This window comes from Micromonospora sp. RB23, assembly GCF_053585025.1.
Genome location: NZ_CM132111.1, coordinates 3870787 through 3982898, shown reverse-complemented (window position 1 = coordinate 3982898; position 112112 = coordinate 3870787). Strand labels below are relative to the sequence as shown.

Annotated in this window: 109 protein-coding genes and 3 pseudogenes (2 of these 112 only partly in view); 67 read left to right on the top strand and 45 right to left on the bottom strand. The window is 72.6% G+C overall.

Going from position 1 to position 112112, the window contains the following annotated elements; all coding sequences use genetic code 11:
* A protein-coding gene (locus tag ACTFTM_RS18470) for a hypothetical protein (RefSeq protein WP_449561712.1) crosses the window boundary here: on the bottom strand, positions 1-513 show its 5' portion. Its footprint begins 1119 nt before the window's first position; 513 of the gene's 1632 nt are visible here — the first part of the coding sequence; its start codon is at positions 511-513; its stop codon lies beyond the left edge, outside the window.
* A gap of 510 nt (positions 514-1023) precedes the next feature.
* Between ACTFTM_RS18470 and ACTFTM_RS18465 the strand changes: the two genes are divergently transcribed.
* Positions 1024-1578, top strand: a complete 555-nt coding sequence (locus tag ACTFTM_RS18465; protein WP_449561711.1) for an HDIG domain-containing metalloprotein — start codon at positions 1024-1026, stop codon at positions 1576-1578.
* Here ACTFTM_RS18465 and ACTFTM_RS18460 read toward each other — a convergent pair.
* Both ACTFTM_RS18460 and ACTFTM_RS18455 read right to left on the bottom strand, forming a co-directional pair.
* Positions 1566-2036: an NUDIX hydrolase gene (locus ACTFTM_RS18460; protein ID WP_449561710.1), complete on the bottom strand. Its 471-nt coding sequence runs from the start codon at positions 2034-2036 to the stop codon at positions 1566-1568. The two genes, ACTFTM_RS18465 and ACTFTM_RS18460, sit on opposite strands and share 13 nt — an antisense overlap.
* Before the next feature lie 12 nt (positions 2037-2048).
* Positions 2049-2798: a helix-turn-helix domain-containing protein gene (locus tag ACTFTM_RS18455; protein WP_449561709.1), complete on the bottom strand. Its 750-nt coding sequence runs from the start codon at positions 2796-2798 to the stop codon at positions 2049-2051.
* A 194-nt stretch (positions 2799-2992) separates the two neighbouring features.
* Here ACTFTM_RS18455 and ACTFTM_RS18450 point away from each other — a divergent pair, with 194 nt between their 5' ends.
* From ACTFTM_RS18450 to ACTFTM_RS18440, 3 genes are all read left to right on the top strand, one after another.
* On the top strand, positions 2993-3154 hold the full coding sequence (locus ACTFTM_RS18450; protein ID WP_449561708.1) for a hypothetical protein: 162 nt from the start codon (positions 2993-2995) through the stop codon (positions 3152-3154).
* Positions 3141-4397, top strand: coding sequence for a helix-turn-helix domain-containing protein (locus ACTFTM_RS18445; protein WP_449561707.1), 1257 nt, complete (start codon positions 3141-3143; stop codon positions 4395-4397). Before ACTFTM_RS18450 ends, ACTFTM_RS18445 begins: the two co-directional genes overlap by 14 nt.
* A gap of 76 nt (positions 4398-4473) precedes the next feature.
* Positions 4474-5013, top strand: a complete 540-nt coding sequence (locus ACTFTM_RS18440; protein ID WP_449561706.1) for a MarR family transcriptional regulator — start codon at positions 4474-4476, stop codon at positions 5011-5013.
* A gap of 147 nt (positions 5014-5160) precedes the next feature.
* On the opposite strand, the gene ACTFTM_RS18435 is transcribed toward ACTFTM_RS18440, so the two are convergent.
* From ACTFTM_RS18435 to ACTFTM_RS18425, 3 genes are read right to left on the bottom strand one after another with little or no spacing between them, the layout of a single operon-like run.
* Complete coding sequence (locus ACTFTM_RS18435; protein ID WP_449561705.1) at positions 5161-6027, bottom strand: metallophosphoesterase family protein; 867 nt, start codon at positions 6025-6027, stop codon at positions 5161-5163.
* A gap of 51 nt (positions 6028-6078) precedes the next feature.
* Positions 6079-6357 carry a hypothetical protein gene (locus tag ACTFTM_RS18430; protein WP_449561704.1) on the bottom strand — a complete coding sequence of 93 codons (279 nt, stop codon included), beginning with the start codon at positions 6355-6357 and terminating at the stop codon, positions 6079-6081.
* Positions 6351-6662: a hypothetical protein gene (locus tag ACTFTM_RS18425; RefSeq protein WP_449561703.1), complete on the bottom strand. Its 312-nt coding sequence runs from the start codon at positions 6660-6662 to the stop codon at positions 6351-6353. Before ACTFTM_RS18425 ends, ACTFTM_RS18430 begins: the two co-directional genes overlap by 7 nt.
* Positions 6663-6829: 167 nt before the next feature.
* On the opposite strand from ACTFTM_RS18425, the gene ACTFTM_RS18420 reads away from it, so the two are divergent.
* Positions 6830-7681, top strand: coding sequence for an alpha/beta fold hydrolase (locus tag ACTFTM_RS18420; protein ID WP_449561702.1), 852 nt, complete (start codon positions 6830-6832; stop codon positions 7679-7681).
* A 173-nt stretch (positions 7682-7854) separates the two neighbouring features.
* Here the strand turns inward: ACTFTM_RS18420 and ACTFTM_RS18415 are convergent, their stop codons facing one another.
* The 5 genes from ACTFTM_RS18415 to ACTFTM_RS18395 are packed head-to-tail and all read right to left on the bottom strand — an operon-like array spanning position 7855 to position 12436.
* On the bottom strand, positions 7855-8484 hold the full coding sequence (locus ACTFTM_RS18415; RefSeq protein ID WP_449561701.1) for a hypothetical protein: 630 nt from the start codon (positions 8482-8484) through the stop codon (positions 7855-7857).
* Entirely contained in the window at positions 8481-9887 is a 1407-nt protein-coding gene (locus tag ACTFTM_RS18410; RefSeq protein ID WP_449561700.1) for a selenium-binding family protein, read from the bottom strand. Before ACTFTM_RS18410 ends, ACTFTM_RS18415 begins: the two co-directional genes overlap by 4 nt.
* 40 nt (positions 9888-9927) lie before the next feature.
* On the bottom strand, positions 9928-10659 hold the full coding sequence (locus tag ACTFTM_RS18405) for an ABC transporter ATP-binding protein (RefSeq protein WP_449561699.1): 732 nt from the start codon (positions 10657-10659) through the stop codon (positions 9928-9930).
* Positions 10632-11462: an ABC transporter permease gene (locus ACTFTM_RS18400; protein ID WP_449561698.1), complete on the bottom strand. Its 831-nt coding sequence runs from the start codon at positions 11460-11462 to the stop codon at positions 10632-10634. Before ACTFTM_RS18400 ends, ACTFTM_RS18405 begins: the two co-directional genes overlap by 28 nt.
* Positions 11459-12436 (bottom strand): aliphatic sulfonate ABC transporter substrate-binding protein, encoded by a 978-nt coding sequence (locus ACTFTM_RS18395; protein WP_449561697.1) that lies wholly within the window; start codon positions 12434-12436, stop codon positions 11459-11461. The genes ACTFTM_RS18400 and ACTFTM_RS18395 overlap by 4 nt, the downstream gene beginning before the upstream one ends.
* 156 nt (positions 12437-12592) lie before the next feature.
* On the opposite strand from ACTFTM_RS18395, the gene ACTFTM_RS18390 reads away from it, so the two are divergent.
* A complete protein-coding gene (locus ACTFTM_RS18390) occupies positions 12593-13780 on the top strand; it encodes an LLM class flavin-dependent oxidoreductase (protein ID WP_449561696.1) in 1188 nt (395 codons plus the stop codon).
* A 125-nt stretch (positions 13781-13905) separates the two neighbouring features.
* Positions 13906-14538 carry a hypothetical protein gene (locus tag ACTFTM_RS18385; RefSeq protein WP_449561695.1) on the top strand — a complete coding sequence of 211 codons (633 nt, stop codon included), beginning with the start codon at positions 13906-13908 and terminating at the stop codon, positions 14536-14538.
* Here ACTFTM_RS18385 and ACTFTM_RS18380 read toward each other — a convergent pair whose 3' ends face one another.
* The 3 genes from ACTFTM_RS18380 to ACTFTM_RS18370 form a co-directional block, all read right to left on the bottom strand.
* A complete protein-coding gene (locus ACTFTM_RS18380) occupies positions 14539-14916 on the bottom strand; it encodes an Imm32 family immunity protein (RefSeq protein ID WP_449561694.1) in 378 nt (125 codons plus the stop codon).
* A 121-nt stretch (positions 14917-15037) separates the two neighbouring features.
* Positions 15038-16312 (bottom strand): barstar family protein, encoded by a 1275-nt coding sequence (locus ACTFTM_RS18375; RefSeq protein ID WP_449561693.1) that lies wholly within the window; start codon positions 16310-16312, stop codon positions 15038-15040.
* A 322-nt stretch (positions 16313-16634) separates the two neighbouring features.
* Complete coding sequence (locus tag ACTFTM_RS18370) at positions 16635-17456, bottom strand: hypothetical protein (RefSeq protein WP_449561692.1); 822 nt, start codon at positions 17454-17456, stop codon at positions 16635-16637.
* Between the two features lie 392 nt (positions 17457-17848).
* On the opposite strand from ACTFTM_RS18370, the gene ACTFTM_RS18365 reads away from it, so the two are divergent.
* The 7 genes from ACTFTM_RS18365 (at position 17849) to ACTFTM_RS18335 (ending at position 22923) form a co-directional block, all read left to right on the top strand.
* Positions 17849-18151 (top strand): urease subunit gamma, encoded by a 303-nt coding sequence (locus ACTFTM_RS18365; RefSeq protein ID WP_222957358.1) that lies wholly within the window; start codon positions 17849-17851, stop codon positions 18149-18151.
* Entirely contained in the window at positions 18148-18558 is a 411-nt protein-coding gene (locus tag ACTFTM_RS18360; protein ID WP_449561691.1) for an urease subunit beta, read from the top strand. Before ACTFTM_RS18365 ends, ACTFTM_RS18360 begins: the two co-directional genes overlap by 4 nt.
* Entirely contained in the window at positions 18555-20258 is a 1704-nt protein-coding gene (locus tag ACTFTM_RS18355; protein WP_449561690.1) for an urease subunit alpha, read from the top strand. Before ACTFTM_RS18360 ends, ACTFTM_RS18355 begins: the two co-directional genes overlap by 4 nt.
* Positions 20258-20944 (top strand): urease accessory protein UreF, encoded by a 687-nt coding sequence (locus ACTFTM_RS18350; protein WP_449561689.1) that lies wholly within the window; start codon positions 20258-20260, stop codon positions 20942-20944. Before ACTFTM_RS18355 ends, ACTFTM_RS18350 begins: the two co-directional genes overlap by 1 nt.
* Complete coding sequence (ureG, locus tag ACTFTM_RS18345) at positions 20934-21704, top strand: urease accessory protein UreG (protein ID WP_449561688.1); 771 nt, start codon at positions 20934-20936, stop codon at positions 21702-21704. The genes ACTFTM_RS18350 and ureG overlap by 11 nt, the downstream gene beginning before the upstream one ends.
* Positions 21704-22444 carry an urease accessory protein UreD gene (locus tag ACTFTM_RS18340; RefSeq protein ID WP_449561687.1) on the top strand — a complete coding sequence of 247 codons (741 nt, stop codon included), beginning with the start codon at positions 21704-21706 and terminating at the stop codon, positions 22442-22444. The genes ureG and ACTFTM_RS18340 overlap by 1 nt, the downstream gene beginning before the upstream one ends.
* A gap of 104 nt (positions 22445-22548) precedes the next feature.
* Positions 22549-22923, top strand: a complete 375-nt coding sequence (locus tag ACTFTM_RS18335) for a cupin domain-containing protein (protein ID WP_354860647.1) — start codon at positions 22549-22551, stop codon at positions 22921-22923.
* Between the two features lie 13 nt (positions 22924-22936).
* Here ACTFTM_RS18335 and ACTFTM_RS18330 read toward each other — a convergent pair whose 3' ends face one another.
* On the bottom strand, positions 22937-23401 hold the full coding sequence (locus tag ACTFTM_RS18330; RefSeq protein ID WP_449561686.1) for a MarR family winged helix-turn-helix transcriptional regulator: 465 nt from the start codon (positions 23399-23401) through the stop codon (positions 22937-22939).
* A 96-nt stretch (positions 23402-23497) separates the two neighbouring features.
* Here ACTFTM_RS18330 and ACTFTM_RS18325 point away from each other — a divergent pair, with 96 nt between their 5' ends.
* From ACTFTM_RS18325 to urtE, 6 genes are all read left to right on the top strand, one after another.
* A complete protein-coding gene (locus tag ACTFTM_RS18325; RefSeq protein WP_449561685.1) occupies positions 23498-24580 on the top strand; it encodes a substrate-binding domain-containing protein in 1083 nt (360 codons plus the stop codon).
* A gap of 407 nt (positions 24581-24987) precedes the next feature.
* Positions 24988-26232 carry an urea ABC transporter substrate-binding protein gene (gene urtA / locus ACTFTM_RS18320; protein WP_449561684.1) on the top strand — a complete coding sequence of 415 codons (1245 nt, stop codon included), beginning with the start codon at positions 24988-24990 and terminating at the stop codon, positions 26230-26232.
* 77 nt (positions 26233-26309) lie between these two features.
* Positions 26310-27197 carry an urea ABC transporter permease subunit UrtB gene (gene urtB / locus ACTFTM_RS18315; RefSeq protein ID WP_449561683.1) on the top strand — a complete coding sequence of 296 codons (888 nt, stop codon included), beginning with the start codon at positions 26310-26312 and terminating at the stop codon, positions 27195-27197.
* Positions 27194-28381 (top strand): urea ABC transporter permease subunit UrtC, encoded by a 1188-nt coding sequence (gene urtC, locus ACTFTM_RS18310; RefSeq protein WP_449561682.1) that lies wholly within the window; start codon positions 27194-27196, stop codon positions 28379-28381. Before urtB ends, urtC begins: the two co-directional genes overlap by 4 nt.
* Positions 28378-29154 carry an urea ABC transporter ATP-binding protein UrtD gene (gene urtD / locus ACTFTM_RS18305; protein WP_449561681.1) on the top strand — a complete coding sequence of 259 codons (777 nt, stop codon included), beginning with the start codon at positions 28378-28380 and terminating at the stop codon, positions 29152-29154. Before urtC ends, urtD begins: the two co-directional genes overlap by 4 nt.
* Positions 29151-29846, top strand: coding sequence for an urea ABC transporter ATP-binding subunit UrtE (urtE, locus tag ACTFTM_RS18300; protein WP_433533913.1), 696 nt, complete (start codon positions 29151-29153; stop codon positions 29844-29846). Before urtD ends, urtE begins: the two co-directional genes overlap by 4 nt.
* Before the next feature lie 11 nt (positions 29847-29857).
* On the opposite strand, the gene ACTFTM_RS18295 is transcribed toward urtE, so the two are convergent.
* On the bottom strand, positions 29858-30892 hold the full coding sequence (locus ACTFTM_RS18295) for a LacI family DNA-binding transcriptional regulator (RefSeq protein WP_449561680.1): 1035 nt from the start codon (positions 30890-30892) through the stop codon (positions 29858-29860).
* A 131-nt stretch (positions 30893-31023) separates the two neighbouring features.
* Here ACTFTM_RS18295 and ACTFTM_RS18290 point away from each other — a divergent pair, with 131 nt between their 5' ends.
* The 3 genes from ACTFTM_RS18290 (at position 31024) to ACTFTM_RS18280 (ending at position 34653) form a co-directional block, all read left to right on the top strand.
* Entirely contained in the window at positions 31024-31971 is a 948-nt protein-coding gene (locus ACTFTM_RS18290) for a LamG-like jellyroll fold domain-containing protein (protein WP_449561679.1), read from the top strand.
* Between the two features lie 37 nt (positions 31972-32008).
* A complete protein-coding gene (locus ACTFTM_RS18285) occupies positions 32009-34093 on the top strand; it encodes a PQQ-dependent sugar dehydrogenase (protein WP_449561678.1) in 2085 nt (694 codons plus the stop codon).
* An 89-nt stretch (positions 34094-34182) separates the two neighbouring features.
* On the top strand, positions 34183-34653 hold the full coding sequence (locus tag ACTFTM_RS18280) for a molybdenum cofactor biosysynthesis protein (RefSeq protein ID WP_449561677.1): 471 nt from the start codon (positions 34183-34185) through the stop codon (positions 34651-34653).
* A 7-nt stretch (positions 34654-34660) separates the two neighbouring features.
* Here ACTFTM_RS18280 and ACTFTM_RS18275 read toward each other — a convergent pair whose 3' ends face one another.
* The gene (locus ACTFTM_RS18275) at positions 34661-35092 is read right to left on the bottom strand and encodes a nuclear transport factor 2 family protein (RefSeq protein ID WP_449561676.1); all 432 of its coding nucleotides are present in this window, start codon (positions 35090-35092) and stop codon (positions 34661-34663) included.
* 104 nt (positions 35093-35196) lie between these two features.
* Between ACTFTM_RS18275 and ACTFTM_RS18270 the strand changes: the two genes are divergently transcribed.
* Positions 35197-35913, top strand: a complete 717-nt coding sequence (locus tag ACTFTM_RS18270) for an alpha/beta fold hydrolase (protein ID WP_449561675.1) — start codon at positions 35197-35199, stop codon at positions 35911-35913.
* Positions 35914-35945: 32 nt separating this feature from the next.
* Positions 35946-37490, top strand: a complete 1545-nt coding sequence (locus tag ACTFTM_RS18265; protein WP_449561674.1) for a PP2C family protein-serine/threonine phosphatase — start codon at positions 35946-35948, stop codon at positions 37488-37490.
* Positions 37491-37502: 12 nt separating this feature from the next.
* Here the strand turns inward: ACTFTM_RS18265 and ACTFTM_RS18260 are convergent, their stop codons facing one another.
* The 4 genes from ACTFTM_RS18260 to ACTFTM_RS18245 all read right to left on the bottom strand — a co-directional run bounded on the left by ACTFTM_RS18260 (position 37503) and on the right by ACTFTM_RS18245 (position 39647).
* The gene (locus ACTFTM_RS18260; RefSeq protein ID WP_449561673.1) at positions 37503-37928 is read right to left on the bottom strand and encodes an ATP-binding protein; all 426 of its coding nucleotides are present in this window, start codon (positions 37926-37928) and stop codon (positions 37503-37505) included.
* Entirely contained in the window at positions 37928-38260 is a 333-nt protein-coding gene (locus tag ACTFTM_RS18255) for an STAS domain-containing protein (protein ID WP_449561672.1), read from the bottom strand. The genes ACTFTM_RS18260 and ACTFTM_RS18255 overlap by 1 nt, the downstream gene beginning before the upstream one ends.
* Positions 38261-38388: 128 nt before the next feature.
* Entirely contained in the window at positions 38389-39225 is an 837-nt protein-coding gene (locus ACTFTM_RS18250) for an SDR family NAD(P)-dependent oxidoreductase (RefSeq protein ID WP_449561671.1), read from the bottom strand.
* A 32-nt stretch (positions 39226-39257) separates the two neighbouring features.
* The gene (locus ACTFTM_RS18245; RefSeq protein ID WP_449561670.1) at positions 39258-39647 is read right to left on the bottom strand and encodes a nuclear transport factor 2 family protein; all 390 of its coding nucleotides are present in this window, start codon (positions 39645-39647) and stop codon (positions 39258-39260) included.
* Between the two features lie 125 nt (positions 39648-39772).
* On the opposite strand from ACTFTM_RS18245, the gene ACTFTM_RS18240 reads away from it, so the two are divergent.
* Positions 39773-40159: a DUF2267 domain-containing protein gene (locus tag ACTFTM_RS18240; RefSeq protein WP_449561669.1), complete on the top strand. Its 387-nt coding sequence runs from the start codon at positions 39773-39775 to the stop codon at positions 40157-40159.
* 86 nt (positions 40160-40245) lie between these two features.
* Here ACTFTM_RS18240 and ACTFTM_RS18235 read toward each other — a convergent pair whose 3' ends face one another.
* Positions 40246-42651 (bottom strand): ricin-type beta-trefoil lectin domain protein, encoded by a 2406-nt coding sequence (locus ACTFTM_RS18235; RefSeq protein WP_449561668.1) that lies wholly within the window; start codon positions 42649-42651, stop codon positions 40246-40248.
* 257 nt (positions 42652-42908) lie between these two features.
* On the bottom strand, positions 42909-43709 hold the full coding sequence (locus tag ACTFTM_RS18230) for a copper resistance protein CopC (RefSeq protein ID WP_449561667.1): 801 nt from the start codon (positions 43707-43709) through the stop codon (positions 42909-42911).
* Between the two features lie 135 nt (positions 43710-43844).
* On the opposite strand from ACTFTM_RS18230, the gene ACTFTM_RS18225 reads away from it, so the two are divergent.
* From ACTFTM_RS18225 to ACTFTM_RS18215, 3 genes are all read left to right on the top strand, one after another.
* Entirely contained in the window at positions 43845-44324 is a 480-nt protein-coding gene (locus ACTFTM_RS18225) for a hypothetical protein (protein WP_449561666.1), read from the top strand.
* Between the two features lie 6 nt (positions 44325-44330).
* Positions 44331-45680, top strand: a complete 1350-nt coding sequence (locus tag ACTFTM_RS18220) for a hypothetical protein (protein WP_449561665.1) — start codon at positions 44331-44333, stop codon at positions 45678-45680.
* A 190-nt stretch (positions 45681-45870) separates the two neighbouring features.
* The gene (locus ACTFTM_RS18215) at positions 45871-46638 is read left to right on the top strand and encodes a nucleotidyltransferase domain-containing protein (protein WP_449561664.1); all 768 of its coding nucleotides are present in this window, start codon (positions 45871-45873) and stop codon (positions 46636-46638) included.
* 7 nt (positions 46639-46645) lie between these two features.
* Here the strand turns inward: ACTFTM_RS18215 and ACTFTM_RS18210 are convergent, their stop codons facing one another.
* The 5 genes and pseudogenes from ACTFTM_RS18210 to ACTFTM_RS18190 form a co-directional block, all read right to left on the bottom strand.
* Positions 46646-48040: a dihydrolipoyl dehydrogenase family protein gene (locus ACTFTM_RS18210; protein WP_449561663.1), complete on the bottom strand. Its 1395-nt coding sequence runs from the start codon at positions 48038-48040 to the stop codon at positions 46646-46648.
* 148 nt (positions 48041-48188) lie between these two features.
* Complete coding sequence (locus tag ACTFTM_RS18205) at positions 48189-48950, bottom strand: methyltransferase domain-containing protein (protein WP_449561662.1); 762 nt, start codon at positions 48948-48950, stop codon at positions 48189-48191.
* Positions 48951-49075: 125 nt separating this feature from the next.
* Positions 49076-50776: a hypothetical protein gene (locus tag ACTFTM_RS18200; RefSeq protein ID WP_449561661.1), complete on the bottom strand. Its 1701-nt coding sequence runs from the start codon at positions 50774-50776 to the stop codon at positions 49076-49078.
* Between the two features lie 193 nt (positions 50777-50969).
* The gene (locus ACTFTM_RS18195; RefSeq protein ID WP_449566671.1) at positions 50970-51581 is read right to left on the bottom strand and encodes an SAM-dependent methyltransferase; all 612 of its coding nucleotides are present in this window, start codon (positions 51579-51581) and stop codon (positions 50970-50972) included.
* Positions 51582-51587: 6 nt separating this feature from the next.
* A pseudogene (locus ACTFTM_RS18190) lies at positions 51588-52532 on the bottom strand (NAD(P)/FAD-dependent oxidoreductase); the annotation flags it as partial.
* A 75-nt stretch (positions 52533-52607) separates the two neighbouring features.
* On the opposite strand from ACTFTM_RS18190, the gene ACTFTM_RS18185 reads away from it, so the two are divergent.
* Positions 52608-53195 (top strand): helix-turn-helix domain-containing protein, encoded by a 588-nt coding sequence (locus ACTFTM_RS18185; RefSeq protein WP_449561660.1) that lies wholly within the window; start codon positions 52608-52610, stop codon positions 53193-53195.
* 131 nt (positions 53196-53326) lie between these two features.
* Here the strand turns inward: ACTFTM_RS18185 and ACTFTM_RS18180 are convergent.
* Positions 53327-54988: pseudogene (locus ACTFTM_RS18180) on the bottom strand (sulfatase-like hydrolase/transferase); the annotation flags it as partial.
* Between the two features lie 197 nt (positions 54989-55185).
* Positions 55186-55914 (bottom strand): annotated as a pseudogene (locus ACTFTM_RS18175) (CDP-alcohol phosphatidyltransferase family protein); the annotation flags it as partial.
* 93 nt (positions 55915-56007) lie between these two features.
* Here ACTFTM_RS18175 and ACTFTM_RS18170 point away from each other — a divergent pair.
* The 7 genes from ACTFTM_RS18170 to ACTFTM_RS18140 all read left to right on the top strand — a co-directional run bounded on the left by ACTFTM_RS18170 (position 56008) and on the right by ACTFTM_RS18140 (position 61783).
* Positions 56008-56991, top strand: a complete 984-nt coding sequence (locus ACTFTM_RS18170; protein WP_449561659.1) for a dehydrogenase — start codon at positions 56008-56010, stop codon at positions 56989-56991.
* Between the two features lie 2 nt (positions 56992-56993).
* Positions 56994-57392 carry a 6-pyruvoyl trahydropterin synthase family protein gene (locus ACTFTM_RS18165; protein WP_357169592.1) on the top strand — a complete coding sequence of 133 codons (399 nt, stop codon included), beginning with the start codon at positions 56994-56996 and terminating at the stop codon, positions 57390-57392.
* Positions 57392-58477, top strand: a complete 1086-nt coding sequence (locus ACTFTM_RS18160) for a glycosyltransferase family 4 protein (RefSeq protein ID WP_449566670.1) — start codon at positions 57392-57394, stop codon at positions 58475-58477. The genes ACTFTM_RS18165 and ACTFTM_RS18160 overlap by 1 nt, the downstream gene beginning before the upstream one ends.
* On the top strand, positions 58474-59298 hold the full coding sequence (locus ACTFTM_RS18155) for a class I SAM-dependent methyltransferase (protein ID WP_449561658.1): 825 nt from the start codon (positions 58474-58476) through the stop codon (positions 59296-59298). The genes ACTFTM_RS18160 and ACTFTM_RS18155 overlap by 4 nt, the downstream gene beginning before the upstream one ends.
* Before the next feature lie 64 nt (positions 59299-59362).
* Positions 59363-60301, top strand: coding sequence for a lysylphosphatidylglycerol synthase transmembrane domain-containing protein (locus tag ACTFTM_RS18150; RefSeq protein WP_449561657.1), 939 nt, complete (start codon positions 59363-59365; stop codon positions 60299-60301).
* A 58-nt stretch (positions 60302-60359) separates the two neighbouring features.
* Positions 60360-61079 (top strand): GTP cyclohydrolase II, encoded by a 720-nt coding sequence (locus ACTFTM_RS18145; RefSeq protein WP_449561656.1) that lies wholly within the window; start codon positions 60360-60362, stop codon positions 61077-61079.
* Positions 61076-61783 carry a RibD family protein gene (locus ACTFTM_RS18140; protein WP_449561655.1) on the top strand — a complete coding sequence of 236 codons (708 nt, stop codon included), beginning with the start codon at positions 61076-61078 and terminating at the stop codon, positions 61781-61783. The genes ACTFTM_RS18145 and ACTFTM_RS18140 overlap by 4 nt, the downstream gene beginning before the upstream one ends.
* Here the strand turns inward: ACTFTM_RS18140 and ACTFTM_RS18135 are convergent.
* Positions 61750-62253, bottom strand: a complete 504-nt coding sequence (locus tag ACTFTM_RS18135) for a hypothetical protein (RefSeq protein ID WP_449561654.1) — start codon at positions 62251-62253, stop codon at positions 61750-61752. The two genes, ACTFTM_RS18140 and ACTFTM_RS18135, sit on opposite strands and share 34 nt — an antisense overlap.
* Positions 62250-63614, bottom strand: a complete 1365-nt coding sequence (locus ACTFTM_RS18130; protein ID WP_449561653.1) for a molybdopterin-dependent oxidoreductase — start codon at positions 63612-63614, stop codon at positions 62250-62252. Before ACTFTM_RS18130 ends, ACTFTM_RS18135 begins: the two co-directional genes overlap by 4 nt.
* Before the next feature lie 226 nt (positions 63615-63840).
* Here ACTFTM_RS18130 and ACTFTM_RS18125 point away from each other — a divergent pair, with 226 nt between their 5' ends.
* Positions 63841-64905, top strand: a complete 1065-nt coding sequence (locus ACTFTM_RS18125) for an NAD-dependent epimerase/dehydratase family protein (RefSeq protein WP_449561652.1) — start codon at positions 63841-63843, stop codon at positions 64903-64905.
* 274 nt (positions 64906-65179) lie between these two features.
* Here the strand turns inward: ACTFTM_RS18125 and ACTFTM_RS18120 are convergent, their stop codons facing one another.
* Positions 65180-66562, bottom strand: coding sequence for a hypothetical protein (locus ACTFTM_RS18120; protein WP_449561651.1), 1383 nt, complete (start codon positions 66560-66562; stop codon positions 65180-65182).
* Positions 66563-66707: 145 nt separating this feature from the next.
* Between ACTFTM_RS18120 and ACTFTM_RS18115 the strand changes: the two genes are divergently transcribed.
* Genes ACTFTM_RS18115 through ACTFTM_RS18105 form a run of 3 tightly spaced genes read left to right on the top strand, consistent with a single transcriptional unit; the run spans position 66708 to position 68793 of the window.
* Positions 66708-67382, top strand: coding sequence for a glycosyltransferase family 2 protein (locus ACTFTM_RS18115; protein WP_449561650.1), 675 nt, complete (start codon positions 66708-66710; stop codon positions 67380-67382).
* Positions 67379-68059, top strand: a complete 681-nt coding sequence (locus ACTFTM_RS18110; RefSeq protein ID WP_449561649.1) for a TIGR04282 family arsenosugar biosynthesis glycosyltransferase — start codon at positions 67379-67381, stop codon at positions 68057-68059. The genes ACTFTM_RS18115 and ACTFTM_RS18110 overlap by 4 nt, the downstream gene beginning before the upstream one ends.
* The gene (locus tag ACTFTM_RS18105; protein ID WP_449561648.1) at positions 68056-68793 is read left to right on the top strand and encodes a class I SAM-dependent methyltransferase; all 738 of its coding nucleotides are present in this window, start codon (positions 68056-68058) and stop codon (positions 68791-68793) included. Before ACTFTM_RS18110 ends, ACTFTM_RS18105 begins: the two co-directional genes overlap by 4 nt.
* A gap of 11 nt (positions 68794-68804) precedes the next feature.
* Here ACTFTM_RS18105 and ACTFTM_RS18100 read toward each other — a convergent pair whose 3' ends face one another.
* Both ACTFTM_RS18100 and ACTFTM_RS18095 read right to left on the bottom strand, forming a co-directional pair.
* Positions 68805-69818, bottom strand: a complete 1014-nt coding sequence (locus ACTFTM_RS18100) for a sensor histidine kinase (protein WP_449561647.1) — start codon at positions 69816-69818, stop codon at positions 68805-68807.
* Positions 69811-70503: a response regulator transcription factor gene (locus ACTFTM_RS18095; RefSeq protein WP_449561646.1), complete on the bottom strand. Its 693-nt coding sequence runs from the start codon at positions 70501-70503 to the stop codon at positions 69811-69813. The genes ACTFTM_RS18100 and ACTFTM_RS18095 overlap by 8 nt, the downstream gene beginning before the upstream one ends.
* 118 nt (positions 70504-70621) lie before the next feature.
* Between ACTFTM_RS18095 and ACTFTM_RS18090 the strand changes: the two genes are divergently transcribed.
* A complete protein-coding gene (locus ACTFTM_RS18090) occupies positions 70622-71194 on the top strand; it encodes a nucleosidase (RefSeq protein ID WP_449561645.1) in 573 nt (190 codons plus the stop codon).
* An 11-nt stretch (positions 71195-71205) separates the two neighbouring features.
* Here the strand turns inward: ACTFTM_RS18090 and ACTFTM_RS18085 are convergent, their stop codons facing one another.
* Positions 71206-72393, bottom strand: a complete 1188-nt coding sequence (locus tag ACTFTM_RS18085) for a low temperature requirement protein A (protein WP_449561644.1) — start codon at positions 72391-72393, stop codon at positions 71206-71208.
* Positions 72394-72564: 171 nt separating this feature from the next.
* Here ACTFTM_RS18085 and ACTFTM_RS18080 point away from each other — a divergent pair, with 171 nt between their 5' ends.
* The 5 genes from ACTFTM_RS18080 to ACTFTM_RS18060 all read left to right on the top strand — a co-directional run bounded on the left by ACTFTM_RS18080 (position 72565) and on the right by ACTFTM_RS18060 (position 79927).
* On the top strand, positions 72565-73416 hold the full coding sequence (locus tag ACTFTM_RS18080) for a S1 family peptidase (RefSeq protein ID WP_449561643.1): 852 nt from the start codon (positions 72565-72567) through the stop codon (positions 73414-73416).
* A 93-nt stretch (positions 73417-73509) separates the two neighbouring features.
* Entirely contained in the window at positions 73510-74526 is a 1017-nt protein-coding gene (locus tag ACTFTM_RS18075; RefSeq protein WP_449561642.1) for a sugar kinase, read from the top strand.
* A gap of 3 nt (positions 74527-74529) precedes the next feature.
* On the top strand, positions 74530-75273 hold the full coding sequence (locus tag ACTFTM_RS18070; protein ID WP_449561641.1) for an IclR family transcriptional regulator: 744 nt from the start codon (positions 74530-74532) through the stop codon (positions 75271-75273).
* Positions 75270-75875 carry a bifunctional 4-hydroxy-2-oxoglutarate aldolase/2-dehydro-3-deoxy-phosphogluconate aldolase gene (locus ACTFTM_RS18065; protein WP_449561640.1) on the top strand — a complete coding sequence of 202 codons (606 nt, stop codon included), beginning with the start codon at positions 75270-75272 and terminating at the stop codon, positions 75873-75875. The genes ACTFTM_RS18070 and ACTFTM_RS18065 overlap by 4 nt, the downstream gene beginning before the upstream one ends.
* A 338-nt stretch (positions 75876-76213) precedes the next feature.
* Entirely contained in the window at positions 76214-79927 is a 3714-nt protein-coding gene (locus ACTFTM_RS18060) for a S8 family serine peptidase (protein WP_449561639.1), read from the top strand.
* An 87-nt stretch (positions 79928-80014) separates the two neighbouring features.
* Here ACTFTM_RS18060 and ACTFTM_RS18055 read toward each other — a convergent pair whose 3' ends face one another.
* The 5 genes from ACTFTM_RS18055 to ACTFTM_RS18035 all read right to left on the bottom strand — a co-directional run bounded on the left by ACTFTM_RS18055 (position 80015) and on the right by ACTFTM_RS18035 (position 85662).
* Complete coding sequence (locus ACTFTM_RS18055) at positions 80015-80590, bottom strand: GNAT family N-acetyltransferase (RefSeq protein WP_449561638.1); 576 nt, start codon at positions 80588-80590, stop codon at positions 80015-80017.
* Complete coding sequence (locus tag ACTFTM_RS18050) at positions 80580-82634, bottom strand: penicillin acylase family protein (RefSeq protein WP_449561637.1); 2055 nt, start codon at positions 82632-82634, stop codon at positions 80580-80582. Before ACTFTM_RS18050 ends, ACTFTM_RS18055 begins: the two co-directional genes overlap by 11 nt.
* Positions 82631-83434, bottom strand: coding sequence for an ABC transporter ATP-binding protein (locus ACTFTM_RS18045; RefSeq protein ID WP_449561636.1), 804 nt, complete (start codon positions 83432-83434; stop codon positions 82631-82633). Before ACTFTM_RS18045 ends, ACTFTM_RS18050 begins: the two co-directional genes overlap by 4 nt.
* A 20-nt stretch (positions 83435-83454) precedes the next feature.
* On the bottom strand, positions 83455-84486 hold the full coding sequence (locus ACTFTM_RS18040; protein ID WP_449561635.1) for a FecCD family ABC transporter permease: 1032 nt from the start codon (positions 84484-84486) through the stop codon (positions 83455-83457).
* Positions 84487-84600: 114 nt separating this feature from the next.
* Complete coding sequence (locus ACTFTM_RS18035; RefSeq protein ID WP_449566669.1) at positions 84601-85662, bottom strand: FecCD family ABC transporter permease; 1062 nt, start codon at positions 85660-85662, stop codon at positions 84601-84603.
* Positions 85663-85779: 117 nt separating this feature from the next.
* Here ACTFTM_RS18035 and ACTFTM_RS18030 point away from each other — a divergent pair, with 117 nt between their 5' ends.
* The 6 genes from ACTFTM_RS18030 (at position 85780) to ACTFTM_RS18005 (ending at position 93284) form a co-directional block, all read left to right on the top strand.
* Entirely contained in the window at positions 85780-86814 is a 1035-nt protein-coding gene (locus tag ACTFTM_RS18030; protein ID WP_449561634.1) for an ABC transporter substrate-binding protein, read from the top strand.
* Between the two features lie 4 nt (positions 86815-86818).
* Positions 86819-87676, top strand: a complete 858-nt coding sequence (locus ACTFTM_RS18025; RefSeq protein ID WP_449561633.1) for a siderophore-interacting protein — start codon at positions 86819-86821, stop codon at positions 87674-87676.
* A gap of 95 nt (positions 87677-87771) precedes the next feature.
* The gene (locus ACTFTM_RS18020; RefSeq protein WP_449561632.1) at positions 87772-89334 is read left to right on the top strand and encodes a pyridoxal phosphate-dependent decarboxylase family protein; all 1563 of its coding nucleotides are present in this window, start codon (positions 87772-87774) and stop codon (positions 89332-89334) included.
* Positions 89335-89578: 244 nt separating this feature from the next.
* Complete coding sequence (locus ACTFTM_RS18015) at positions 89579-90856, top strand: lysine N(6)-hydroxylase/L-ornithine N(5)-oxygenase family protein (RefSeq protein WP_449561631.1); 1278 nt, start codon at positions 89579-89581, stop codon at positions 90854-90856.
* Positions 90853-91443: a GNAT family N-acetyltransferase gene (locus ACTFTM_RS18010; protein WP_449561630.1), complete on the top strand. Its 591-nt coding sequence runs from the start codon at positions 90853-90855 to the stop codon at positions 91441-91443. The genes ACTFTM_RS18015 and ACTFTM_RS18010 overlap by 4 nt, the downstream gene beginning before the upstream one ends.
* Complete coding sequence (locus tag ACTFTM_RS18005) at positions 91440-93284, top strand: IucA/IucC family protein (protein ID WP_449561629.1); 1845 nt, start codon at positions 91440-91442, stop codon at positions 93282-93284. Before ACTFTM_RS18010 ends, ACTFTM_RS18005 begins: the two co-directional genes overlap by 4 nt.
* Positions 93285-93329: 45 nt before the next feature.
* On the opposite strand, the gene ACTFTM_RS18000 is transcribed toward ACTFTM_RS18005, so the two are convergent.
* The gene (locus ACTFTM_RS18000; protein ID WP_449561628.1) at positions 93330-94379 is read right to left on the bottom strand and encodes a S66 family peptidase; all 1050 of its coding nucleotides are present in this window, start codon (positions 94377-94379) and stop codon (positions 93330-93332) included.
* Between the two features lie 321 nt (positions 94380-94700).
* On the opposite strand from ACTFTM_RS18000, the gene ACTFTM_RS17995 reads away from it, so the two are divergent.
* The 3 genes from ACTFTM_RS17995 (at position 94701) to ACTFTM_RS17985 (ending at position 98245) form a co-directional block, all read left to right on the top strand.
* On the top strand, positions 94701-97031 hold the full coding sequence (locus ACTFTM_RS17995; protein ID WP_449561627.1) for a beta-L-arabinofuranosidase domain-containing protein: 2331 nt from the start codon (positions 94701-94703) through the stop codon (positions 97029-97031).
* Between the two features lie 150 nt (positions 97032-97181).
* A complete protein-coding gene (locus tag ACTFTM_RS17990; RefSeq protein WP_449561626.1) occupies positions 97182-97916 on the top strand; it encodes a hypothetical protein in 735 nt (244 codons plus the stop codon).
* On the top strand, positions 97913-98245 hold the full coding sequence (locus tag ACTFTM_RS17985) for a transcriptional regulator (protein ID WP_449561625.1): 333 nt from the start codon (positions 97913-97915) through the stop codon (positions 98243-98245). Before ACTFTM_RS17990 ends, ACTFTM_RS17985 begins: the two co-directional genes overlap by 4 nt.
* Before the next feature lie 8 nt (positions 98246-98253).
* On the opposite strand, the gene ACTFTM_RS17980 is transcribed toward ACTFTM_RS17985, so the two are convergent.
* Positions 98254-98718 carry a MarR family winged helix-turn-helix transcriptional regulator gene (locus tag ACTFTM_RS17980; protein ID WP_449561624.1) on the bottom strand — a complete coding sequence of 155 codons (465 nt, stop codon included), beginning with the start codon at positions 98716-98718 and terminating at the stop codon, positions 98254-98256.
* Positions 98719-98854: 136 nt separating this feature from the next.
* Between ACTFTM_RS17980 and ACTFTM_RS17975 the strand changes: the two genes are divergently transcribed.
* Positions 98855-99415 (top strand): NADPH-dependent FMN reductase, encoded by a 561-nt coding sequence (locus ACTFTM_RS17975; protein WP_449561623.1) that lies wholly within the window; start codon positions 98855-98857, stop codon positions 99413-99415.
* Positions 99416-99508: 93 nt separating this feature from the next.
* Entirely contained in the window at positions 99509-100792 is a 1284-nt protein-coding gene (locus ACTFTM_RS17970) for an MFS transporter (protein ID WP_449561622.1), read from the top strand.
* Between the two features lie 20 nt (positions 100793-100812).
* On the opposite strand, the gene ACTFTM_RS17965 is transcribed toward ACTFTM_RS17970, so the two are convergent.
* Both ACTFTM_RS17965 and ACTFTM_RS17960 read right to left on the bottom strand, forming a co-directional pair.
* Complete coding sequence (locus ACTFTM_RS17965; protein WP_449561621.1) at positions 100813-101298, bottom strand: N-acetyltransferase family protein; 486 nt, start codon at positions 101296-101298, stop codon at positions 100813-100815.
* 52 nt (positions 101299-101350) lie between these two features.
* The gene (locus tag ACTFTM_RS17960; RefSeq protein WP_449561620.1) at positions 101351-102418 is read right to left on the bottom strand and encodes a LacI family DNA-binding transcriptional regulator; all 1068 of its coding nucleotides are present in this window, start codon (positions 102416-102418) and stop codon (positions 101351-101353) included.
* A gap of 93 nt (positions 102419-102511) precedes the next feature.
* Between ACTFTM_RS17960 and ACTFTM_RS17955 the strand changes: the two genes are divergently transcribed.
* From ACTFTM_RS17955 to ACTFTM_RS17915, 9 genes are all read left to right on the top strand, one after another.
* Positions 102512-103228, top strand: coding sequence for a cupin (locus ACTFTM_RS17955; protein WP_449561619.1), 717 nt, complete (start codon positions 102512-102514; stop codon positions 103226-103228).
* A gap of 495 nt (positions 103229-103723) precedes the next feature.
* Positions 103724-104503 carry an ABC transporter permease gene (locus tag ACTFTM_RS17950; protein ID WP_449561618.1) on the top strand — a complete coding sequence of 260 codons (780 nt, stop codon included), beginning with the start codon at positions 103724-103726 and terminating at the stop codon, positions 104501-104503.
* A 23-nt stretch (positions 104504-104526) separates the two neighbouring features.
* Entirely contained in the window at positions 104527-105531 is a 1005-nt protein-coding gene (locus tag ACTFTM_RS17945) for an ABC transporter substrate-binding protein (RefSeq protein WP_449561617.1), read from the top strand.
* A gap of 43 nt (positions 105532-105574) precedes the next feature.
* Positions 105575-106330: an ABC transporter ATP-binding protein gene (locus ACTFTM_RS17940; protein ID WP_449566668.1), complete on the top strand. Its 756-nt coding sequence runs from the start codon at positions 105575-105577 to the stop codon at positions 106328-106330.
* Between the two features lie 27 nt (positions 106331-106357).
* Positions 106358-107509, top strand: coding sequence for a Gfo/Idh/MocA family protein (locus tag ACTFTM_RS17935; protein WP_449561616.1), 1152 nt, complete (start codon positions 106358-106360; stop codon positions 107507-107509).
* Positions 107506-108660: a dihydrodipicolinate synthase family protein gene (locus ACTFTM_RS17930; RefSeq protein WP_449561615.1), complete on the top strand. Its 1155-nt coding sequence runs from the start codon at positions 107506-107508 to the stop codon at positions 108658-108660. The genes ACTFTM_RS17935 and ACTFTM_RS17930 overlap by 4 nt, the downstream gene beginning before the upstream one ends.
* A gap of 20 nt (positions 108661-108680) precedes the next feature.
* On the top strand, positions 108681-109520 hold the full coding sequence (locus tag ACTFTM_RS17925; RefSeq protein WP_449561614.1) for a sugar phosphate isomerase/epimerase family protein: 840 nt from the start codon (positions 108681-108683) through the stop codon (positions 109518-109520).
* A 56-nt stretch (positions 109521-109576) separates the two neighbouring features.
* Positions 109577-110548 (top strand): acyltransferase domain-containing protein, encoded by a 972-nt coding sequence (locus ACTFTM_RS17920; RefSeq protein WP_449561613.1) that lies wholly within the window; start codon positions 109577-109579, stop codon positions 110546-110548.
* A 458-nt stretch (positions 110549-111006) separates the two neighbouring features.
* Positions 111007-112112, top strand: the start of a protein-coding gene (locus tag ACTFTM_RS17915; RefSeq protein ID WP_449561612.1) for a S8 family serine peptidase. The gene runs 1960 nt beyond the window's last position; 1106 of the gene's 3066 nt are visible here — the first part of the coding sequence; the start codon lies at positions 111007-111009; the stop codon falls past the right edge of the window.

Genomic DNA, 112112 nt, shown 5'->3' with positions numbered 1-112112 from the left:
AGCGGCGCTGGCGGGGAAAAGCTTCCGCAGGCTTTCGTCTTTGCGTATTGCCTCCGACAGCAAGGCGCTTGATTCCAGGCGGAAAACTGGAGATGAGACATTGGGGTATTCGAAAGCGGCCCGATGTGGAATTGGCAAAAGCAGTGCCGGGTAAGCGTCCCGGACGCACTGGAGTAGTAGGGCCTCGACGGGGTCGTTGGAGTCGGTTGAAGGCAAATCTCCACCGCATGACTCTCGTAACCGCGATGCCAGACCCATCTTTGATCCGTCTGGAAGTGGATCGGGAACTTCCTCGGGTAATGGTCCGAGAATCTCTAGCCTACTATATTCTCGCAACACTTCATTATCGGCGTCGAGGATAAAGCGGCCGTACAGCTCGACAAGCGCAAGTGCTGTAGATCGCTGCGGTGTGAGGTCCAAGTCGTCCAGGTTCAGCGGCTCGGCGTTCAGCACATATCTCACGAAGGGATCGCCGAACGCCTGCCGTGCCGCTGTCAGGCGCTGATCACTCATGCCGCCGAAGGCTAGCACCGAATAATCGGTCGTGGTTCTCGGTAGTGGCGCATGACAGCCCACGAGTCGTGGCGCAAGAAGAGCAATCGGGCCGCGTGCGGCTAGGCCAACAACGCGAAGTTCCCGCCACCTTGACCCGTCGCTCGTGGTTGCGTAGATCACCCACGCCATCCGCGTGCCTGTAGCCTTACTCTGGACGGTCGCCCAGGCACGAACGGTCCCCACGTCCTGCGGCTGGTCTGCGCCACCAAGCCCTAGTGGCCGTGATCTTCGACCATCATACTGGCGCTCGGCCGAGTTGGGCGGTCCCCATCTGGTCCACAGGGGACCCGTCGAGAGCGTGAGAGCGGTGTGAAACGTCGCGAGGTCTTTCCGCCGCTGGACCGCCTTTGCCCAGGTTCGCGGGGCGGCCACTCGATCTTGTAATGCGTAGGCTGCCGTATTTACTAGGCTGAAGACCAGGGCGGTTCTAGGGTGTCAGGGCGGCGGCCACGGTTCTACACTTCCCGCGTGAATGCGTCCTCCGGGTTAGCCGAGAGAATATCGCAGCGTCATCTGCAAGATGCTCAACCCCGTCGCTGGCTTCATGTGAAGGCAGTGGCGGCGAAGGCAGAAGGGCTCGCGCGCCTGGTCGGAGATGATGCGGAGCTGCTGACGGCGGCCGCGTGGCTGCATGACATCGGGTACGCCCCCGACGTCGCCGATACGGGTTTTCACGCGCTCGACGGGGCACGCTGGCTTCAGCGCCATGGCTTCGGCGATCGTATCGCTGCTCTGGTCGCCCACCACTCCTGCGCTGTCTACGAAGCAGATGAGCGCGGACTAAGGCAGGCACTGACTAACGAGTTCCCGCGCGAAGAGACCACTGTCTCAGATGCCCTCTGGTATGTGGACATGACGACTGGTCCAGACGGCCAGGACCTCACCGTGGACCAGAGGCTGGCGGAGATTCGGCAACGTTACGGCCCGGACGACGTCGTGACGCGGTTCTGGCAGAGAGCTGAGCCGATGCTCCGAGACGCCGTGGGCAGGACTCAGTATCGCCTGTCAGCTCAGCCGATGTAGGGGACCGGAAGCCGCTCGAGTCCGTGGTCGACCCTGAGCCGCATCGAAGGATGCATCGGCAGCCAGTCGAGTTGGTTACGGGCCACCCAGACCACTGACGAGGACTCATCGCTGGTCACGGGGTCACCGGCGAGGTACTGGGCGCGGAAGCAGATCGAGAACTGCTGCCGTACCTCGCCGTCGCTGTACTCCACCAGGTGCCTCGGGTCGGAGTAGATCCCGACTATCTCGGTCACCTCGACCTCGATACCGGTTTCCTCGCGCGTCTCCCGCACGGCCGTCTCGGCGATGTACTCCCCGAAGTCCTGAGCACCGCCCGGCAGCGCCCAGAGGCCGTTGTCGGTCCGCTGGATGAGCAGCACCCGACCCTCGCTGTCCTGAACGAAGACGGTCACCGCTACGACGATCTTGTTCGGCTTCGGAGCGTTCGGGTTGTTGAAGTGCTCGATCCGCGCCATGCCTCCACCCTGTCAGTGTTCAGGCCACACAGCCCGCTTCTGCCCGAGTACCCGGTTGAAGCTCGCCACGTAGCTGTCAAAGAGGTCACCGCCGCCAAGACGCCGCAGGTGCAGCACGGGTGAGTACGCGGCCGGCGTGCCGTAGAGATGCGTGTTGACCAGCATCTCGTCATCGAAGCGGTAGATCGAGTTGTAGAGGATGGTGTCGTGGAAGTAGATCCCGACGTTGTCCAGATCCCGAAGCTCCTTGTAGAAGGCCAACGCGTTCAGGATCTTGTTGGACATGGCGGGGCCGATGCCCTCGGCGTCTCCACGCTCGGCGATGTGCACACCCTCCGGATCGCCGAATAGCAACTCCACCTGCGCTCCGGCCAACGCCTTCTCGCGAAGGGTCGCGATCCATCGGTGGTTGAACTCGGGCAGGAACAGTCCGCCGTAGACCAGGACGCCAACCTGCCGCGTGGCTTGCTCCAGGAGGCGCTGCCAGAGATCGGTGGGAACGGCTCCGCGGCGCGGATAGATGTGAACCAGTTCTGACTGGCTGATCTGCACGGCTCGCTGGGTCGGTAGCGCGTCGGGCCAGAGGTACGACTCGCTCTCGTCCAGTAGTTCGGCAATGGAGTGGCGATAGCGCGGGTACGGGATGCGAGCCTGGGTCACCCACCGCTCGACGGTCTTCGGGTCGACGCCGACCCTCTCGGCAAGCGCCGATGCTGTCAGGCCGTTGCTGAGCATCCCGTTGCGAAGACGATCGTTCGGCACCGCGTCTCCTGCTCACTGGGCTTGGGGACGGCATCGGGGACGACTCACACTAGCGAGGACATCCCTATCCGTCCATTACTCGGGGTGAAGTCGTCATCACGAATTGGCAGAGCCTGACTCCACAACACGTGCCATCCAGATAGGACGCGACGAACCAACGTGATCGCCGCGCCGATGGCCTGATGGAGGTGGCTATGCGCGGCGACGAGACGGCGAGCAAGGGTGAACAGGTTGAGGCGGCCGAGCGGGAGGCTGCCAAGCAGCGCATTCTGGCTCAGGCCGAGGCGGAACGCCTACCCGTCGACGACACGACCCGTGTGGTCCCGGATCGGCGGTGGCGGCGTGAGCAGCGATGACCTCCCCATCGGCCGTCGGGTGGCCGGTTGGCGGGTGCGGCGGTCCATGACGCAGCAGATGCTTGCCGATCGCCTGCGCAGGTCGAAGAGTTGGGTGGACAAGATCGAACGCGGCGTTCGCCCCCTGGACCGGTACTCGGTCATCCAGGAGCTGTCCCGCGTCCTGCGGGTCGACCCGGAGGCGCTGCTCGGTAAGCCGCCAAGCACCCCGGCGAGCACTCCGGCCGGGGTGGACGACGTCCGGGCCGCGCTCGCCCGCTACGACACCCCGCCGACCTCACCACACATGCACGAGCTGAGGCGTCAGGTCGGGCATGCCTGGTTGACCTACCAGCACGCGCACTACCCGCAGTTGGTGCGGGCGATGCCGGATCTGCTGGACGCCGCCCAGGGCGCGCGGTCGACGGAGCTGCTGGTGCAGGCGTACCGGATCACCGCGCTGCTGCTGGTCAAGCTGGGGGAGGCCGACCTCGCCTGGCTGGCCGCCGACCGCGCCATGGGCACCGCCCAAGACGCCCCAGTCCTCGCGGCCACAGCAGCAATCGCGGTGGCCCAGGCGCTACGCGCGTCGGGCCGCGACCGCCTGGCCCTGTCGGCGACTCTCACCGCCGCCAACCGAACTCTCCCACCGGCACTTCAAGCTGGTGATCAAGAGGTTAGGAACACGTTCGAAGATCAAAGTCGACGCAAATCTCTTGATCACCGGGGCGACAGCGAGCACCGGGGTGGGGGAGATCGGCGGGGCGACCGTCGGGCGTGGGCGGTGGGTGGGACGCTGCTGGTCCAGGCCGCGCTGGCCGCCGCCGGCTGCGGCGAGCACCGCCGCGCCACCGAGCTGATCGACCGGGCCGCGGGCGTCGCCGTGAACCTCCGGGGGTACGACGAGCCGCACGGCACCAGCTTCGGGCCGGTCACTGTGGAGATGGCGCGGGTGCTGCTTGCAGCGCAGCGGGGTGACACCGGCGGCGCACTGGCACGGCATGTGAGCGTCGTTCGGCGGGAGCTGTGGCGGCGGTTGCCGGCCGAATATCGGGGTGCCTACCTGCTCGATGCCGCGCGGATCTACCTGCACGCCGGTGACCTTCGCGGGGCGGCGCGGGCGCTCGTCGACGCGGACAGTGTGGCGCCGGCTGAGGTCCGGGGGAGGCCTCTGGCGCGTACTCTCATCGCCGATGTTGCCCGGGCCAAGCCGGCGCCGGCCGGCGTGGCGCGGCTGGCGACATTGGTCGGGCTTACCCGGTGACGGAGGCGCGTCGGCGTATGTCGTCGGCGGGGTTGATGGTGCGGACCGGGTTCGAGACCACGGTCATGTCCCCAACATGCTGCAACACGGTCTTGACTTCAACCTTCCTTCAACGCCCAGCATCAGCCGTATGCAGATCCCAGGAAGCAGTGGTGCCCCGCCGGCCGACGCGAACCAGGTGGCCGCGTACTGGACGCGGTTGGCGTACGAATCCATCATCCGGTTCACCCGCGACGAGCAGGCCAAGCGCGGCTTCACGCAGCCGCAGTTCTGGATCCTGCGCCACCTCTCTCCGCACGACCTCGCGCCTCATGACGGCGCAGCCAGGACCATTGCCCAGCTTCAGCACGCCATGACCGAGTACATCCGCCCCGACGACGACCTCGCGAGCGAGGCCGAGGTGCTCCTCAGTCGCGGATGGATCCGCGCAGATCACGACGGCAACCTACGACTCACCGACGCCGGCGAGGCGGCTCGACTGCGGATGAAGCAGTCCGCTCCCGAGATCCGGTCGCTGATCCATCGAGGTATCGACGACGCGGACTACGTCGCGGCGCTGACAGTGCTACAGAGACTCATCGCCAACACCACCCCGGTACCGGCGACGGAAGCCTGAGGCTTGCGTGAGAAGCACCCGGGCCTGCCCTGGCCGTCGCGCCGACTGAGGTTCCGCGGTGGCCTCTGGCGCGTACCCTCATCGCTGATCTTGCCCGTGCGAAGCCGGCGCCGGCCGGCGTGGCGCGACTGGCGACGCTGGTCGGGCTTACCCGGTGACGGACTCGCGGCGGCGTAGGTCGTCGGCGGGGTTGATGGTGCGGACGGGGTCGGGGACCGGGCCGCGTCGCCGCCACTCGCGGGGGTAGCCGAGCGAGACCTCCTCGAAGCGGACGCCGTCGTAGAAGGTGGTGCGGGGGATGTGCAGGTGCCCGTAGACCATCGTGGACGCGCCGAAGCGCAGGTGCCAGTCGCGGGTGCGGACGGTGCCGCACCACTGGGCGAACTCCGGGAACCACAGGATGTCGGTGGGCTCGCGTACGAGGGGGTAGTGGTTGACCAGCACGGTCGGCAGGTCCGGGTCGCGTTCGGTGAGGCGACGTTCGGTCTCGGTGACGCGGGCGTCGCACCAGGCCTCGCGGCTCGGGTACGGGTCGGGGTGCAGCAGCGCCTCGTCCGTGCAGACCACGCCCGCGGCGTACGCGATGTCGAGGGATTCCTGTTTGGTGCTCGCCTGGGGCACGCGGAACGTGTAGTCGTAGAGCACGAACAGCGGGGCGATGGTGGCGGGGCCGCCCTCGCCGTCCCACACCGGGTACGGGTCCTCGGGCGTGACGACGCCCAGGCGTTGGCACATCGCCACCAGCTCGCGGTAGCGGGTCTCGCCGCGCAGGTGCTCCGGGTCGCCGGGAGGCGTCCACAGCTCGTGGTTGCCGGGCGCCCACACGACCGTGGCGAAGCGGCTGCTCAGCAGGGCGAGCGCCCACTCGATGTCGGCGAACTTCTCGCCCACGTCACCGGCCACCAGCAGCCAGTCGCCGGGGTGGTCCGGGTGTAGCTCCTGGACGAAGGCGCGGTTCTCCGCGTAGCTGATGTGCAGGTCGCTGACGGCCCGCAGCCGGGGGGAGACGCTCACACATCGAGGCTAGGCCGTTGCGGCCGGATCGGGACACCCCGCACCGGTCGGTCAGCAGAACCAGCCGTCCTGCACCCAGCCGCGCCGGTTGATGTACCCGTAGGCGAAGCCGTAGACGTAGCCGCCGCTGCGCGGGCCTTCGACCAGGAACGTCTGCCCCTGGTAGAGGGTGCCCATCCACGCGCCGTTGGGCTGGGTGCGGACGAACAGGTCGCTCGCGCACACCGTCTCGCGCTGGCCGATGGTGCCGTTGGCGGCCTGCGCCGGCGCGGCGAGGGTCACGGTGGCGGCCCCGGCGAGGAGGGCGGCGATCACCCGCCGCGTCACCATGAGTCGTACCCTCCGATGCACTCGGCGCGCAGGTAGCCCCAGTCGTTCGGGCCGAAGTCGAAGGTGGCCGCCCACCCGTTGTAGACGGGGTGCGCGCCGGGGGTGTGGCCGATCTTGTTGCCGTACTCGAGGGTGCGCTTCAGGCCGGTGGGGCCACCGGCGGAGTCGTAGTTGGCGTAGAAGCTGGCGCTCTGGCAGACCACGATGGCGTGCCGCGGCACCACCGGATCGGCCTGGGCAGGCGTGGCGCCCAGGGCGGCCAGCGCCGCTCCGACGGCCAGCGCTGCGGGTACTCGTCGACGCATGCCCACCTCCGGTGTGGCGAAACTTTCCTACCGGCGAGCGTAGCGATGGTGTCGATAAATGTCGATGGCGGGCGCTACCACGGGACGTGCCGGCTGGCCGGCATATCCGGTGACCCGGCGGGAAAGCGCGGGGCGTCCGAGAGCCCGAACCGGAGCAGGAGACAAACATGCCTTTCATCACCGTGGGGACGGAAAACTCCGCGCCCATCGACCTGTACTACGAGGACCACGGGTCCGGTAAGCCCGTGGTGCTGATCCACGGCTTCCCGTTCAACGGTGCGACCTGGGAGAAGGAGACCAGGGCGCTGCTGAACGCCGGATACCGGACGATCACCTACGATCGGCGCGGCTACGGTAACTCGGCGCAGCCGGCGTTCGGGTACGACTACAACACGTTCGCGGCCGACCTGGACGTGTTGATGACCGAGCTGGACCTCAGCGACGTGACCCTCGTGGGGCACTCGATGGGCACCGGCGAGGTGATTCGCTACCTGGGCAACTACGGTTCCCAGCGGGTCAGCCGGGCAGTGGTCCTCAGCCCGCTGCAACCGATGCTGGCCAAGGCGGACGACAACCCCGAGGGCGTCGACCGGAACCTCTTCAAGGGCTTCCAGGACGCCATCATCAAGGACCGCTTCGCCTACCTGACGTCCTTCTGCGACGCCTTCTTCAACCCGGACCAGAACATGGGCAAGCGGGTCAGCGAAGAGGCGTACCGGGCGCACTGGCAGATCGGCGCCATGGCCTCCGCCAAGGCCACCCACGACAGCGTGGACTCCTGGCAGGAGGACTTCCGCCAGGACCTGCCGAAGATCGACATTCCGGTGTTGATTGTGCAGGGTGACCAGGACCGGGTGCTGCCCTACCCGGTGACCGGTCAGCGGCTCGGCCCGATGATGCCCACCGGCACGCTCATCACGCTCAAGGGCGCGCCGCACGGCATCCCGTGGACGCACGCCGACGAGATCAACAAGGCGATCATGGACTTCATGAAGCAGCCTGCGAAGGCGCGCGCCTGACCCGTACCGGTAGCCGATCGGACGCCAGCGCCATGACGGCGCTCCGGCACCCGGCCCCAGCGTTTCGCACCGGGGCCGGGTGTCGGCGTCTTTTCGGTGATCGTTGGCTGCTCAGCGATACGACACGCCGTGCGTCTTACTGGTGAGCAGCCAACGATCACGAAAAGGCCGCCTCAGGCCCGGATCAGCGTCACCAGCCCCGCCGCGACCAGCACGCCGGCCCAGAGGCGGTCGACGTTGAACCACGCCTTGCGCAGCACCCCCACCCCGAGCACCTCGTAGACCAGCACCGCGACGACCAGGGCGGTCCCGAACATCGCCACGGTGTGCACCCCGGCGGCCGCCAACCCGGGCAGCGCACCCACCGACGCCGCCGCCAGGTGTCCCGAATGGCCCCCGGAAGGCGGCTCGGCCACCAGCACCGGCAGCAGCATCAGCCCCGCGCCGTGCGCCGACGACATGAGGAACGACCAGCCGGCGAGCTGTGCCGCCGACAGTCGCATGCCCGCCCAGCGGAAGTGCCGCTCGGAGAGCAGCCGCCACAGTCCGAAGCCGACCAGCAGCACCCCGCCGACCACCGCCAGGACGGTGCTCGCCGTCACCGAGCGGGTCGCCGTGACCAGGGCGGCCACGATCCCCACCGAGGCCAGGTGCCCCGCCGCGATCGGCGGCAACGCGCGCAGCAGCGCCGGCCGGCTGCGTTCCTGAAGGCCCCGGGCCACCGCGAACAGCCAGCCCATCGCCGGGTTCAGGCCGTGGAACGCGCCGAGCGCGGCGAGCGTCGCCAGGGTCCCGACGGTCACGGGAAGCAGTACGAGTCGGAGGACGCGTCCCCGCCCTGTAGGCGCGTCTGGTGTACGCGCAGCCCCCGGAACTCGTCCCCGTGCGGGAAGAACCGCTCGTCGGGGGTGAGCCCGCCGGCCTCGACGTCGACGTCGAGCTTGGCCAGCCACGCGCCCACCCCGTCGGGGTAGAACTGGTCGTCCCACGCGCCGTAGAGGGAGTTGCTGACGTAGACCCGCCGGCCGTCCCGGCTCACCTCCACCATCTGCGGGCCGCCGGCCAGTGCCTCGTCGGGTGCGGACGGGTGGGCGGTGCGGCGGACGATCCCGCCGAGGTGCACCGAGCCGGTCTGCACCGGGCGCAGCGGGTCACTCACGTCGTACTGGCGCAGCTCCCCGGTGCCCCAGCACGACACGTACAGGAAGCGGTCGTCGACGGACAGGTCGATGTCGGTCACCAGTGGCGGCACCGCCCCGAACGGCTTGAGCAGGTCGGGCAGATCCGCCGGGTCGGCCGGCTCGGCCGGAATGTCGATGACCTTGGTGACTGCCCAGGCGTCCCCGTCGCGATGCCACAGCCAGACCGAGGCGGACAGGTCCTCGACGCTGATCACCACCCCGACGAACCCGTACGACTTCGTCGGGTCGTGCGCCGGACGCAGCTCCAGTGGCATCTGGTACTGATCGCCCAGGTCGACGCGCTGCACGTGCCGGCGCTTCGCGAGGTCCCAGAAGTGGATGGCGTGACCGTAGCGGCGGCCCAACAGCAGCTCCCCGATGATGCCGTCCTCGATCATCGACGGGGTGCCCCACTCGCTGGTGACCAGCACGTCCTGGTTGAGGTGCCACCACACGTCGTACGCGAGGAACTGCGGCCCCCGGTCGGCCTCCCACGCCCCGCGTACCTCGAAGGTGGTGTGGTCGAGGAGCGCGACGCCACCCGGACCCTCCTCGCCGTCCGCGCCACCGAGAGCCGACAGGTAGATGCCGTCCGGGCCACAGTGCACGGTGTGCGGCCGGGAGTAGCCGGCCCGCTTGGCCAGCTCCTCCGGCCCGATCACCTTCACCACCTGCGGCTGGCGCGGATCGGGCTGGGTGTCGATCACGTGGATGCGCGAGGAGCGCAGGCCCGGCACGATCAGGTAGCGCCGCTCGACGTGCGGGTGCGGGGCGGTCGGGCAGAGCGCGCTGCTGCACGCGTTCCAGCCGAAGTGGTGCAGCTCGTCGCCGAGGTGCGGCAGGTCGGTCCAGCCGACGACCCGGCCGTAGTCGGGGGAGTCCGGGTCGGTGTCCAGCACCACGATGGCGTCCGGGCGGCTGGCCGTACGGTCGAAGGCCGCCACGTAGGCGAGCTTCTCGGCCGGCGCGGTCGCCGCCTCACGGGGTGACGGGTAGAAGGTCGGGTCGGGCGTCCAGCGGGTCATCGCATCTCCGCTTCGTCAGCTGGTGGTCAGGTGGCGTGCCTCAGGTGGTGGGCACGCCGAGTCGGTCGAGCAGGAGCCGGCGCAGCGCGCCGAAGCCCGGGTCGTCCGGCGTGCGGGTGGGGGCCAGGTCGACGGGCAGGTCCGCGACGATGCGGCCGTCGTCGAGGAGCAGGATCCGGTCGGCGAGCAGCAGCGCCTCCTCCACGTCGTGGGTGACGAGCAGGGCGGCGAAGCCGTGCTCGGCGCGCAGGCGGCGCAGCAGCACCTGCATCCGCAGTCGGGTGAGCGCGTCCAGCGCGCCGAACGGCTCGTCGAGCAGCAGCAGGTCCGGTTCGCGAACCAGCGCCCGGGCGACGGCCACCCGCTGCGCCTGCCCACCGGACAGCTCGGCCGGCCAGGCCCGGTGCCGCTCGGCCAACCCGACCTCGGTCAACGCCCGCTCGACGCGGCCGGCGATGTCCGGGCCGGACAGGCCGAGCCCGACGTTGGCCGCCACCCGCTTCCAGGGCAGCAGCCGGTGCTCCTGGAAGACCACGGCGGCGGTGCCGTGCACGACGGTCTCGCCGGTCGCCTCGCCGTCCAGGCCGGCGAGGATGCGCAGGAGGGTGCTCTTGCCCGAACCGCTGCCGCCGAGCAGGGCCACGACCTCACCCCGGGCGATGCTCAGGTCGACCCCGGCCAACACGACCGTCGGCCCGAAGGACCGGCGGATCGCAGTCGCGGTCAGCACCGGGGTCGCGCCGATCAGGTGGCTCGCAGTCCGCGTCGCCATGTCAACATCCTCCTCTCCGCAACGCGCAGGGCAAGGTCGGATATCAGCCCGAGCAGCGCGTAGACGAGCAGGCCGAGGACCACCACGTCGGTCTGGCTGAACTCCCGCGCCTCCATCATCAGGAAGCCGATGCCGGTCTGGGCGTTGACCTGCTCGCCGACGACGAGGCTGAGCCAGGCCGCGCCGATCGCGAGGCGCAGGCCGAGGAACAGCGACGGCAGCGCGCCCGGCAGCACCACGTGACGCAGCCGGGCGGCCGGTCCGAGCCCGCAGGCCCGGGCCGCCTCCACCAGCCGTTCGTCGATGTCCCGGATGCCGGCGTACGTGTTGAAGTACACGGGGAAGAACGCACCCAGGGCCACCAGGCTGATCTTCAGCGACTCACCGATGCCGACCCAGATGATCAGCAGGGGCACCAGGCCCAGGTGCGGCAGCATGCGGGCCATCTGCACCGGCGGGTCGACGAGGTCGTCGCCGAGGCGCAACAGCCCGGCCACCGTGCCCAGGACGAGCGCCAGCACGCCACCGATGAGCAGCCCCGCGCCGGCCCGGGTGAGCGAGTCCACCAGGTGCACGGCGAGCGTGCCGTCGCGGGACAGTCGCCAGCCGGTCGCGAGCACGTCGCTCGGCGCCGGCAGCTTCTCCGGCGCCAGCACGCCGGTGCGGGCCGCCAGCTCCCAGCCCAGCACCAGCGCGACCGGGCTGACCAGCCGCCGCCACCGCCGCGTCCGCCGTGGGCGCGCTTGTGGCGTCGCCTCCGCCGCGATCTCCGGCGGCGTTTCGAGCAGCGGGGTACGACTCACTGGAACACCGCGCTGAAACGGTCGTCCACCCGGCTCCTGATGTCGACCGGTCCCGGGATCAGGTCCAGCGCGATGAAGCTGTCCGTGATCGCCTGGAGTTCGTCGCCGATGGCCGGGCTGACCGGGGCGAGCGGCTTGGCGCTGCGGTCCAGGGCGCGGCTGGTCACGTCCTGGGGGATCTTCAGCTCCGGCGCGAGGGTGCGGGCCCGCTCCTGCGGGTTGGCGATACCCCAGTCGGTCACCTCGCGGTACTTCTGGAGGAACGCCCGGACGTCGTCCGTGCGCTTGGTGACCGCGTCCGGGGCGGCCAGCACGTACTCGCGGTTGCTGGCCAGGCCGGTCGCGTCGGCGAGCACCCGTACGCCCGGCTGCTCGGCCAGGGCGAAGTACGGGTCCCAGATCACCCAGGCGTCGACCTGTCCGCTGTCGAAGGCGGGGCGTCCCTCGGCCGGTTTGAGGTACTTGACGTTGATGTCGCGCAGCGTCATCTTGTTGGCCTCCAACAGCCGGACCAGCAGCCAGTGCACGTTGGAGCCCTTGTTGAGGGCGACCGTTCTGCCCTTGAGGTCGGCGAAGCTGCGGTAGCCGCTGTCCGCCTTGACGAGCACCGCCTCACCCTGCGGGATCGGCGCGGAGGTGCCGATGATGGAGAACGGAATCTTGCCGGCGGCGGCGAAGACCGGCGGAGCCTCGCCCACCTGTCCGATGTCGATCGACCCGGCCTTGAGCGCCTCGGTGAGCGCCGGTCCGCTCTCGAACAGCGACCACTCGACGTCCGGGGCCGCGCCGCGCGCCTTGACCAGGCTGAGCCCGCCGAAGCGCTGGTAGCCGATCCGCAGCTTGCCCCCGCCGTCACCGGCGTCGGCGGAGCCGCCGCAGGCGCTCACGCCGCCCGCGGCGAGCAGAACGAGGGCGGTGAACGCCGCCGTGAGCAGGCGGCGACGTGGGGGACGGCCGGGTGAGGGGGTACGCATGGCGGCTCCTTGGCTGAGCGGGTGTGCCGGGCCGCGTCGACCGGCGTGGGATGGCGTGGGCGGTAGCCTACTAACCCGATAGGTTTTATGGGTAGGCTGTCGGCGGGTTCGTCCCACCCCTCAGGAGCGCCCCGCGCACACACGGAAAGAGCCGCGATGACCCTCACCTTCCACTGGTTCCTGCCCACCAACGGCGACAGCCGGGACGTCGTCGGCGGTGGACACGGCGTACCCACCGGCGCGGCCGGGGGCGCCCGCCCGCCGAGCGTGGCCTACCTGGGGCAGATCGCCCGTACCGCCGAGCAGCTCGGCTTCGTCGGCGCGCTCACCCCGACCGGCGCGTGGTGCGAGGACGCCTGGCTCACCACCGCGATGCTCACCGAGGTCACCGAACGCCTCAAGTTCCTGGTGGCGTTCCGGCCCGGGGTGCTGTCGCCCACCCTGGCCGCCCAGATGGCTTCCACCTTCCAGCGGCTCTCCCGGGGCCGGCTGCTGCTCAACGTGGTCACCGGCGGCGAGTCGACGGAGCAGCGGGCGTACGGCGACTTCCTGGACAAGGACGCCCGGTACGCGCGGTGCGACGAGTTCCTGCACGTCGTACGCGCGCTGTGGCGGGGGGAGACCGTCGATTACACCGGCGAGCACCTGCGCGTCGAGCAGGCGCGACTGCACCGGCTGCCCGACCCCACGCCGCCGGTCTACTTCGGTGGCTCGTCGGCCGCCGCCCTGCCCGTGGCCGTGCGGCACAGCGACGTCTACCTCACCTGGGGCGAGCCGCCGGCCCAGGTCGCCGAGAAACTCGACCGGGTACGGGCCCTCGCCGCCGAGGCCGGCCGGGACCTGCGCTTCGGCATCCGGCTGCACGTGATCGCCCGGGACACCGCCGACGAGGCGTGGGCACAGGCCCGTCGGCTGCTCAACGGCATCGCCGAGGCCGACATCCGCGCCGTACAGGAGGGCCTGCGCCGCAGCGAGTCCGAGGGACAACGCCGGATGCTCGACCTGCACGGCGGTTCCCGCGACAGCCTCGAGGTCGCACCCAACCTGTGGGCCGGCGTCGGCCTGGTACGGGGAGGGGCCGGCACCGCCCTCGTGGGCAGCCACCGCGAGATCGCCGACCGGATCGCCGAGTACCACGCCCTCGGCATCGACGAGTTCATCCTCTCCGGCTACCCCCACCTGGAGGAGGCGTACTGGTTCGGCGAGGGGGTGCTGCCGATCCTGCGCGAGCGCGGACTGTGGCGACACCCCGACGGCCAACCCGACCCGGCCGACCTCCCGGACATCCCCTTCGCGGGCACGACCACACCCCGCCCGGCGCGGGAGCCGGCGGTGGCCCGCTGACCGGCCCGCGGTTGCGGGCGCCCGGCGCGCCCGCAACCGACGGCGTGCCGCTGCCTCCACGCGCATCCCGGTCGTGCCGGTAGTCTCGCCGCGTGAATCCGAAGGTGATCGAGGGTCGGCTGTCCGTGGCGCAGACCGGCACGGGTGTGGAACGGCGCGCTTTCGGTGAGTTCGTCGGGTCCCGCGGTGAACTCGCGTCGTACGCGTTCGGCTGGACGACCAACTCCGAGCACCACCACGCTCGGCTCACGGTGGGGATCGGGGCCGGAAACCCCGGCGGTGCCAGCTTCCACGCGATCATCTTCGACAGGGAGAACAGCTACGCCTGCTCGCTCGTCGACGAGCCCTTCGAGCGAGTCCCCGAGGGCGGCCCCGACCTCACCGCGACCGAGGCCCGCGCACACGAGGATCTGCCGTTCATCTGGTGGGTGGTGGACCTCGTCATGGAACGTGACCGGCGCGCGCGGTGGATGAAACACTGGCTGCTGGGGACCAGCAGCATCCAGACCGGCGAGGTCTTCGACCAGAAGAGCCGATCCTGTACGTCAGCCACGACGCCGACGACGGACTCTGGCAACTCATCGGCGCGAGCGACGCCGACCCCGCGACGGGCAAGCTCAGCCACCTTCACCACGCCGTGGAACACGACCTCACGCTGCTCGACGTTCTCGACCTCGGTCCCGGCGAGAGCGCCCACCGAACCGGGCCGGACGCGCCCTGGACCGCCGGGCCGTCCTGAGACGGGCGGGAGGGCTTGATCAGCGCCGAGGCATCCCGCCATGTGGACTGTTGACGATGAGCGGCACGCTGTCTGGTGCCAGGAAATAATGGCCCTCGAAGTACTCGAGGTGAACGTGGCCGCCGTCGTCCATGTTGGCTACCTGGCGTAGCAGGTCGGCGAGGAGTGACCGGCTTTCCGCGCCACCGTGGATGCTGAAATAGTGACGACCGTCGACGCCAATGACGACGGGCCCCTGCGTCACCTCGACGAGAACACCCCGTAGGTGCCGAGAGTGAGCCGACGGCGCAAGGCTCAACTCGCCTCCGCTTGCTACCAGTTCAGCGAGATGACAAAGCTCAGCACGGGCACCCACGATGTCGATGCCTTCGGCTGCTGAATAGTAGTCGAGGATCATCCCGCAACCGTAGGCCCCCGCGTCTATCCAGCAACTTTCAGCTCTGATCGCCGAGGGTTTTGTCGTTCCTCCGGCAGACCGCCAATCCGTAGCGCGATCGGCGATCTCGTCGGCTCACGGCTCAGCGCAAGTCAATCTCGACCTGGTGCTCCGCGAGCATGCCCAGCAGATACTCCAAGGTGGTCGCCGGACGCAGCAAACGCCGGTCGTAGCCGGCGACGAGGTATTCGCGGGCGATGGCAGAGTTGTGCCACACGAGCCGAAATGGTGCCTGCGCGCCGAACCCTCCGGCGAGGCAGTCGTCGAGGGCGTCGAGGTTCCAACCGAAGTATCCGCCCGGGCCGTTGATCGTCTCGCCGATCGCGCAGTAAAACCCTTCAACGTCGGTGACGAACCGGCCGTCGAGTTCGTACGTGATGCCGGCCGGCCGGTCCGGCGCGCCGGATTGGTGGGCGAGTGCTGCTCCTGCCCAATGGTGGCGCAGCTCTCGGTCGTAGCCGGTCCACAGGTTCTTCTCGACGGGCCGTCCGGTCCACCAGTGCCTCAGGATGCCGAGGACACCGGTCGGCAACGGTTCCTGCGGGTCGCTGTCGACGGTCACGTCGAGGAGTCCGGGGCCTAGGCGCGAAGGCTCGCCGGCCTGGACGGTTCCGGACACCACGGCGCCGATGACCTGGTTGATGGAATCGTCGGCGGCGACCATGTAGACGTCGGTGCGGATCCGGCGGCGGCGCAGGCAGTCCTTGGTCGACTGCCCGACCGCGCCCAGCGCGTTCAGCAACAGTGGCTCCGGTCGGCAGCCGAGCAGCCGAACCTGCGGCACCGGCGGTGCGGCTTGCTCGCGGAACACGCCGGTGACGTCCCGACAGGTGCCGTAGGGTGCCTCGTCCGGGCCTAGGAGGACGAATTCGGTGACGTCGCCAGGACGTTCGACGCCGTCCGTGCGGTCGTAGACGTGGACGAACCCGTCGAGGTCGATGTCCACCGTTTCCGGCATCGTCACATTTGGCCGTTGCGCGAGGACGACGACGTCGGCCAGGTCCTCGCCCCACCAGGACGGCGGCGTGCCTGGCGGTGGGGGAGGCGCCGTTACGGAGACATTCCCCAGCCAGGCTCGTTCGGTCCCGAGTGCCTCACTGGGCAGTCGGTCGAGCAGGTCGGCGAGCGCGCCGGCCGGGGCGCAACCGACGAGCGTTAACCGCTCCCGCGGCCGGGGCGGCAGATCGACGAACACTCCTTCGATCTCGGCGCACAGCGCCAGCGGGATGTCGATCTCGTAGGAGCCCTCGAAGCCGACGTCGCCGAGGAGCAGCCAGCGCGGGCTGACCGGATGCTCCCACTCCCACCGCCGCAGCTCCGGCGGAACGCCAGCATCCAGGCCCGCGCTCGTCGTCACGCCGCGACCCTACCAACCAAAAACCCCCTGCGGAGAGCTCGTTCGCGGACGGCGGAGCATGGCACCCGCAACCTCAACGCGTCCGACCTTCGGCAGAAGCGGGCTCGGCGACGCAAGACGGCGAGATGCCCTCGCGCAGTGTGTCGTGGTGGTCCGAACCTCCTTCCATGAGGTGGGGGATCAACAGACCGTCCGTCACAGCCCTCGCCGCCTCCACGCTGGCACGACCACACCCCGGCCGGCGCCGGAGCCCGTGATCGTTGGTCGTTGAGCGACACGACACGCCGTGCCGATCGCCGCTGAACAGCCAACGATCACCGGGTCACGCGCCCGTGGCGTCCCACACGACGACGTGGACCACGAACGCCTTGTCGGCGCGGCTGTCGTTGGTGATGGTGGCGAACCCGAGCCGTCCCTCGGAGGTACGGAAGCACCAGTTCGCGCCCGGTGTGAACGAGGCCCGCGCCGAGCCGGTGGCCGACGCGACGCAGTCCGCGTACGCCTGTGCGGGGTTGCCGCCGGAGTACGGGTAGACGTTCGGGGCGTTGGCGACCTGGATGTTGTCCGAACGGATATCGCCCCAGTCGTGGTAGAGATCGAGCCCGTCCGTGGCCCCGTCGGAGTGGTGCGGAACGACCTGCTGATCCGGCTTGTCGACGTCGACGGCGGCCTCCCGGGGCAGCACCACGTCCCTCGCGACGAGGGTGCGGGGCGCGTCGGGGTCCGTCGTACCCCCGGGGGTCGGGGTGGTCTGGCCGGTGGGCGGCGCGGCCGGGCTGGTGCCCGGCGTCGCGGCACCCGTCGGCCCGCCGGCGGTGGGCGGTGACGTCGACGAGGAGCCGGCGGTGGGTGACGGCGTCGACGGGTTGCGGAGCTGGGTCGCCAGGACGCCGCCGAGCAGCAGGCAGCCCAGCGCCAGCAGGGCGATCGCGACGCGGGTCCGCCGACGCCACAGCCAGAACGCGCCGAGCACCAGGACCGCCGTCAGGGTGAGGGCGAACAACAGCACGTCCCGCTTGAGCCAGCTCTCCACCGCGGTCACCACACCGAGGACGTTGGCCGCCACACCGATCACGGCGAGGGTCCTGATCCGGCGGTCGTCGCTGTTGCCGCCGGTCGCTGGTGGCGGCGTGGATTCACCCAACGGTTACCTCCACTGTGGAGTTTCGTACGGGAGCGGACTGTGCTGCCCCCGTCATGATCCCATCGGCGCGCTCGGCGGCGGACCGCCTTGCGGCGCGGGTCGAGTCAACTGTCCGACGTAACGACGTGATCCCTCATCCCGGACACCCTGTTGCTCCCGCCGGGAACGATCCTCTACGGTCTGGTCAAGCGGTGGGCGGTGCGGTCCGCATCCGACCGACACCGCCGGGTGCCCGTCGTGCGGGCCGGGATGGTGGAGTCCCGGGCCACCCCGTCGACGGTCGTCGCGGCGGTCGTGTGATCCCAGCTCGTTCCTCCGGGCGGTGCTGCCCGGGGTGGCTCCGCGCGGAGCCAACGGCGAGCCGGCCACGCCGATCCCCACCGGAGAATCCCGTGTTCCTCAGCCCGCACGAGCAGGACCGCCTGCTCGTCCACGTCGCGGCCGATGTCGCCCGCCGCCGCCGCGAGCGCGGCCTGCGACTCAACTATCCCGAAGCCGTCGCGATCATCACCGCCTTCCTGCTCGAAGGGGCCCGGGACGGGCGGTCGGTGGTCGACCTCATGTCGGCCGGCCGGACCGTGCTCGGCCGCGACGACGTCCAGGACGGCATCCCCGAGCTGCTGAGGGAGGTGCAGGTGGAGGCCACGTTCCCGGACGGCACCAAGCTCGTGACGGTGCACCACCCGATCCCGTGATCCCCGGGGAGATCCTGCCGGCGGCCAGCCCGGTGGAGATCAACGTGGGTCGGCCGGTGACCACGCTGGTCGTGGTCAACACCGCCGACCGTCCGGTGCAGGTCGGCTCGCACTACCACTTCGCCGAGGCCAACCCGGCCCTGGCCTTCGACCGGGACGTCGCCTGGGGGCAGCGTCTCGCCGTCCCGGCGGGTACCTCGGTCCGGTTCGAGCCGGGCGTGAGCCGCAGCGTCGACCTGGTGCCGCTCGGCGGCGCGCGCGTCGTACCGGGCCTGCGCGGCGAGTGCGCCGGGCCGCTGGACGCCGCATCCCCGGCCGCGCCGGCGACTGACGGGCCGGCGACCGACGGGCCGGCGACTGACGGGCCGACGACCGACGGGCCGGCGACTGACGGGCCGGCGCGGTGAGCGCCGTGCGGCGGGACCGCTACATCGACCTGTACGGGCCCACCACCGGCGACCGCATCCGGCTGGCCGACACCAGCCTGCTGATCGAGGTGGAGACCGACCACTGCGTGGGCGGCGACGAGGCGGTCTTCGGCGGTGGGAAGGTGATCCGCGAGTCGATGGGCCAGTCGCGGGCCACCCGCGCCGAGGGCGCCCTCGACACCGTCATCACCGGCGCGGTGGTGCTCGACCACTGGGGCGTCATCAAGGCCGACGTGGGCCTGCGCGACGGGCGGATCGTCGCCCTCGGCCGGGCCGGCAACCCGGACACCATGCCCGGCGTCCACCCCGACCTGGTCATCGGGCCGGCCACCGAGGTCATCGCCGGCAACGGCCGGATCCTCACCGCCGGCGCCGTCGACACCCACGTGCACTTCATCTGCCCGGAGATCGTCACCGAGGCGCTCGCCAGCGGCGTCACCACGCTCGTCGGCGGCGGCACCGGCCCCGCCGAGGGCACCCGGGCCACCACGGTCACGCCGAACGCCTGGCACCTGGCCCGCATGCACGAGGCGCTGGACACGATGCCGGTCAACGTCCTGCTGCTCGGCAAGGGCAACACCGTCTCGCAAGAGGCGCTGTGGGAGCAGTTGCGCGCCGGCGCGGGCGGGTTCAAGCTGCACGAGGACTGGGGCACCACCCCGGCGGCCATCGACGCCTGCCTGCGGGTGGCCGACGCCTCCCGGGTGCAGGTGTCGATCCACACCGACACCCTCAACGAGGCCGGTTTCGTGGCCGACACGCTGCGGGCCATCGGCGGACGGGCCATCCACTCGTACCACACCGAGGGCGCGGGCGGCGGGCACGCGCCGGACATCATCACGGTGGCCAGCGAGCCGAACGTGCTGCCGTCGTCGACAAACCCGACCCGGCCGTACACCGCCAACACCCTCGCCGAGCACCTGGACATGCTGATGGTCTGCCACCATCTCAACCCGTCCGTGCCGGAGGACCTGGCCTTCGCCGAGAGTCGGATCCGGCCGTCCACGATGGCCGCCGAGGACCTGCTGCACGACCTCGGCGCGATCTCCATCATCGGCTCCGACGCGCAGGCGATGGGCCGGGTGGGCGAGGTGATCCTGCGGACCTGGCAGAGCGCGCACGTGATGAAGGAGCGGGTGGGCGCGCTGCCCGGCGACGGCGCGGCCGACAATCACCGGGCCCGGCGGTACGTGGCGAAGTACACCATCTGCGCGGCGATGGCGAACGGGCTGGACGCCGAGATCGGCTCGGTCGAGCCGGGCAAGCTCGCCGACCTGGTGCTGTGGGACCCGGCGTTCTTCGGCGTACGACCACACCTGGTGATCAAGGGCGGGATGATCGCGTACGCCCAGATGGGTGACGCGAACGCCTCCATTCCGACGCCGCAGCCGATGCTGCCGCGACCGATGTTCGGGGCGTACGGCGTCGCGGCGGCGGCCACCAGCCTGGCGTTCGTCGCGCCGGCGGCCCTCGACGCGGGGCTGCGCCTGGACGTGCGGCGACGGGTGGTGCCGGTCGCCGACGTGCGTTCGCGGGGCAAGGCCGACCTACCGGAGAACGACGCGATGCCCCGGATCGAGGTGGACCCGGACACCTTCACCGTGCGGATCGACGGGGAGGTGGTGGAACCGGACCCGGTGCCACGCCTGCCGATGGCCCAGCGGTACTTCCTGTTCTGATGCCGACGTCGAGCCTGCTCCTGTTGCTCGCCGACGGTCGCTTCCCGGCCGGCGCGCACGCGCACTCCGGCGGCCTGGAGGCTGCCGTCGCCGCCGGCCGGGTCACCGACCTGGACACGTTGGAGGCGTTCCTCGTCGGCCGGCTGGCCACCGCCGGTCTGGTCGGCGCGGCGTTCGCGGCGGCGGCGCACCGGGCGGCGACGTCAGCCGGCGTACGTGCGGCCGTGCTGGCGCGGCTCGACGCGGAGCTGGACGCCCGGACCGCGTCACCGGCGCTGCGGGGGGTGTCCCGCCGCCAGGGCCGGGCCCTGCTGCGCGCCGGACGGGCCATCTGGCCCGACGGCCCGTTCGACGATCTGCCCACCGCACCGCAGGGAGCGCACCAGCCGTTGGTGCTCGGGCTGCTCTGCGCCGCCGCCGGCCTGAGCCGCGCCGAGACCGCCACGGTCGCCGCCTACGGGACGGTGACCGGCGCGGCCAGTGCGGGCGTACGCCTGCTCGGCCTCGACCCGTACCAGGTGCAGGCCCTGCTGGTCGGTCTCGCCGACCTGTGCGACGGCACCGCCGCCGACGCGGCCCGGGCCGCCGACCATCCACCCGAGCGGCTGCCCGCGGCCGCCGCGCCCCTTGCCGACATCCACGCCGAAGCTCATGCCACCTGGGAGGTGCGTCTCTTTGCGTCCTGACACCGTTTCGCCGACCGCTGCGCCCACTGCCGACCCGACCCCCCAACCGCACGACGAGACTGTTCCGCACACCCACCCCGAGCCGGGGGTGGACCCGCATCCGCCGCTGGCGCGGGCCGGCCGGGCGCTGCGCGTCGGCATCGGCGGGCCGGTCGGGTCCGGCAAGACCGCCCTGGTGGCGGCCCTGTGCCGGGCGTTCGCCGGGGAGCTGCGACTCGGCGTGGTCACCAACGACATCTACACGACCGAGGACGCCGACTTCCTCAAGCGGGCCGGCGTGCTGGACCCGACCCGGATCCGTGCCGTGGAGACGGGCTGCTGCCCGCACACCGCCATCCGCGACGACATCGGAGCCAACCTCGACGCCGTGGACGAGCTGGCCGAGGCGGTCGGCCCGCTGGACCTGGTGCTGGTCGAGAGCGGCGGGGACAACCTGACCGCCACGTTCAGCCGGGGTCTGGTGGACCGGCAGATCTTCGTGGTCGACGTGGCCGGCGGGGACAAGGTGCCCCGCAAGGGCGGCCCCGGGGTCACCTCCGCCGACCTGCTCGTGATCAACAAGACCGACCTGGCGCCCATGGTGGGCGCGGACCTGGCCGTGATGGACCGGGACGCGCGGGCCCGGCGCGGCGACCTGCCGACCGTGTTCCTGTCGATCGTCGGCGACCCGACGGCGGGCCGGGTCGCCGCCTGGATCCGCCACGAGCTGGCCCACCACGCGGCCCTGCACCCGATCGCCGCGCAGGCCGGCCCGGCCTGATGCGCGCGTACGCCCGGGTGGTGGCCCGCGCCGACGGCCGGGGCGGCACGGTCCTCGCCGAGCTGCGCGGCGAGACGCCGCTGCTGCTGCGGCAGACGCCCGGGGACGGTCGGATCGTCACCGTGTACGTGGTGGGCGGGGCGGCCGGCCCGCTCGCCGGTGACGACCTGCGGCTGGAGATCGACGTGGGGCCGGGCGCGGCGGTGCGGCTGCACAGCGTCGCCGCGTCGGTCGCCCTGCCCGGGCGGCCCGGCGCGGTGTCGCGGATGGCCGTACGCGCCGTGGTGCACGACGGTGGCGTCCTGCACTGGCTGCCCGAGCAACTGGTCGCGGCGGCCGGCTGCGCGCACCTCGCCGAGTCCCGGGTCGAGCTGGCCGCCGGGGCGCGGCTGACCTGGCGTGACGAGGTGATCTGCGGCCGGTACGGCGAGACGCCGGGCGCCGCCGTCGTGCACACCCGGGTCGACTACGACGGGCGGCCGCTGCTGCGCCAGTCGCTGGCCGTGGGGCCGGGAGCGCCCGGCTGGGCCGGCCCCGCGGTGCTCGGCGGCGCCCCGGCCACCGGATCGTTGCTGGTGGTGGACCCGTCGCGCCCCGCCGAGCCCGCCACGGTCGAGGGCACCCTCGCCCGGGTGCCCCTGGCCGGTGGTCCGGCGACGCTGTGGACCGCCACCGCGCCCGACGCGCACACGCTGCGCGCCCACCTCGGCGACGCGGCCCTCACCGAGGTCACCGCCTGATCCGGTACGCCGTTGTGCGGCATCTCGGCCCCCGGCGCTCGCTTCGCTCCTATCCTCGGAAAACGTGCGATCGCCGGTCGCTGGATGGCTCACAGGAGGCCGTGATGAGTGGCAAGGATCGACCCGAGGGCATCAGTCCGACAGCCGTGGAGGGCGCTCCGGGGTTGTGGCGCGTCGATCTCCAGCGGCACGATCTCAGCATCGAGGGCCGCGAGGTCATCCAGAGCCGGGTCGAGTTCACGCCGGACTCGCCGCCGTTCAAGCACTTTCACCCCGGCGAGGAGATCATCTGCGTGCTCCAGGGGTCGCTGGAGTACACGCTCGAAGGTCAGCCGCCGGTGGTGTGCAACGTGGGCGACGCCCTGACCGTGCCGTACGGGGTCCACCACCAGGCCCGCAACGTCGGCGACGGGGTGGCCGTCGAGCTGGCCACGTACGTCGTCGAGAAGGGCAAACCGCTGCTCACCAAGGTGGAGTGAGTCCGGGCCGCCGTCAGCGGCGCGGGCCGGCCGCCTCGGCGTGGTCGCGGCGACCGGCCGGGTCGAGTCGGGCGATCAGCTCGGCGAGGTGATCGATCAGGGCGGTGTCGGCCGGTACGCCAGCCTCGGCGAGACTGGCCCGGACCCGCTCGTCGATGCGGGCGTGCTCGCGGCGGCCCCGCGTCGTCAGGTAGGCCCGGATTCGCCGGCGGTCCAGCACGTCGATCCGCCGGAACACCAGGTTACGGTCGACGAGCTGGTCGACCAGCTTGGTGAGGGTGCCCGGCGGCAGCGACGCCTCGGCGGACACCTCGCTCATCGGGTGGCCCTGACCGTCGGCGAGCAGGCAGAGCACCCGCCACGCCTCGGTGGTCAGCTCGTCGTCGGCCAGCACGGCGGCCATCCGGCGGGAGAGCAGCCGTTCGGCGCGGGTGAGCGAGCGCAGCAGGTCGGCTGGCGCCCCGGTCACGTCTGACATGGAACTCCCTGGGCCGGTGGCCCTGTCATCGTAGCGACTCGTCCCGCTCAGTGGTGAGCTCTGGTCTTCCGACCTGTGCCGGGCAATCATGTGCTCATGTCCGCGCCGGCACCGCCGTGGCTCACCGTCGATCGGGCCGTGGTCAGCATCGCGCTGGTGTACCCGATGCGCGGTCCGGCGGGAATGTTCGGCCCGACCTGCGAACTCTGCGCTCAGCTCGCGGTCGAGGAGATCAACGCCTGCGGCGGGGTGCTGGGCCGGGAGGTGCGGCTGGTGCCGGTCGACGGTGGCGCCCCGCCGGCCGAGGTGGCCGCCGAGGTCGAGGCGTTGGTGTCGGTGGGCGCGGTGCAGGGTGTGACCGGTTGGCACATCTCCTCGGTGCGGCAGGCGCTCGCGCCCCGGGTCGCCCACCGCGTGCCGTACGTCTACACCGCCCTGTACGAGGGCGGTGAGCGTACCGAGGGGGTCTATCTGACCAGCGAGACGCCGGACGCCCAGTTGTGGCCCGCCATGCGGCTGCTCGCGGGTGAGCAGGGCGTCCGTCGCTGGTTCGTGGTCGGCAACGACTACGTGTGGCCCCGACGTACCGCGCGGGCGGCCCAGCGGTACGCGCTGCGCGGCGGCGGCCGGGTGGTGGGGCAGGCGTTCCTGCCGTTGGAGACGCACGACTTCGACGACGTGCTGCGCGAGATCGAGCGCAGCGAGGCCGACGCGGTGGTGATGCTGCTCGTGGGCGCGGACGCGGTGCGCTTCAACCGGGCGTTCGGGCGTGCCGGGATGGACCAGCGTTGCCTGCGGCTGAGCACCCTCATGGACGAGAACATGCTGCTGGCCAGCGGGGCGGGCGCGACGCGGCGGCTGTACAGCACCGCGGGATTCTTCGCCGGGCTCGTGACGCAGGAGAACCTCGACTTCCACGGCGAGTTCGCCCGCCGGTTCGGAGTGGAGGCCCCGCCGCTGGGCAGTCTGGGGGAGTCCTGCTACGAGGGCGTGATGCTGCTCGCCGCCCTGATCGCGCAGGCCCGCACCCTCGACGTGCGGGCGATCGAGACGGCCGCCGACACGGTGGCGTACCAGGGGCCGCGCGGTCGGCTGCGGCTGCGGGGCAGGCACGTGCGCCAGCGGATCTACCTCGCCGAGGCCGACGGTCTCGACTTCACCGTGCTCGCCCAGCTCTGACCGCCCGTCCGGACCCTTGACAGGTCCACCCGGCCCGGCCCTAAGATACTTCCTGCGTGAAGTATCTGGCTCGGGCCGGATACCGCGATTGTGTGTCCACCGTCGGCGGAAATCTGTCCGCCGACCATTGTGGTGGCCCATTCTTCACCGAATTAATCACTGCCGGCACCGCTCTGTGGAGACGATGTCGGCCATTGTGGCGTGCGCACTAGCCACGTGCCGGGGAAACAGTCAATTAAGGACCGGGAAACACTCACGCAATCATGCCGGTCGACGCTTTGCGTGCCCGTACCCGATGCGATGACGGTAGGCGACGTCCACCCGTCGACTCCGACACCGCCAACGTCAGCTCCACCGGACCGCACCGACCGTCCTTTCGCTACCTGAGTGCACCGCAGGGAGATTAGATGTCACTTCTTTGGGACCGCCGCATCCTGGCGGGTGCCATGACCCTCGTCGCCGCGGCGGCCATGACCGCGTGCGGCAGCAAGACCAATGACGAGGGCGGCGCGGCCGGCGTCACCGCCGACGTCTCCGGCGACACCGTCAAGGTGGGCCTGCTCAACTCGCTCTCCGGCACCATGGCGATCAGCGAGGTCACCGTCCGCGACTCGATCATGCTCGCCGTCGAGGAGATCAACGCGGCCGGCGGCGTCCTCGGCAAGAAGATCCAACCGGTCGGGGAGGACGGCGCCTCGGACTGGCCCACCTTCGCCGAGAAGGCCGAGAAGCTCATCTCCGAGGACCGGGTCGCCGCCGTCTTCGGCTGCTGGACGTCGGCGAGCCGCAAGGCGGTCAAGCCGGTGTTCGAGAAGAACAAGGCGCTGCTGTTCTATCCGGTGCAGTACGAGGGTCTGGAACAGTCGCCCTACATCTTCTACACGGGCGCGACGACCAACCAGCAGATCGTTCCCGGGCTGGACTACCTCAAGGCGCAGGGAACGAAGTCGGTCTACCTGGTGGGCAGCGACTACGTGTTCCCCCGAACGGCCAACAAAATCATCAAGGCGTACGCGGCGGCGAACGGGATGACGGTGGTCGGCGAGGATTACGCGCCGCTCGGGTCCACCGAATTCGGCACGATCGTCAACAAGGTCAAGTCGTCCGGCGCGAAGGCCGTCTTCAACACCCTCAACGGTGACAGCAACGTGGCCTTCTTCAAGGAGTACAAGTCGGCCGGGCTGACCGCCGCCGGCATGCCGGTGGTGTCGGTGTCCATCGCCGAGGAGGAGGTCAAGGGCATCGGCACCCAGTACCTGGAGGGCCAGCTGACCGCCTGGAACTACTACCAGACCACGCCGGGCGCGGCGAACAGCAAGTTCGTGGCCGCGTACAAGGCGAAGTACGGCGCGGACAAGCCGACGAGCGACCCGATGGAGGCCGCCTACGTCAGCGTCTACCTGTGGAAGGCGATGGTCGAGAAGGCCGGCGCGTTCGACGTCGAGAAGGTCCGCGCCGCCTCCGACGGGATCACCTTCGACGCGCCGGAGGGCCTGGTCACCGTCGACGGCAAGACCCAGCACATCGCCAAGACCGCCCGCATCGGCAAGATCGGCGCGGACGGCCTGATCACCGAGGTGTGGAACTCCGGCAAGCCGGTCGCACCGGACCCGTTCCTCAAGACCTACCCGTGGGCGAGCGGCCTGAGCTGACGACGCCGGCCCGGGCGGGCGGCGCGACGACGCGCGTCCCGCCCGGGTCCCCCGACCAGCAGTACGGAGTACCCACCGTGACAGTCCTCTTCGGTCAACTCTTCACCGGCATCAGCATCGGCGCGGTGCTGCTGCTCATCGCGCTCGGGCTCGCGCTGACCTTCGGCCAGATGAACGTCATCAACATGGCCCACGGCGAGTTCATCATGGCCGGCGCCTACACCACGTACGTGCTGCAACAGAGCATCACCGGGGCCGGCGCGTCCCTGCTGGTGGCGTTGCCGGTGGCGTTCGTGGTCGCCGGCACGATGGGCGTGCTGCTGGAGATCCTGCTCATCCGCCGGCTCTACGCCCGCCCGCTGGACACCCTGCTGGTCACCTGGGGCGTGTCCCTGATGCTGCAACAGCTCGCGCGGGACGTCTTCGGCAGCCCGAACGTGCAGACCCGCGCGCCGGACCTGCTCACCGGCAACGTGGCGTTGCCGGGTGGGCTGACGGTCGCCAACAACCGGCTGTTCATCCTGGCCCTGGCCCTGGCCGCCGTCGCCGCGCTCACCCTGGCGCTGCGACTCACCCCGCTGGGACGTCGGATCCGCGCGGTGGTGCAGAACCGCGACCTCGCCGCGGTGTCCGGCATTCCCACCGCCCGCGTCGACCGGACGACGTTCTTTCTCGGCTCCGGTCTGGCCGGCCTCGCCGGGGTGGCGCTCACCCTCCTCGGCCCGATCGGCCCGACCATGGGCACCAACCTGATCATCGACGCCTTCCTGGTCGTCGTGGTCGGCGGGATCGGTCAGCTCAAGGGCAGCGTGATCGTCGCCTTCGCCCTCGGCGTGCTCCAGGCCACCGGGGAGTACCTCACGACCCTCAGCGTCGCCAAGGTGATCGTCTTCGTGGCGATCGTCGCGTTCCTCCAGTGGCGGCCACAGGGCCTGTTCACCCTGCGGACCAGGAGCCTCGCATGACCGCCGTGACACCCGCGCCGCCGACCACCGCCGACACACCGGCCCCGGCCGACGCCGGGCCACCGAGGCGACCCGGGGGCCGTTCGCGGCTACGGGCGGCAGCGGGGTTCGCGTTCGGCGCGGCGCTGCTGTTCGCCGTCGCGCCGCTGGTGCTGTCGGACTTCCGGCTGGCCCTGCTCGCCAAGTACCTCTGCGTCGCCATGGTGGCCGTCGGCATCGGCATCGCCTGGGGTCGCGGCGGCATGCTCACCCTCGGCCAGGGCGTCTTCTTCGGCCTCGGCGGCTACGCGATGGCCATGCACCTCAAGCTCGCCGACGCGGGTCCCGGTGGGATGCCCGACTTCATGCAGCTGTACGGGCAGCTCGACGAACTGCCCGTCTGGTGGCGGCCGTTCGCCAGCCCGTGGTTCGCGCTGCCCGCCACGGTGCTGTTGCCGATGGCCGTCGCCTACGGGCTCGGTTCGCTGGTGTTCCGCCGGCGCGTGCGGGGCGCGTACTTCGCCATCCTCAGCCAGGCGCTCGCCGCCGCCATGGTGATCCTGCTGGTCGGCCAGCAGGGGACCACGGGCGGCACGAACGGGCTCACCGACATCCAGGGCTTCTTCGGGTACGACCTGGACGACCCGGTCAACCAACGGATGGTCTACTTCATCATCGCCGGTGTCCTGCTGGCGCTGCTCGCCCTGGCCCGCCAGCTCATCCACAGCCGCTACGGCGAACTGCTCGTGGCGGTACGCGACAGTGAGGAGCGGGTCCGGTTCCTCGGCTACGACCCGGCGTCGGTCAAGCTCGTCGCCTACGTGGTGGCGGCGGGCATGGCGGGTCTCGCCGGCGCGCTGTTCGTGCCGGCGGTGGGCATCATCTCGCCCGCGCTGATCGGCATCGTCCCGTCGATCGAGTTCGTCATCGGGGTCGCGGTGGGCGGCCGGGCCACGCTGCTCGGTCCGGTGCTCGGCGCGGTCGCGGTGGCCTGGGCGCGTACCGCCCTCTCCGAACGGTTCCCGGGCACCTGGACGTACCTCCAGGGTCTGCTCTTCGTGGTGGTGGTGGCGTTCCTTCCCGGCGGCCTGGCGTCGCTGTGGGCGCTGGCCCGCCGCCGCGAGGCCGGTCCGGCGTCGCCGCATCGTGGGTGGTCACCGCTGGGTCGGCGACGCGCCGAACGGGCGGAGGTGGCGGCCCCATGAGCGAGGACCGACTGGACGGGTTGTCCGTCCGTGACGTGCGGGTCAGCTTCGACGGTTTCACCGCGGTCGACGGCGTCTCGCTGGAGGTTCCCGCCGGCGACATCCGGTTCCTGATCGGGCCGAACGGCGCGGGCAAGACCACTCTCGTGGACGCGATCACCGGCCTGGTGCGGGCCACCGGCTCGGTGTGCTTCGGCGACCAGGAGCTGTTGGGCCGCCCGGTGCACCGGATCAGCCGCCTCGGCATCGGGCGGACGTTCCAGACGTCGACGATCTTCGAGGAGCTGTCGGTGGTGCAGAACCTCGACATCGCGGCGGGCGCCCGGCGGAGCTGGGCCACCCTCGCCCGGCGTCGGCGGGGCATCCCCGACGAGGTGGCCGCCGCGCTGGAGACCATCGGGCTGGCCGGACGGGCCGACCAGCTCGCCGGCACGCTCGCGCACGGGCAGAAGCAGTGGTTGGAGATCGGCATGCTGCTGGTGCAGGACGCACGGCTGCTGCTGCTCGACGAGCCGGTCGCCGGGATGAGCCACGAGGAGCGCGACGCCACGGGCGCGCTGTTGGAGACGGTGAGCCGCGACCGCACGGTCGTGGTGATCGAGCACGACATGGACTTCCTGCGCCGCTTCGCGCGCAGCGTCACCGTGCTGCACGCGGGGAAGGTGCTCAGCGAGGGCACGGTGGCGCAGGTCCAGGCGGACCCGCGCGTGCAGGAGGTCTACCTTGGCCACCCGGTCGACGCCGGGTCGGTCCCCAGCCCTCTGGAGGCATGATGCTGACCCTGCGTGGGGTGCACGCCGGTTACGGGCGTTCCCGGGTGCTGCACGGGGTGGACCTCGCCGTCCCGCCCGACGGGGTGGCCGCGGTGCTCGGGCACAACGGCGCCGGCAAGAGCACCCTGCTGCGGCTCGCTGCGGGCCTGCTGCGGCCGACCGCCGGCACGGTCGAGCTGGACGGCGAGGACGTCACCCGGCTCGCGCCGCACGAGCGGGTGGCGCGCGGGATGGCGTACGTCCCGCAGGGCCAGCAGTGCTTCCCGCACCTCACGGCGGCGGAGAACCTGCGCCTGGTCGCCGACGGCCGGCGCGACGGCGCGGTGGCCACGGCGGAGGTGCTGGACCTGTTCCCGGCGCTGCGTCCGCTGCTGCGGCGACGGGCCGGGCTGCTCTCCGGCGGCCAGCGTCAGCAGCTCGCCATCGCCCGCGCGTTGATCACCCGGCCGCGGCTGCTCATGCTCGACGAGCCGACCGAGGGCATCCAGCCGTCGGTGGTCGCCGAGATCCAGGAGCGGATCGTCGAGTTGACCCGGCAGTCCGGGTTCAGCGTGCTGCTCGTCGAGCAGCACCTCGGGTTCGCGCTGCGGGTGGCGAACCGCTACCACGTGCTGGAATCCGGTCGGGTCACCTCGCACGGCGACGGGGGAGTCACGGCGGAGCGGGAGGTACGCGCGGCCCTGGCGGTCTGAGCCGCGACCGGTCAGGTCGTCGGCGCGGGACCGGTCGAGTCGCGGACGACCAGCAGGTGTCCGGTGGCGCGACGGCGGGGTCGCGCCGCGCGGGGCTTGAGGGCGAGGGTGAGCGCCGTGCGGCCCATCTCGGTCAACGGCAGCCGGATGGTGGTGAGGCTGGGTGCGAGGTCGGCGGCGACGGAGACGTCGTCGAAGCCGACGACGGAGATGCGCGCCGGCACCGGCACGCGACGCGACCGCAACGTCGACAGGACGCCCATCGCCATCGCGTCGTTCAGCGCGACGATCGCCGTGGTCTCCGGGTGCTCGTTGAGGATCTGTTCGGTGGCGGCCCGCCCGCCGCCACGGGTGAAGTCGCCGTGGACGACCGTCAGGTCGGTGGTGCGCAGACCGCGCTGGCGTAGCGCGGACGTCACGCCGGCGAGCCGGTCGGCGACGGTCGTCAGTCCGGCGCTACCGGCGGCGACCGCGATGTGCCGGTGACCGAGGTCCACCAGGTGCGTGGCGAGCGCGTGGCCGCCGGCCTCGTTGTCCGGCAGGACGGCGTCGACGCCGAGCGCGTGCCGGCCGATGGCGGCGACCCGACCGCCGTGGTCCTGGAACGCCGCCAGCTCGGCACGGGCCTCGGTCTCCACCCGCGGGTCGTCGTACCCCGAGCCGCTGATCAGGATGACGCCGACCCGCTGGGCGATGAGGTGGCGCAGTTGTCGCAGCTCGTAGCCCGGATCCCGCCCGGACTGGCAGATCTGCACCAGCAGGCCCTGCTCGGCGGCGAGCTGGATGACCCCGGCGGCGATCTCGGCGAAGTACGGGTCGTCGACCTGGTGGACGATGAGCCCGACGGTGGAACGGGCGCCCCCGGCCAGGGTGCGGGCGTACGGGTTGGCGACGTATCCCAGCTCCTGGGCGATCTGCCGGATCCGGTCGGCCACCTCCGTGCTGACCCCGTCGCGGCCGGCGAGGGCGCGCGAGGCGGTGGCCAGTGAGACACCCGCGCGTTCGGCCACCTCCACGAGGCGCGGCCGCTGGCCAGCCCTGGGCACGCGCACCTCCTTCGCGGACATCCATGTCACCCGATCTATTGCCAGTGACGATCGTCGAAGCCTAGGGTACGTAAGCGCTTACGTAAGCGCTTACGTACCCGTCACCGGCGTGCCGTGGAACGAGGTGAACGATGTCCAGGACCCGCATCACCGCCGTCGCGCTCCTGGCCGTCGGCGTGCTGACCGGCACGGGCGTGCCGCCGGCCCGGGCGGACCGGAGCATCCCGCACGACGTCCATCCGGCACTGCGGGCACACGTGGTCGCCGCCTACGACTTCGACCACCCGGTGCCGGGTGACCCCGCCCTGGAGCGCGACCAGGGCCGCTCCGGCACCGAGATCGAGCTGGTCAACGGCGGTGCGGCGATGCGGGTGCCCGACCACGCGTACCGGGGCAGCGGCAACGCGGCGCAGACCCGGCAGGTCGCGCCGACCGTCGCCGGCAACGACGACTGGAAGGCCGGCACCTGGTCGGCCAGCGGCGTGCGGACGCTGCGCGCCTTCAGCGCCACCGGCGGCACCACCATCATGGGCTGGTTCAAGCTCGACATGGACGGCCCGCTGCCCAACTCCACCACCGCCGATCCGGACGACAGGTACAACGCGATCGGTCTCGCCGGCCTGCTCACCGGCGACTCCGACGGGCACGGCGTCCGGGCCCTGCTGGAGTTGATCGACGTCGACGGCGAGCTGCGCCTCGTCGCGCTCGGCCGCCGCCTCGACGGGGGCAACTCGCAGACGTTCGCGGCGCGGCCGGACTGGCGGGACCTGCTGCCGATGGGGGAGTGGGTGCACCTCGCCGCCACCTTCGACTTCGGCACCGGCGCGCTGGCCCTCTACCGCAACGGCGAACCTGTCGAGGGCTTCTACACCCGCGCCGACGACCCGTGGCTCGTGGCGGGGCCCGGCCCGCACGTGACCACCGCCTCCGATCCCCGGGGCATCAAGATCGGCGGGAGCTTCCCGCAGAACACGCTGGAACGTAACCCCTGCGACTGCCGCATGGACGGCCTGCTGTTCCTCGACAGCGTGGTCTCCGCGTCCGACGTGCGCAGGCAGTACCGCCACCTGGCCCGCTGACCACCCTCGGCACCGTCCCACCGAGAAGGAGACACGCGTGCGCACCGCCCACCACCGACCACCTCTGAGGGCCGCCCTCACCGCCCTCGTGCTGGTGCTGTCCACCCTCGTCGCCACGCCCGCCCGGGCCGCCGGCGCGGTCTACGACCCGATTCCCGAGATGCCGAGCCAGTCCCGCCTCGGGCTGGTCCTCGACGAGTACGCGAGCTTCCCGCAGTCGTACCCGACCCCCGCGCCGACGGACCAGCGGCTCATGCGGACCGCCCGGATCAACACCATCATGGAGCTGCCCGACGGGTCCGGTCGGCGCGCGGTGCCCGATCTCAACGGCAACCTCTACCTGGTCGAGAACGGCGTGCCGCACGTCTACCTGGACGTGGCCGCGACGTTCGCGCCGCAGTTCTTCTCCGGGCGAGGGCTCGGCCAGGGCTTCGGCTACGTCGCCTTCCACCCCGAGTTCGGCGTCAACGGCCGGTTCTACACCATCCACACCGAGCTGGCGTCGGCGACGACCACCCCACCGGACTACGCCCAGGCCGGCACCATCTACCACGGCGTCATCACCGAGTGGACCGCCGACGACCCGGCCGCCGACACCTTCGCCGGCACCCGCCGGGAGGTGCTGCGCATCGGCTTCGGCGGCCAGGTGCACGGCATCCAGGAAATCAACTTCAACCCCACGGCGAAACGCCACGACCGCGACTACGGCCTGCTCTACCTCGCGGTCGGCGACGGCGGCCTCGGCGTACGCAACACCGACCCGCAGAACCTGGGCCTGCCGCACGGCAAGCTGCTGCGCATCGACCCCCGGGGCACCACCTCCGCCAACGGCCGGTACGGCATCCCCGCCGACAACCCCTTCGTCGGCCGGGACGGGGCGCTCGGCGAGATCTACGCCGTGGGCTTCCGCGACCCGCACCGGTTCAGCTGGGACCGGGCGACCGGCCGGATGTACCTCGGGCACATCGGTGAGCACGCCATCGAGGCGATCTACGAGGTCCGCGCGGGTGACAACTTCGGCTGGAGCGAGCGCGAAGGCTCCTTCGTCTTCGACAAGGCGGCCACCAACCCGTGCGACCGGCTGTTCCCCCTGCCCGCCGACGACGAGCGCTACGGCTACACGTACCCCGTCGCCGCGTACGACCACGACCCTGCCGCGGACTGGAACTGCACCGCGGACGTCGGCGTCGCCGTGGCCGGCGGTTTCGTCTACCGCGGACGCGCGGTGCCTGCGCTGCGCGGCAAGTACGTCTTCGGTGACCTGGTCGACGGCCGGGTGCTCTACACCGAGGCGGACGAGATGCGCCGCGGGCACGGCCTCGCCCCGATCCACCAGCTCGCGCTCTTCGACGCCGCGGGCGCGCCGGTGCGGATGCGGGACCTCTCCGGACCGGGCGCGCCCGGCGACCCCAACCGGGTCGACCTGCGCTTCGGCACCGACGCGGCCGGCGAGCTGTACCTCGTCGCCAAGGCCAACGGTCGGATCTGGAAGGTGACCGGCACGCGGGAGTTCGCCAGCGGCGACGTCGGCGGCACCACGCTGCGCCACACCGCCGGCGCCGCGAACTGGGCGCCGGTGACACCCACGAAGTGGCAGTTCACCCGCGACGAGGTCATCCTCGCCGAGGCCGGCGAGAGCCGGCCGGGCCCGCGCCGACCCTTCGAGTACGCCGTGCTGACCGCCGGCCCGACCTGGTCGTCGGTGCGGATCGACGCACAGGTACGCCTCGACACGCCGGTCGACGTCAGCAACCGGGACGTGATCGTCGTCTTCGGCTGGCGCTCGGACACCGAGTTCTACTACGCGCACCTCTCCACCGACAACACGATCTATCCGCACAACGGCATCTTCAAGGTGAACAACGCCGACCGCGAGCGCATCGACCACCAGTGGAACGGCCGATCCCGGGGCGCCAACCCGGCGATCACCGACGCCGCCTGGCACCGCGTACGCGTCGTGCACCTGCCGGCCACCGGTGAGATCGCCGTCTACCTGGACGGGCGCCGGGACCCCGTGCTGACCGCGAACGACACCACTTTCGGCTCCGGTCGGGTGGGCTTCGGCTCGTTCGACAACGTCGGCCGGCTGCGCCACCTCACCGTCACCGGCACACCTGCCTGAGGGTCGTGGGGGACGGCAGCCGCCGTCCCCCACGGCTGCGCCGGCCGAGCCGGCCCGCGCGGCACGGTCCGCTTCGTACAATTCCTGGCATGCCGGAGATCGTCGAGTTGCTGGCCTCGCCCGTGCACCGCTTCCTGGGCCGACCCAGCGACGGCCCGGCGCCCGCGCCCCCCGGCGAGCTGGTGGACAGCGTCCAGATCCGAGCCGGCCTCGGCATCGTCGGCGACCGCTACTTCGGCAAGCCGGCCCACCGCGACGCCAGCATCACGGTGATCGCCCGGGAGTCGCTTCCGGTGGGGATCGGTCTGGCGCAGGTCCGCCGCAACATCCTCACCACCGGCCTGGCCGTGGACGAGCTGATCGGCAGGGTGTTGATCCTCGACTCCGGTGACGGCCCCGTCGGCCTGCGGGTCAACCGGGCCGCCCGCCCCTGCGCCTGGATGGACGTCACGGTCGGCCCGGGCGCCTGGAAGGCCCTGCGCACCACGGGCGGCGTCCGCTGCACGCCCCTGCACGACGGGGTGCTGCGCGTCGGCCCGGTCGACGCCACCGTGAGCTGACCGGCGCTCAGACCTGGCTGATGTGTGCGGCGAGGACGCGCCAACCGTGCGGGTCGTCGTGCACCCAGGTGCGGGTGTAGCGCAGGCGTGCGGCGAACGGCGCGCCGCCGAACATCCCGGCGACCCGGGCCAGGCAGAACGTCACGCCGGTCGATCCGACGACGAGCAGATCCAACTCCTCCTCGACGAGTTCCTCCACGACCGTGGTGCGGTCCCGGTGCGCGGCGAGATCCTCCGCCTTGGTGTGCTTGCGGCCGTCGGGGCCGATCGCGATCAGTTGGTCGACCAGTAACTGGTCCAGGGCCGCGACGTCACCGGCCCGCTGGGCGGCCTGCAGGGTGCGTTCGGCGTCGAGCAACTCCGCCTCGCGTGCGCTGTCCGGCATGGTGCCGTCCTCCCGGTCTCCCGCGCCCGGCGTCACCGTCCGGACTGACCGCATTGTGGCAGTCCGCGTCACCCCGACGTGGGCGCATCGACCTGGCGACGCGCCCGTCCGTCTCCGGAATCACCGACGGCAGTCCGATTATCCCTAATACTGCCTTTATGCCGCTACCCACCGTCGTGCTCGTGCACGGAGCCTTCGCCGACTCGTCGAGCTGGAACGGGGTGATCGCCAACCTCAAGCGCCGGGGCTATCCGGCCATCGCCGTCGCCAACCCGCTGCGCGGTGTGCAGGAGGACGCGGCGTACGCCCGCTCCATCGTGGACAGCATCGACGGTCCGGTCGTGATGGTCGCGCACTCGTACGGGGGACTGGTGATCACCGAGGCCGCGGACGGCGCCCCGAACGTGAAGGCGCTGGTGTACGTCGCGAGCATCAGCCCGGACGTCGGCGAGAGCGTGGTCGACCTGGTCATGAAGTATCCCGGCAGCCAGCTCGTCACGTCCATCAAGATGGTCCCCTTCCCCCTGCCCGACGGTGGGACGGCGATGGACCAGTACATCCAGCAGGACAAGTTCCCGGCCGTGTTCGCCGCCGACGTCGACCCCGAGGTCGCCGAGCTGATGGCGGTCACGCAGCGGCCGGCCTCGGAGAAGGCCCAGACCGGGTCCGTGCAGAGGGCGGCCTGGAAGACGATCCCGTCGTGGACCCTGATCAGCACCCAGGACCAGGGCATCCCGCCGGACCTGCAACGCTTCCTGGCCCAGCGGGCCGGGTCCACCGTGGTCGAGGTCGACGGGTCGCACGCCGTGGCGGTCTCGCAGCCCGGCCCGGTGGCCGACCTCATCGACACCGCCGCCCGCGCCACCATGGGGTAGCTCGGACAGCGGTGCGTACTAGGCTTCGTGCCATGGCGGACCAGGACGGTCCGGGCGCGGACGCCGCCGGAGCGACGCGACCGGTCGAGACGGTCGTCCGGGAGATCCTCGCGGTGGTCCCGGCCGGGTGCACCTGGCTGGTGCCGGTGTCCGACGACCACCGGGCCGTCGCCGACTGGCGGATCGCGGCCACCAGTGGGCAGGGCCAGGACATCTACGGACGGGGCGTCGACCGGGTCGGCGCCTGCCTCAGTGAGCTGTACCCCAGCATGGTCGGCGGACCGCTCTGGCAGCTCTACGAGCGGGTGTTCACCACCGGGTCGTCCGGTCGCCTGGCCGACTTCCGGTACGTGGAGAGACGTACCGGCGTCGTCGCCGACTCGCTGTTCGACGTCGAGGTGCACCGCGTCCTCGGTGGCCTGCTGGTGTCCTGGCAGCGGCTCGACGAGGACCGTCGCCGCCTGGACCGCACCGAGCTGCTGGGCAACCTCGGCTGGGCCGAGTACGACCTGGCCAGCGGGATCAGTCAGTGGTCGCCCGGCATGTACCGCATCTTCGAGCGGGATCCCGCCCTCGGGCCACTGTCGCGCGCCGAACAGGCCGCCGCCCTGCTACCCGACGACTACATGCTGCGCGAGGCGGCGTGGCAGACGCTGGACGGCGGGGAGTCCTCCGACGTGACGGTCCGGTTCCAGACGACCGGCGGAGTGCGGCACCTGCGGATCCTCTCCGACGTGTCCCGCGACGCCGACGGCGTACCGCTGAAGATCCACGCCGTGGTGCAGGACGTGACCGCCCGGGTGGACTCGCGTACCGCCATCGAACGGCTCAGCGACCAGTTGCGGACGCGGGAGCTGACCGCGCTGGCCGAGCACCGGCTCGCCGGGCAGTTGCAGAACCTCATCCAGCCGGTGCCCCGCGAGACGTTCGTCCTGCCGGGCATCGAGGCGGTGGTCAACTACCTGCCCGCCGAGAGCACCGCGCGGGTCGGCGGTGACTGGTACCACGCCCAGGCCCTGCCGGACGGCACCGTCGTGCTCGCCGTCGGCGACGTCGCCGGTCACGGCCTGGACGCGGCGAGCGGGATGGCGCACCTGCGCTTCGCCCTGGTGTCCTGGCTGTCGATCGGCATCGGGGACCCGTCGGTGCTGCTCGGGCACCTCAACCGGCTCTGCGGCCAGCTCTCGATCACCGGCACCGCGGTCGTCGCCCTGTACGACCCGGCGACCCGGTCACTCTGCTGGGGCCGCGCCGGACACCTGGCGCCCCTGCTGTCCCGCGCCGGTCGGACCGACCCGCTCGAAAGCCCTCCGGGCCTGCTGCTGGGCGCCGTCGCCGACTCGACGTACCCGGTGCTCACCCCGCGACTGCGCCCCGACGACCTCGTGCTGTTCTACACCGACGGCCTGGTCGAGCGCCGGGAGCCCGACCAGGACCGGTCACGTCAGGTACGAGCCACCCTGTCCGCGCTCAGCGCGACGCCGGGGGCGCAGACCCTCGCCCGGCTGCGGAATCTGCTGCACCACCCCAGCCCGGACGACGACACGTGCACCCTGGCCGTGCGCGTGCTGCCCTGAACCGCGCCCCGCTCACCGCGCGAGCCGGATCCGGACCACCGTGCCCCCACCGGTGGTGAACACCCGTACCTCGTCGCAGACCTGCTCGACGATGGCCAGCCCGCGGCCGCGTACGGCGTTGGCGGCGGGCATGTCGCGGCCGAGCGCCCGCCCGGGGCCCTGGTCGACGACGTCGCAGAACACCTGGTCACCCTCGGCCCACAGCCGGACCCGGCCGCCGCCGGTGGTGTGCTGCAACGTGTTGGTCGCCAGCTCGCTGACCGCGAGCACCAGCAGCTCCACCCGCTCGACCGACAGGCCCCGCGCGGTGGCGCCGTCGCAGACGAACGCGCGCAACGCGCGCAGGTCGGCCGCCACCTCGTACGCCATGGTGTCGGTGCCCGGGACGGACGGAGGTTCCTCGGCCACGGCGTGGGTCTCGCGTCGGTCGGCCGCCATCAGCCCGCCAGCCGCGGGTCGTCGGCGGGCGGACGCAGCAGGTTGCCCACGCCGGTGATGTCGAGGACGGCCGCGACCGGCCCCGAGGCGTTCACCGCGTACAGCTGCCGGCCGCTCGCCCGCGCCGCCTGATGGGCGGTCACCAGGCCGTGCAGGCCCGTGGAGTCGAGGAACCGGAGTCCGCCGACGTCGACCACCACCACCGTGGCGGCGCGTACCGCCGCGGACAGCACGGTCGTCAGTTCGGGCTGGGCCGCCAGGTCGCACTCACCGGTCAGCGTGACCACGATCCGTCCGGGTGCCGTGGACGTGCGGGCCTCGAAGTGCGCCATCGGACAGCAGCACCCTTCCTCGTCGCGTCAGCCGTTGTCGGGACATCATGTCATCCGATGGCCGGTCGGCCACGTCCTCCGTTCGGCGGTTGATCAAGAAGACGTGGCCACTGTGCGGCGGCGACGGGTCAGGAACCCGCGTCGAACGCGACGGACTCGCTCAGCTCGCGCCACCGTTCGTCCGACGCGGCGAGCGCCGTGGCGACCGTCGCGGCGGCCGCCACGGCGTCGGCGCCCAGGAGCAGCCGTGCGGGTGGGTCCTCGACGAGGGTGATCTCGATGATCGCCCGGGCCGCCCGGGCGGGGTCGCCCGGCTGGTTCCCGCTGGTGCGGCGCATCCGCTCGACGACCGGCTCGATCACCGGCCGGTACGGCCCGGTGGTCGGCAACATGCTCATCGACGCGCCCGCCCAGTCGGTCCGCAGCGCGCCCGGCTCGACCGTGGTGATCCGGATCCCGAACGAGGCGACCTCGGTGGCGAGCACCGCCGAGAAGCCGGCGACCGCCCACTTCGCGGACTGGTACGCGCCCAGGCCGGTGCTGGCGACTCGGTCGCCCACGCTGGAGATCTGCACGACGTGCCCGCGCCCCTGTTCCCGCAGCACCGGCAGGGCGGCGCGGGTCAGGTTGACCACCCCGAAGAAGTTGGCCTCGATCTGCGCCCGGAAGGCGTCCTCGGACATGTCCTCGATCGCGCCGACGTCGGCGTACCCGGCGTTGTTGACCAGGACGTCCAGGGCGCCGAACGCGTCCACCGCCGCCCGGACCGCCGCCCGGCCGGCGGCCGGATGGGTGACGTCGAGCGCGATCGCCCGCACCTGGTCGCCGTACCGGTCGGTGAGGTCGGCGAGCTGCGCGGGGTTGCGGGCGGTGGCGACGAGCTGGTCGCCGTCGGCCAGCACCGCCTCGGCGAGCGCCCGGCCGAGCCCTCGCGAGCAGCCGGTGACGAGCCAGACTCGCGGCACGACATCTCCTCCTGACGGGTGGCGCGCGGTCGCTACGGGCGGATGTCCAGGGCACCGATCAGGCCGTCGCGCAGGGTGAACCGGTACCGCAGCTCGACCGGGCTGCCGGGGAAGTCGCCCGACACCCGCGTGAGAACGAGGTACGAGTCGCCCGCCTGGGGCGTGACCCGCAGCGGCTCGGCGCTGTACGAGTACTCGGCCATCGTCCGCTCCCGCCAGGAGCGGATGGAGGGCCGTCCGTCGTACAGCCGGTCCTCGTCGGCCACGCTCGCCGTGTCCGCGAAGCAGGCGACGAAGGCGTCCAGGTCACCGTCGCCGACGGCCCGGAAGTACCGGTCGATCACGTCGGGCAGGTCGACCGCCATCTGCTCCTCCTGCGGCAGGGGCCGCCGTCGGGCGGCCAGGTGGTGTCCCGGTCCCACCTCACGCTACGAGACGCGGCAGGTGGGGCGCGGCGCAACCGGCAGAACCGCCGCGGGCGCGTCCCCGGGTTTGTCGCCGCCCGGCCCGGGTAGCCACGCGTCCCGGCGACGGAAGGGGCGGGTCCATGGCCGAACTGGCGTTCGTCGACAAGGTCGCGGCACGGGCGGGCATTCCGCCGGCCGAGGCACGCCCGCTGACCGAGGCCGTGCTGCGGACGCTCACCGAGCGCCTCAGCGGGGGAGAGGCCGCCGCGCTGGCCCCGCACGTGGCCGACGAGCTGAGTCCGCTGCTGGTCAAGGCCGCCGAACCGCCCGAGACATTCGGGTACGACGAGTTCCTGCGCCGCGTCGCCGACCGGGCGGGCACGGACCGGGCCGGGGCCGAGCGGGGCGCACGGGCGGTCCTGGAGACGATGCACCGGGTGGTCGGGCACCGCGAGTTCTCCGACGCCCTGGCCCAACTCCCGGCGGATCTGCGGGCGCTGGCGCAGCCGCTGCCGCACGGCCCCTGACCGGCGCGCGCCCGATGCGTCGGTGACCGGTGGACGGGCGGGGCGTGGCCTGACCCGCCGGTCAGACCACGCCCCTTCGTCCGGGGTCAGCCGGTTACCCCGCTACTGACCACCCACTTCTGGTGGGCGCTGCCCGCGTACGTGCCGAGCTGGATCTGGGTGCCGTCGCCGGTGTTACCGCCAGCGGCCTCCATGATCTTGCCGGACTGCGGGTTGCGGATCGACCCGTCGCTCTGCGGCTGCCAGACCTGCGCGCCGGTGCCGTTGCAGGTCCAGAGTTGGATCTTCGTGCCGTTCGCGGTACCGGCGTTGTCCACGTCCAGGCACTTGCCCAGCACCCGGTACGTGTCGCCGACCCGCGTCCAGGACTGGGCGGCGGTGCCGTTGCAGGTCCAGAGCTGGATCTTCGTGCCGTCGGCGAAACCGGCGTTGTCGACGTCCAGACACTTACCGCCGACGCCGGTGATGGTGCCGCCGACGGGCGGTGGCGGGCTGCCCGGAATGGAGTTGAGCGTGTACCACGCTTCGGTGCTCCACAGTGACTGGCCGGTGGTGGAGGTGAACGGGCGGGGTGAGCGCAGGTAGACCACCCGGCCGGCCTTGCGGCCCTCGACGGTCAGAGTGACCTTCCTGCCGTCCGACGACAGCGTGGCCCCGCTGACCGTCAACGTCTCCTCGTCGATCTTCGGGCCGCCGTAGGCGGACGTCGGCTGGTACCGCCACTGCTTGACCTTGTAGTGCGACGCGAGGTTGGCGGCGGTCTCCGCCGAGACCGGCTGGGTGTACTCCACCTCGAACCCGGTGCTGGTGGCGCGCATCGCCAGCATCTCGAACGTGCTGGCGGTGTTCGGGGTGAGCTTCTGCAACCCGTACGTCAGCTTGCCGGTCTGTCCCCAGTTGCCGCCCGCGCCGAGCCCGCCGACGTAGATCGCGCCGTCCGGGCCGAGGTTGACCTCGGAGACGCCCGCCTCCAGGCCCTGGGTGAGCCGGAACAGGGCGCCCTGGTACTCGCCGTTGACCTTCTCCACGTTGGCGCGCTGGAGACCGCCGTAGGTGACGTCGCCGATGACGAACTGGCCGGCGTACCGCCCGCTGGTGAGGTAGAGCGGCGTGCTGGGCGAGTTGGCGATCTCGTTCTGCGGCATCCACAGCACCGGCCGGGTGACCAGGTTGGCGTCGAACGGGCCGGGCGGGGTCGTGTAGTGGTTGAAGAAGCGGCCCTGCTTGATGTGCACCAGCTTCGACGAGGGCAGCCAGCCGCCCTGGTTGTCGGTGACGAAGATGCCGCCCTCCGGACCCCACCCGATGCCGTGCGGGGTGCGCAGGCCGCCCGCGACGTAGCTGACCGCGCCGGTGTCCTTGTTGACCTTGATGGTGGTGCCCCGGTTGGCGGCGGGCTGCGGCACGGTGGTCGCGCCGCCGTAGTCGATCGACACCGACAGGTTCACGTAGAAGAACCCGCTCTGGTAGAGCAGACCGAACGCGAACTCGTGGAACTTGCCGCCGTACGGCCAGGTGGCGACGGTGTCGAGCCGGTCGGCCACCTCGTCGCCGTTGGTGTCCACGAGCCGGGTCAGCCGCTGCTTCTCCGACACGTAGACCACTCCGTCGACGACCTTGAGCCCCATCGGCTCCTTCAGGCCACCGGCGATCTTCTTGGTGGTCACCGACCCCGGGCCGGTCGTGCCACCGGTGCCGCTCATGATGTGGACCTCACCGTCCTGGGAGGTGCCCGACTGGTCGCTGCCACCCCAGGTGCTGATGACCAGGCGTCCGTCGGCCAGCCAGTCCATCCCGGTGACCTTCGGCTGGAAGCCGTTGGGCCGCAGGTTCGTGAGCGTGTAACCGGGGTGCACACCGGTCAGCGGCAGGCCGTCGCCGGGGGAGTCGGTGACGCCCTCGCACTCCTTGCGCCCCGGCGCGGTGACCCGGACGACGCCGGCGTCGGTGCTCAACGCCGAGTTCGGTACGACCACGAAGGACGACGAGCCGGGCGTACGCCACTCGAGGGTGATCTGCTGGTCGCCACCGCGCTCGAAGTGGTCGATGCGCAGCGGGTGCAGGCCGGCGGTGAGGCTGACCGTGCCCTCCTTGGGTGGGGTGGCGCCGTGCAGGCCGTCGTGGTTGACGACGACGGTGTTGTCGATCGTCAGCTTGGACCCGTCGTCGCTGCTGAGCCGGAACGTGTAGCTGCCGGCCTGGGGGACGGTGATGTTGCCGAGCACCTGCGAGACGAAGTTGTCGTCGAAGCCGAAGTCGGCCGCCGACGTCCAGTTGATCGTGGACATGAGCTTGTCCACGTTGGGAGTCTGCGCGGGCTTGAGCGTGCAGATCTCCGAGAGTGGCACCTGGACGTCGTAGACGCGCAGGGTGACGCCCGGTTCCTGCTCGGCGGCGGCGTCGGCCGGGTCGGCCCAGAAGCCGACGGTGAGGACGAGCGCGAGCGCGCCCAGGACGGGACTGCGGAATCGGCGAGGCAGCCGTGTACCCATCGTTCCTCCAACGAGGATGAGGAGTGACCGACGGCCGGCGTGCAGCATGGTGAGGTGGTGGCCGCCGGCCCGGTCCGTAACGTCCTCGACGCCGACGAGTGACGATCCGGAAACACCGGGTTGATGGGTCGAGACATTAAGGTGTTTCGATTGAGGTGTCCATGCCTTTGCCTCGATACATCAAAAGTTCCCGATGTACGTGCGAAAGTTCGTGGCACTCATCCCTGAATGTCCAGGGATGGACCGGCCATCCGGCCTCAGCGGCGGCCGCGACGAGCCGGCCGGCGATTCGTTCCGCCACGCGGCTGCGAGGTGCCGCCGCGCGGGCGGGGAGCGCCGCCGCGTTGGCGGGCCGCGCCCGCGGAGGGCCGTGGCGCCGGGCGACGGCGGGCCGCCACGACGATGAGCGTGCCCACGACGGCGACGATGACGACGGGTACCACCCACGACGGCAGCCCCCGGTCCGGCGCAGGTGCCGGCGGCGCGGCGGCGGGGGTGATCGCCGGGTCGAGTGTCGCAGCCGGTACGGCGGACGCCGACGCCTTGCCCTCGGCCTGGGCTGCCAGGGCGGGATCGGGACCGTTCGTCGGAGCCGTCCACCCGGCCGGGGCCGCCGTGCTCGGCCCCTGGTAGTCGAAGGTGACGGTGCCACGTACCGCCTCGCCGTCGGAGGCGACCGTCAGGTAACTGGCGGTGTAGCGGCCCTTCGCCGGCCAGTGCGCGACCGAGACCATCGCGGGGAAGCCGGTGTGGTACAGCCGCGGCTCGAAGGTGCCGTTGACCATGAAGTACTCCTGGACCGGCTTGTCCAACCGCTTCGGCTCGCCGTACGACCAGCCGCTGTCCACCCGCGATCCGTTCGGCCCGGTGAGGGTGAAGTACGCGTTGGCGGCCGGCTTCTCCGTGAAGTACAACCCGACCCTCTCGAGGGGCTGGCGCACCACGGTGCCGGTCAGCGGGGTGGAGGTCGCCAACTGGCCGTGCGCGGACGCCGGAGCGGCGGGCAGCGCCAGCGACGCGACCACCAATGTGGCGAGCACCGCCAGGACGCGACTCACGATGTTACCGACAGTGACCAGCCTCGATCGCATTCGTTCATCATGGTCATTTCCCCGTCGCCGAACAAGACGTAGAGTTCACCCTCCGACGATCATCTCGACACCCCGTCCCCTCGCGTCGTTCGGAGTCCACCCGTGTCCGTCCCCGGTTCGCGCCCCACCGTCCGCTCCGCCGTCCTGCTGGTCACCGGTCTGCTCACCGCCCTGTTCGCCACGGGCTGCGGCCAGGACGACGACCCGTCCGTGGCCACACCCTCCACTGCTCCGACCTCCGCCGCCGCGCCGACGACCTCCGCCGCTCCGACCCCGACGGGCGGTCCCACCCCTGCCACCTCGCCCAGCACGTCCGCGGTGGATCGGGAGATCACCGTGACCGTCGCGAAGCGACGGATCACCCCTCCGACCGGCCGGGTGACCGTCACCAAGGGCCAGTCGGTGCGGATCACGGTCACCTCGGACGTCGCCGACGAGCTGCACGTGCACGGCTACGACCTGGGCGCCCGTCTGCCGGCCGGCACCCCGGGCTCGGTGGAGTTCCGGGCCGACAAGACCGGGCTGTTCGAGGTCGAGACGCACGAGACCGAGCTGGTGCTGTTCCAGCTCGTCGTCCGCTGATCTCCGATGTCCGCCGTACCCACGCTGCTGGCGCACGGCGTCGGCGGCCGTCAGGACCTGCCGATCACGCTGCCCGAACTCGTCGTGGCCGCCGCCCTGACCCTGGTCGTCACCTTCGTCGCGCTGGGCCTGCTCTGGCGCGAGCCACGCCTGGACCGGGACGCCGCGGGCGGCCGGCCGGTGCCGGACCGGCTGGCCCGCCTGCTCGACGCCCCCGCGTTCCGGTGGGCGCTGCGCGCACTGGGCCTGCTCGCCGCCGGTTGGTTCTGCGTGGGCCTGCTCGCCGGGCCGGACACCCCGGAGAACCCGACGGCCGGCGCGCTCTACGTGCTGCTCTGGGTCGGCCTGGTGCCGGTCTCGCTGCTGTTCGGTCCCATCTGGCGGGCGGTCAACCCACTGCGTACCGTGCATCTGCTCGGCGCACTGGCGGCCCGGCGCGATCCGGCGCGCGGGGTCCGCGAGCTGCCGGCCGGCCTGGGCCTCTGGCCCGCCGCGCTCACCCTTTTCGCGTTCGTCTGGCTCGAACTGGTCGCGCCGGACCGGGCCACGCTGCCGGTCATCACCGCGTGGCTGGCCGGGTACGCCGTGGTGATGCTGACCGGCGCCGTGCTGTTCGGCGCGGGCTGGTTCGACCGGGCCGACCCGTTCGAGGTCTACAGCGCGCTCGTCGGCCGGCTCGCCCCGATCGGCAGGGCCGCTGACGGCGTGCTGGTGTGGCGCAACCCGCTCGACGGGATCGCCGGGCTGCGGCCCCGCCCCGGGCTGGTCGCCGTGGTCGTCGTGCTGCTCGGCTCGACGATGTTCGACAGTCTCTCCAACGCGCCGGCCTGGCTGCGTTTCGCCCAGGAGAACGGGCTGCCTCCGGCGGTCACCGGCAGCGCGGGCCTGGTCCTGGTCATCGGGGCGGTCGCCGTGGCGTACCTCGCCGCCACGGGCGTCGCGGCCCGGGTCGGCCGCACCGCGCGCGTGGACGCCGGCGCGGCGCGGCGTGTGCCGGGCGAGATCGCGCACTCGATCGTGCCCATCGCGGTGGGCTACGTGGTGGCGCACTACTACTCGCTGCTGATCCTGGAGGGTCAACGCACCCTCGCCCTGCTGTCCGACCCCCGCGACACCGGCGCGGACGTCTTCGGCACCGCCGGCTGGGAACCGCACACCGCGCTGGTCACCCCGTCCGGGGTGGCCAACCTCCAGATCACCGTCATCATCGTCGGGCACCTGCTCGGCACGCTGCTCGCCCACGACCGCGCCCTGTACCTGTTCCCCCGGGCGCGGGCGGTCGTCGGTCAGCTCCCGCTGCTCGCGCTGATGGTCGCCTACACCATCGCCGGCCTGCTGCTGCTCTACGCCGGTTAGACCGTTGTCAAAGCCCCAAGCCGGTCGCTGGTCGCCCGCCGTTCGCGACCCGTGCTCCGACCGATCGGAGTCGCCCGCTCCGTTGAGCGTGATGCCTCTGAGTCATCAAGATGACGCACAGGCATCACGCTCAACGTGGTGTCCGCCGGCCGGCAGTCCGCCGTCCGCGCCCGCAGACGAGGATGATGGCGTGGACTCTGCTCTGAAGCGCTACCTCGACGATCTCGTGGACACCGCCCGGGACGTGCTCGGCGACGATCTCGTCGGCGCGTACGCGGCCGGTTCGGTGGGGCTCGGCGCGTACCAGCCCGGCCGCAGCGACGTGGACGTGGCGCTGGTCTGCGCCCGTCCGCTCACCGAGGCCGTCAAGCGGTCGGTGGTGGCGCGACTGCGACACGAGGCCCTGCCCTGTCCGGCGCGCGGGCTGGAACTGGTCGTCTACCAGCGGGCCGTGGCGGCGGCCGGCAGCCCCGAACCCGGCTTCGAGGTGGAGCTGAACACCGGACGCGCCATGCCGTTCCGCCGCACCCTCGACCCGGCCGACCGTCCGAGCGCCGACGGCCGGTTCTGGTACGGGTTGGACCGCAGCATCCTGCGCCAGAGCGGACTGGCGTTGCTCGGTCCGCCGGCGGCGGAGGTCTTCGCCGACCTCGCCCCGGCCGACCTGCGCCGGTTGCTGGTCGAGGCGCTGACCTGGTGGCTGGCCCTGCCCACGCCGCCGGACGACCGGCCCGCGCCCGGTGCCGAGGACGCCGTGCTCGGCGCCTGCCGCTCGCTGGTGCGGCACCGCGACGGCGTGTGGCTGTCCAAGGTGGCCGCCGGTCAGCTGCTCGTCGACAGCGGCGACCCCGCCGAGGTGATCCGTCGGGCGATCGCCGCCCGGCACGGCGGCCCACCGCCCACCGGCTCCGACGCCCGCGCGTTCCAGCACCGGGTACGCGCCGAGATAGCCGGCTGACCTGTGCTCAGCGCACCGGTCGGGTCTGGAGCGACGCGAAGAGCAGGTTGAGGCCCTCGGCCATGGTCGGATGCGTGATGATCGCGTCCCGCAGCGCGGTCCACGGCATCCGTGCCAGCATGGCCAACTGCACCGAGGTGATCACCTCGCCCGACTCCGGGCCGAGCAGCGCCGCACCCAGGATCAGGTCGGTACGGGTGTCGATCACCGCTTTCCACATGCCCCGGGTCTCGCGCAGGGTGCGGGCGCGGGGGATCGCGGCGACCGGCAGGTGGGCCACCTCGACGTCGTATCCGGCGCGGCGCGCGTCGCTCTCGCTGAGACCGACCCGCGCCAGCTCCGGGGTGGTGAAGACGGTGTACGGGATGAGCCGTCCCGACGTGCTGCGCCGCTCGCCGGCCAGGTTCGCCCGGATGATCCGGTAGTCGTCGAGCGACACGTGCGTGAACTGCGGGCTGCCCGCGACGTCCCCGGCCGCCCACGTCCGCTCGGCGCTGGTCCGCAGGTACTCGTCGACCAGAACGAAGCCACGCTCGTCGAGCCGGACACCGGCCGCGTCCAGCCCGAGCCCGTCGGTGACCGGCGCCCGGCCGGCCGCCACCAGGACCTCGTCACCGGTCACGACGCTGCCGTCGTCGAGGGCGACCCGGAGGGTCCCGTCGGAGTCACGGTCGACCCGGGCGACGGCCACGCCGACGCGGACGTCGATGCCGTCGGCGAGGAAGACCCGCATCAGCGCGTCGGCGACGTCGGGGTCCTCGCGGCTGAGCAGTTGCGGGCCCCCCTCGACCACCGTCACCGCGCTGCCGAACGACGCGAACATCTGCGCGAACTCGACCCCGACGGTCCCGCCGCCGAGCACCACCAGCCGTGCCGGCAGCCGATCCAGCCGGAGGAGGTCGTTGCTGGTCAGCACGCCGGACTCGGCCATTCCGGGCACGGACGGCAGATGCGGGCGGGTGCCCGTGTTGATGACCACGTCGGCGCCCCGTAGCAGCCGTTCACCCCCGTCGGCCAGCGCCACCCGAACGGTCCGGGCGGCGACGAACCGGGCCGCGCCGATCACCAGGTGCAGACCCGAGTCGAGGAACTGCTGCCGGTTGGCGGCGACCATTCCCTCGACGACGTCCTGCTTGTGCGCCCGCAGCAGGTCCAGGTCCACCCGGCCACCCTCGACGGCGAGGCCGAGCGCGGCGGCGTGCCGTAGCTGGTGAGCCGCCCGCGCGCTCGTCACCAGCGCCTTCGTGGGGATGCACGCGACGTTGATGCAGCTCCCACCGATCATGCCGCGCTCCACCATCGCCACCCGGCGTCCCGAGCGGGCCAGGTCCATGCTCAGCGTCTTGCCGGCCTTGCCGCCGCCCACGACGAGCAGGTCGAAGTCCTCCGGTTGGTCGGTCACGGGCGCTCCTTCGCGGCCACGAGGCGCTCGTCGTCGCCATCTCGGCCGGCGGTCGTCGGTGCGGGTCGGCCAGCCCAGCCTGCCAGCTCGGACCGGACGTACGGGGCGGTTCCCGGCGAAAGCCGGCCAGGGGCTTTGACACAGGCCCTTAGGCCCCGGCCGTGACCAGGTAGAGGGTGAAGCTCGCCAGCAGCGGACCAGCGGTGAGACGTCGAAGCCACGGCCGGACCTGCGTGTCGGTCAGCTCGCCGGCCGCCACCGCGCGGGCGGAGTTGCGCCGTAGCCCCAGAATCCGATCGGCCGTGTCGAAATCCTCGAAGAGGACGGGGATCGCCTCGACCGATCGCACCCGCAGACCAACCCGCGCAGACAACCGGACCAGGTCCCGTCCGATGGTCGGATGCCGTACCCGCCCCGCCACGAACCGGGCGAAGCGGCGGCTCGTCGCCACGTCCTCGTCGGCGACGGCCAGGGTGTCCCAGTCCGGCTCGGTCACCACGAGCACACCCGTGGGGCGCAGCACCCGGCGAATTTCCGCCAACGCCGCCGCGGGATCCTCCACGTGCATCAGGACGCGATCGATCCGCGCCCTGTCCATACTGGTGTCGTCCAACGGAAGCGCCTGCGCGTCGCCCACGCGCAGGTCGATCCCCGGCCGGTCGGCCAGCCGCCGACCCGCCTCCGCGAGCATCCCCGGATCACGGTCGACGCCGACCACCAGGCCGTCCGCCCGGACCGCGTCGGCCAGCCGCCCCAGGTCGGTGCCCGGCCCGCAGCCGACGTCCACCACCCTCTGTCCCGGCCGCAGGTCGAGAGAGTCGACGGCACGCCTCTTGTAGTCGCGCCCGATCGTGGTGGCTGCGGCCGTGTCCAGGTACGCGATCCGGTCCGCACTCGTGAGCTGACTCATCCGCCCATCCCACCATCGGCTCGTGGGCGTGCCGTGACGACAGTGTGCTGATTCGGTGCAGGCCCCCGACATCGTGCGGACCGGGCCGGAGCGCATGCGCCCCGGCCCGGTCCGTCGCCGATGAGTCAGTTCCGGGTGGTGCCGTTGTCGCTGACCGGCTGCCCGAAGGCCAGGAACGGTACGGGCGTCGGGGGGTCGGGGCGGGCGAAGATCGGCTCGGGATGCGAAGCGGGCGTCCCCGACGTGGCCGTCCGGTCGGCGAGCGCTACCGGATAGCGCAGGGGCGTCCCCTCCGGGCGCTCGTCATCGGTCCGGTCACCATCGGTGTGCTCCGCATCGGCGGAAGTCTCGTCGGATCGGGTCTCCTCCTCAGCGGCCGTCTCGAGGCGACCGGCCCCGTCGTCACCGAGCCGGTCCGCGTCGATCCGGTCGGCGCGCGGCTGCTCGGCGTCGTCCCCGTCGCCGCCGGCACGCTCCGCCACGTCGGTGCGGTCACTCGTCGGCTGGTCGACGGAGAGGAGCTCCACACTGGCGCGGGACGGGGTCGACCGTGGACCCACCATCGGGTACTCCGCCGTCTCCGTACCGCCGGCGGCGGCGGCCATCACGGCGGCGGCGGCCAGGTCGGCCACCCGCTTCGCCTCCCGCTGCACCCGGGCACGGACCTCCTTCGCGTGCCGCTCGGCGGAGTCGCCGGCACGCCGGGCCTCGTCGAGCCGGGTCGCCTCGGCGGTCAGGTCCCGGCGCACCTCGCTCAGCCGTTGCTGCATGCGGGACAGCTCGTTTTCCAGGGCCTCGCCCTCCTGGCGGATCTCGGCGAGCTGCTGCTGGGCGGTCTCCAACTCGGCGTGCAGTTGGGCCGACTCCTCCCGGCGCTCCGCGATTTCCTGCTGGAGCGCGGTGAGCTGCTCCTGGTGGCTGGCGGCCTGCTCGTCGGCCCGGTTCCGCAGCTCGGTCACGTGCTGCTGCGCCTCGGCGAGCAGCGCGGCGATCTGCTGCTCGGTGGAGCTGCGCTGCTCGGCCAGCTCCTCCTGCGCGGCGGCCTGCACCTCGGCGATCTCCTGCTCGGCGGCGCTGCGCCGCTCGGCGACCTCACGCTCCACGCCGGCCTGCCACTGCGCCATCTCCTGCTGGTTCTTGGCGCGGGCCGCCTGGACCTCCTGCTGGATCTGCGTACGCGCCGACTTCATCAGCGCGTCGGCGGCCACCCGGGTCTGGTTGAGCTGCTGCGCGCTCTGCTCGGTGATGCGCTTCGCCTCGTGCTGGGCGCGTTCGTGCGCGGCCTCGCCGTCGGCGCGCAACTGCTCGGCGCGTTCCCGGATCGCCGTCAACTCGGCCTCGGCCACCGCGCGCCGCTCCTCGTACGCCTGCTCCTGCTCGCTGCGCCGCGCGGCCAACTCCTCGGACAGGTCCTGGCGTGCCTGCGCGGCCCGCTCGCGGGTGTCGGCGAGGATCCGCTCCGCCTCGCCGCGCAGCTCGTTGGCCCGGTCGGTGGCCGACTCGGTGATGAGGGCGGCCTGCTTCTCGGCGAGGGTCAGGATCTCGCCCACCATCGGGCCCAGATCCTGGAACGAGGCCCGGTCCACCTGCACCGGCTGCTCGTGCATCTCGGCCAGCTCGGCGCGCAGCCGCTGCACCTCGGCGGTCAGCTCACGGACCCGCACCGCCGACCGTCCGTGCTCGCCGCTGAGCATCGCGATCTGCCCGTCGAGCTGCTCCAGGTGCCGGTCCACCTGGCGTTTGTCGTAGCCGCGCAGGGCGAGCTCGAAGCTCGGCCGCGAGGCCGCATCGTCGCGTGTTGCGAGCGGCTCAGCGCCGATGGACATGCACCATCCTCCGTACGTCGGGCGCAAGGTCAACCGCCCTGCGGGCCGTGAGTGTGGCGCAACGCTACCGCCGAGCCCACCCCCGTGCGAAGGCACGCACCCCTCATTCGCCGATCATGGAGTCGTGGTGCCCGGAAGGCCCCGATCCGTGGCTCTTGTCATCCACCACGACTCCATGATCGACGGTGCGGGCTCAGCGGCGGCGGGCCAGCAGGACCGCGTCGTGGTGGATTGCGTCGTGGGGGCCGGGGCGGGGGCGGGTGTCGGTGGTTTGCACGTCCCAGTGGGTCGGGTCCAGCGCGGCGGCGACGTCCTCGGCGGTGTACATCATGTCCGGCATGTGCATCCGGTGACTCGACGTCCACAGGTCCATCGGGTGGTGGCCCACGATCAGCAGGACACCGCCCGGGGCCACCGCGGCGGCCAGGTGGTCGAACAACTCGCGCCGCTGCGCCGGGGGCAGGTGCATGTACTGCGCCGTCACCAGGTCGTACGCCCCCTCGGTGGGCGGCTTGTCGCGCAGGTCGACGTGGGTGAACTCGATCCGGTGACCGACCCCGGCGGCCTCGGCGTGCTCGGCGGCCCGACCCAGGGCGGTGCTCGAGATGTCCACCGCCGTCACCTGCCAGCCCCGCTCGGCCAGCCACACCGCGTCGGCGCCCTCACCGCTGCCCACGTCCAGCGCCCGCCCGGGGGTCAGGTCGGCGGTCTCGGCGACCAGTTGCGGGTTCGGGCGGCCGCTCCATACCGCCGGCTTCGACAGGTACCGCTCCTCCCACGCCGGCTCCTCGAAGGTCGTCGCCACCAGCTGCCGGTACGCGGAAACCGCGTCCCGGGTGTCCTCGGCGATGAGGTCGGCGTTGATCGCCGCCCCGGCCATGAGCCCGGCAGCGGCCGACGTGATGACCTGACCACGCAGGTCGGCCACGTTGCCGGCGACCCAGACGCCGGGCACGGTCGTCGCTCCGGTGGCGTCGGCCGGGATCTGGGTGCCCACCACGTGCCCGCCCATCGTCACCTCCTCCGGGGCCAGACCCAACCCGACGAGCAGGTCGGCGCGGGGCGACGTGCGGGTGGCGACCACCACCACGTCGAGCGCCACGACGCGGCCGTCGGCCAGCCGGACACCGCTGAGCGCGTCCCCGGTCACCTCCAGCGCGGCGATCGGGCCGGGCACCACCGGGATGCTCCGGGCGGCGAGCCGTTCGGCCGTCTCCTCGTCCGGGGTCGGCGCGTCGTGCAGCAGGAGCAGCACGTCGGAGGACCACTGGCGCCACATCTCGGCCTGGTGCGCGGCCATCGGCCCGGTCGCCAGGATGCCGATCCGCCGGTCCCGGACCTCCCAGCCATGGCAGTACGGGCAGTGCAGCACGTCCCGGCCCCACCGCTGCGCCACCCCGGGCACGTCGGGCAGCTCGTCGGTGAGCCCGGTGGCCACCAGGAGGCGGCGGGCCCGCACCGCGTCGCCGTCGTCGAGGGTGAGCCGGAAACCGTCGTCGTCCCGGGTCGCGACCCGGACCCGGCCGTCGCGGAACTGCCCGCCGTACCCGGCCACCTCGGCGCGTCCGGCGGCGATCAGCTCGGCCGGCGGCGTCCCCTCCCGGCCCAGGTAGTTGTGCACGTGGTCGGCGGGCGCGTTACGCGGCTCGCCCGAGTCGATCACCAGCACCGACCGCCGTGCGCGGCTCAACGCCAGGGCGCCGCTGAGCCCGGCCGCGCCACCGCCCACCACCACCACGTCGTACGTCTCGTCCACCGGAAAGTCCCCCTCTTGAGTCGGCTGAGCCCACCATCCGTCGCCGTCGCCGAGATGGCAAGTATCGTTGCCGTTATGGCAAACGACGACAACGCCGCGCTGGCCGCCGTCGGCCCCCGGTTGCGTGCCCTGCGCCACCAACGCGGCACCACGCTCACCCAGCTCGCCGACCTGACCGGCATCTCGGTGAGCACCCTGTCCCGGCTCGAGTCCGGCAGCCGCCGGCCCACCCTGGAGCTGCTCCTTCCGTTGGCCCGCGCCTACCAGGTGGCGCTGGACGAGCTGGTGGACGCCCCGGCCACCGGCGACCCCCGCGTACGCCCCAAACCGATCGTGATCCACGGCGTGACGCACCTGCCGCTGACCCGCCGCCCCGGCGGCCTGCAGGCGTTCAAGCAGATCTTCCCGCCGGATCCGACCGCCGGGGGACGAAGCCCGCAGGTCCACGAGGGGTACGAGTGGCTGTACGTGCTCTCGGGTCGACTGCGCCTGGTGCTCGGTGACCGCGACCTGATCCTGACGCACGGGGAGGTGGCCGAGTTCGACACCCGCATCCCGCACCTCATCATGAACCCCGGGCCCGGCACGGCCGAGGCGCTCAGCCTGTTCGGGCCGCAGGGAGAGCGGCTGCACGTACGCGCCCGCCCCGTCACGTCCGACTGAGCGGTGATCATCACGACATCGCCGATGTCGGGGTGTCCCGACCGTCGGGTCACCCCGACATCGACGACCTCGTGTCGATCATCTGCGGGTCCGGGCAGCTCAGCGGACGGCGGCCACCGACGACGACACGGTCAGCGGGGCGCGGCCAGCGGCGGCGTCGTCGACCCGAACGCGGTCAGGAACCGGTCGCGGAACGAGTCCATCGGCCACACCGGCGCCTGCGGGCCGGGACGCAGGCCGTCCTGCCAGCCCCACCCCGCGATCCGTTCGAGCACCTTCGGGTCCCGGGCGACGATCGTGATCGGCACGTCCCGGCTCGCCCCCTCGCCGGTCACCACCGGAGCGGGCTGGTGGTCGCCGAGGAAGACCAGCACCAGGTCGTCGTCGCCGTAGGTCTCGACATAGGAGATCAGCGCCGACAGGGAGTAGGCGATGGCCTGCCGGTAGCCGGCCCGTACCCGGCCGGTGTCCCGGTCGTCGCCGTTCCCGTCGTCCTTCGCGCCGGCATCGCCGTGGTAGATCGAGCCGTCGCCCACCGCGTCCCAGCCGATCATGCGGGGCACCGCCGTCCACGGGGAGTGGCTGGAGATCAGCGGGATCTCCGCCATGATCGGACGGTCCGCGTGGGCCCGGACCTGCCGCTGGAAGAACGACAGCGTGTACTGGTCGGGCATCGGCGCGTAGCTGAACTTCGGGCCGCGGTAGCCGAGCGCCTCGGTGTCGTAGTAGCGGTCGTACGAGAAGAAGTCCTTCTCCGGCCAGGGCTGGGTCGCCGCCGGCAGTACCCCGACCGTCTCCCAGCCGGCCCGGCGGAACGCGCCGTTGAGGGTGAGGCGGTCGCTGGCCAGCAGGCTGCGGTGCCGTTGCTCGTTGTCCGTCCACAGACCCGACAGCAGGGTGTCGTGCGCCAACCAGCTACCGCCGCCGAACGTGGGGGAGGTGAGAAAGCCGCTGCGCGAGCCGTACCCGGCCGCCCGGAGCCGCTCGGTCCCGGCGTCCAGCACCGCGTTGACCTGCGGCGCCAACTCCGGGTCCTCGACGGCGTCGCGCCCGTAGCTCTCCACGAAGGCGAGGACGACGTCCTTGCCGCGCAACCCGGTCAGCAACTGCTCGCCCGGGGCGTCCTGGAACGGGTCGGCGTCGATCTGGGCGGTGAACCGGCTCCGGTCGTGCAGCCGCGCGTTCACCTGCTCGGCGTGCGCGCCCACCAGCGCGGTGGTCCCGGCGTCGGCCACCGGCACGCCGGGGACGATCCGTGCTCCGGCGACGGCGCAGGCAACCCAGACGACGGTCAGCGCGGCCACCGCCCGAGTCGCCGTCCGCTCGTGGTCGACCAGCAGGGACGCCAGCCGCCGCAGCGCCACGGTCACCACGACCAGCAGCGCTCCGACCAGCAGCACGACGCCGACCACCGCGCCGAGCGCGCCGGCCCGCCCGGCCGAATCCCGGACGAACCCGAACGCGTCGTCCAGCAACAGCCAGTCCAGCACCAGGTCGAACGGCCGGTCCAGGGCCGTGCGGAACCCCAGGTCGGCGAGCCGCACGATGGCGAGCAGGCCGAGCAGCGGCCCGAGCACGGCCACCACCGCCCGCCGTGGGCGCGGCGGCAGCGCCAGCAGCAGCGCGGCGACCAGCAGACCCTCCAGTGGGACGCGCACGAACGCGCCGGGCGTCAGCTCACCGAGCCGGTCCGGTCCGACCAGGACGGCGTACACCAGCAGGACCGCCAGCGCCGTGCCCACCCACCGCAGCGCCCGCCGCGCCGGGCCGCGCGACGCGGGCGACACCACGGGAGTACGACCACCGGCGTCACCGGTCGACGCGGAGCGCCCGCGCAGCCGGTCGGCCAGCCGGCGTCGCCGAGCGGGAAGGGTCATCGGTGCCTCCAGTCGGTGTGGACCGTACCGCCCACGCGGACCGCCAGCGCGGGCCTGGGCACCGGCAGCGCTGTCGTGCGCACCGGCATCGTCGCGGTGGGCACCGGCAGCGTCGGTGTGGGCACCGGCAGCAGCGCGCGAGCCGGCCGGCGCGCCGGGCGGCGACGCCACAACCAGGCCACGTCCCGGCCGAACGACTCGACAAGCAGCGCCAACGCCGCCACCAGCACCACCATGGTCCACGGCTCCGGAAGGGCCCGCGCGGCGGCCACCGTCAACAGCACGCCCTGGGCGGCGGCCACCACCTTGCGCCAGAAACGCGGCGGCAACGCGCCCCGCAACCAGGGCAGCACCGCGCTCGCGGCGACGAAGACGTACCGCATCGCGCCGATGGCCAGCACCCAACTCCCGGCCGCCGGGGCGACGTAGACGCTGAGGACCAGGATGAGGAACGCGTCGACCTCCATGTCGAAGCGGGCCCCGAGCGCGCTGGCCGTGCCGGTGCGCCGGGCGACCTGGCCGTCCACCGCGTCCAGCAGCAGGGCCACCGTGCTCAGCGCGACCAGCAGCCCCACCGGCGTCGGGTGGTCGAACGAGTCCACGACCAGCGCGGTGACCGCGCCGACCAGGACGCCCCGGGCGGACGTCACCCGGTCGGCGGGGCCGAGCCGGGACGCGCCGGACAGGTGCAGGCCCCGGCTCAACGCGAGGCAGGTGACCGCCGCGTAGCCGACGCCGGCCAGCCAGCCCGCCGTGTCCAGACCCACGGTGGCGGCCAGGGCCGCCAGCACGACGAGCTGTGCGGTAAGCCCGATTACCGGACCGCTTCGAACTGTGGGCACCGTACCTCCGTGTTTATGATCGACGACCCCGACAGGGAACACGGAAATCAGGGCCGTTCGGTTCGACCGGGACAAAAGGTGAGGTGTGCGAGGGTGAACCGCGAGGCGTACGCCTGCTGGGTGCGCGAGCCCGGCGCGGCGGAGATCCGGCAGGTGTCGCTGCCCGTCCCGGGCCCCGACGAGGTGCTGGTCCGGGCGCGCTACTCCGGGGTCAGCCGGGGCACCGAGACGCTGGTGTTCGCCGGTCGGGTGCCCGTCGACCAGTACGCGACGATGCGCGCCCCGTTCCAGGAGGGCGACTTCCCCGGCCCGGTGAAGTACGGCTACCTCAGCGTCGGCGTGGTCGAACAGGGACCGCCGGACCTGCTCGGGCGTACGGTGTTCTGCCTGCACCCGCACCAGAGCGCGTACGTCGTCCCGGCGACCGCCGTGGTGCCGGTGCCGGACGACGTGCCGCCTGCCCGCGCCGTGCTCGCCGGCACGGTGGAGACCGCCGTGAACGCCCTGTGGGACGCCGCGCCCCTGCTCGGCGACCGGGTGAGTGTGATCGGCGCGGGCATGGTGGGTTGCTGCGTCGCGGCGCTGGTGGCGCGGTTCCCCGGTGTGGACGTCGAGCTGGTCGACACCGACGCCCGCCGGGCCGGGGTGGCCGGGGCGCTCGGTGTCCGGTTCGCCCGACCCGCCGACGCGACCGGCGACCGGGACCTGGTCGTGCACGCCAGCGCCACGTCCGCCGGCCTGCAACAGGCGCTGGACCTGCTCGCGCCCGAGGGCACGGTGATCGAACTGAGCTGGTACGGCGACCGCCAGGTGCAGGTGTCCCTCGGTGGGGCGTTCCACTCCGGACGGCTCACCGTCCGCAGCAGCCAGGTCGGCATGGTCGCGCCCGCGCGGCGCGGTCGCCGCAGTTACACCGACCGGTTGGCGCTGGCCCTGGACCTGCTCGACGACCCGGCGTTCGACGCGTTGATCACCGGCGCGTCCCGGTTCGCGGAACTGCCCGACGTACTTGCCCGACTGAGCTCGGGCGACCTGCCCGCGCTCTGCCACCTCATCACCTACGACGACGGGGAGTGACCGTGTTCAGCGTGACCGTTCGGGATCACATGATGATCGCCCACAGTTTCCGGGGCGAGGTGTTCGGCCCGGCCCAGCGCCTGCACGGGGCGACGTTCGTGGTGGACGCGACGTTCCGCCGGCCCGACCTGGACGCCGACGGCATCGTCGTGGACATCGGCCTCGCCACCGAGCAGCTGCGGGCCGTGGTGGGGGAGCTGTCCTACCGCAACCTCGACGACGAGCCGGCGTTCGCCGGGATGAACACCACCACCGAGGTGCTGGCCCGTACCGTCGCCGACCGACTGGCCGAGCGGGTGCACGCCGGTGACCTGGGCGCCGGGGCCCGTGAGCTGGCCGGCATCACCGTCACCCTGCACGAGTCACACGTCGCCTGGGCCAGCTACGAGCGGTCGCTGTGATCGACGCGGGTCGGCCGACGCCGGCCCACGCCCACGACGCCCCGCCCGGACGTACGGTGCACGTCGTCCTGCCCGGCGACATCGACGACCCGGTCGCGCCCAGCGGCGGCAACACGTACGACCGGCGGGTGTGCGCCGGGCTCGGCGAGCGCGGCTGGGCGGTGCACGAGCACCCGGTGCCCGGCGCCTGGCCGTACCCCGACCCCGCCGCGCTGGCCGCGCTGGCCCGGCTGCTCGCCGCCACCCCGGACGACGCCGTGGTGCTCGTCGACGGCCTGATCGCCTCGACCGTGCCGGACCTGCTCACCGCGCACGCGACACGGCTGCGTCTCGTCCCGCTGGTGCACATGCCGCTCGACGACGAGGCCGAGGGTCAGGCACTGGCCACCGCGCGTGCCGTCGTCACGACCAGCGAGTGGACCCGCCGCCGGCTGCTGGCCCGTCACCGCCTGCCCGCCGACCGCGTCCACGTCGCGCCGCCCGGGGTGACGCCCGCGCCGGTCACGCCTACCGGCACCGCCGCCGGCGACCGGTTGCTCTGCGTCGCCGCGGTCACCCGCCACAAGGGCCACGACCTGCTGGTCGACGCCCTGTGCGTGCTGGCCGAGACGCCCTGGACGCTGGTCTGCGCCGGCACGCTGACCCGGGAACCCGAGCTGGTCCGCCGGCTGCGTGACCGGCTCGCCGGCGCCGGCCTGGCGGAGCGGGTGCGACTGGCCGGCCCGCTGACTCCACTGGCGCTCGACGCCGCGTACGCCGCCGCCGACCTGCTGGTCCTGCCGTCGCGGGGCGAGACGTACGGGATGGTCGTCACCGAGGCGCTCGCGCGTGGCGTGCCGGTGCTGGCCACCGACGTGGGGGGCCTGCCCGAGGCGCTGGGGCGGACCCCCGACGGCGTCGTACCCGGTCTGCTGGTCCCACCGGACGACCCGGCCGCCCTGGCGGGCGCCCTGAGCTGGTGGCTGGGCGACGACGAGTTTCGGTCCCGGCTGCGGCGCGCCGCGCTCGCCCGCCGCGAGACCCTGACCGACTGGCCGGTGACGACCGCGCGCCTGGCCGCCGTGCTGGAGGAGGTGACGGGGTGACCGTCGAGGAGACTCTGCCGTTCGCCGACTGGCTGCGTCTGCGGGAGCCGGCCGACGCTGCGGCCCGCGCCGAGGACCTGGTGGACGCCGTCCGACCCCGGTTGACCGGCCACGACCCGATCGTGATCCACGACCTGGGCAGCGGTACCGGCTCGATGAGCCGCTGGCTCGCCGCCCGGCTGAACGGACCACAGCGGTGGGTGCTGCACGACCGGGACGCCGACCTGCTGACCCGGGCCGCCGACAGCATGGCCGGGGTGACCGCCGCCGACGGAGCGCCGGTCACGGTGCAGACCCGCTGCGGCGACCTGACCCGGCTCAGCGCCGCCGACCTGTCCGACGGCGCGCTCGTCACCTCGTCCGCGCTGCTGGACATGTTGACCGCCGAGGAGGTCGAGCGGGTCGTCACGGCCTGCGTCGACGCCGGCCGTCCCGCCCTGTTCGCGATCTCGGTGACCGGACGGGTCCGGCTCACCCCCGAGGACCCGCTCGACGCCGCCGTCGAGGAGGCGTTCAACGCGCACCAGCGGCGTACCGTCGACGGCCGCCCGTTGCTCGGCCCGGACGCCGCCGCCGTCACCGCCGCCGCGTTCGCCCGGCGGGGCGTGCCCGTGGCCGAGCGGCCCAGCCCGTGGCGGCTCGGCCCGGACCAGGCCGACCTGGCCGCCGAGTGGTTCCGGGGCTGGCTCGGCGCGGCCTGCGAGCAGCGACCCGACCTGGCCGGTCCGGCCGGCGCGTACGCCGAACGTCGGCTGGCCGAGGCGGCGGCCGGCCAGCTGAACGTGGTGGTCGAGCACCAGGACCTTCTCGCCGGAGGATGAACCATCCCCACCCTGGGTACGTGCTCTAAAGAGAGTGGACGATCTTCAGGGAGGACCGGCGTCGATGGTGTGGGCCTGGGCACGAGTGGTCGGCGGGGTGGGCCTGCTCGCCGTCCTGCTGTGGCAGGTGGGTGGCGGCGCGTTCCTCGCCGGCGTACGGCTGATCGACGCCCCGGCGCTGGCCGCGGCCCTGCTCATCGGCGTGCTCACCACGGTCTGCGCCGCGTGGCGGTGGAGTCTCGTCGCCGGTGGCCTGGGTGTGCGGCTGCCCCTGGCGACCGCGGTGGCGCACTGCTACCGGGCCGTGTTCCTCAACGCCACGCTGCCGGGCGGGGTGCTCGGGGACGTGCACCGGGCGGTGCGCCACGGCCGCGACGCCGGCGACGTCAGCCGGGGCATCCGCGCGGTGGTGTGGGAGCGTACCGCCGGTCAGGTCGTCCTGGTCGGCGTCGCCCTGGTGGTGCTCGCGGCGTTCCCGTCCCCGGTGCGGTCGTACCTGCCGGCCGCCGCCGCGCTGCTCGTGGCGGTCGGGCTGGCCGCCGTACTCCTGGCTCGTCTGTCGCCCGGGACCGGCCGATCCCGGTGGGCGCGCGGCGTGCGCACCGCCGTCGCGGACGTGCGGGCCGGGCTGCTGGCGCGGCGGACCTGGCTCGGCGTGCTGATCGCCTCCGCCGTGATGGTCGCCGGGCACCTGGCGACCTTCCTGGTGGCGGCCCGGACCGCCGGATCCGACGCGCCGCTGACCCGGCTGCTGCCACTGACCCTGCTCGCCCTGCTGGCCATGGGCCTGCCCCTGAACGTCGCGGGCTTCGGTCCCCGCGAGGGAGTGGCCGCCTGGGTGTTCGGCGCGGCCGGTCTCAGCGCCGCCGAGGGAGTCGCCACCGCCACCGTCTACGGCGCCCTCGTGCTGGTGGCCAGCCTGCCCGGCGCGGCCGTGCTGCTCGCCCGTCGGGCCCGCAAACCCACCACCGCTCGGGAAGCCGCCTTGCGCGAGGGCTGTTGAGTCAGTGGTGAAACGGTACGCGTCGCCGCCGTCCCGCGGCGCCGGACGAAGGAGTTCCATGCCCGAAGCACTGCCGGTCGCCACGATTCGTACGCAGGTCACGGTGCCGTTGGCGTTCCCCGACGGCTACACCACCACCGTGCGGGTGTTCACGTTCAAGGGTCTGGTGGACGGTCGGGAGCACCTCGCCCTCGGCCTGGGCGACTGGGCCGGCGCGCTGGACGCCGTCGCCGCCGGCGGTGAGCCGCCGTTGGTCCGCCCGCACAGCGAGTGCCTGACGGGGGACGTGTTCGGCAGCCAGCGCTGCGACTGCGGGCCGCAACTGCGCGAGGCGGTGCAGCGGATCGCCGAGACCGGCGGGTTCCTGCTCTACCTGCGTCAGGAGGGCCGGGGCATCGGCCTGTACGCGAAGCTCGACGCGTACGCCCTCCAGGACGCCGGCCTGGACACCTACCAGGCCAACGTGGCGCTCGGCCGAGGCGAGGACGAGCGCGACTACACCGCCGCCGCGCAGATGCTGGCCACTCTCGGCGTGCCGCGCGTACGTCTGCTCAGCAGCAACCCGGACAAGGCCGAACAGTTGACCCGGCTGGGCGTGGACATCGTGGAACGCGTCCCCACCAGCATCTTCCTGTCCCCGGCCAACGCCGACTACCTGGCCGCGAAGGCCGCCAAGGCGGCAGAGGCCGAGGCAGCCGAGGCGGAGGCGGCAGCGGCCGAAGCGGCAGCGGCCGAGGCGCAGCCGGGCCGTATCCCTGACCGGCCCGTCTCCCGGTGAGCTACCGGCCGGCGTCGCCACGGCCCTACGTGCTGCTGAGCTGCGCCACCTCCATCGACGGTTACATCGACGACGCCTCCGACCAGCGTCTGTTGCTGTCCAACGAGGACGACCTCGACCGCGTCGACGCGGTCCGGGCCGGCTGTGACGCGATCCTGGTCGGCGCCGCCACCGTCCGCCGCGACGACCCCCGCCTGCTGGTGCGGTCCGCGGCACGGCGGACCGAACGGGTGGCGTGCGGCCGGCCCGCCTCGCCCACGAAGGTGACGCTGACCGCACGCGGGGACCTCGACCCGACGGCCCGGTTCTTCACCGCGGGCGACTCCACCCGGCTGGTCTACTGCGCCAGCGGCGCGCTGGACAAGACCCGGGAGCGGGTCGGCGGGCTGGCCACCGTCGTCGACGGGGGAGAGCCGGTCGACCTCGCAGGGGTCCTCGCCGACCTGGCGGCGCGGGGTGTGCGCCGCCTCATGGTCGAAGGTGGCGGGACGGTGCACAACCAGTTCCTCACCGCCGGCCTCGCCGACGAGCTGCACCTGGTCGTCGCCCCGTTCTTCGTCGGCGACCGTCGGGCGCCGCGCTTCGTCGACGAGGGCAGCTTCCCCTGGCACCCGGGCCGTCGGGCCCGGCTGGCCGAGACACGCCAGATCGGCGACGTGGTGCTGCTGCGCTACGCGCTCTCCGACCGCTGTCCCGACGACTGACGGCGACGTCGCAGCGCGTACGCGAGCGCGCTGAGCAGGAAGAGCGCACCGCTGAGCGCCAGCCAGCGCAGCAGGTACGGCCGCTGGGTCTGGCCGGTGGCCGCCTCGTGGGTCGTCTCGCCCCAGCGCAGGATGCCGGGGGCGTAGACCAGGAACAGCAGCGCCGTGCCGAGCGCCGGCACCCGCAGGTGATTGAGCAGTGCGACACGGCGGTGTGTCACCGCGCGCAGCACGCGGTCGGCGCTCGCGTACACCGGGAACAGCACCAGGTCGTGGGCGATGACCGCGCCGACGAACCAGAGCACCATCCGGCCGAACGTCGCCTCGTCGGCGAGACGTAGCGCCACCCAGCCGGCGAGGACGATCACCACCGTCACCAGGACGAGGTGCCAGGGCGCGGCGCCGTAGGCCGCCCGCAGCCGCGCGGTCCGCCCGGCCGGTCCCTGCGTCGGCCCGACCCGCTCAGTCATCGTCCCGCCCCCTCAAAGTCGATCTCGGCGACCCATTTGGTGCAGTGCACGCCGGGCAGGGCGGGCACGATGACCCGGGCCGGGTAGCCGTGGTCGGGGGAGAGGTCGACGCCGTTGACCCGCAGGGCCAGCAGCGAATCGGCATCGAGGAGCTGGTTGGCCGCGAGCACCGCCGTGCGGAACAGCCCGGCCTGCTCCAGCGACGACACCCGCGCCGACACCGGGTCGGGGACCCCGGCGAGCGCCGCCAGGTCACGAAGACGTACGCCGGTCCACGTCTGCCGGGTCGACCAGCCCTCGACGCAGGAGATGGGCAGCGCGGCCGTGTGTTGGGCCATGGCCAGCAGGCCGGACCGGTCCAGGGTCACCGTCCGCCCACCGCCGCGGAGCGTCAGCCGCCAGCTCGCGCCGGTCTGCTCGGGGCGTACGCCGGCGGCGGCCACGGTGCGGTTGACCGGGAACCCGTTCGGTCCGGTGCCGGGCTGTCGTCCCCGGGGCAGCAGCAGCGCGGTACGCCGCAGGGGACCGTCCAGGCTCTGCCCGATGGTCAGCACGGCCAGCAGCAACGCGCCGCCGCCCACCAGGGCCACCGCGCCACGCCGGCTGACTGTGGCCGGCCCGGGTTCGGTCGCGACCAGCCCGTCCGGGTCCGGCGGTTCTCCTCGTGTGTCGGCGCGCGACGTCCGCAGCTCCGTGCCCGGCGGACGGGACCGCAGCGCGGTCACCAACCGGGGAAACTTGATGATCACGTGCGCCACGAACGCTGCCGTGAAGATCCACGCTCCGAAGTAGTGGGCGGTGTAGAAGTCGAAGCCGAACACGTACGAGTACTGGATGTTGAGCAGGCCGGTGGCGATCTGGAAGAGGATCCCGCCGACCAGCAGCAGCAGGGTGAGCCGTTCCAGGACCTGCGCCACCGAGCGGGCCGGCGGCCAGTCGAACAGTTTCGGCAGCACCGACCACAGCTTGCCCAGCACCACCGGGACCAGCACGATCCCGAGCGTCACGTGCAGTCCCTGGGTGACGCGGAACAGCCAGGACGGCCGCGTCGGCCAGTCGAACACGGGCAGCCGCAGCCAACCGACGTCCTGCGGGAACGCCTGGTCGAAGCGGGGGCCGTAGGCGGCGTAGTCGAGCAGCCCCGTGATGATCACCAGTGGCAGCGCCACCAGCAGCGCCGTCCCGTAGACGGCGGTGAGCCAGGGACCACGTAACGGACTGCGCCAGGCGCGTCCGGCCGCGTCCACACCCGGTGGACGATGCCGGGCCAGCCCTCGCCAGAGCCCGCGCGGCGCGCCGTAGCCGTCCGCGTCCGACGCCGGGACCCCGCTGTCGCCCGGGCCGGTCCTGCCTGCTGGCACTCGCTGCTCCCTCCTCGCCGTCACGCTCCGCCGTCGCCAGCCCGCCGGACGCGAGCGCCGACGGCGGGCACTGCCGGCAGGTTAGACCGCAGGGGTACGGCGGAACGGGGTTTACCGCATTACCGAACGCTTACCGGGCCACCGTCGCCCGCCGAGCTGTTGCGAACTCCTTACGGCTGCGCCGAACCGGCCCGCCGGACGCCCGAGCGGCCCTACCGTGACCGGCATGCGCGTACTGGTCACCGGCGCGGCCGGGTTCATCGGGTCGCAGGTCGTCGACCTGCTCGTCGGGCAGGGCCACGAGGTGGTGGCGCTCGACGCGCTGCTGCCGCAGGCGCACGGCGGGGAGCTGCCCGCCTGGTCGCGTGAACACCAGGTGGTGCGCGGCGACGTCCGTGACGGCCCCCTGCTGGACCGCCTGCTGGCCGGTGTGGACGCGGTCTGCCACCAGGCGGCGATGGTCGGCCACGGCCTGGACCCGTCGGACGGCCCGGACTACGTCACGCACAACGACTACGGCACGGCCGTGCTGCTGGCCGCGCTGCACCGGGCGGGGATCGGCCGTCTGGTGCTGGCCAGCTCGATGGTGGTGTACGGCGAGGGGCGCTACGCCTGCCCCGAGCACGCCACGGTGCGCCCCGCGCCACGGCGCAACGAGGACGTGGCGGCCGGCCGGTACGACCCGACCTGCCCCCACTGTGGTCGGGGACTCGACCCGGTGCTCGTGCCCGAGGACGCGCCGCTGGAGCCGCGCAGCACGTACGCCGCCAGCAAGCTCGCGCAGGAACACCTGGCCGCCGCCTGGGCACGGCAGACCGGTGGGACGGTTTGGGCGCTGCGCTACCACAACGTCTACGGCCCGCGGATGCCCCGCGACACCCCGTACGCCGGGGTAGCGTCCATCTTCCGGTCGGCGCTGGCGGCCGGCGTGGCCCCCCGCGTGTTGGAGGACGGCCGGCAACGGCGAGACTTCGTGCACGTCACCGACGTGGCGCGGGCCAACCTGCTGGCGCTCACCAGCGGCCTGCCGCCGGCCACCCTGGTACCCGTGAACGTGTGCTCGGGCGAGCCGCACACCGTCGGGGAGCTGGCGGTCGCCCTGGCCGAGGCGATGGGCGGGCCGGCTCCGCAGGTCGTGGGCGGGGCCCGTGCGGCCGACGTGCGACACGTGGTCGCCGACCCGCGCCGGGCCGCGGAACTGCTCGGCTACACCGCCCGGGTCGGCTTCGCCGAAGGCGTGGCGGGCTTCGCCACCGACCCGCTCCGCGAACCAGCCGCGGTAGCAGGCTGACCGCCGCCGCCGTCCGCCGTCCGCCGTGCGTGTGGCTCATGGCTCGTGGCAGTGCGTCCCCTGGCCACCGCAGGCCCTGCGGCCCATTGCTCGCCGCCTGCGCCCAGCGAGGCGGTACCAACAATGGGCGTGATGACTGTGCGGCATCAAGATGCCGCACAGTCATCACGCTCGACGGAGTGGTAGGGCCCACGGCTGTCCGCATCGGCCCTGCCCGCGTGACCGCCGCCCTTCGCGCCTGCGCCTGCGCGCCCCCGGCGCCCGCGGGTCGGCTTTAGGAGACCGTCCAGAGCAGGTGGTTGACGGCCAGCGCGGTGAGCGCCTGTGCGGCCAGCCACCAGCGCCGCGAGGTCGCCGGCAGGTGGGCCGTGGCGACCAGCAGCCAGACGGCGAAGGGTAGCCAGATCCGCTCCACCTCCGCCTTGCTCAACCCGGACAGGTCCGCGCCGAGGACCGCCACCAGGGCCGCCAGCGGTAGCAGCACCGTGGGCCCGGCGGCGCGTACCGCCGCGGGCAGGGCCGACGGGGCCACGGCCCGCCAGCGGGGCGCGGCCGCCAGCGCGCGGCGCAGCGCCGGCCCGAGGGCCGGGCCGGCGCTGAGCAGCAGCGCGGCCAGGTTGGCCCACACCCAGTAGGCGTACGGGCGGTCGGCGGCCCAACCCTGGTAGTAGCGCTGGACCACCAGGTGGTAGCCGTCCCACCAGTGGAACCCCGCCGCGACGAACACCGCCGTCACGGCCGCGACGCCGAGGGCGGCGGCGAGCAGCGCGCCCAGGCGGCCGGTACGGCGCAGCGCCACCACGGTCAGCGCGAGCACACCCACGAGGAGGAACCCGTACGACAGGTGCAGCGCGAAGCCGAGCAGCGTCCCACCGGCCAGGGCGGCCACCCGGCCCCGGACGGCCAGCAGCGCCAGTCCGGCCGCGACCACGGCGGCGAAGATGCCGTCGGCCGAGGCGCCCACCCAGACCGCTCCCGGCAGCAGCACCAGGAACGGCGCCACCGCGCGGGCCGCGTCGGGCGCGCCGAGCGCACGCAGGGTCACCGGCACCGACACCGCGATCGTGGCGCCGAGCAGGACGCAGGCCAGCGCGGCGGCCGTGCCGCCACCGAGGCCGACGCGGTCCAGCCAGACGAAGATGAGCAGCGCGCCCGGCGGATGGCCGGCGGTGTGGGTGGACCAGGAGTCGGGCTGGAAGTCCACGATCCGGCCGGTGAATCCGGCCAGCATCGTCGGGATGTCGGTGACCCCGGGAACCTCGTGCAGGTACTCGGCCTGCGGGGTGAGCCGTCGGGTCAGCCCCGCCGACCAGCCGTCGACCAGGGCCAACGACACCGTCCAGGCCACCGCCGTCAGCCACGCGGCGGCCAGCAGCACGCCCCACCTGGCGGTGCGGGCCCACCGGGCGCCCCAGCCCACCACCGCGAGCGCGACCGCGAGCGCGACCGGGCTGCCCCAGCCGACGTGCGGCCGCCACGTCGCGTACAGCGGAGCGGCGTCCGCGTGCAGTCCGCCGCCGCGTGCGTTCAGCAGCGCCCCCACCAGCACGGCGACGCCGAGCAGCGCCGCCTCCAGGCCCAGCACGACGAGGTCCCCGGCGTGGCGGCGAGGTGGGGTCCGCCCGGGGGCGGCGGCGTAAGCGGTGGTCGAGGCCATGACCACCGGACGGTACGGCGACAGCCGACCCTCGCGCTCGCCAATCGGTGGCCCGTCACCGGACGGTAAGAAATACCCGGGCGGTAAGGGTTCGGTAAGCACATTTCGGCCTCCGCCGCGGGGGCGCCGCCCTAGCGTCGCCGGTATGGCGACTGAGATCGACGTGGTGCTGCCCTGCCTGGACGAGGCAGCCGCCCTGCCGGGCGTGCTCACCGCGCTGCCGTCCGGCTACCGGGCCATCGTGGTGGACAACGGCTCGCGGGACGGCTCGCCCGAGGTGGCCGCCCGGCACGGCGCCCGGGTGGTGCACGAACCCCGACGTGGCTACGGCGCGGCGGTGCACGCCGGCCTGGAGGCCGCCGACGCCGAGCTGGTGTGCGTGCTCGACGCCGACGGGTCGTTCGACCCCGCCGAGCTGCCCGCCCTGGTCGCGCCCGTGTCCGCCGGCACGGCCGATCTGAGCGTGGGCCGACGTCGGCCGGTCGGGGCGGGGGTCTGGCCGTGGCACGCCCGTGCCGGTACGGCGCTGGTCGCCGCGCTGCTGCGCCGTCGGGGCGTACCCCTGCGGGACCTCAGCCCGATCAGGGTGGCCCGCCGCCAGGCGCTGCTCGACCTCGGCGTCGCCGACCGCGCCTTCGGGTACCCCCTCGAACTGCTGATCCGGGCGGCGGCCGCCGGCTGGCGCATCCACGAGACGGACGTGACCTACGCGCCCCGCGCCGCCGGCACCCGGTCCAAGGTCTCCGGCTCGGTGCGGGGCACCCTGCGGGCCACCCGCGACTTCGCCGGTGTGCTGCGGACCGTGGACGGCTCCCGGTGACCGTCCTGTTGGTGGTCGCCAAGGCGCCGGTCGCCGGGGCGGTGAAGACGCGGCTCTGCCCGCCGGTCACGCCGGCCCAGGCGGCCCGGATCGCCGCCGCCGCGCTGCGCGACACCCTCGACGCCGTCCGCGCCACCCCGGGTGTCACTCCCGTGCTGGCCTGGTCTGGTCGGCTGGCCGAGGCGGAGGACGCCGACGTGTTGACCGCCGCGCTGAACGGCTGGTCGGTGCTCGACCAGCGTGGTGTCGGGTTCGGCGAACGGCTCGCCAACGCGTACGCGGACGTCGCCGCCGCGTACCCCGGGCAGCCGGTGGTGCAGATCGGCATGGACACCCCGCAGGTGACGCCGGGCCGGCTGGCTGCGGCGGTGGCCGGGCTGCGCGCCGCCGACGCGGTGCTCGGTCGGGCGCACGACGGCGGCTGGTGGTCGTTGGGGCTGCGCGACCCACGGCACGCCCGGGTGTTGCGGCACGTGCCCATGTCGACGCCCGACACCGGCCGCGACACGTGGGCGGCGCTGACCGGGCGGGGCCTGCGGACCGCGCCACTGCCGGTCCTGCGCGACGTCGACACGTGGTCCGACGCCCTCGCGGTGGCCGTCGAGGTTCCCGGAGGCCGCTTCGCCCGACAGGTCGCGGCGATCCGCCTCACCCTCCTGCCGGAGGGCCGGCGGTGAACCCCGTCGACACCGCCCCGGTCGAGGCCGCGCCGCCGGGGCGGTCGCCGTCCGCGCCCACGTCGACCCGGGGGTACGACGGCTCGTCCGGCGACCCGTTCGCCGCCGCGCTCGCCGCCGACCGCGTGGCTCTACGGCGGTGGCTGGTGCACGGCGACGGTGTCCGCAGCCGGCTGCCCGTGGACCGCTGGCACGGCACGGCCGAGTCGGCGGTCGCCGGCCTCGTGGCCCGCTGTGGCGGCCCGACGCTTGACCTCGGGTGCGGGCCGGGGCGGCTCACCGTGGCGCTGACCCGGGCCGGCCGGACCGCGGTCGGCGTGGACGTCTCGCCGACGGCGGTGCGACTCACCCGCGCCCGTGGCGCGGTCGCGGTGCACGGCGACCTGTTCGGACCGCTGCCCGCCGAGGGGCGGTGGGCGCACGCGGTGCTGATCGACGGGAACATCGGCATCGGTGGCGAGCCGGTGGCGCTGCTGCGCCGCTGCCGGGACCTGCTCGCACCAGGTGGCACGGTCCTGGTCGAGCTGGAGCCGCCCGGCGCGGGATCGTGGCAGGGCCAGGCCCGAGTGGCCGCCGAGCAGCAGGCCGGCCGGGTGGTGCTCGGCCCGGTGTTCCGCTGGGCCCGGGTCGACGCGCGTGCGGTGCCCGCGATCGCCGACGCCGCCGGGTTGGCGGTTCAGGACGTGTTCCGGCACGGGCGGCGCTGGTTCGGTGAGCTGCGGGCGAACCGCTGAGGCCGCGGGCGTCAGGCCGCCGGCAGGCGTACCACGAACCGGCACCCACCGCCGACGTTCTGCACGTCCACCCGACCGCCGTGCGCCTCGACCAGCCCGCGCACGATCGCCAGTCCCAGCCCGCCGGAACCCTCGCCACCGGGGCGCGGCGTGCGGGCCGGCTCGCCCCGGAACGCGACGTCGAACAGTCGCGGCAGGTCGTCCTCGGGGATGCCCCCGCAGGTGTCGGCGACGGCCAGCCAGGCGGCGTCGCGTTCGGATCCGGCGTCCACCCGCACCGTGCCGTCGTCCGGCGTGTAGCGCACCGCGTTGAGCAGCAGGTTCCCCACCACCCGGGCCAGCTCGGGTTCGCTGGCCAGCACGGTGGGCCAGCCCGACTCGGCGGCCTCCAGGCGGATGCGCCGGGCCTTCGCCAGCGGCGCGGTGCCGGCGAGGGCGTCGGAGACCACCTCACCCAGCGGCACCGCCGACAGGGTCAGGCGCAGCGCGCCGGCGTTGATCCGGGACAGCTCGAACAGGTCGTCGACGAGTCGGGTCATCCGGTCGGTCTGCACGCGGATCCGCCGGTGGTACTCGTCGACCGTCGCCGGGTCGTCGACCACCCGGTCCTCCAGCGCCTCGGCCATGGCCCGCAGGCCGGCCAGCGGCGTCCGCAGGTCGTGCGACACCCAGGCGACCAGGTCCCGCCGGCCCTTCTCGACCCGGCGTTCCCGCTCCCGGGCCTGGGCCGCCCACACCGCGGCCCGGGCCAGTCGACGCCCGAAGTACCAGCCCACTCCCAGGCTCACCACGGCGGCCGCGGCGACCGTGAGCAGGACGACCTGGAGGTCGTGCGGGGACAGGAACATCGCCTGGGCGACGACCACCACCCCCGCCACCACCGCGACCACGGTGATGGTGAGCAGAACGCACACGTGCACGGTGATCGACCGGTGTCGCAGCAGCCGCAGGGCCAGCGCGCCGAGCAGGCCCACGCCGAGCGCGGCCGTGAGCGCCGCCCCGAAGATCAGCGCCAGGTCACGCATCGGACGGCTCGTACCGGTAGCCGACGCCCCAGACCGTGACGATCCGTCGTGGCTCGGCCGGGTCGTCCTCGATCTTCTCCCGCAACCGACGGACGTGCACGGTCACCGTGGACTGGTCGCCGAAGTTCCACCCCCACACCCGTTCCAGCAGCTCGGCGCGCTTGAACGCCCGTGTCGGGTGCCGCATCAGGTGGGCCAGCAGGTCGAACTCGCGTAGCGTCAGGGCCAGCTCGCGGCCGTGCAGGCGGGCGATCCGTGGCCCGGTGGCCACCTCCAGCCCCGCGTCGGTGAGCAGCTCGGCCGCCGGCACGGCCGGCTCGCCGGCCCGGCGCAGCACCGAACCGACCCGCAGCACCAGCTCACGCGGCGAGAACGGCTTGCCCAGGTAGTCGTCGGCGCCCAGTTGCAGCCCGAGCACCCGGTCCGCCTCGTCGCCGCGGGCGGTCAACATGATGATGGGTACGCCGTCCGGCCGCTCCCGCAGTCGCCGGCACACCTGCAACCCGTCCAGTCCGGGAAGCATCAGGTCCAGGACGACCAGGTGGGGCTGCCGGTCCTGGACGGCGTCGAGGGCGGCCAGCCCGTCCGCGACGTGGCTCACCTCGTACCCGGCGTGTTCCAGATAGCGGCAGACGACGTCGCTGACCGTCCGGTCGTCGTCGACCACGAGCACCCGCTGCGCCACCGGCCACCTCCCCGCAGCCAGCGTAGCCAGGGCCGCCGGCGGAGCCGGACGGGGCAGATCTTGCGGTTCCCTTACGGCGCGGGGAGGGTCGGTCGACGGCGACCCGTACGATGCTCCGGTGATTCTCCGGGGTGTCGTCCGTGCCGATCGTCCGCTGGTGGTGCTCGCCGTCCAGGAGGAGGCCCGTTACCTGCCGGCCGAGCTGCCGGTGCTGCTCACCGGCATGGGCAAGGTCAACGCCGCCAGCGCGGTCGCGGCGGTGCTGGCCGCCGGCCCGCGTCCCAGCCTGCTGCTCAACCTGGGTACGGCCGGCGCGCTGCGCCCCGGCTGGACGGGTATCCATGAGGTCGCCACCGTGCTCCAGCATGACCTGGACACCGCTCTGCTGCGTACCCTCACGGGTCAGACCTACGGCGCGCCGCTCGCGCTGGCGGCCGAGGGCGCGGTCCTGGCCACCGGTGACACCTTCGTGGCGGACGACGTCGCGCGGGACCGGTTGGCGCAGCGTGCCGACCTGGTGGACATGGAGGGGTACGCGGTGGCCTGGGCCGCCGCGCAGGCTGGTGTGCCGTGTCGGCTCGTCAAGCAGGTCAGTGACGAGGCGGGGGAGGGCGCGGCCCGGACCTGGCGGGAGTCGGTGGACGCCTGTGCCCGGGACCTCGCCGGGTGGGTGGGGCGACACCTCGCCTGACCGGTCGCGGGTCATTTGCCCGGCCGTCGCGGCCGGAGCCCCCGGGTGGTTTCCCGGCCCCCGGCCCGGGGAGCCAGGACGTGCCCGGCCAGGGCGACGGCCACGATCGCGGTGACCAGCACCGGTGGCCAGCCGCCCGCCCAGGGCAGCACCAGCAGGGGCAGCGTCTGCGACGCCACCCGCCGCCACGGCACGCGGGCGGACAGCAGGTAGGCGAACAGTGCCCGGCCGAGCACGAACACCAGCGGTCCGCCGATGATCAGCATCAGCCACCGCGCGGGGGTCGTTCCGGTCGGACGGTCGACGACCAGGTCGAAGGAGGCCGCCGTGACGGCCACGCCGATGAGCAGCACCAGGTGGGTGTACGGGGCGATCCGGGTGGAGCGGCCGGGCACCGACTCGGCCGCGGCCTCGAGCAACTCGCCGGCCCGGAAGACGTAGACCTGCCAGAGCAGCAGCATGATGGCGAACGCGCAGAGCAGGGCGGTGATCCTGGAGCGGTCGAAGTCGCTGCGGCTGAGTTCCAGGGTGGGTACCAGGATGATGTCGCCGAGGGCCAGGATGACGAACTGCTGGTACCGCTCGCCCAGGTGCGCGGTGGTCCGGTCGTACTGGTCGAGGGGCACCCGGCCGAGCCACGGTGTCGGGTAACGCGCCGCAGCGGCGAGCAGGTCGATGACGATCGCGATGGTCCAGATCCACCACCGGGCGTCGTCGACAACCGACCCGATGATCCAGAGGACGCCGGACACCAGGAACCAGAACAGGAATCGGGTGGCGCGCGCCATCGCCGCGCGGTGCTGCTGTCGGTACAACGTGCTGACCAGGATGATGCCGCGTATCACGTGGGTGCCGACATAGGCGAACGCGAAGGTCAGCGCCTGCCCCATGGTGATCATCGGCAGCGCCGCCGCCATCCCGACCGACCCGACCATGGCGATCATCAGGATGGCCTGGATCGGGCGCTGCTGCGGGTCGTAGAACTCGGTCGTGGTCGAGGTGACCGACCACGTCCACCAGATCGCGGTCAGCATCAGCGCGACCGACGCGCTCTCGGCCCAGGAGTCCTGGTCGGCGAGCAGTTTGGAGGTCTGCGCGAGCGCGGCCACGAAGACCACGTCGAAGAGCAGTTCGAGCAGCGTCGCCCGGGTCGACCCGTCCGGCCGGCGTACCAGCGCCGCGGTGCCTCCGGTGGTCATGCCCGGCCTCCCGCCGTGTCTTCGAGGATTATCGGCGGCGGGGGCGCGACGCGTCCCAGGATCGGCGATTCCCGCTGGCCGGGGAAGAGGGCAGCCGGAGGTTGCCACGACGCCGCACCGGAGGCGACGCTTGTCGGCATCCATCGATCTCGATCTCCGTCGGAGGTTCGGATGCGTCGTCCGCCGCTCGTCGCCCTCGTCCTGACCGCCCTCCTGCTCGTCGCGCCGGGCGCGGCGCAGGCCGCCCTTCCCGACCGTGCCGCGTCCGACGTGGTCGGCGTCCTGTCCGGGGTACGCACGCCGGGTATCGCCTGGGGAGTCGACCCGGCCACCGGCCGGATGACTGTCACCGCCGACGACACGGTGGCGCCCGCCGATCTGGCGACGCTCCGGGCGGTGGCCGACCGCGCCGGCGCGCTGCTGCGCCGGGAGCCCGGCACGCTGCGCACCCTGATCGCCGCCGGCCAGGGCATCTACGGCGGTGGTAGTCGCTGCTCGCTGGGCGCGAACGTACGCAGTGGCAGCACCTACTACGTGGTCACCGCCGGCCACTGCACCGGGACCGTCAGCACCTGGTACGCCGACAGCGCGCAGACCACCGTCCTGGGCACCCGTACCGCCACCAGCTATCCGGGCAACGACTACGGGCTGATCCGCTACACCGGCCGCATCGCGCATCCGAGCGCCGTCTACACCTATCCCGGACTGCTGGCCATCAACGGCCCCGGCACCGCGTACGTGGGTCAGGCGGTGTGCCGCAGCGGCGTCACCACCGGGGTGCGCTGCGGCACGGTGACCGCGCTCAACGCGACCGTCAACTACGCCACCGGTGTGGTCTACGGCCTGATCCGCACCAACATCTGCGCCGAGGCGGGGGACAGCGGCGGGCCGCTGTACGTGGCGTCCACCGGCACCATCATCGGCATCCTGTCCGGAGGTAGCGGCAACTGCACCTCCGGCGGGACGACCTACTACCAGCCCATCGCGGAGGTGCTGGCGGCGTACGGACTGACCCTGCCCTGACCGCCATTGCGCTCTGCGCAACGGGTTGCTCAGTTGGCACAACGCCCCTAGGCTCGGCGGGACCCCGGACCCCTCCCGAGGATGTGTGCCGCGATGCCGAGCGAGCCCCGAGAAGACCGTGCGGCCACCTCGGCCGGCCCGCAGCCGGCCGAGGTGGTCACGGTGGGCGAGACCATGGTGATGCTGTGCCCGCCCGCCGGTGAGCCGCTGGGGCACGCCGAACGCGTCACCGTCTCGGTCGGCGGCGCCGAGTCCAACGTGGCCGGCCACCTGGCCCGGCTCGGCCACCGGGCGACCTGGGTGAGCCGGGTCGGTGACGACCCGTTCGGCCGACTGGTCGTCCGGCACGTCGCCGACGCCGGCGTCGACGTCGACCTGGTGGCCGTGGACCCGGCCGCGCCCACCGGCCTCTACGCCAAGGACCCCGGCCCCACGGCCACCGCCGTGCACTACTACCGGGCCGGCTCGGCCGCGTCCCGGATGGACGGCGACACGGTGGCCGACCCGCGGCTGGCCGGCGCGCGGGTCCTGCACCTGTCCGGCATCACCCCGGCCCTCTCGGCCTCCTGCCGCGAGCTGGTCGAGCGCGCGGTGACCGACCGGCCGCTGCCGGGCGCGCTGGTCAGCTTCGACGTCAACCACCGCGCCCGGCTCTGGTCCGCCGAACGGGCCGCGCCCGTCCTGCGCGACCTCGCCGACCGCAGCGACCTGGTCTTCGTCGGGCAGGACGAGGCGTACGCCCTCTGGGGCACGAGCGACCCGGCCGCCGTACGCCGACTCCTGCCCGGCCCCCGGGCGGTGGTCGTCAAGGACGGCGCGATCTGTGCCACCGTCCTGCTCCGTGACGCCGAGCCGGTCGTCGTTCCGGCCCCCCGCGTGTCGGTGGTGGAACCGGTGGGCGCCGGTGACGCCTTCGCCGCCGGCTACCTGGCCGGGCTGCTGCGCGACCTCGATCCGACGCGGCGGCTGCGTCTCGGCCACCTCGTCGCCGCGCAGGCCCTGGGCAGCACCGGTGACAGCGCGCCGCTGCCGCCGTGGTCGTGGTTCGAACGGCTGCTCGACGGCCCCTGGTCGCCACCCGACCTGACCGCCGCGCGAGCGGAGGGCTGAGCGGTGTCCGAGGGCGTCGACCGGGCGATGCGCGTGCTCGAACTCCTGGCCCGCGAGCCGGCGCAACTCGGCGGCGTGGCCACCCACCTGGGCGTGCACAAGTCCACCGCGCTGCGGCTGCTGCAGACACTCGAGTCGGGCGGCTTCGCACGCCGCGCCGACGGCGGCTGGACGGTGGGTCTGCGGCTGATCGACCTCGCCCAGCAGGCCCTGGACTCGCTCGACGTCCGCGCGGTGGCCCGCCCCCACCTGGCGGCGCTGGGCCGCGACTGCGGGCACACCATCCACCTCGCGCAGCTGGTCGACGACGACCTCGTCTACGTCGACAAGATCGAGGCCCGGGGCCAGGTGCGCATGTACTCGCGGATCGGCCGTACCGCGCCGCTGCACGCCAGCGGGGTGGGCAAGGTGGTGCTCGCGTACGGTCCGGCATCCCGGGTGTCCCAGGTGGTCGACGGCGTCACGCTGCCGTCGTACACCCCGGCCACCATCTGCGACCCGGCCGCGCTGCGCGCGGAGCTGGCGGCCATCGCGGCGCGGGGCTGGGCCGCCGACGACGGCGAGTTCGAGCCGCTGATCACCTGTGTGGCCGCGCCGGTCCGGCAGGCCGACGGCGCGGTCACGGCCGCGGTGTCGGTGACCGCGCCGACGGTGGTGGCCACCCTCGCCGACCTGCGTGCCGTACTACCCCGACTGCTGGCCACCACCCAGCAGATCTCCCGCGACCTCGGATGGAGTGGACCATGACCACAGCGGACTTCGGGCACATCTTCGGCGCTGCCCGGGTGATGGCGATCCTGCGCGGCCTGCCGGTCGCCGAGACGGTCCGGCTCGCCGAGCGCGCCTGGGACCTCGGCATCGAGGTGGTGGAGGTGCCGGTCGCCACCGCCGACGCGCTGCCCGCCCTGCGCGCCGCCGTCGAGGCGGGCGCGGCGCGTGGCCGGATCGTCGGGGCCGGCACGGTGCTCGACGCCGAGACGGTCGCGGCGGCCGCCGACGCGGGCGCCGCGTTCACCGTCGCGCCCGGCCTGGACCTCGCGGTCGCCGACGCCGCCGCCGCGCGTGGCCTACCCCACCTGCCCGGCGTGGCCACCCCCACCGAGGCGCAGACGGCGCTGCGGCACGGCCTCACCTGGCTCAAGGCGTTCCCCGCGATCTCCCTGGGCCCGGCCTGGTTCAAGGCCATCGCCGGCCCCCTACCGCAGCTCCGCTTCGTCGCGACAGGCGGCCTGGACGCCACAAACGCCCAGTCTTTCCTGGACGCCGGCGTCCGCGTGGTAGCCGTCGGCTCAGCCCTGTCAGACCCCACCCAGCTAAACGACCTAGCCAAACTAACAACCCAAAACTGACCCGCCCCCCGCCCCCCGCCCCCCGCCCCCCGCCCCCCGCTCCGCCTCCACGCCCCCCGCTCCGCCTCCACGCCCGCCTGGTCTGCCCCGTCGATCATGGACTTGTGGTGGGGTGCGAAAGCCGCCTATCACTCGACATCAGGCACCACAACTCCATGATCGACGGGGACGGGGACGGGGACGGGGGCGGGGACGGGGGCGGGGGCGGGGGCGGGGTGGCGGGGGCGGGGTGGCGGGTTTGTGCCATGGCATGAACGCGCCGGGGGTTGCGGGGTGGGACAGCCGGGCGTTGCCTCGATGCTGTGCTGCGTACCGCTCCTCGACACAAAGAGGTCATCGTGGCTCTGTCTCCCAGGCGTCGCCGATCCGGGCTGATCGCCCTCGGTACCGCCCTCGCTCTGGCCGCCGGGTTCACCCCACCCGGCACGGGGGCGTCGGCCGCCCCGCCCGGCACCCCCACCCGCCCGACCGGCCAACCGCCCGCGGCCCCCGGCCGGGCGTCCACCGTCACCCTGATCACCGGGGACATCGTCACGGTCACCACGGCGGCCGACGGCAGCACCGTCTCGGCCGTTCGCCGACCCGACGGCAGCACGCCGACCTTCCACCGCACGGTGCTCGACGGCGACACCTACGTCTACCCGGACGCCGCGCTGCCGTACGTCACCAGTGGCCTGGTGGACAAGCGGCTGTTCAACGTCACCGACCTGATCGCCGACGGGTACGACGACGCGCACGCGAAGGCGCTGCCGCTGATCGTCACCCTCACCGACGCCGCGGCCCGCGCCCGTACCCGACCCACCGTGGACGGATCCGAGCTGGTGCGGTCCCTGGACAGCGTGCGGGGCGCGGCACTGACCCGCCCCCGCGAGAGCGCCGAGAAGTTCTGGGGCGCGCTGACCGCCGGCACGGCCCGCCGGACCGGTGACACCCCGACGCTCGCGAGCGGTATCGCCAAGGTCTGGCTGGACGGCCGGGTCCGGGCCGACCTCGCCGAGTCGACCGCGCAGATCGGCGCGCCGACGCTGTGGGCCGAGGGCAACACCGCCGCCGGTGTGGACGTCGCCGTCCTCGACACGGGAGCGGACGCCGAGCACCCGGACCTCGCCGGCCAGATCGCCGCGTCCAGCAGCTTCGTGCCGGACGAGCCCGACATCCTCGACTACCAGGGACACGGCACGCACACCGCCTCGACGATCGCCGGCAGCGGCGCCGCGTCCGGAGGCGTCGAGCGGGGTGTCGCCCCCGGCGCGCGGCTGCACGTCGGCAAGGTGCTCAACAGCGAGGGCGGCGGGCAGGACTCCTGGATCATCGCCGGCATGGAGTGGGCGGCCCGGGAGCAGAAGGCCCGGATCATCAGCATGAGCCTGGGTGGTGAGTCCACCGACGGCAGCGACCCGCTGAGCCAGGCCGTCGACCGGCTCAGCGCCGAGACCGGCGCGCTCTTCGTGATCGCCGCCGGCAACAGCGGCCCGGCGAGCATCGGCAGCCCCGGCGCGGCGAACTCCGCGCTCACCGTGGGCGCCGTCGATTCGACCGACCACCTCGCCGACTTCTCCAGCCAGGGCCCGCGGGCCGGCGACGGTGGCCTCAAACCCGAGATCACCGCGCCCGGCGTGGACATCCTGGCCGCGCGCTCGCACCTGGTGCGCGGCGGCTCCGGGGACTACACGCTGATGAGCGGCACCTCGATGGCGACTCCGCACGTGGCCGGCACCGCCGCGCTGGTCGCCGCCGCGCACCCCGACTGGACCGGGCAGCGCATCAAGGAGGCGCTGGTCAGCACGGTCAAGGCCACGCCGGACTACACCCCGTACCAGGCCGGTGCCGGGCGGGTGGACGCGGTCGCCGCCGTGCACGCGACGGTCTTCGCCACCCCGAGCGCCTACTCCGGCTTCCAGGGCTGGCCGCAGCAGCCGGGTACGACGGTCGACCGGACGGTCACCTACACCAACGTCGGCAACGCGCCGGTCGCCCTGAAGCTGGCCCTCGACGCGCCGAGCGCCCCGGCCGGTCTCTTCGCGCTCTCCGCCGACACGGTGACGGTGCCCGCGAACGGCACGGCCACCGTCACCCTCACCGCCGCGTACGACAAGCTTCCGGTCGAGAAGCAGGTCAGCGGCATGATCGTCGCCACCGACACCGCCGGTACGGTCCGCGGTCGCACCCTGATCGGGGCGAGCCGGGAGGGTCAGCGGCAGAACCTGACGCTGGTCGCGAAGGACCGGGACGGCAAGCCGCTCGCCGGCAAGGTCCTGCTCACCACCGACGGCCTGTTCACCGCCGTCGACCTGCCCGAGAGCGGCACCGCGACGCTGCGGCTGCCGGTGGCGAGCTGGTCCGGTTGGCTCACCGCCGACGTGCGCGGCGTGCACGGGCCGCACTCCAAGGGCATGGCGATGCTCAGCTTCGTCGACGTCGACCTGAGCGCCGACCGCACCGTCACCCTCGACGCGCGCAAGGCCCGACAGGTGCGGACCGAGGTGCCGCAGGAGGCGACGCCCACCTCGCTGCGGATGGACATCCACCGCTCCACCGGCAACAGTCTCACCGAGAGTCAGGTGCTGCCCGACGACTCGTACGACAGCATGTGGGCGTTGCCGACGGGCCGTGCGGTCACCGACGGCGAGTTCGAGTTCGGCGCCCGGTGGCGGCTGGAACAGCCGGCGCTGACCGTGACGGCCGGCGGCCGGTCGTACGACGATCTGCGGGTCAAGCGGGCGACCCCGGCGTTGCCGGAGGGCCGTCGCCAGCTCGACGCGGTCTACGTCGCCGACGCCTCGGCGGCCGGGCTGGCGAAGCGGCCGGTCCGGGACCGGGCGGTGGTGGTCCGGCGCAGCGACACCGTGGACCTCGCCACCCAGGCGCAGGCCGCCGCGGCGGCCGGGGCCACGCTGCTGCTGGTGGTCAACGACGGCATCGGCCGGCTCCAGCCCTGGGACGAGGCGTTCTGGGCTCCGGAGAGCCCCGCCCCGCTGACCGTGGCGACCCTCACCGCCGACGAGGGTGACCAGCTCGTCGCGGCGCTGGAGCGCGGCCCGGTGCGGCTGACAATCGAGTCGCACCCGGAGACGACCTACCTGTACGACGTGGCACACCACTGGACCGGCGCGGTTCCGGTCGACCCCACGTACCGGGTGACGAAGCGGCAACTGGCCCGGGTTGACGTGGAGTTCCGCAACTACCGGCAGGGCAGGGCGCTGGAGTTCCGCAACGACATCTGGCGGGGCTGGGCGTCGGGAAACCAGGAGCCCGCCGCGGCGCAGGGCCGGCGTACCGACTGGGTGAGCGCCGACCAGCGCTGGCTCGACGACGCGTTCATCCCCGGGGAGACCGGGCAGCACCCGATGGCGGTGGCCACCTACGCGGTGAACAAGCCGAGCACGGTCACCTGGTTCGGGCCCATCCAACGCCCCCGCATGGGCGGGAACTACGTTCCCGTGCGGTACCTGGACACCGTCTATTTGCCCGCACCCGGGTGGGGGGACGGCGGTGGGCACGTCGGTGAGGCGTACGCCAACTTCGACATGGTCAACCGGACCACCCTGTACCAGGGCGACAAGGAGCTGAACTGGGGTAACGCCGAGTACCTCCAGGTGGGCAGCCTGCCCGCGCAGCGTCTGCCGTACCGCCTGGTGGTGGAGAACGACCGGGCCGCCTGGACCAACCCGTACTCCCGGCAGACCCGGACCGAGTGGGGCTTCAGCTCGGCGGCCACCGGCGCGGAGTCGGCGGAGGTGCTGCCGATGATCCAGCTCGACTACCAGGTGGCGATCGACCGCGACGGTACGGCGTCGCGGCGGGCGCCGCTCACCGTGGTGGCCTCCCAGCTGCCCGGTGTGTCGGCCACGGTGGGTCCGGTCACCGTCGAGGTGTCCTACGACGACGGCAGGACGTGGCAGAAGCCGCGGCTCAGCCGGCACGGTGACGGCTGGCGTACCGCGCTGGACGCGCCGGCGAAGGCCCGTTTCGTGACCCTGCGGACGAGCGCGCGCGACGCGGCCGGCAACACCGTGAGCCAGAGCATCACCCGGGCGTTCGGCCTGCGGTAGTGCCGGACCGGCCGCCGGTCGGGGTGCGCACACGCATCCCGACCGGCGGCCGTCGCCGTGGTGGGCTCAGCCGGCGTCGTCGTGGGCTCAGCCGGCGTCGAGGCCGGTGCCCGCGCTCTCCGGCCGGTCGAGGAAGTACAGCCGTGCACGTTTCTCCGGCAGCTCGATCTCCGGGCCGGGCCGGAAGCCGCCGCGCAGCAGCCGTCGGTGCATCCGGTCGTTGCGCACGTCCGGCTCCATGACGATCCGCCGCCGGCCCGGGTCGGCGAGGACGAACTCCAGGATCGCGCCGAACAGCGCGCCGGTGAAGCCCGGCTCGACGGCCGCCGGGGGAGCGACCAGCAGGTGGACGCCGACGTCGCCGGGGCGCACCTCGTAGTGCTCGCCGACCGGATCGGCGTCGGGCTCGTACGTCTGGGCCAGCGCCGCCGGCACGCCGTCGCGGTGCGCCAGGTACGCGTGGTGGGTGGTCAGCGAGTCGAGGTACGCGTAGATCTCGCGCACCCGTTCGCGGCTGGCGTCGCGCATCCCCCAGAAAACGGCCCGGTCGGTCGTGACCCAGCTGTGCAGCAGGTCGGCGTCGTCGTCGGGGCGTACCGGCCGGATGGTGACCACCCCGAACCCGGGGACGTCGCGTCGGTAGTGCTCGTTGTCAGTGTTCATCCGGCTCCTCGGTGAGGTGGTCCCAGTCGGTGGTCACCGGCAGCAGGCCGCCGGTCAGCCACGTGGTCTGCTGGTCGTCGTGGTGTTCGTCGCCGGGCACCCCGCTCGCGCCCGACGGGACCACCCACCGGCTGTCCTGGCGCCGGGCCAGGTCCCAGACGTACCGTGCGGCCGGCCCCCGGAAGCAGCTGTGGGTGACCCCGGGCACGCTCGACGTGGCCAGCACGCAGTCGTGGTCGCCGTCGAGGCGAGGGCCGGGCGGGGCGTCCGCGTCGGGCAGCGCCCGCCAGGCCGTCAGCCGGTGCAGGTCACCCCAGCGCACCGTGCCGGCCGTCGCGGCCGCGACCTCCTCGGCCGCCGCGCGCACCACCGCCGCGACGTCCACGCCGGGCAGTGGGGCCGCGCCGAGCAGGTGCTCCAGCGCGTAACCGACCCGCGGCGTCAGCGCCAACCAGGGCGCGAACACCTCGGGGTACGGGGGCGGCTCGGCCAACGCGGCCAGGACCGGATGGTCGGCGATCCGGCGTACGACGGCGGCCCGCAGCAGGGCGAAGTCGGCGGCGTCGACGCTGTCGGCGTCCATCCGCCGGTCCCAGCGCAGCAGCCGGTCGCGCAGCGCGGCGGCGGCCGGGCCGAGCCCGGTCACCGTGTCGAGGGCCGCCAGCAGCGCCCCGGCCGACCCGAGGTACGTGTCGGTGTGCAGCGCGGCCATGTCCCCGACCGTGTGGTCCCGGCCGGCGTCCAGCAGGTCGGCGATGCGACGCGCGCGGTGCGGTGCGGCGAACTCGACGCCCAGCGGCGCGGACAGCCCGCGTTCGTTGGCCATCACCGCCCGGTCGGTCACCTGCGCCCGGGGCATCGGCGCGTACCAGCCCCGCCAGGCGTACGCGGCGTCCCAGGCGGGGACCGGCCGTCGCCCGTTGTCCGGGTGCCGCACCGGCACCACACCGGCGACCCGGTGCAGCAGGCCTCCGGCGGTGTCCGCCGCCTGCACCACGTTGACGGGCTCCACCCAGTGCCGCAGTGCGTCGTCCACGTCGGACACGCTGCGGGCCCGCAGCAGCTCCGGTATCGCCGCGAAGCCCAGCTCGCCACGGACCCGGGGCGGGTAACGCAGGCTCAGCGCCGTCTCGTCGTCCGGCCCTGGCGCGATCACCGGGCCCCGGTCGGTCTCGATGACCTCCACCCGGACCGGGTCCGCGCCGGCCACCTCGATCGTCTCGACGTGGACGGACGCCTCCCGCCAGCCGTCCGGTCCGAGCGCCCGTACCCCGCCGTCGTGCCGGCGCAGCCGCTCGACGTAGACGTCCTGGTAGTCGGCCATCGCGTTGGTGATCGCCCAGGCCACCGGGCCGGCGTGGCCGAAGTGCGCGATGCCCGGAACGCCGGGCACGGCCAGGCCGACCACGTCGTACTCCGGACAGGCCAGCCGGATCTGCTGGTAGACGCCCGGGTCCTCCAGGATCCGGTGCGGGTCGCCGGCGAGCAGCGCGGCGCCGCTGGCGGTACGGGAGCCGGCCAGCAGCCACCCGTTGCTGCCGGCGACGGCCGGCCCGTCGCTGGCGAACGCCCCGACCGCCGCCGGACCGAGGCACCGCGCGACGTGCTCACGCCAGAGCTTGCCGGGGAACCCCGCGAACAGGATGTGGTGTCCCAGCCACACCGCGAGCGGCGTCCACGGCTCCCACCGACCCGGAGTGAGCCCGACCGCGGCGAACTCCGGCGCGCGGGCCGCCCCGGCGGCGAGGCCGGCGTTCACCCCGGCCACGTACGCGCCCACCCACTCGGCGGTCGCCGCGTCCAGGTTGGCGTGACAGCGGCGGGCGGTGTCGTCCAGTCGCACCTGTCGGGCGAAGCGGTCCCAGCCGAGCGCCTCGGTGCCGAGGAAGGCGGCGGTGGTGCCCTGCGACCGGTGCCGCTCGACCTCGATCTGCCACGCCCGGTCGTACGCGGTCACCCGACCCTGTGCCGTGGCCAGGGCGAGCGGGTCCTCGGCGCGGATGTGCGGCACGCCCCACGGGTCGCGGAAGAGCCGCGTGGTCATGCCGGCTCGGCGGCGCGTCGGCGGGCGGCCGGTACGACCAGCGGGGTGCCGGTCTCCGGGTCGTCGATCACCCGGCAGGGCAGTCCGAACACCTCGGCGACCAGGTCGGCGGTCACCACCTCCCGAGGGTCGCCGGAGGCCACCACCCGACCGTCGCGCATGGCGATGAGGTGGGTGGCGTACCGGGCGGCGTGGTTGAGGTCGTGCAGCACCGCGACCAGCGTGCGGCCCTGCTCCTCGTGCAGCCGGGCGCAGAGGTCCAGGATGTCGATCTGGTGGGCGATGTCGAGGTAGGTCGTCGGCTCGTCGAGCAGCAGCAGCGGCGTCTGCTGCGCCAGCGCCATCGCGATCCACACGCGCTGCCGTTGGCCGCCGGACAGCTCGTCCACCGGCCGGTCGGCGAGGTCGGCGACCCCGGTCGCGGCCATCGACTCCTCGACGATCCGCTCGTCCTCGCGCGACCACTGCCGCAGCAGTCCCTGGTGCGGGTAGCGACCCCGGGCGACCAGCTCGGCGACGCCGATCCCGTCCGGCGCGATGGACGTCTGTGGCAGCAGACCCAGGGTGCGGGCGACCGAGCGGGCGCTCTGCTGGTGAATGTCCCGGCCGTCCAGCAGCACCGCGCCGGCGCTCGGGCGCAGCATCCGCGACAGCGCGCGTAGCAGCGTCGACTTGCCGCACGCGTTCGGTCCGATGATCACCGTGAACGACCCGTCGGGCACCGCCACGGTGAGGTTCTCGGAGATGGTGCGCCGGTCGTAGGCGAGGGTCAGCGCGGTGCCGCCGAGGCGGGACGTCATGGTTGCTCCTTCACAGGTGGTCACAGCCGGCCCGCCCGGCGTTCGACGGCCAGCAGCCAGACCAGGTAGCCGCCGCCGAGGACTCCGGTCACCACGCCGACCGGAAGCTGGTGCCCGGGAAACGCGCGCTGGGCGACCAGGTCGGCGCCGACCAGCAGCGCCGCGCCGACCGCCATCGAGGGCAGCAGGTTCGGCCCGGGCGCCCGGGTCAGCCGCTTCGCGACGTGCGGCGCGACGAGCGCGACGAACGACACCGGGCCGGCGGCCGCCGCCGCGAACGAGACGAGCAGCACCGCCGCCATGAGCAGCACCAGGCGTACCCGGCGGACCGGCACACCGAGCGCGCTCGCCGTGTCGTCGCCCAGCTCCATCATCCGCAGCGCCGGGGCGCAGCCGACGAGCACGAGCGGCGTCAGCACGGCGGTCACGACCAGCAGCGGCCCGGCGTTGGCCCAGCCCCGCCCGTCCAGACTGCCGGTGAGCCAGAGCACCGCGCGGGCGGCGTCCATCAGCGGGGCCCGGGTCAGCAGGTAGCCGTTGACGCCGGTGAGGATCGCGGCCACGCCGATGCCGACCAGGACGAGGCGATAGCCGTGCACGCCCCGCCGCCACGCGAGGGCGTAGATCAGCCCGCCGGTGGCGAGCCCGCCGGCGACCGCCGCGCCGGCCAGGGCCAGGCTCCCGCCGCCCACGACGACCACCACGAGCGCGCCGGTCGACGCGCCCTGGGTGAAGCCCAGGATGTCCGGGCTGCCCAGCGGGTTGCGGACCAGCGACTGGAACAGCGTGCCGCCCAGCGCCAGCGCCGCGCCGACCAGCAGGGCCGTGACCAGCCGCGGCAGGCGCAGCTCGGTCACGATGAACTGCTCCGCCGCGCTTCCGCCGCCGGTCAGGGCGCGTAGCACGTCGGTCGGCCCCATCGGGTAGTCGCCGCTGCCCATCGCGACCAGCGAGAGCCCGGCGGCGAGCAGCGCCGCGCCGACACCGACGGCCAGGGCGCGGGGGCGGAACCGCACCGACAACCCACCGGGGGTACGGATGACCGCGCTCACGGGGCCACCTCACTTCGCGACTGCGGGGCTCGCAAACCCGGCTCACTCCTCGCGCTCACGGCGCCACCTCACTTCGCGACTGCGGGGCTCGCAAACCCGGCTCACTCCTCGCGCTCACGGGTGGGCCACCCGTGAGCGGCCGACCAGCCACAGGAAGAGCGGGCCACCCAGCACGGCGGTGACCATGCCGACCTGGAGTTCACCGGGACGCCCGAGGAGCCGCCCCAGCACGTCGGCGCCGAGCAGCAGGACCGGCGCGAGCACCGCGCAGTACGGCAGCAGCCAGCGCAGGTCGGGTCCGGTCAGCGCGCGTACCAGGTGGGGCACGAGCAGGCCGACGAAGACGATGGGACCGCAGGCCGCGGTGGCCGCGCCGCACAGCAGCGTGACCGCGACGATGACGGCGGCCCGGATCAGGGCCGGACGGGCGCCCAGCGCCCGGGCCGCGTCGTCGCCGAGCGCGAGGGCGTTCAGCGGACGGGCGGCGCCGAGGGCGACCAGCAGACCGACCAGGATGAACGGCGTCACCCGGGCCACCGTTGCCGCGTCCGCGCTGGCCAGCGAGCCGACCGTCCAGAACCGCAGCCGGTCCAGCGAGGCGGTGTCCAGCAGCATGACCGCGCTCACGAACGAGTACAGGGTGGCGTTGAGCGCCGCGCCGGCCAGCGCGAGGCGGGCGGGGGTGGCGCCCCGTCCGCCGCCCACGGCGTAGACCAGCGCGGTGACCAGGGCCGCGCCGAGCAGCGCGAACCAGACGTACCCGCCGATGGCCGTGACGCCCAGGAAGGCGGCGGCGGTGGCCACGGCGGCGGACGCTCCGGCGTTGATGCCGAGCAGCCCGGGGTCGGCGAGGGGGTTGCGGGTGAGCGCCTGCATCACGGCGCCGGCCACGCCGAGCGCCGTGCCGGCGAGCAGTCCGAGCAGGGTGCGGGGCAGGCGCATCCGGTGCACCACGGCGTATTCGGCGGCGTCGCGGTGCAGCAGCCCGGACCAGACGTCGGCGAGTGGCAGCGACTTCGCGCCGACCGCGATGCTGAGCACCAGGATCACGCCGAGCAGCGCCGCGGCGGCGAGCAGGCCGACGGCGCGGGCCGCCCGGCGTCGCTTCGGTACGGGGGCCGTCGACGGGGCCGGCACGGGTGGTGTCGACCTGGTGACGGTGGGTGTGGCGTCCAGTGTGGGCTCCGGGGTGTGGCGACTCGGCGAACCGCTGTTGACAACGAGCGAGGTTAGGCTAACCTAACCCCGCTGTCCCGGTCGACCCCGGCCTTCCCTTGATCGAAAGACGACACCATGCCCGATGCACTGTCCGCCCGTCGCCTCTCCCGTCGTGGCCTGCTGGCCGCTGGCGGCGCCGCCACGCTCGCCGCGCTGCTCGCCGGCTGCGGCAAGGACGATGCCGCCAAACCATCGGGCAGCGACAACGCCGCCGGCCCCTGGTCGTTCACCGACGACCGCAACAAGAAGGTCGAGGCGGCGGCCCGTCCCGCGCGCGTGGTGGCCTTCACGGGGGTGGCGGCGGCACTGGTCGATTTCGGTCTCGACAAGCAGCTCGTCGGCGTGTTCGGCGAGACCAAGCGCGCCGACGGCACGAAGGACCCGCAGGCCGGTGACCTGAACGTCGAGGCCGTCGAGATCCTCGGCAACGTGTGGGGTGAGTTCAGCCTGGAGAAGTACGCCGCCCTGCGCCCCGAGCTGCTGGTCACGCACATGTACGACCCGGACGCCCTCTGGTACGTGCCGGACGAGAGCAAGGACAAGATCCTGCCGCTCGCGCCGAGCGTCGCGATCACCACCGCCCGGGTACCGATGACCAAGCCCATCGAGCGGTACGCCGCTCTGGCCCAGTCGCTCGGCGCCGACCTCTCCGCCAAGAAGGTCACCGACGCGAAGACGCGCTTCGACGCCGCCGCCGACGCCGTCCGCCAGGCCGTCAAGGCCAACCCGGGCATCAGGGTCATGGCCTGCTCGGGCAGCCCCGACCTGTTCTACGTCTCCAACCCCAAGGTCAGCACCGACCTCATGTACTTCGCCGAGCTGGGCGTCGACATCGTGGTGCCCACCAAGCTCGAGGCCGGCGACTACTTCGAGGCGCTGAGCTGGGAGAACGCCGGCAAGTTCCCCGCCGACCTGATCCTGTTGGACAACCGCAGCACCGCCCTGCAACCCAAGGACCTCGGCGCCAAGCCGACCTGGGCGCAGCTTCCCGCCGTGCGGGCCAACCAGGTGACGCCGTGGGACGCGGTGCCCCGCTTCTCGTACGCCGGGGCCGCGCCGCTGCTGGAGAACCTCGCCACCGCCATCCGGAACGCGAAGAAGGTCGGCTGACACCATGAGTACGAGCACCGTCGAACCCGTCGCCCTGCAGTACCGCTTCTTCGCCGCGCACGTCGTACGGGCCCGTCGGGTCGGCGCCTCGCTGATCCGGGTCACCTTCGGCGGCGCGGAGCTGGTCGACTTCGCCGGCGGCGGCCGGGACCAGAGCGTCTCGCTGTTCCTGCCGCACCCGGGTCAGGACGCGCCGGTCGTCCCGGTCGAGCGCGGCGAGGACTGGTTCGGCGCCTGGCGGGCCCTGCCGCCGGACGTCCGGGCGGTCATGCGCTCGTACACCATCCGGGAACACCGTCCCACCGTCGGCGAGGTGGACATCGACTTCGTCGACCACGGCGGCACCGGTCCCGCCTCACGGTGGGCCAGCCTGGCGGTGTCCGGTGACCGGGTGCTGCTGCTCGGTCCGGCCGTCCACGACAACCGCAGCGTCTGCTTCCGGCCACCGGACGACACCGACCTCGTGGTGCTGGTCGCCGACGAGACGGCGATGCCGGCCACCGCCGGGATCCTGGCCTGGCTGCCCGCCGGCACCCGGGTCCGGGCCTGGATCGAGGTTCCGGACGCGGCGGACATCACCGAGCTGCCCACCGACGCCGACGCCGAGATCCGCTGGATCGTGCGCGGCAGCACCGCCCCCGGGAGCGACCTGCTGGTCAGCGCGCTCCGCGCCGCCCGGCTCCCGGCCGTCACGCCGTACGCCTGGATCGCCGGCGAGTCCGGCGTGGTCCGGGCGCTGCGCCGCCACCTGGTCGGCGAGCGCGGCATCGACCGTCGACGGGTGACCTTCGCCGGCTACTGGCGGCGCGGGCTGTCCGAGGAGGACGTGCGCGCCGAGGCGCTGGCCACCGCCACCGCCTGAGCGTCGACCCCACCCACCGCAGCACGGCCCCCGGCGCGCGGACGCGCCGGGGGTGGGTTCCGGCTGCCCATCGTCAGAACGTGGAAGGACATCCCGTGACCGTGCCGACGTACCCCGCCGAGCCCGACCCGAGCAGGGCGCCGGCCGCTCCACCGCCGGCCGGAGCGTCGGCCGCGGCGCGGGCCCACCTGCTGCACGACGGTACGGTCGAGCAGTACCGGCGGGCGATCGCCGAGGGCGTCGAGCGGGTGGCCCGCCGGGTCGCCACGGTGGACCGGCCCACCACCGGAATCGCTCCGGCCGAGCTGGCCCCCCTCGTCGACGGGGTCGACCTGGACCGGCCCCTGGGCGACGCCGGCGCGGCGTTGGACGAGCTGGAGGGCGTCTACCTGCGGGACGCCGTCTGGTTCCACCACCCCCGCTATCTGGCCCACCTCAACTGCCCGGTGGTCATCCCGGCGCTGCTCGGCGAGGCCGTGCTCAGCGCGGTGAACTCCTCGCTGGACACCTGGGACCAGAGCGCCGGCGCGACCCTCATCGAACGCCGGTTGATCGACTGGACCGCCGCCCGGATCGGTCTCGGCCCGGACGCCGACGGCGTGTTCACCAGCGGCGGCAGCCAGTCGAACCTCCAGGCGCTGCTGCTGGCCCGGGAGGAGGCGTGTGCCGTCGCGACCACCCCGGCGGCCCGCCTGGAGCTGCTGCCCCGGCTGCGCGTGCTCACCTCCGTCGCCGGGCACTTCAGCGTCCAGAAGTCCGCCAAGCTCCTCGGCCTCGCCCCGGACGCGGTGATCGCGGTGCCCACCGACGCGCAGCGGCGCGTCCGGCCCGCCGCCGTCCGCGACGAGATCGTCCGGTGCCGGGCGGCCGGACTGGTGCCGATGGCCGTCGTCGGCACCGCCGGCACCACCGACTTCGGCTCCATCGACCCGCTCGCCGAACTGGCCGAGGTCTGCGCGGCGACCGGCGTCTGGCTGCACGTCGACGCCGCGTACGGCTGCGGGCTGCTCGTCTCGCCGACGCGCCGGCACCTGCTCGACGGCATCGAACGCGCCGACTCGGTGACCGTCGACTACCACAAGTCGTTCTTCCAGCCGGTCAGCTCCAGCGCGCTGCTGGTCCGCGACCGGCGGACGCTGCGGCACGCCACCTACCACGCCGACTACCTCAACCCGGCGCGCATGGTGGAGCAGCGGATCCCCAACCAGGTCGACAAGAGCCTGCAGACCACCCGGCGCTTCGACGCGCTGAAGCTCTGGCTGACCCTGCGGGTGATGGGCCCGGACGCGCTCGGCGCGCTCTTCGACGAGGTGGTCGACGCCGCGGCCGACGCCTGGCAGCTCGTCAGCGAGGACCCACGCTTCGAGGTGGTGACGCGATCGCAGTTGAGCACCGTGGTCTTCCGGTACCTGCCCACCGGTCCGGGCCGTGAGCTGGCCGACGCCGCGAACCTGTACGCCCGCGAGGCGCTGGCCGCGTCCGGCCTCGCGGTGGTCGCCGGCACCCGCGTGGACGGCCGGCACTTCCTCAAGTTCACGCTGCTCAACCCGGCCACGACCGTCGAGGACGTCGGCCACGTGCTCGAACTGATCGCCGGCCACGCCGGACGGTACGTGCGCGACACCGTCGCCGCCGACCTGACCTGCCCCGTCGGCTGAGCCGACTTGACCTGCCCCGTCGGCTGAGCCGACTTGACCTGCCCCGTCGGCTGAGCCGACTTGACCTGCCCCGTCGGCTGAGCCGACTTGACCTGCCCCGTCGGCTGAGCCGACTTGACCTGCCCCGTCGGCTGAGCCGACTTGACCTGCCCCGTCGGCTGAGCCGACTTGACCTGCCCCGTCGGCTGAGCCGACTTGACCTGCCCCGTCGGCTGACCCCCGTACCCCGCGCCTGGAGAAGAGAATGTCCACCCACGACTTCGTCGCCATCGGGCTCGGCCCGTACAACCTGGGCCTGGCCTGTCTCACCGCGCCGATCGACGAGCTGGACGGGATGTTCCTGGAGACCCGGCCCAGCCTCGCCTGGCACCCCGGCATGCTGCTGGAGTCGGCCCGGTTGCAGACCCCGTTCATCGCCGACCTGGTCAGCCTCGCCGACCCGACCTCCCCGTACTCGTTCCTGAACTACCTCAAGGAGATCGGCCGGCTCTACCCGTTCTACATCCGGGAGAGCTTCTACCCGCTGCGCAGCGAGTACGACGCGTACTGCCGCTGGGCGGCGGCGAAGCTGCCGAACCTGCGCTTCGGGCAGACCGTGACCACGGTGGAGTACGACAGCGCCGACGAGCGGTACGTGGTGCGGGCCACCACCGGCGGGTCCGAGATCGTCGAGTACCGCGCCCGGCACCTGGTGCTCGGCACCGGCACGCCACCACACCTGCCGGCCGCTGTCGCCGGGCTCCCCGGGGACGCCGTGCACAACTCGCGCTACCTGGAGCACCGCGACGCGTTGCGGACCAAGCGCAGCATCACCGTGGTGGGCAGCGGGCAGAGCGCCGCCGAGATCTACCACGACCTGCTCGGCGACATCGACCGGTACGGCTACCAGCTCAACTGGGTCACCCGCTCGCCCCGGTTCTTCCCGCTCGAATACACCAAGCTGACGCTGGAGATGACCTCGCCGGACTATGTGGACTACTTCCACGCGCTGCCCGAGGAGACCCGCTACCGGCTGGAAGCCGAGCAGAAGGGGCTGTTCAAGGGGATCAACGCCGATCTGATCGACGACATCTTCGACCTGCTCTACGCGCACAGCGTCGACGGGCCGGTGCACACCCGGCTGATCACCAACACCGAGCTGGTCGACGCCGCACACCGCGACGGGGAGTACACGCTCGGGTTGCGGCACGTCGAGCAGGAGCGGGACTTCACCCTGCGTACCGAGGGTCTGGTCCTGGCGACCGGCTACCACTACCGGGTGCCGGCGTTCCTCGAACCGGTGCGCGAGCGGATCCGCTGGGACGCCCACGGCCGCTTCGACGTGGCCCGCAACTACAGCATCGACCACGAGGGGCGGGGCATCTTTCTGCAGAACGCGGGCACCCACACGCACAGCATCACCTCACCGGACCTGGGCATGGGCGCGTACCGCAACTCCTGGATCATCCGCGAGCTGCTCGGCCGGGAGCACTACCCGATCGAGAAGAGCATCACCTTCCAGGAGTTCGGGGTGGTGTCGTGAGCGTGGTCTTCACCCGCGTCGACGACCGGCTGGGGGAGTTCGCCCTGCGTACCCTCGATCCCCACGCCGACGCCGCGCTGCTGCACGGCTGGGTGACCCACCCGAAGTCGGCGTTCTGGCTGATGCAGGACGCCGACGAGACCCAGGTCGTCGAGGAGTACCGGCGCATCGCCGCGCACCCGCACCACGACGCGTACCTCGGTCTGTGGCGGGGGAGTCCGGCCTTCCTGGCCGAGCGCTACGACCCGGCCCACGTCGAGCTTGTCGGCCTCTACGACCACCGGCCCGGCGACGTGGGCATGCACTTCCTCTGCGCGCCCGCCGGCGCTCCCGTGCACGGCTTCACCCGAGCGGTGATCCGTACCGTCATGGCCTGGCTCTTCGCCGACCCGGCGACCCGGCGCGTGGTGGTCGAGCCGGACGTGCGCAACACCGCCGTGCACGCCCTGAACGCGGCCGTCGGCTTCGAGGTCGTCGGACCGATCACCAAGCCGGAGAAGGAGGCGCTGCTCAGCGTCTGCACCCGCGCCCAGTTCCAGGCCGCCGCCGAACCGGCCGCCGCCCGAAACGAAGGAGCCCCGGCGTGACCACCACCGCCGTACCCACCCCGTCGACAGTCGCCGGCCCGGCCACCCCCGGCGACCCGGTCGCGCACCTCACCCCGCAGCGCTGGGCGCGGGCCAACCGGCTGCTGGTCCGCAAGGCGCTCGCCGAGTTCAGCCACGAGCGGCTGCTCACCCCGGCGCCCGTGCCCGGCCCCGACGACCGGCAGTGGTACGAGGTCCACAGCGACGACGGAACCGTCACCTACCGCTTCGCCGCCCGGGTGCTCGCCCTGGCCCACTGGCAGATCGACGCCGACAGCATCACCCGCCACCGCGACGGCACGTCGCTGGCACCCGACGCGGTGGACCTGATCGTCGAGCTGCGCGGCACCCTCGGACTCTCCGCGCGGGTGCTCCCCGTCTACCTGGAGGAGATCACCTCCACCCTCGCCGGTACGGCGTACAAGCTGGCGCGGTCCGCGCCGAGCGCCGCCGAGCTGGCCGGGGCCGACTTCCAGACCATCGAGACGTCCATGACCGAGGGCCACCCCTGCTTCGTGGCCAACAACGGCCGGCTCGGCTTCGGCGTCGACGAGTACCACCGCTACGCGCCCGAGGCCGCCACGCCGGTACGCCTGGAATGGCTGGCCGCGCACCGCGACCATTCCACGTTCAGCAGCGCCGCCGACCTCGACTACGACACCCTCGTCGAGGGCGAGTTGGACGCGTCGACCCGTGCCCGGTTCGCCGCCACGATGGCCGGCCTCGGGCTCGACCTCGCCGACTACCACCTCATCCCGGCGCACCCCTGGCAGTGGTGGAACAAGCTGGCCGTGACGTTCGCGGGGGAGCTGGCCGAACGGCGGCTCGTGCACCTCGGCCCCGGACCGGACTCGTACCTCGCACAGCAGTCCATCCGTACCTTCTTCAACGTCAGCGAACCGGGCCGGCACTACGTCAAGACCGCGCTGTCGGTGCTGAACATGGGCTTCATGCGCGGATTGTCGGCCGCGTACATGGCCGCCACGCCGGCCATCAACGACTGGCTGGCCGACCTGATCGCCGGCGACGAGGTTCTGACCGGCACGGGCCTGACCGTCATCCGGGAACGGGCCGCGGTCGGCTACCGGCACCGGCAGTACGCGGCGGCCACCGAGCGGACCTCCCCGTACCGCAAGATGCTCGCCGCGCTGTGGCGGGAGAGCCCGGTGCCCGCCCTGGCCCCCGGGGAGCGACTGTCCACGATGGCCGCGCTGCTGCACGTCGACGCCGACGGCGGCTCGCTGGCGGCGGCGCTGATCGACAGGTCCGGCCTCGCGCCCGAGGTCTGGCTGCGCCGCTACCTGGACGCCTACCTGACCCCGCTGCTGCACAGCTTCTACGCCCACGACCTGGCCTTCATGCCGCACGGCGAGAACGTCATCCTGGTCCTCGACGAGCACGACACCGTTGTGCGGGTGATCTTCAAGGACATCGCCGAGGAGATCGCGGTCTTGAGCGCCGACGTCGAGCTGCCGGCCGAGGTGGAGCGGATCCGGGTCGAGGTGCCCGATGACACCAAGCTGTTGACCATCTTCACCGACGTGGTGGACTGCTTCCTGCGCCACCTCAGCGCGGTGCTGGTCGAGGCGGGGGCGCTCACCGAGGACGCCTTCTGGGGCACGGTCGCGGCCTGCGCCGCCGACTACTTCGCCCGGGTGCCGCAGCTGGCCGAGCGGGTACGCCACTACGACCTGTTCGCCCCCGAGTTCGCGCTGTCCTGCCTCAACCGTCTTCAGCTCCGCGACAACCAGCAGATGATCGACCTGGCCGACCCCTCGGCCGCACTACAGTTCGTCGGCACCCTCACGAATCCGTTGGCCGCCCACGCACCGACCCGCTGACGCCGGTCCGCGTCCCGGCTCACGGCCGGGACGCGGAGTGAGGCCCTAGCGGTAGTCGGCGAAGATCCGCCGTTGCGCGCCGTCGACGGTGACCGGACCGCCGTGCGGGAGGATCCACTGCGGTCTGGTGTGGCCGAACGGCACGCCCACGCAGACCACCGCCTCGGAGTTGTAGCGGCGCACCACGTCGACCACCACGTCGCGCTGCTGCTCGCGCAGCCGCGCCCGCTCGGCCACGTCGGGCCGGCGGTCGAAGTCGGAAACCGGGGGACGGGCGACCAGGACCGCGTCGACGGCGGCCAGGAGACCGCGTTCCCCCAGCGCGCGGACGATCCAGCCGACCTCGCGGGCGGGAAGGAGCTCCTCCGACGTCTCGATGAGCAGCACGCCGCCGCGCAGCGCCTCCGGCGGGAACGGGAAGCGCCCCGCCGTGAGGATCCACTGGAGGACCTCCAGGCAGCCACCCCAGGTGGGGCCGGTGACCGCGCGGCGCGGCCCGTACCAGCTCCACGGTTCGGTCGGTTCGCGTTCCCCGAAGGACTGCAACGCCCGCGGGTCGTCCCAGGGGACCCCGATGTCCTCGGACTCGCCGGGATCGGTGATCTCCAACCGCTCGCCGGTCAGCAGCGCGGCGCGCAACGACCGGACGTGGATGTCGTCCACGGCGGGACCGGGGCCGAGGTGCACCTGGGACGACCCGCCGTAGAAGCTCGCGATGCCGAGCCCCCAGAGCCACTGGTGCAGGTTGGTGTTGTCGCTGGTGCCGAGGAACGGCTTCGGGTCGGCGCGGGCCAGGTCGGCGTCCAGGTGAGGGATGACGGTGATCTGGTCCTCGCCGCCCACCACGGCGAGGATGGCGCGTACCCGAGGATCGGCGAAGGCGGCGTTGAGGTCCGCCGCGCGCGCCTGCGCGGTCGCGCCCACGGCGCGCGTGGTGGGGTACTCGACCGGCACGAGACCGGTCACGTCGGCGAGCCGGCGCATGGCCTGCTCGTGGATCTCGGGGAAGGCGCCGGCCGCGGCGAAGGAGGGCGACAGGACCGCGATGCGGTCGCCGGGTCGCGCCTTCGGCGGACGCACAAGATCGTGCTTCATCCCGAGATTCCACCAGCGACACCCGTCGGCGCGCATCCCGTTTCGGTGCGCGCCGACGGCGACCGCAGCGTGCAGAGATCCACCGGTGTTATCGATAACACGAGGTGAAACCCTCTACCGCACCCGTGTCGCCACACCTGATCTGCCAGCTCAGCCGTGGTGCACAGCGAGCCGTAATAGTTAGAACCTTGAATTCCTGCGTCGTCCAGCCGTAACATGCCGAACACGGATGTGAACGCTAACGTTCGGACCCCTGCATCCCGCCGAGCCCGTCCCGCCCGGTTGCCGTCCCATCGCCGGTAGCGCTCATATGGAGGTCCCATGTCGTCCCTTCCCCTCAGCCGACGCCGCGTGTTGCAGGCCGCCGGCGCCACCGCCGTGCTCTCCGCGACCGGTGCCACGACACTCGGCGCGAGCCCCGCCGCCGCGGTGGTCCCGCCAGCGCGGTCGGACATCGGCGTCGCCGCCTACGCCTTCGACCCCGGTCAGGTACGACTGACCAGCGGCCGTTGGCTGGACAACCAGAACCGCACCCTGAACTACCTGCGGTTCGTCGACGTCGACCGGATGCTCTACAACTTCCGCGCCAACCACCGGCTCTCCACGAACGGCGCCGCCACCAACGGTGGGTGGGACGCGCCGAACTTCCCGTTCCGTACGCACATGCAGGGGCACTTCCTGACCGCGTGGGCCCATGCCTACGCCGTGCTGGGCGACACCACCTGCCGGGACAAGGCGAACTACATGGTCGCCGAGATGGCCAAGTGTCAGGCGAACAACGGCGCGGCCGGGTTCAGCGCCGGCTACCTATCGGGCTTCCCGGAGTCGGACTTCAGCGCGCTCGAGGCGCGGACCCTGTCCAACGGCAACGTGCCGTACTACTGCATCCACAAGACGCTCGCCGGCCTGCTCGACGTCTGGCGCTACACCGGCAACACCCAGGCCCGTACGGTGCTGCTGGCCCTCGCCGGCTGGGTCGACACCCGCACGTCCCGGCTCAGCTCCAGCCAGATGCAGTCGATGCTCGGCACCGAGTTCGGCGGCATGAACGACGTGCTCACGGACATCTACCAGATGACCGGCGACAGCCGGTGGCTCACGACCGCCCAGCGCTTCGACCACGCCGCGGTGTTCAACCCGCTGGCCAACAACCAGGACCAGCTCAACGGCCTGCACGCCAACACGCAGGTGCCCAAGTGGATCGGCGCGGCCCGCGAGTTCAAGGCCACCGGGACCACCCGCTACCGGGACATCGCCAGCAACGCGTGGAACATCACCGTGGGCGCGCACTCCTACGTCATCGGCGGCAACAGCCAGGCCGAGCACTTCCGCGCGCCGAACGCGATCGCCGGTTACCTCAGCAACGACACGTGCGAGCAGTGCAACACCTACAACATGCTCAAGCTGACGCGTGAGCTGTGGCTGCTCGACCCGAACCGGACCGACTACTTCGACTTCTACGAGCGCGCCATGATCAACCACCTGATCGGCGCGCAGAACCCGGCCGACAGCCGTGGTCACATCACCTACTTCACCCCGCTCAAGCCCGGTGGGCGACGGGGTGTGGGCCCGGCGTGGGGCGGTGGCACCTGGAGCACCGACTACAACTCGTTCTGGTGCTGCCAGGGCACCGGCCTGGAGATCAACACGAAGTTGATGGACTCCGTCTACTTCTACAGCGGCACGACGCTCACGGTGAACCTCTTCGTGCCGTCCGAGCTGAACTGGTCCCAGCGGGGAATCACGGTCACCCAGAACACCACGTACCCGGTGAGCGACACCACCACCCTCACGCTCTCCGGCACGATGAGTGGCTCGTGGAGCATCCGGGTGCGTATCCCGGCGTGGACGAGCGGCGCGACCATCAGCGTCAACGGTGTGGCCGAGTCCGTCACCGCGACGCCCGGCAGCTACGCCACCGTCACCCGCACCTGGGCCGCCGGCGACACCATCACCGTGCGACTGCCCATGCGGGTGGTCATGCGGGCCGCCAACGACAATCCCAGCGTCGCCGCCGTCACGTACGGCCCGAGCGTGCTCTGCGGCAACTACGGCAACACGACGCTCAACTCGTTGCCGTCGCTCGTTGTCTCGTCGATCGCGCGGACCAGCACCAGCTCGCTCGCCTTCACCGCCACCGCGAACGGATCCACCGTCAACCTCGCGCCGTTCCAGGACGCCCACGGCTACAACTACACGGTGTACTGGAACACCAGCACCAGCAGCGGTGGAGGCAGCTACCGGCTGGTCAACGTGGGCAGCGGGATGGTCCTCGGCATCCAGAACATGTCCACCGCCGACGGTGGGTTGGCCCTGCAGTGGGACGACAGCGGCACCGCCGACCACAACTGGGTCATGATCACCGATGGCACCGCCGTCCGGTTCCGCAACGTCAACAGCGGCAAGGTGCTCGGCGTGGAGAACATGTCCACCGCCGACGGCGCCCGCGTCCTGCAGTGGTCGGACAACGGCACCGCCGACCACCGGTGGACCCTGGTCGACAACGGGGACGGCACCTACAAGATCCGCAACGTCAACAGCGGCAAGCTGCTCGGCATCCAGAACAACTCCACGGCCCGGGGCGCGCAGGCCGTGCAGGATTCGGACAACGGCACCACGGACAACCGCTGGCGGTTGGTGGCCAACGCCTAGAGCGTCACCGCACGGCTCGGCCGGACCGGGGCGTGTGTCGACATCCTGCACCGAGGATGCCGACACACGCCCCTGGTGCTGTCTCGGCGCGGCCCGCGAGATGTCACGAACTCTCTTGCGCCGATAGGTCTGTAATGCAAAGCTAACTCCATGACACACGAATCCGCTCCGCAGGCGGACGGCCCTCGGGAGCTGCTGGCCTCCGTGCGCAACCTGACCCGCCAGGTCCAGGTCGCCCAGCGCGGCACCTGGTTCGCGCTGCTGGTCCTCGCGGTGGTCACCCTGGCCGCGATACCCGTCTACCGGTACGCCCCCTACCTCGACCTGTTCGACACCTGCCGATCCCGCGAGCAGCACACGGTCTGCATGCAGCCCAATCCGGCGGAGCTCGGGTACTGGACCGTCGCGCTGGTGCTCGCGTACGCGGCGATCGCCGGCTTCTACGTGCGGCAGTCCCGACGGCGTGGCGTGGGCACCCCGATCCGCCCCTACGTCCTCGTCGGCGTCGCGTTGGCCGTGTTGATGGCCGCCGTGTCGATCTGGCTGACGTTCCACCCGCTCCTGCCCGTCCCCGCCGACCCCTTCTCCACCGACCCGGTCGAGATCGAGGTCGGGCCGGCGGAATGGCTCGTCAACGGGCTGACGAGTCCCGTCGCGGTCATCGCGCTGGCGCTGCTGGTGCTCGCGTGGGTCGAACGGAACTGGGCGTTGCTGGCGTACAGCCTCGGCTATCTGGTGATCGTGCTGGTGCAGGGCGGGCAGGTCATCCACTCGAGCTCGCCGTGGTTCTTCCTGCCGCACCTGCTTCTCTCGGCGGTGCTGCTGCTGCTCGGCAGTGCCGCCTTCGCCCTGTTCCGACCGCGTATCGAGGTTCCGCGGCGATGACCGACCATCCCACCAACGGCCTCGACGACGTGGTCCACCAGCGCGTCCGGCTGGGCATCCTGGCCATCGCGCACCAGGCCCGCCAGGTCGAGTTCGGCTTCCTGCGCACCACCCTGCAGTTGACCGCGGGCAACCTGGGGCAGCATCTGGCCGTCCTGGAGAAGGCCGAGCTGATCCGGATCGAAAAGGGCTACGAGGGCAAGCGCCCCCGTACCTGGGTGACTCTCACCGCTGCCGGTCAGTCCGCCCTGCGCGACGAGATCGCCCACCTCAAGCAACTCATCCAGCAGGTCGAACAGACGGAGTCGGCGCCGACCGCCGACCGGTGAACGGAAGCTCAGTCGGCCGTTCCCGCGCGCCGAAAGGCGCGGGCCAGCTCGGCCAGGTCGAGACCCTCGAAGTGGCGCAGGAACCGCCGGCGCACGGCAGCCAGGTGGCTGGGCCAGGACTCCTCGAGCCGGGCGAAGCCCGCGTCGGTGAGCACCGCGTTCCAGCCGCGGGCGTCCTCCTCGCACCGTTCCCGCTTGACCAGCCCCTGGCCCTCCAGCCGGATGATCGTCCGGGTCATTCCGCTCAGCGAGAGGTAGCAGGCCGCAGCCAGTTCGTGCATCCGCATCCGCCGCTCCGGCGCCTCGGAGAGGTTCATCAGCGCGGTGTACTCGGTCAGGGGGAGTTGTCGGTCGCCGACCATGTCGGCGTCGATGCTGCGCGGCACCACGTACATCACCTGACCCAGGGCACGGACCAGCGCCTCCTCGTCGGGATCGAGGGGTCGCGGCACCTGTGCGCGGGATTCGGCCATCCCTCCAGCATAGTTGCTTGATTGAGCAATTGCTTACGCAGCGTGTGAGCATGGTCATGACGCGACCATTTGCTTGACGAAGCAAGGAGCGGCTAGCGTTCCGGCGGCCAGGTTCGAATTACTGAAAGGCGCAGCCATGACCAGGATCGGGATCATCCTCGGAAGCACCCGCCCGGGGCGCAACGGCGAAGCCGTCGCCCGCTGGGTCCACGAGATCGCCCAGCAGCGCACCGACGCGCAGTTCGAGCTGATCGACCTGCTCGACTACAAGCTGCCGCACCTTGACGAGGCGATGCCGCCCGCGATGGGCCAGTACAGCCAGCCGCACACGCTGCGCTGGGCCGAGACCATCGCGTCGTTCGACGGTTTCGTGATGGTGACGCCCGAGTACAACCACTCGACCTCCGGCGCCCTCAAGAACGCCATCGACTTCCTCTACAACGAGTGGAACAACAAGGCCGTCGGCTTCGTCAGCTACGGCTCCCTCGGTGGCGCCCGCGCCGTCGAGCACCTGCGCCTGATCGCCGGTGAGCTGCAGATGGCCGACGTGCGCTCGCAGGTCGCGCTCTCGCTCTACACCGACTTCGAGAACTTCAGCACCTTCAAGCCCGGCGACCAGCACCTGCAGGCGCTGACCACCACCCTCGACCAGGTCGTGGCCTGGAGCACCGCGCTCGCGCCGCTGCGTCAGGGCTGACCGTCCTCGAGTACGCCTCGGACGGCCGCGGGATTCGCTCCCGCGGCCGTCCGCGTACCCACCGCCGGGGTCGCAACCGATAACCTCGGTCGGATGAGCGAAGCGTCCCCCCGGGCCCCGCTGTGGCGGGACCGTGCCTTCGGCACCTACTGGATCGCCCAGTCGCTCTCCGCCGCCGGCGACGCGTTCGCCTACCTGGCGGTGCCGCTGCTGGTCCTGGGGGCCACCGGGTCGGTGGCGCAGATGGGCCTGCTCACCGCCGTCGCGGGCGCGGCATCCGTGGCCGCCGGCGTCTTCGGCGGGATGCTCGTCGACAGGTACGACCGCCGTCGGCTGATGATCGTCGCCGACCTGGTCCGGCTGGTCCTCTACGGTCTGGTGCCGATCGTCTGGCTCGCCGGCCCGCAGGTCTGGCTGCTCTTCGTCGTGCTGCCGATCTGCGAGGCGGCCGGCATGCTGTTCCAGGTCGCGGCGGTGACCGCCGTCCGCAACCTCGTCGACGCCGACCGGATCACCGAGGCCAACGGTCGGCTCCAGGCCACGTTCGCGGCGACCGCCGTGCTCGGGCCGCTGCTCGCCGGGGTGGTGTCGGCCCGCCTCGGCCCGGCGGTCGCCATCGCCGTCAACGCGGCGAGCTTCGCGCTCTCGGCTGCCGGCCTGCGGATGATCCGCCTACGCCGTCCCCACCCCGTCGATGCCGCGCCGGTGCACCGGGGACGCCCCCTGGCCGAGTTCCTGGCCGGTGCGCGGTTCCTGTGGCGGCAGCCCGTGCTCCGCGCGCTGACCGTCCTGCTGTCGGTGTTCGTCTTCCTGACCTACGGCTTCACCGACGTGCTGATCTACCACGTGACGCACGACCTCGGCGGCAGCGCGGGCACGGTCGGCACCGTACTCGGCCTGGCGGCGCTCGGCACGGTCGCCGGGGCGCTGCTGGTGGCTCCGCTGCGCCGGCGGCGCGGCTTCGGCGCCACCTGGATCGGCGCGCACGCGATCTGCGGGTTCGCGGTGGCGGGCGTCGGCCTCGCGACGACCGTGCCGACGGTCACCGCCCTGACGGCCGTCTACCTGTGCTGCGTCAGCATCGGCGGGATCTGTTCGATGTCACTACGCCAGGAGATCACGCCCGACCACCTCCTCGGCCGGGTCACCTCGGCCTTCTGGAGCACGCACTACGCCCTCGGCCCGGCCGGCGCGGCCATCCTGACCTGGGCCGCCGGCCGGTACGGCGTACCGACGGTGGCACTCGTGGCCGGCGTCGGCTGCCTGCTGGTCGCGGTCGGCGGGCTGTTCACCCCGGTCCGCCGCGCGGGCGCCGAACCGGCGTCCGCCCCGCCGGGACTCGGGCCGGCCCCGGCCGTGGGCACGACCGGCGGCTGAGGCGCGTCAGCGCACGGTGGTCACAACTGCCGGTACATGACATGCAGGCCGACCCGGCCGAGGGCGCGGTGACGGAACGCGCCCGGCACGGTGCCGACCACCTCGAAGCCCTCCCGCCGGTACAGGTCGACCGCCGTCCGGTTCGTCTCCACCACGGCGTTGAACTGCATGCCGGCGTACCCCTGCAGGCGTGCCCAGGCCAGAGCGTCGCGGCACAGCGCGGTGCCGACGCCCCGGCCACGGGCGTCGGCGGCCACCAGGAAGCTGGCGGTGCTGACGTGCGCGCCCGGTCCGGGGCGGTTGGCTCCCATTTTCGCGCTACCCAGCACCCGCTCGCCGTCGGTGGCGACGACGGTCCGCCCGGGCGGAGTCTCCACCCAGATGGCGTACGCCTCGTCCGCGGTCATCTGAGGGTCGTAGGCGAAGGTCTCCTCTGCCCGGACCACGTCCTCGATGATCGGCCACACCTGCGGCCAGTCCTGGTCAGTGAACGTACGGATCAACACCGGCGCAGGCTACGCAGGACGAGCGGGCGGGGACAACGGGTTTGCGGACCCGTCACGAGGTGGCGTCGGCTCGCCGGGCACGGGGCGTCACCGTGGCGCGTGGTCGATCCGGCGCCGGCCCGGAGGTGTCCCGGCGGACCAGTTCGGCGGGCAGCACCTCGACCCGGGGTGTCGGCGTCGCCGCGCCGAGCACCAGCGACATGGCCCGGACTCCCATGTCGACGAGGGGGAGCCGCACCGTGGTCAACGCGGGTGTGACGTCGCGGGCGATCGGCATGTCGTCGAAGCCGACGACGGAGATCCGTCCCGGTACGGCGAGTGAACGGGCCCGCAGGGTGGCGAGGGCGCCGATGGCCATCGAGTCGTTGAGCGCCACGATCGCGGTCAGCTCCGGATCGGAGTCGAGCAGCCGGGCGGCGGCCTCCGCGCCGCCGTCACGGTCGAACTCGGCGTACCGGACGCGCCGCTCGGGCAGGTCGAGGCCGTGCTCGGCCAGGGCCTGCCGGAGACCGGCCAACCGGTCGGTGGTGGTGGTGAGGATGCGCGGGCCGGCGACCACGCCGATCGCCCGGTGCCCGAGCGCGCAGAGTTCACGGCCGGCGAGGTGACCGCCGGTCCGGTTGTCCGGCATGACGGCGTCGCCCGAGTGTTCGTGGCGGCCGATGACCGCGACCCGCCCGCCGGTCGCCTCGTACGCGGCGAGCTTCTCGTTGAGCTGCCGGGTGAAGGCGTCGTCGTGGTAGCCGGACCCGGCCAGGATCAGCGCCGCCACCTGGTGCCCGCGCAGCAGCTCCACGTACTCCAGCTCGCGGTCCGGGTCGCGGTAGCTGTTGCAGATCATCAGCAGCCGGCCCTGGTCGGTGGCGACCCGTTGCAGCCCGCGCGTGATCTCGGCGAAGTACGGGTCGGAGACGTCGTGCACGATCACGCCGACCGCGCTGCGGTGCGAGCGGGCCAGCAGCTGGGCGTGTGCGTTCGGCACGTACTGCAACTCGGCGACGGCCGCGAGCACCCGCTCGCGCAGCTCGTCGGTGACCGGTTTGCTGCTGCCGTTGATGACGCGCGAGGCCGTGGCGGGTGAGACGCCCGCGCGCCGCGCCACGTCGGACAGGGTCGCCATGGCCCGCCCCCTCGGTCTGTTGACGGCGTTTCGCCGCGCCGGCTAGCGTCACCGTACCGCAGAGAAAGCCCTTTCCCGCAGGGAGGCCCGGCCATGTCGGAACGCTTCGCGGCACTGCCCGGCGGTATCGGAGTGTCCCGGCTGCGCGTCTACGACACGGCGGCGCCGGACGGTGTGGTCGGCGGCACCCCCCACGTGCACCTGTGCTGCACCGAGGGGTACGTGGTGACCGGCGGCGACGGCGCGGTGCAGACCCTCAGCGGCGCGGGCTTCCGGGAAACCCCGCTGCGGGCGGGCACGGTGGTCTGGTTCGAGCCGGGCACCGTGCACCGCCTGGTGAACGGCGGCGGTCTGTCCATCGTGGTGCTCATGCAGAACAGCGGTCTGCCCGAGGCCGGCGACGCGGTCCTGACCTTCCCACCCGAGGTGCTGGCCGACCCCGAGGCGTACGCCGAGGCGGCGGCGCTGCCGGACGGGGGAGCGCCGGGGGCGGACGTGCGGGCCGCGTACCGTCGACGGGATCTGGCGGTGACCGGCTTCGCGGCGCTGCGGGCCGGCGGTCCGGCGGCGCTGGCCGCCTTCCACGCGGCGGCGGCGGCGCTGCGCCAGCCACTGCTGGCGGCGTGGCGGCGGCGCTGGGCGGACGGCGCGGGCCGGGCCGCCGCCGGCACCAGCGACCAGTTGGACGCCCTGGAGCGGGGCGAGCGCGGGTACCTGGGCGAGGCCGGCGTGTACGCGGTGGACGCGCCGGTCGAGCGCGGCCGGTTGGGGATGTGCGGCCTGCTCGACACCTATCCCGCCGCCGGCTGACACCGCGAGTCCGGCCAACGCGGTCCACTGCGGACCGTGCGGGCGGTGATCCACTCGGGTTCGGGAAAGTCGCGGCGTCCGAGGGCGGGGAAGGCCCGGTTTCGAGGAAGCCGAGTTGACCTTGGGTGATGCCCTTCACCTGGCGACCCGACTGGCGTCGAATAGATCGGGGAAAGGCCTTGCCTGCCGTCTGAACGCCGCCTACGCTCCCAGGAAAGCGTTTGCCTGACCCGCCGACAGGCCCGGCTCCCGGGTGCCGCGCCGGGCCCCGAGGAGGTTCGCGTGACCGAGAACTCTTTGGACACGGCAGGCGGGCGCGCCGCCGCTGACCAGGCGAGCGATGAGCGGGAAGCCGATTCAACCGGCACGGCTGAATCCTCGCCCAGCTCGGCCGAAGGCCCGGTTCGCCTCGACAGCAGGCGAGGGTCCACGGTGGCCGACCGGTCGCCCGACAGTGGTGGCCGCCCAGCGCGATCCACCCTCGGCCGCCGTGCGGTGGCGGTCGCCGACTCGCTGTGGCGGCCGGCGCTCGTGCTCGCCGCCCTCTTCCTCGCCTGGTGGTTCGTCGCCGCCCGGGAGTACGTGCCGAACTACCTCGTGCCCACCCCCGGTCAGGTCTGGACCACGATGACCGACCAGTGGTCCGAACTGGGCCGACACACGCTGGTCACGCTCTACGAGACCGTGCTCGGCTTCGTCCTGGCCGCCGCGCTGGGGCTGGCCACCGCGGTCGCCATCGCCTACTCGCGCACCCTGGACAAGGCGCTCTACCCGATCGTCCTGTTCGCACAGGTCATCCCGAAGATCGCCATCGCGCCACTGCTGGTCGTCTGGTTCGGTCTCGGCCTCACTCCGAAGATCATCCTGGCGGTCCTGATCGCGTTCTTCCCGGTGGTCATCTCCGGTGTCGCCGGCCTGCGCTCGACCGACCCGGAACTGCTCGACCTCTCCGCCACCATGGGCGCCGGGCCCTGGCGGACCTTCCGCAAGATCCGCTTCCCGAACGCGTTGCCGCACCTCATGGCCGGCCTGAAGGTGGCGGTCACCCTCGCGGTGGTCGGCGCCGTGGTCGGCGAGTTCGTCGGCGCCAGCGAAGGCCTCGGCTACGTCCTGTTGCTGGCCAACGGCAACCTCGACGCCCCGCTGCTGTTCGCCGACCTGATCCTGATGTCCGCCATCGGCATCGTCCTGTTCGTCCTGGTCGAGATCGCCGAGGCGCTGCTCATCCCGTGGCACGCCAGCCGCCGCGCCGGCGTGTCCCTCACCACCTCCTGACCGACCCCATCACGGAGGCACCGATGAAACGCACCGCCACCACCATCCTGGCCACCGCCGCACTGCTGCTCGCCGCCGCCGGCTGCGGCGGCTCGGACTCCGCCGGCAAGACCGGCGCCGACGGTAAGAAGCAGGTCACCCTCACCCTCAACTGGGTGCCGTACGGCGAACACGCGCCGTTCTACTACGGCCTGCAGAAGGGCTACTACTCCGCCGAGGGGATCGACCTGAAGATCCTGCCCGGCAACGGCTCCGGCAACACCGTCAAGCAGGTCGCCCAGAAACAGACCGACTTCGGCTGGGCCGACAGTCCCGTCCTGCTCAAGTCGGTGGCCAGCGGGATGCCGGTGCGCAGCCTCGGCGCGTACCTGGAGAAGGGCCCCTCGTCCGTGGAGTTCTTCGCCGAGAAGAACATCAGGACCCCGGCCGACCTGAAGGGCAAGACCGTCGGCGGAACCCCCGGCGACGCCCTCTACGCGACCTTCCCGGCCTGGCTCGAGAAGAACGGCCTCAAGAAGGACGACGTCAAGGTGGTCAACGTGGACGCCGCCGGCAAGATCGCCGCACTGGCCGAGGGCAAGGTCGACGCCATCATGGGCTTCTTCCACGACCAGGCGCCCACCATCGAGAGCAAGACCGGCAAGAAGGTCGACGTGCTGCTCTTCGCCGACTACGGGATGAACCTGCTCGGCACCGGGCTGATCGCCAACACGCAGACCCTCCAGAAGGACCCGGAGCTGGCCCGCAAGTTCGTCCGGGCCACCCAGAAGTCCTGGGCCGACGCGGCGCGCGACCCGGACGGCGCGGTGAGCGCCATGGTCGCGCTCGCCGAGAACGAGCCCGCCCCCGAGGTGCTCACCAAGCAGCTCACCCTGAACCTGCCGCTGCTCGGCGGCGACGGTCCGGCCGGGGTGAACACCGACGCGCAGTGGTCCGAGACCATCGACCTGATGGCCCGCTACGCGGAGCTGAAGGACCCGGGCGCGCCCAACGCGTACTGGGACTCCTCCTACGCGGCCAAGGGGTGACGACGTGAGCGCCGCGCCGGCCACCACCGGCACCGCCATCGGGATGTCCGGGGTGACCGTCCGGTTCACCACCCGACGCTCGCAGACCACCGCGCTCGACGACGTGTCCCTGCACATCGAGCCGGGGGAGTTCGTCACCATCGTCGGCCCGTCGGGCTGCGGCAAGTCCACCCTGCTGAAGATCGTCGCCGGTCTGGTGCAGCCCACCAGCGGCGAGGTCTCGCTACTGCGAAAGCCGGTACGCGGCCCGCAGAAGGACATCGGCTTCGTCTTCCAGAAGGCCGCGCTGCTGGAGTGGCGTGGCGCGCGGGCCAACATCCTGCTCCAGGCCGAGATGCGCGGCATGGACCGGGCGCAGGCGGCCCGCCGGGCGGACGAGCTGATCGAGATGACCGGGCTGACCGGCTTCGAGAAGGCGCTTCCGCACGAGCTGTCCGGCGGCATGCAGCAGCGGGTGGCACTCTGCCGCGCGCTGCTGCACGCCCCGCCGGTACTGCTCATGGACGAGCCGTTCGGCGCCCTGGACGCGCTGACCCGTGAGCAGATGAACGCCGAGCTGCACCGCATCTGGCGGGAGACCGGCACCACGGTGGTCCTGGTCACCCACTCCATCGCCGAAGCGGTCTTCCTCGGCACCCGGGTCGTGGTGATGAGCGCCCGACCCGGCCGGATCATCCGCGCCTTCGACGTCGAGCTGCCGGCGCACCGCGACTACGCGCAGGTGATGTCGGACTCCCGCTTCGACCGGCTCGCCACCGAACTGCGCGGACTGCTCGGCAGCGCGGCCGCCAACCACTGAACGACCAGCACGACGAAAGGGACCACCATGACCCGCAGGTCGATCGGCATCATCGTCAACGGCGTGACCGGACGGATGGGCTACCGCCAGCACCTCGTCCGGTCCCTGCTGGCCATCCGCGAGTCCGGCGGCGTGACGTTGGCCGACGGCACGACCATCTGGCCGGAACCGATCCTGGTGGGGCGCAACGAGACCAAGCTCCGTGAGCTCGCCGAGCGGCACGGCCTCACCGAGTGGACCACCGACCTGACGTCCGCGCTGGCCCGCGACGACGTCGAGATCTACTTCGACGCCCTGGTCACCCAGCAGCGGGAGAAGGCGGTCCGCCAGGCGATCGAGGCCGGCAAGCACATCTACACCGAGAAGCCGCTCGCCGAGGACACCGCCGCCGCGCTCGATCTGGCCCGCGCCGCCGACGCGGCCGGTATCCGCACCGGCGTCGTGCAGGACAAGCTGTTCCTGCCCGGGCTGCGCAAGCTCAAGCGGCTCGTCGACGGCGGCTTCTTCGGCCGGATCCTCTCGGTGCGCGGCGAGTTCGGCTACTGGGTCTTCGAGGGCGACTGGCAGCCGGCCCAGCGTCCCTCGTGGAACTACCGCGCCGAGGCCGGCGGCGGCATCACCTCCGACATGTTCCCGCACTGGCACTACGTGCTCCAGGAGCTGTTCGGCCGGGTCACCGCGGTCACCTGCGTGACCCGCACCCACGTGCCCGAGCGGGTCGACGAGGACGGCCGCCCGTACGCGGCCACCGCCGACGACGCCGCGTACGCCATCTTCGAACTCGACGGCGGCGTCGTCGCGCAGATCAACTCGTCGTGGGGTGTGCGGGTGTACCGCGACGAGCTGGTGGAGTTCCAGGTCGACGGCACCGAGGGCAGCGCCATCGCGGGGCTGCGCCGCTGCCGGGTGCAGCACCGGGCGGTCACCCCGAAACCGGTGTGGAACCCGGACCTGCCGGTCACCGAGGACTTCCGCGCCCAGTGGACCGAGGTGCCCGACAACGAGGAGTTCGACAACGGTTTCAAGGTGCAGTGGGAGGCGTTCCTGCGGCACGTCGTGGCCGGCGAGCCCTTCGAATGGGACTTCCTGGCCGGGGCGCGCGGCGTACAGCTCGCCGAGCTGGGGCTCCGCGCGGCCCGCGAGGGCGTCCGCGTCGAGGTCCCGGAGCTGCACCCGTGAGCGCCGCCGAGGTGGTGCTGCCGGGCGGGCGGCGACATCGTCTCACCGGGGCCGGCGGATTCGCCCCTCCGGCCGTACCGGCGACCAGCCGGATCGCGTACGCCGCCGCGCACGTGGTCGCCGACCCGGGCGCGGAGAACGTGCCGGGCGCTCCGGCGGCCGTGGACTGGGACGCGACCCTCGCGTTCCGGCGGCACCTGTGGTCGTACGGGCTGGGTGTCGCCGAGGCGATGGACACCGCCCAGCGGGGGATGGGGCTGGACTATCCGGCGACCCGGGAACTGGTCCGGCGCAGCGCCGCCGAGGCCCATGCCGTCGGCGGGCGGATCGTCGCCGGTGTCGGCACCGACCAGCTTCCGGCCGGCCCGACCGGCCTGGCCGAGGTCACCGCCGCCTACCGCCAGCAGCTCGACGACGTCCGCGCCGCCGGCGCGCGGCCGGTGCTGATGTGCAGCCGGCACCTGGCCGCCGCCGCCCGCGACGCCGACGACTACCTGCGGGTGTACGACGAGCTGCTGACCGCCGCCGGCGAGCCGGTGGTGCTGCACTGGCTGGGCCCGATGTTCGACCCGGCGCTGACCGGCTACTGGGGGTCCGCCGACCTGGACCTGGCCGCCGACACGGTGGTCGAGCTGATCAAGGCGCACGAGTCGACGGTGGACGGCATCAAGGTGTCGCTGCTCGACGCCGACCGGGAGGTGGCGCTGCGGCGTCGACTACCGGCCGGGGTACGCCTCTACACCGGCGACGACTTCCACTACCCGGAGCTGATCCGGGGCGACGACGTCGGCCACTCCGACGCGCTGCTCGGTGTGTTCGCGGCCATCGCACCGGCCGCCGCCGCCGCGCTGGCCGCCCTCGACCGGGGTGACCTGTCGTCGTACGACGGGATCTTCGCTCCGACCCTGCCGCTGGCCCGGCACCTGTTCGCGGCGCCGACCTGGCACTACAAGACGGGCATCGTGTTCCTGGCGTGGCTGGCCGGGCACCAGGACCACTTCACGATGGTGGGCGGCGCGCAGTCCGGCCGATCCCCGGCGCATCTGGCGACCCTGCTCACCCTCGCCGACGCGGCCGGTCTGCTGCCCGACGCGGACCTGGCCGCAACCCGGGCCCGGGCGTTCTTCACCGTGGCGGGAGTGCAGCAGTGAGCGCGAGGAGTGAGCCGGGTTTGCGAGCCCCGCAGTCGCGAACGAAGACCAGCCCAGCGGGTCTCGCGCGGTTCTCGTTCAACCAGGCGACCGCCCAGCGCTGGGCGCTGCCCGACGTGGTCGCCGGCTGTGCGGCAGCCGGTGTGCCGGGCATCGGACTGTGGCGGGAGCCGGTGGCCGGGTACGGGTTGGCCCGCTCGGCGAAGCTGGTCCGCGACGCCGGCCTCACCGTCACGTCGCTGTGCCGGGGCGGCTTCTTCACCGCCGACGACTGGCGCGCGGAGAACCTGCGGGCCATCGAGGAGGCGGCCACGCTCGGCGCTCCGGAGCTGGTGCTCGTCTCCGGCGGACTGCCCACGGGCAGCCGGGACGTCGACGCCGCCCGGCGTCGGGTCGCCGACGCGATCGGCGAGCTGGCACCGCACGCGGCGGCGGCCGGCGTACGGCTGGCGATCGAACCGCTGCACCCGATGTTCGCCGCCGACCGCTGCGTGATCGCCACCCTCGGCCAGGCGCTCGACATCGCCGAGCGGTTCGACCCCGCGGTGGTCGGCGTGGTCGTCGACGCGTACCACGTGTGGTGGGACGACACCGTGTACGCGCAGATCGCCCGCGCCGCCACGCGGATCGCCGCGTTCCAGGTCTGCGACTGGGTGACACCGCTGCCGGAGGGGGTGCTGCTCGGCCGGGCGCTGCCCGGCGACGGGTGCATCGAGTTGCGGCGGCTGCGCGAGGCGGTGGACGCGGCCGGCTACCGGGGCCCGATCGAGGTGGAGGTCTTCTCCGCCGAGGTCTGGGCGCGGCCGGGCGGGCAGGTGCTGGACGCGGCGATCGCCGGCTACCTGCGCCACGTCGTCTGACCGTCGCCGGCGGTACGGGCCGTGCGACGGCGCGGACCGGCGGTAGGGTCGTCCGCGTGGATCTGAACGCGACCGCGGCTCTGCTCGGGGTGCCCGTCGAGGCCGTCGAGCGTGTGCACCGGCTCGCCGGCGACCGGCCCTCGGCCCCGCTGCCCGCCAAGGCCGACGCGCCGGCGATCCTCGACCGGCTCGCGGTCCCGTCGGACGACGTCGCCGAGATCATGGCGGGCTGGCCGGACGACTCCTCGCCACTGTGGACGACGGAGCTGCGCTGGCTGCTCGACCGCTCGATCGCGCTGGTCCGCGCGGATCTCGGCGGGTACGCCTGGCTGCCGCCCGGCCCGGAGCTGCCGCGCGATCGTGGTCTCGCCTGGCGACATCTCTACGTGTACGCGTACCTCGCGCTGGTCGAGGTCGTCCGGAGCTACCACCGCGACCACGGCGTTCCCGACGCCGTGTCCTGGGCGACGCTCGCCGACCTGGGCCGTAACCTCGCGGTCGACCGGCGGATGCGCGGCGAGGGCTGGCCGGTCATGCAGAGCTGGCTGACGCTGCACGTACGCGGCGCCGTCTACGAGTTGGGCCGGTTGCAGCACCACCGCGGCGACGGTGCCATCGGCCTGCACATTCCCGACGCGGGGCCGCTGACGCCGGCGGCGGTCTCGGCGTCGCTCGACGAGGGCCGCGTCTTCTTCCCGCGCCACTTCCCCGACGAGAGGTACACGGCGTTCTCCTGCGGCTCCTGGCTGCTCGATCCGCAGTTGCGGGAGTATCTGCCCGAGGACTCCAACATCGTCCGGTTCCAGCGACGGTTCGAGCTGGAGCCCTACGAGGAGCCGGAGGGGCTGGACGCCGACGTCGAGGTGCTGCGGTTCGTGTTCCGTACGCTGAGCACGCCGCTCGACGAGCTGCCGCGCCGCACCGCTCTGCAACGCGCGATCGTCGACCACCTGTCGGCCGGCCGGCACTGGCAGTGGCGTCAGGGCCGCTTTCCGATCGACGCGACCCACCGGCCGTACCTACCCTGATCCGGTGCCGGCCGCCGAAGCCCCGAAGATCACGGACTGGACGCAGGCGTGGGGGAGCCTGGCCGGGTTGGTCATGTCGACCTTCGCCGTCGTCTTCACCGGTCTGCTGTTCCGTCACGAGACCCGTGTGCGGCCCGCTACACCCCGCCGGAGAGTCCTCTGGGGAGGGCGTTCCGGCGGCTGCCCTGGATCCTCCTGGTGATCTCCGTGGTGCTACCCGCGATCGTCATCACCGCCGTCGTCGCCGTGGTGCGGCTCTGGCCGTAGCGGGTGACCGTTGCGCAGTCGCTGCCGCAAACATGATCTAGGCAGGATTGAAACATCATGATCTTATGTGCGTCATGATCCGTAACACCGTTCGAATCCTCGATTAACCGTCGAGGGCTTAGGTGGGGGAGCGCTCCCATGCGGGTCGCGGTTGACGAGGAGCCCCACACCGGGGCATGGAAGGGAGTCTCGTGTCCACACGCACGAGCGGAAGAAATCTGCGAAGACTGGCGATACCGACGCTGGTCGCAGCGATGCTCGCCGGCACGACCGGTGTCGCGGGATCGGCGTCGGCAGCGCCGGGAGACCGGTCGGCCAACGGCGGCACCGGCTACTTCACCAAGGGATCGGACCGGCGCACCACCCTGACCGACGGTGCCGATCGTCGCGCCGAGGCGGAGAAGACCAGCCCCAAGTCCGCGGTGGACGCCAGCGGCTCGGGGGTCTACGTCGTCGAGCTGGCCGAGGCGCCGCTGACCACGTACGTCGGCGGGACGTCCGGGCTCGCGCGGACCCGCCCCACGCCGGGCGCCCGACTGGACGTGACGTCGGCGCCGTCGAAGGCGTACCGCCAGCACCTCGACGCGCAGCGATCCGCCGTCGCCGCGGCGGCCGGCGTCCAGGTCAAGGCCGCCTACACCGCCGCCTTCAACGGGTTCTCGGCGACGCTGACCGCGAAGCAGGCGACCGCGCTGCGGGCCGACAAGCGCGTCCGCGCCGTCACCGCCGCGCGGGCGCTGGGCACTCGATCGGCGGCGCCGCTCACGACCGCCACCACCGCGGGTACGCCGACCTCCTCCGCAGCCGCTCCGTCCACCACGGACAGCACCGCCAAGCCCGCCAAGCCGGTCAAGCCCGGTCCAGCCACCGGTGCGGGCATGGTGGTCGGCGTCCTGGACACCGGCATCTGGCCGGAGAGCGCCTCGTTCGCCAAGAAGATGCCCGCGCCCAAGACATGGCACGGCACGTGCCAGACCGGCGTGGGCTTCGTGGCGGAGCACTGCAACGGCAAGATCGTCGGTGCCCGGTACTTCGCCGACACCTGGCTCGCCGGCGGCGGCTCGGTGCCCGAGGGTGAGATGCTGTCCCCCCGCGACATGTCGGGGCACGGCACGCACACCGCCTCCACGGCCGCCGGCCTGCCGGTGCGGGACGTCACGATCGACGGCCGCTCCTTCGGTCCGGTCTCCGGTGTCGCGCCGGACGCCCAGATCGCCGTCTACAAGGTGCTCTGGGGCGGAATGGGCTACGACGCCGACATCATCGCCGGCATCGACGCGGCCGTCTCCGACGGCGT

What these genes read in the sequence shown, in the direction of transcription:
- ACTFTM_RS18460 (WP_449561710.1), bottom strand. Translation starts at nt 2,036, where the DNA reads ATGGCGCGGATCGAGCACTTCAACAACCCGAACGCTCCGAAGCCGAAC.
- ACTFTM_RS18450 (WP_449561708.1), top strand. Translation starts at nt 2,993, where the DNA reads ATGCGCGGCGACGAGACGGCGAGCAAGGGTGAACAGGTTGAGGCGGCC.
- ACTFTM_RS18440 (WP_449561706.1), top strand. Translation starts at nt 4,474, where the DNA reads ATGCTGCAACACGGTCTTGACTTCAACCTTCCTTCAACGCCCAGCATC.
- ACTFTM_RS18430 (WP_449561704.1), bottom strand. Translation starts at nt 6,357, where the DNA reads ATGGTGACGCGGCGGGTGATCGCCGCCCTCCTCGCCGGGGCCGCCACC.
- ACTFTM_RS18425 (WP_449561703.1), bottom strand. Translation starts at nt 6,662, where the DNA reads ATGCGTCGACGAGTACCCGCAGCGCTGGCCGTCGGAGCGGCGCTGGCC.
- ACTFTM_RS18420 (WP_449561702.1), top strand. Translation starts at nt 6,830, where the DNA reads ATGCCTTTCATCACCGTGGGGACGGAAAACTCCGCGCCCATCGACCTG.
- ACTFTM_RS18410 (WP_449561700.1), bottom strand. Translation starts at nt 9,887, where the DNA reads ATGACCCGCTGGACGCCCGACCCGACCTTCTACCCGTCACCCCGTGAG.
- ACTFTM_RS18405 (WP_449561699.1), bottom strand. Translation starts at nt 10,659, where the DNA reads ATGGCGACGCGGACTGCGAGCCACCTGATCGGCGCGACCCCGGTGCTG.
- ACTFTM_RS18395 (WP_449561697.1), bottom strand. Translation starts at nt 12,436, where the DNA reads ATGCGTACCCCCTCACCCGGCCGTCCCCCACGTCGCCGCCTGCTCACG.
- ACTFTM_RS18390 (WP_449561696.1), top strand. Translation starts at nt 12,593, where the DNA reads ATGACCCTCACCTTCCACTGGTTCCTGCCCACCAACGGCGACAGCCGG.
- ACTFTM_RS18380 (WP_449561694.1), bottom strand. Translation starts at nt 14,916, where the DNA reads ATGATCCTCGACTACTATTCAGCAGCCGAAGGCATCGACATCGTGGGT.
- ACTFTM_RS18350 (WP_449561689.1), top strand. Translation starts at nt 20,258, where the DNA reads ATGCCGACGTCGAGCCTGCTCCTGTTGCTCGCCGACGGTCGCTTCCCG.
- ACTFTM_RS18340 (WP_449561687.1), top strand. Translation starts at nt 21,704, where the DNA reads ATGCGCGCGTACGCCCGGGTGGTGGCCCGCGCCGACGGCCGGGGCGGC.
- ACTFTM_RS18335 (WP_354860647.1), top strand. Translation starts at nt 22,549, where the DNA reads ATGAGTGGCAAGGATCGACCCGAGGGCATCAGTCCGACAGCCGTGGAG.
- ACTFTM_RS18330 (WP_449561686.1), bottom strand. Translation starts at nt 23,401, where the DNA reads ATGTCAGACGTGACCGGGGCGCCAGCCGACCTGCTGCGCTCGCTCACC.
- ACTFTM_RS18325 (WP_449561685.1), top strand. Translation starts at nt 23,498, where the DNA reads ATGTCCGCGCCGGCACCGCCGTGGCTCACCGTCGATCGGGCCGTGGTC.
- urtA (WP_449561684.1), top strand. Translation starts at nt 24,988, where the DNA reads ATGTCACTTCTTTGGGACCGCCGCATCCTGGCGGGTGCCATGACCCTC.
- urtC (WP_449561682.1), top strand. Translation starts at nt 27,194, where the DNA reads ATGACCGCCGTGACACCCGCGCCGCCGACCACCGCCGACACACCGGCC.
- urtD (WP_449561681.1), top strand. Translation starts at nt 28,378, where the DNA reads ATGAGCGAGGACCGACTGGACGGGTTGTCCGTCCGTGACGTGCGGGTC.
- urtE (WP_433533913.1), top strand. Translation starts at nt 29,151, where the DNA reads ATGATGCTGACCCTGCGTGGGGTGCACGCCGGTTACGGGCGTTCCCGG.
- ACTFTM_RS18290 (WP_449561679.1), top strand. Translation starts at nt 31,024, where the DNA reads ATGTCCAGGACCCGCATCACCGCCGTCGCGCTCCTGGCCGTCGGCGTG.
- ACTFTM_RS18280 (WP_449561677.1), top strand. Translation starts at nt 34,183, where the DNA reads ATGCCGGAGATCGTCGAGTTGCTGGCCTCGCCCGTGCACCGCTTCCTG.
- ACTFTM_RS18275 (WP_449561676.1), bottom strand. Translation starts at nt 35,092, where the DNA reads ATGCGGTCAGTCCGGACGGTGACGCCGGGCGCGGGAGACCGGGAGGAC.
- ACTFTM_RS18270 (WP_449561675.1), top strand. Translation starts at nt 35,197, where the DNA reads ATGCCGCTACCCACCGTCGTGCTCGTGCACGGAGCCTTCGCCGACTCG.
- ACTFTM_RS18265 (WP_449561674.1), top strand. Translation starts at nt 35,946, where the DNA reads ATGGCGGACCAGGACGGTCCGGGCGCGGACGCCGCCGGAGCGACGCGA.
- ACTFTM_RS18260 (WP_449561673.1), bottom strand. Translation starts at nt 37,928, where the DNA reads ATGGCGGCCGACCGACGCGAGACCCACGCCGTGGCCGAGGAACCTCCG.
- ACTFTM_RS18255 (WP_449561672.1), bottom strand. Translation starts at nt 38,260, where the DNA reads ATGGCGCACTTCGAGGCCCGCACGTCCACGGCACCCGGACGGATCGTG.
- ACTFTM_RS18240 (WP_449561669.1), top strand. Translation starts at nt 39,773, where the DNA reads ATGGCCGAACTGGCGTTCGTCGACAAGGTCGCGGCACGGGCGGGCATT.
- ACTFTM_RS18235 (WP_449561668.1), bottom strand. Translation starts at nt 42,651, where the DNA reads ATGGGTACACGGCTGCCTCGCCGATTCCGCAGTCCCGTCCTGGGCGCG.
- ACTFTM_RS18220 (WP_449561665.1), top strand. Translation starts at nt 44,331, where the DNA reads ATGTCCGCCGTACCCACGCTGCTGGCGCACGGCGTCGGCGGCCGTCAG.
- ACTFTM_RS18205 (WP_449561662.1), bottom strand. Translation starts at nt 48,950, where the DNA reads ATGAGTCAGCTCACGAGTGCGGACCGGATCGCGTACCTGGACACGGCC.
- ACTFTM_RS18200 (WP_449561661.1), bottom strand. Translation starts at nt 50,776, where the DNA reads ATGTCCATCGGCGCTGAGCCGCTCGCAACACGCGACGATGCGGCCTCG.
- ACTFTM_RS18185 (WP_449561660.1), top strand. Translation starts at nt 52,608, where the DNA reads ATGGCAAACGACGACAACGCCGCGCTGGCCGCCGTCGGCCCCCGGTTG.
- ACTFTM_RS18150 (WP_449561657.1), top strand. Translation starts at nt 59,363, where the DNA reads ATGGTGTGGGCCTGGGCACGAGTGGTCGGCGGGGTGGGCCTGCTCGCC.
- ACTFTM_RS18145 (WP_449561656.1), top strand. Translation starts at nt 60,360, where the DNA reads ATGCCCGAAGCACTGCCGGTCGCCACGATTCGTACGCAGGTCACGGTG.
- ACTFTM_RS18135 (WP_449561654.1), bottom strand. Translation starts at nt 62,253, where the DNA reads ATGACTGAGCGGGTCGGGCCGACGCAGGGACCGGCCGGGCGGACCGCG.
- ACTFTM_RS18125 (WP_449561652.1), top strand. Translation starts at nt 63,841, where the DNA reads ATGCGCGTACTGGTCACCGGCGCGGCCGGGTTCATCGGGTCGCAGGTC.
- ACTFTM_RS18120 (WP_449561651.1), bottom strand. Translation starts at nt 66,562, where the DNA reads ATGGCCTCGACCACCGCTTACGCCGCCGCCCCCGGGCGGACCCCACCT.
- ACTFTM_RS18115 (WP_449561650.1), top strand. Translation starts at nt 66,708, where the DNA reads ATGGCGACTGAGATCGACGTGGTGCTGCCCTGCCTGGACGAGGCAGCC.
- ACTFTM_RS18100 (WP_449561647.1), bottom strand. Translation starts at nt 69,818, where the DNA reads ATGCGTGACCTGGCGCTGATCTTCGGGGCGGCGCTCACGGCCGCGCTC.
- ACTFTM_RS18085 (WP_449561644.1), bottom strand. Translation starts at nt 72,393, where the DNA reads ATGACCACCGGAGGCACCGCGGCGCTGGTACGCCGGCCGGACGGGTCG.
- ACTFTM_RS18080 (WP_449561643.1), top strand. Translation starts at nt 72,565, where the DNA reads ATGCGTCGTCCGCCGCTCGTCGCCCTCGTCCTGACCGCCCTCCTGCTC.
- ACTFTM_RS18075 (WP_449561642.1), top strand. Translation starts at nt 73,510, where the DNA reads ATGCCGAGCGAGCCCCGAGAAGACCGTGCGGCCACCTCGGCCGGCCCG.
- ACTFTM_RS18065 (WP_449561640.1), top strand. Translation starts at nt 75,270, where the DNA reads ATGACCACAGCGGACTTCGGGCACATCTTCGGCGCTGCCCGGGTGATG.
- ACTFTM_RS18055 (WP_449561638.1), bottom strand. Translation starts at nt 80,590, where the DNA reads ATGAACACTGACAACGAGCACTACCGACGCGACGTCCCCGGGTTCGGG.
- ACTFTM_RS18050 (WP_449561637.1), bottom strand. Translation starts at nt 82,634, where the DNA reads ATGACCACGCGGCTCTTCCGCGACCCGTGGGGCGTGCCGCACATCCGC.
- ACTFTM_RS18045 (WP_449561636.1), bottom strand. Translation starts at nt 83,434, where the DNA reads ATGACGTCCCGCCTCGGCGGCACCGCGCTGACCCTCGCCTACGACCGG.
- ACTFTM_RS18030 (WP_449561634.1), top strand. Translation starts at nt 85,780, where the DNA reads ATGCCCGATGCACTGTCCGCCCGTCGCCTCTCCCGTCGTGGCCTGCTG.
- ACTFTM_RS18025 (WP_449561633.1), top strand. Translation starts at nt 86,819, where the DNA reads ATGAGTACGAGCACCGTCGAACCCGTCGCCCTGCAGTACCGCTTCTTC.
- ACTFTM_RS18015 (WP_449561631.1), top strand. Translation starts at nt 89,579, where the DNA reads ATGTCCACCCACGACTTCGTCGCCATCGGGCTCGGCCCGTACAACCTG.
- ACTFTM_RS18000 (WP_449561628.1), bottom strand. Translation starts at nt 94,379, where the DNA reads ATGAAGCACGATCTTGTGCGTCCGCCGAAGGCGCGACCCGGCGACCGC.
- ACTFTM_RS17995 (WP_449561627.1), top strand. Translation starts at nt 94,701, where the DNA reads ATGTCGTCCCTTCCCCTCAGCCGACGCCGCGTGTTGCAGGCCGCCGGC.
- ACTFTM_RS17990 (WP_449561626.1), top strand. Translation starts at nt 97,182, where the DNA reads ATGACACACGAATCCGCTCCGCAGGCGGACGGCCCTCGGGAGCTGCTG.
- ACTFTM_RS17985 (WP_449561625.1), top strand. Translation starts at nt 97,913, where the DNA reads ATGACCGACCATCCCACCAACGGCCTCGACGACGTGGTCCACCAGCGC.
- ACTFTM_RS17980 (WP_449561624.1), bottom strand. Translation starts at nt 98,718, where the DNA reads ATGGCCGAATCCCGCGCACAGGTGCCGCGACCCCTCGATCCCGACGAG.
- ACTFTM_RS17975 (WP_449561623.1), top strand. Translation starts at nt 98,855, where the DNA reads ATGACCAGGATCGGGATCATCCTCGGAAGCACCCGCCCGGGGCGCAAC.
- ACTFTM_RS17970 (WP_449561622.1), top strand. Translation starts at nt 99,509, where the DNA reads ATGAGCGAAGCGTCCCCCCGGGCCCCGCTGTGGCGGGACCGTGCCTTC.
- ACTFTM_RS17960 (WP_449561620.1), bottom strand. Translation starts at nt 102,418, where the DNA reads ATGGCGACCCTGTCCGACGTGGCGCGGCGCGCGGGCGTCTCACCCGCC.
- ACTFTM_RS17955 (WP_449561619.1), top strand. Translation starts at nt 102,512, where the DNA reads ATGTCGGAACGCTTCGCGGCACTGCCCGGCGGTATCGGAGTGTCCCGG.
- ACTFTM_RS17945 (WP_449561617.1), top strand. Translation starts at nt 104,527, where the DNA reads ATGAAACGCACCGCCACCACCATCCTGGCCACCGCCGCACTGCTGCTC.
- ACTFTM_RS17940 (WP_449566668.1), top strand. Translation starts at nt 105,575, where the DNA reads ATGTCCGGGGTGACCGTCCGGTTCACCACCCGACGCTCGCAGACCACC.
- ACTFTM_RS17935 (WP_449561616.1), top strand. Translation starts at nt 106,358, where the DNA reads ATGACCCGCAGGTCGATCGGCATCATCGTCAACGGCGTGACCGGACGG.